Annotated in this window: 102 protein-coding genes, 2 tRNA genes and 1 other annotated feature (2 of these 105 running past the window's edge); of the genes, 18 read left to right on the forward strand and 86 right to left on the reverse strand. The window is 44.7% G+C overall.

What is annotated here, in order from left to right:
* From MH215_RS18295 to MH215_RS18310, 4 genes are all read right to left on the reverse strand, one after another.
* Nucleotides 1-833 carry the 5' portion of an MFS transporter gene (locus tag MH215_RS18295; RefSeq protein ID WP_056698602.1) on the reverse strand. Its footprint begins 385 nt before the window's first position, so only the first 833 of its 1,218 coding nucleotides appear in the window; the start codon lies at nt 831-833; its stop codon lies off the left edge, out of view.
* 139 nt (nt 834-972) lie between these two features.
* Nucleotides 973-1,536: a hypothetical protein gene (locus MH215_RS18300; protein WP_239292366.1), complete on the reverse strand. Its 564-nt coding sequence runs from the start codon at nt 1,534-1,536 to the stop codon at nt 973-975.
* Nucleotides 1,537-1,662: 126 nt separating this feature from the next.
* On the reverse strand, nt 1,663-2,082 hold the full coding sequence (locus MH215_RS18305; RefSeq protein ID WP_239292376.1) for a DUF350 domain-containing protein: 420 nt from the start codon (nt 2,080-2,082) through the stop codon (nt 1,663-1,665).
* A gap of 77 nt (nt 2,083-2,159) precedes the next feature.
* A complete protein-coding gene (locus MH215_RS18310; RefSeq protein WP_239292378.1) occupies nt 2,160-4,529 on the reverse strand; it encodes an endonuclease MutS2 in 2,370 nt (789 codons plus the stop codon).
* A gap of 189 nt (nt 4,530-4,718) precedes the next feature.
* On the opposite strand from MH215_RS18310, the gene MH215_RS18315 reads away from it, so the two are divergent.
* Together MH215_RS18315 and MH215_RS18320 are read left to right on the forward strand one after the other, a co-directional pair.
* Nucleotides 4,719-5,084, forward strand: coding sequence for a phage holin family protein (locus tag MH215_RS18315; protein ID WP_056698612.1), 366 nt, complete (start codon nt 4,719-4,721; stop codon nt 5,082-5,084).
* Between the two features lie 235 nt (nt 5,085-5,319).
* Entirely contained in the window at nt 5,320-5,700 is a 381-nt protein-coding gene (locus MH215_RS18320) for a cupredoxin domain-containing protein (protein WP_343224594.1), read from the forward strand.
* Nucleotides 5,701-5,842: 142 nt separating this feature from the next.
* Here the strand turns inward: MH215_RS18320 and zapA are convergent, their stop codons facing one another.
* From zapA to leuB, 14 genes are all read right to left on the reverse strand, one after another.
* Nucleotides 5,843-8,563: a cell division protein ZapA gene (gene zapA, locus MH215_RS18325; protein WP_239292388.1), complete on the reverse strand. Its 2,721-nt coding sequence runs from the start codon at nt 8,561-8,563 to the stop codon at nt 5,843-5,845.
* 139 nt (nt 8,564-8,702) lie between these two features.
* On the reverse strand, nt 8,703-11,156 hold the full coding sequence (gene pheT, locus MH215_RS18330) for a phenylalanine--tRNA ligase subunit beta (protein ID WP_239292390.1): 2,454 nt from the start codon (nt 11,154-11,156) through the stop codon (nt 8,703-8,705).
* A 99-nt stretch (nt 11,157-11,255) separates the two neighbouring features.
* Nucleotides 11,256-12,290 (reverse strand): phenylalanine--tRNA ligase subunit alpha, encoded by a 1,035-nt coding sequence (gene pheS, locus MH215_RS18335; RefSeq protein WP_056698620.1) that lies wholly within the window; start codon nt 12,288-12,290, stop codon nt 11,256-11,258.
* Between the two features lie 56 nt (nt 12,291-12,346).
* Nucleotides 12,347-12,612: a binding site (T-box leader), on the reverse strand.
* Nucleotides 12,613-12,738: 126 nt separating this feature from the next.
* Nucleotides 12,739-14,628, reverse strand: a complete 1,890-nt coding sequence (gene abc-f / locus MH215_RS18340; RefSeq protein ID WP_239292392.1) for a ribosomal protection-like ABC-F family protein — start codon at nt 14,626-14,628, stop codon at nt 12,739-12,741.
* Nucleotides 14,629-15,130: 502 nt separating this feature from the next.
* Nucleotides 15,131-15,201, reverse strand: a tRNA-Gly gene (locus tag MH215_RS18345).
* 211 nt (nt 15,202-15,412) lie between these two features.
* Nucleotides 15,413-17,542, reverse strand: coding sequence for a bifunctional diguanylate cyclase/phosphodiesterase (locus MH215_RS18350; protein ID WP_056698625.1), 2,130 nt, complete (start codon nt 17,540-17,542; stop codon nt 15,413-15,415).
* A gap of 334 nt (nt 17,543-17,876) precedes the next feature.
* Complete coding sequence (locus tag MH215_RS18355) at nt 17,877-18,833, reverse strand: aldolase catalytic domain-containing protein (protein WP_056698628.1); 957 nt, start codon at nt 18,831-18,833, stop codon at nt 17,877-17,879.
* 92 nt (nt 18,834-18,925) lie between these two features.
* Nucleotides 18,926-20,221 carry a hypothetical protein gene (locus tag MH215_RS18360; RefSeq protein ID WP_239292394.1) on the reverse strand — a complete coding sequence of 432 codons (1,296 nt, stop codon included), beginning with the start codon at nt 20,219-20,221 and terminating at the stop codon, nt 18,926-18,928.
* Nucleotides 20,218-21,333 carry a DUF58 domain-containing protein gene (locus MH215_RS18365; protein WP_239292405.1) on the reverse strand — a complete coding sequence of 372 codons (1,116 nt, stop codon included), beginning with the start codon at nt 21,331-21,333 and terminating at the stop codon, nt 20,218-20,220. The genes MH215_RS18360 and MH215_RS18365 overlap by 4 nt, the downstream gene beginning before the upstream one ends.
* 2 nt (nt 21,334-21,335) lie before the next feature.
* Nucleotides 21,336-22,304 carry an AAA family ATPase gene (locus MH215_RS18370; protein ID WP_239292407.1) on the reverse strand — a complete coding sequence of 323 codons (969 nt, stop codon included), beginning with the start codon at nt 22,302-22,304 and terminating at the stop codon, nt 21,336-21,338.
* 136 nt (nt 22,305-22,440) lie between these two features.
* Nucleotides 22,441-23,544, reverse strand: coding sequence for a PAS domain-containing sensor histidine kinase (locus MH215_RS18375; RefSeq protein ID WP_239292417.1), 1,104 nt, complete (start codon nt 23,542-23,544; stop codon nt 22,441-22,443).
* A 534-nt stretch (nt 23,545-24,078) separates the two neighbouring features.
* The gene (locus MH215_RS18380; protein ID WP_024628323.1) at nt 24,079-24,495 is read right to left on the reverse strand and encodes a hypothetical protein; all 417 of its coding nucleotides are present in this window, start codon (nt 24,493-24,495) and stop codon (nt 24,079-24,081) included.
* A 359-nt stretch (nt 24,496-24,854) separates the two neighbouring features.
* Nucleotides 24,855-25,394, reverse strand: coding sequence for a peroxiredoxin (locus MH215_RS18385; protein WP_128101064.1), 540 nt, complete (start codon nt 25,392-25,394; stop codon nt 24,855-24,857).
* Between the two features lie 351 nt (nt 25,395-25,745).
* A complete protein-coding gene (leuB, locus tag MH215_RS18390; RefSeq protein WP_239292427.1) occupies nt 25,746-26,831 on the reverse strand; it encodes a 3-isopropylmalate dehydrogenase in 1,086 nt (361 codons plus the stop codon).
* Nucleotides 26,832-27,064: 233 nt separating this feature from the next.
* On the opposite strand from leuB, the gene MH215_RS18395 reads away from it, so the two are divergent.
* A complete protein-coding gene (locus tag MH215_RS18395) occupies nt 27,065-28,045 on the forward strand; it encodes an aldo/keto reductase (RefSeq protein WP_145047990.1) in 981 nt (326 codons plus the stop codon).
* A gap of 223 nt (nt 28,046-28,268) precedes the next feature.
* On the opposite strand, the gene MH215_RS18400 is transcribed toward MH215_RS18395, so the two are convergent.
* The 4 genes from MH215_RS18400 to ilvB form a co-directional block, all read right to left on the reverse strand.
* Nucleotides 28,269-29,810 carry a 2-isopropylmalate synthase gene (locus tag MH215_RS18400; RefSeq protein WP_239292428.1) on the reverse strand — a complete coding sequence of 514 codons (1,542 nt, stop codon included), beginning with the start codon at nt 29,808-29,810 and terminating at the stop codon, nt 28,269-28,271.
* A gap of 179 nt (nt 29,811-29,989) precedes the next feature.
* Entirely contained in the window at nt 29,990-30,982 is a 993-nt protein-coding gene (gene ilvC / locus MH215_RS18405) for a ketol-acid reductoisomerase (protein WP_056698659.1), read from the reverse strand.
* Nucleotides 30,983-31,217: 235 nt separating this feature from the next.
* On the reverse strand, nt 31,218-31,700 hold the full coding sequence (gene ilvN, locus MH215_RS18410; protein WP_056698662.1) for an acetolactate synthase small subunit: 483 nt from the start codon (nt 31,698-31,700) through the stop codon (nt 31,218-31,220).
* Nucleotides 31,697-33,448: a biosynthetic-type acetolactate synthase large subunit gene (ilvB, locus tag MH215_RS18415; RefSeq protein ID WP_056698665.1), complete on the reverse strand. Its 1,752-nt coding sequence runs from the start codon at nt 33,446-33,448 to the stop codon at nt 31,697-31,699. The genes ilvN and ilvB overlap by 4 nt, the downstream gene beginning before the upstream one ends.
* Before the next feature lie 598 nt (nt 33,449-34,046).
* Here ilvB and MH215_RS18420 point away from each other — a divergent pair.
* A complete protein-coding gene (locus MH215_RS18420) occupies nt 34,047-34,502 on the forward strand; it encodes a GNAT family N-acetyltransferase (protein WP_145047993.1) in 456 nt (151 codons plus the stop codon).
* Nucleotides 34,503-34,515: 13 nt separating this feature from the next.
* Here MH215_RS18420 and MH215_RS18425 read toward each other — a convergent pair whose 3' ends face one another.
* The 9 genes from MH215_RS18425 to MH215_RS18465 all read right to left on the reverse strand — a co-directional run bounded on the left by MH215_RS18425 (nt 34,516) and on the right by MH215_RS18465 (nt 43,239).
* Nucleotides 34,516-34,896 carry a hypothetical protein gene (locus MH215_RS18425; protein ID WP_239292430.1) on the reverse strand — a complete coding sequence of 127 codons (381 nt, stop codon included), beginning with the start codon at nt 34,894-34,896 and terminating at the stop codon, nt 34,516-34,518.
* A gap of 204 nt (nt 34,897-35,100) precedes the next feature.
* Nucleotides 35,101-36,063 carry an ABC transporter permease gene (locus MH215_RS18430; RefSeq protein WP_239292432.1) on the reverse strand — a complete coding sequence of 321 codons (963 nt, stop codon included), beginning with the start codon at nt 36,061-36,063 and terminating at the stop codon, nt 35,101-35,103.
* On the reverse strand, nt 36,064-37,143 hold the full coding sequence (locus MH215_RS18435; protein ID WP_239292434.1) for an ABC transporter permease: 1,080 nt from the start codon (nt 37,141-37,143) through the stop codon (nt 36,064-36,066).
* The gene (locus MH215_RS18440) at nt 37,136-38,674 is read right to left on the reverse strand and encodes an ABC transporter ATP-binding protein (protein WP_239292436.1); all 1,539 of its coding nucleotides are present in this window, start codon (nt 38,672-38,674) and stop codon (nt 37,136-37,138) included. Before MH215_RS18440 ends, MH215_RS18435 begins: the two co-directional genes overlap by 8 nt.
* A gap of 231 nt (nt 38,675-38,905) precedes the next feature.
* Entirely contained in the window at nt 38,906-39,946 is a 1,041-nt protein-coding gene (locus MH215_RS18445) for a BMP family lipoprotein (RefSeq protein ID WP_239292438.1), read from the reverse strand.
* A 554-nt stretch (nt 39,947-40,500) separates the two neighbouring features.
* Entirely contained in the window at nt 40,501-40,860 is a 360-nt protein-coding gene (gene rplT / locus MH215_RS18450; RefSeq protein ID WP_017689664.1) for a 50S ribosomal protein L20, read from the reverse strand.
* Nucleotides 40,861-40,949: 89 nt separating this feature from the next.
* A complete protein-coding gene (gene rpmI / locus MH215_RS18455) occupies nt 40,950-41,153 on the reverse strand; it encodes a 50S ribosomal protein L35 (protein ID WP_017689665.1) in 204 nt (67 codons plus the stop codon).
* Between the two features lie 24 nt (nt 41,154-41,177).
* Entirely contained in the window at nt 41,178-41,672 is a 495-nt protein-coding gene (gene infC, locus MH215_RS18460; RefSeq protein WP_056698687.1) for a translation initiation factor IF-3, read from the reverse strand.
* A gap of 328 nt (nt 41,673-42,000) precedes the next feature.
* On the reverse strand, nt 42,001-43,239 hold the full coding sequence (locus MH215_RS18465) for a glycosyltransferase family 2 protein (RefSeq protein ID WP_056698693.1): 1,239 nt from the start codon (nt 43,237-43,239) through the stop codon (nt 42,001-42,003).
* Between the two features lie 1,104 nt (nt 43,240-44,343).
* On the opposite strand from MH215_RS18465, the gene MH215_RS18470 reads away from it, so the two are divergent.
* Together MH215_RS18470 and MH215_RS18475 are read left to right on the forward strand one after the other, a co-directional pair.
* On the forward strand, nt 44,344-44,871 hold the full coding sequence (locus MH215_RS18470) for a phosphatase PAP2 family protein (protein ID WP_239292449.1): 528 nt from the start codon (nt 44,344-44,346) through the stop codon (nt 44,869-44,871).
* Nucleotides 44,872-44,921: 50 nt separating this feature from the next.
* Nucleotides 44,922-46,070, forward strand: coding sequence for an MGDG synthase family glycosyltransferase (locus MH215_RS18475; protein ID WP_056698700.1), 1,149 nt, complete (start codon nt 44,922-44,924; stop codon nt 46,068-46,070).
* A 164-nt stretch (nt 46,071-46,234) separates the two neighbouring features.
* Here the strand turns inward: MH215_RS18475 and MH215_RS18480 are convergent, their stop codons facing one another.
* The 3 genes from MH215_RS18480 to MH215_RS18490 all read right to left on the reverse strand — a co-directional run bounded on the left by MH215_RS18480 (nt 46,235) and on the right by MH215_RS18490 (nt 49,725).
* Nucleotides 46,235-47,791: an ABC transporter substrate-binding protein gene (locus MH215_RS18480; protein ID WP_481857457.1), complete on the reverse strand. Its 1,557-nt coding sequence runs from the start codon at nt 47,789-47,791 to the stop codon at nt 46,235-46,237.
* A gap of 98 nt (nt 47,792-47,889) precedes the next feature.
* Nucleotides 47,890-48,789: a carbohydrate ABC transporter permease gene (locus tag MH215_RS18485; RefSeq protein WP_239292463.1), complete on the reverse strand. Its 900-nt coding sequence runs from the start codon at nt 48,787-48,789 to the stop codon at nt 47,890-47,892.
* Nucleotides 48,790-48,819: 30 nt separating this feature from the next.
* Nucleotides 48,820-49,725, reverse strand: a complete 906-nt coding sequence (locus MH215_RS18490) for an ABC transporter permease (RefSeq protein ID WP_239292465.1) — start codon at nt 49,723-49,725, stop codon at nt 48,820-48,822.
* 405 nt (nt 49,726-50,130) lie between these two features.
* Between MH215_RS18490 and MH215_RS29265 the strand changes: the two genes are divergently transcribed.
* A complete protein-coding gene (locus MH215_RS29265; RefSeq protein ID WP_239292467.1) occupies nt 50,131-52,383 on the forward strand; it encodes an AraC family transcriptional regulator in 2,253 nt (750 codons plus the stop codon).
* A 75-nt stretch (nt 52,384-52,458) separates the two neighbouring features.
* Here the strand turns inward: MH215_RS29265 and trmB are convergent, their stop codons facing one another.
* Both trmB and MH215_RS18505 read right to left on the reverse strand, forming a co-directional pair.
* Nucleotides 52,459-53,208, reverse strand: a complete 750-nt coding sequence (gene trmB, locus MH215_RS18500; RefSeq protein ID WP_056699898.1) for a tRNA (guanosine(46)-N7)-methyltransferase TrmB — start codon at nt 53,206-53,208, stop codon at nt 52,459-52,461.
* Nucleotides 53,209-53,359: 151 nt separating this feature from the next.
* Nucleotides 53,360-53,560: a hypothetical protein gene (locus MH215_RS18505; RefSeq protein WP_056698713.1), complete on the reverse strand. Its 201-nt coding sequence runs from the start codon at nt 53,558-53,560 to the stop codon at nt 53,360-53,362.
* A gap of 303 nt (nt 53,561-53,863) precedes the next feature.
* On the opposite strand from MH215_RS18505, the gene mnmL reads away from it, so the two are divergent.
* The 4 genes from mnmL (at nt 53,864) to MH215_RS18525 (ending at nt 57,665) form a co-directional block, all read left to right on the forward strand.
* A complete protein-coding gene (gene mnmL, locus MH215_RS18510) occupies nt 53,864-54,817 on the forward strand; it encodes a tRNA modification radical SAM protein MnmL/YtqA (RefSeq protein WP_056698715.1) in 954 nt (317 codons plus the stop codon).
* Nucleotide 54,818: 1 nt separating this feature from the next.
* Nucleotides 54,819-55,403: a tRNA 5-(aminomethyl)-2-thiouridylate-methyltransferase MnmM gene (gene mnmM, locus MH215_RS18515; protein WP_239292469.1), complete on the forward strand. Its 585-nt coding sequence runs from the start codon at nt 54,819-54,821 to the stop codon at nt 55,401-55,403.
* A gap of 225 nt (nt 55,404-55,628) precedes the next feature.
* The gene (locus MH215_RS18520) at nt 55,629-56,606 is read left to right on the forward strand and encodes a type I phosphomannose isomerase catalytic subunit (RefSeq protein ID WP_056698722.1); all 978 of its coding nucleotides are present in this window, start codon (nt 55,629-55,631) and stop codon (nt 56,604-56,606) included.
* 81 nt (nt 56,607-56,687) lie between these two features.
* Nucleotides 56,688-57,665 carry an alpha/beta fold hydrolase gene (locus tag MH215_RS18525; protein WP_239292471.1) on the forward strand — a complete coding sequence of 326 codons (978 nt, stop codon included), beginning with the start codon at nt 56,688-56,690 and terminating at the stop codon, nt 57,663-57,665.
* 272 nt (nt 57,666-57,937) lie between these two features.
* On the opposite strand, the gene odhB is transcribed toward MH215_RS18525, so the two are convergent.
* From odhB to MH215_RS18565, 8 genes are all read right to left on the reverse strand, one after another.
* Nucleotides 57,938-59,212, reverse strand: coding sequence for a 2-oxoglutarate dehydrogenase complex dihydrolipoyllysine-residue succinyltransferase (gene odhB / locus MH215_RS18530; protein WP_239292473.1), 1,275 nt, complete (start codon nt 59,210-59,212; stop codon nt 57,938-57,940).
* Between the two features lie 5 nt (nt 59,213-59,217).
* Complete coding sequence (locus tag MH215_RS18535) at nt 59,218-62,091, reverse strand: 2-oxoglutarate dehydrogenase E1 component (protein ID WP_239292475.1); 2,874 nt, start codon at nt 62,089-62,091, stop codon at nt 59,218-59,220.
* 713 nt (nt 62,092-62,804) lie between these two features.
* Nucleotides 62,805-62,878 (reverse strand) — tRNA-Pro (locus MH215_RS18540).
* Between the two features lie 14 nt (nt 62,879-62,892).
* Nucleotides 62,893-63,330 (reverse strand): NUDIX hydrolase, encoded by a 438-nt coding sequence (locus tag MH215_RS18545; protein ID WP_239292477.1) that lies wholly within the window; start codon nt 63,328-63,330, stop codon nt 62,893-62,895.
* A gap of 258 nt (nt 63,331-63,588) precedes the next feature.
* Entirely contained in the window at nt 63,589-64,074 is a 486-nt protein-coding gene (locus MH215_RS18550; RefSeq protein ID WP_056698739.1) for a GNAT family N-acetyltransferase, read from the reverse strand.
* A 125-nt stretch (nt 64,075-64,199) separates the two neighbouring features.
* Nucleotides 64,200-64,625, reverse strand: coding sequence for a GNAT family N-acetyltransferase (locus tag MH215_RS18555; RefSeq protein ID WP_239292479.1), 426 nt, complete (start codon nt 64,623-64,625; stop codon nt 64,200-64,202).
* Nucleotides 64,626-64,709: 84 nt separating this feature from the next.
* Nucleotides 64,710-65,204 (reverse strand): 8-oxo-dGTP diphosphatase, encoded by a 495-nt coding sequence (locus MH215_RS18560; RefSeq protein ID WP_239292482.1) that lies wholly within the window; start codon nt 65,202-65,204, stop codon nt 64,710-64,712.
* 185 nt (nt 65,205-65,389) lie between these two features.
* Entirely contained in the window at nt 65,390-66,187 is a 798-nt protein-coding gene (locus MH215_RS18565; RefSeq protein ID WP_239292484.1) for a DUF3891 family protein, read from the reverse strand.
* A 134-nt stretch (nt 66,188-66,321) separates the two neighbouring features.
* On the opposite strand from MH215_RS18565, the gene coaA reads away from it, so the two are divergent.
* The gene (coaA, locus tag MH215_RS18570; protein WP_239292486.1) at nt 66,322-67,251 is read left to right on the forward strand and encodes a type I pantothenate kinase; all 930 of its coding nucleotides are present in this window, start codon (nt 66,322-66,324) and stop codon (nt 67,249-67,251) included.
* Nucleotides 67,252-67,309: 58 nt separating this feature from the next.
* Nucleotides 67,310-67,672: a DUF423 domain-containing protein gene (locus MH215_RS18575; RefSeq protein ID WP_056698751.1), complete on the forward strand. Its 363-nt coding sequence runs from the start codon at nt 67,310-67,312 to the stop codon at nt 67,670-67,672.
* Between the two features lie 72 nt (nt 67,673-67,744).
* Here the strand turns inward: MH215_RS18575 and MH215_RS18580 are convergent, their stop codons facing one another.
* The 10 genes from MH215_RS18580 to MH215_RS18625 all read right to left on the reverse strand — a co-directional run bounded on the left by MH215_RS18580 (nt 67,745) and on the right by MH215_RS18625 (nt 75,207).
* Nucleotides 67,745-68,293 (reverse strand): histidine phosphatase family protein, encoded by a 549-nt coding sequence (locus MH215_RS18580; RefSeq protein ID WP_239292488.1) that lies wholly within the window; start codon nt 68,291-68,293, stop codon nt 67,745-67,747.
* Nucleotides 68,294-68,317: 24 nt separating this feature from the next.
* Nucleotides 68,318-69,100 (reverse strand): glutamate racemase, encoded by a 783-nt coding sequence (gene murI, locus MH215_RS18585; RefSeq protein WP_239292490.1) that lies wholly within the window; start codon nt 69,098-69,100, stop codon nt 68,318-68,320.
* A gap of 221 nt (nt 69,101-69,321) precedes the next feature.
* Nucleotides 69,322-69,795 carry a GNAT family N-acetyltransferase gene (locus MH215_RS18590; protein WP_239292492.1) on the reverse strand — a complete coding sequence of 158 codons (474 nt, stop codon included), beginning with the start codon at nt 69,793-69,795 and terminating at the stop codon, nt 69,322-69,324.
* A gap of 179 nt (nt 69,796-69,974) precedes the next feature.
* A complete protein-coding gene (locus tag MH215_RS18595) occupies nt 69,975-70,514 on the reverse strand; it encodes a GNAT family N-acetyltransferase (RefSeq protein ID WP_239292494.1) in 540 nt (179 codons plus the stop codon).
* Between the two features lie 131 nt (nt 70,515-70,645).
* The gene (locus tag MH215_RS18600) at nt 70,646-71,506 is read right to left on the reverse strand and encodes an SDR family oxidoreductase (RefSeq protein ID WP_275446230.1); all 861 of its coding nucleotides are present in this window, start codon (nt 71,504-71,506) and stop codon (nt 70,646-70,648) included.
* A gap of 187 nt (nt 71,507-71,693) precedes the next feature.
* Complete coding sequence (locus tag MH215_RS18605; RefSeq protein WP_239292496.1) at nt 71,694-72,584, reverse strand: TIGR01777 family oxidoreductase; 891 nt, start codon at nt 72,582-72,584, stop codon at nt 71,694-71,696.
* Between the two features lie 128 nt (nt 72,585-72,712).
* Entirely contained in the window at nt 72,713-73,234 is a 522-nt protein-coding gene (locus MH215_RS18610) for a hypothetical protein (RefSeq protein WP_239292498.1), read from the reverse strand.
* 43 nt (nt 73,235-73,277) lie between these two features.
* Nucleotides 73,278-73,835 (reverse strand): DJ-1/PfpI family protein, encoded by a 558-nt coding sequence (locus MH215_RS18615; protein WP_239292509.1) that lies wholly within the window; start codon nt 73,833-73,835, stop codon nt 73,278-73,280.
* 116 nt (nt 73,836-73,951) lie between these two features.
* Nucleotides 73,952-74,692, reverse strand: a complete 741-nt coding sequence (locus tag MH215_RS18620) for a YdcF family protein (RefSeq protein WP_239292511.1) — start codon at nt 74,690-74,692, stop codon at nt 73,952-73,954.
* On the reverse strand, nt 74,689-75,207 hold the full coding sequence (locus MH215_RS18625) for a nucleotidyltransferase family protein (RefSeq protein WP_239292513.1): 519 nt from the start codon (nt 75,205-75,207) through the stop codon (nt 74,689-74,691). The genes MH215_RS18620 and MH215_RS18625 overlap by 4 nt, the downstream gene beginning before the upstream one ends.
* 377 nt (nt 75,208-75,584) lie before the next feature.
* On the opposite strand from MH215_RS18625, the gene MH215_RS18630 reads away from it, so the two are divergent.
* Together MH215_RS18630 and MH215_RS18635 are read left to right on the forward strand one after the other, a co-directional pair.
* The gene (locus MH215_RS18630; RefSeq protein ID WP_235540667.1) at nt 75,585-76,121 is read left to right on the forward strand and encodes a TetR/AcrR family transcriptional regulator; all 537 of its coding nucleotides are present in this window, start codon (nt 75,585-75,587) and stop codon (nt 76,119-76,121) included.
* Nucleotides 76,122-76,206: 85 nt separating this feature from the next.
* Complete coding sequence (locus MH215_RS18635) at nt 76,207-77,313, forward strand: MFS transporter (RefSeq protein ID WP_056698778.1); 1,107 nt, start codon at nt 76,207-76,209, stop codon at nt 77,311-77,313.
* A gap of 20 nt (nt 77,314-77,333) precedes the next feature.
* On the opposite strand, the gene MH215_RS18640 is transcribed toward MH215_RS18635, so the two are convergent.
* The 11 genes from MH215_RS18640 to MH215_RS18690 all read right to left on the reverse strand — a co-directional run bounded on the left by MH215_RS18640 (nt 77,334) and on the right by MH215_RS18690 (nt 91,731).
* The gene (locus tag MH215_RS18640; RefSeq protein WP_239292515.1) at nt 77,334-77,939 is read right to left on the reverse strand and encodes a DUF1349 domain-containing protein; all 606 of its coding nucleotides are present in this window, start codon (nt 77,937-77,939) and stop codon (nt 77,334-77,336) included.
* A 212-nt stretch (nt 77,940-78,151) separates the two neighbouring features.
* Entirely contained in the window at nt 78,152-78,745 is a 594-nt protein-coding gene (locus MH215_RS18645) for a hypothetical protein (protein WP_056698784.1), read from the reverse strand.
* 93 nt (nt 78,746-78,838) lie between these two features.
* The gene (locus MH215_RS18650; protein ID WP_239292517.1) at nt 78,839-79,849 is read right to left on the reverse strand and encodes a carbohydrate ABC transporter permease; all 1,011 of its coding nucleotides are present in this window, start codon (nt 79,847-79,849) and stop codon (nt 78,839-78,841) included.
* Between the two features lie 38 nt (nt 79,850-79,887).
* Nucleotides 79,888-80,787 carry a carbohydrate ABC transporter permease gene (locus MH215_RS18655; protein WP_056698787.1) on the reverse strand — a complete coding sequence of 300 codons (900 nt, stop codon included), beginning with the start codon at nt 80,785-80,787 and terminating at the stop codon, nt 79,888-79,890.
* Nucleotides 80,784-83,369, reverse strand: a complete 2,586-nt coding sequence (locus MH215_RS18660; RefSeq protein ID WP_239292519.1) for a DUF5696 domain-containing protein — start codon at nt 83,367-83,369, stop codon at nt 80,784-80,786. The genes MH215_RS18655 and MH215_RS18660 overlap by 4 nt, the downstream gene beginning before the upstream one ends.
* Nucleotides 83,370-83,383: 14 nt before the next feature.
* Entirely contained in the window at nt 83,384-84,004 is a 621-nt protein-coding gene (locus MH215_RS18665; RefSeq protein WP_145048028.1) for a Yip1 family protein, read from the reverse strand.
* Nucleotides 83,985-85,451: an NHL repeat-containing protein gene (locus MH215_RS18670; protein ID WP_239292521.1), complete on the reverse strand. Its 1,467-nt coding sequence runs from the start codon at nt 85,449-85,451 to the stop codon at nt 83,985-83,987. The genes MH215_RS18665 and MH215_RS18670 overlap by 20 nt, the downstream gene beginning before the upstream one ends.
* A gap of 11 nt (nt 85,452-85,462) precedes the next feature.
* The gene (locus tag MH215_RS18675; protein ID WP_128101020.1) at nt 85,463-86,326 is read right to left on the reverse strand and encodes a carbohydrate ABC transporter permease; all 864 of its coding nucleotides are present in this window, start codon (nt 86,324-86,326) and stop codon (nt 85,463-85,465) included.
* 4 nt (nt 86,327-86,330) lie between these two features.
* Nucleotides 86,331-87,242 (reverse strand): carbohydrate ABC transporter permease, encoded by a 912-nt coding sequence (locus MH215_RS18680; protein ID WP_239292876.1) that lies wholly within the window; start codon nt 87,240-87,242, stop codon nt 86,331-86,333.
* 75 nt (nt 87,243-87,317) lie between these two features.
* Nucleotides 87,318-90,245, reverse strand: a complete 2,928-nt coding sequence (locus tag MH215_RS18685; protein ID WP_239292523.1) for an extracellular solute-binding protein — start codon at nt 90,243-90,245, stop codon at nt 87,318-87,320.
* 109 nt (nt 90,246-90,354) lie between these two features.
* A complete protein-coding gene (locus tag MH215_RS18690; protein WP_239292535.1) occupies nt 90,355-91,731 on the reverse strand; it encodes an ABC transporter substrate-binding protein in 1,377 nt (458 codons plus the stop codon).
* Nucleotides 91,732-92,248: 517 nt separating this feature from the next.
* Between MH215_RS18690 and MH215_RS18695 the strand changes: the two genes are divergently transcribed.
* On the forward strand, nt 92,249-93,289 hold the full coding sequence (locus MH215_RS18695; protein ID WP_239292538.1) for a LacI family DNA-binding transcriptional regulator: 1,041 nt from the start codon (nt 92,249-92,251) through the stop codon (nt 93,287-93,289).
* Nucleotides 93,290-93,414: 125 nt separating this feature from the next.
* Here the strand turns inward: MH215_RS18695 and MH215_RS18700 are convergent, their stop codons facing one another.
* The 13 genes from MH215_RS18700 to MH215_RS18760 form a co-directional block, all read right to left on the reverse strand.
* A complete protein-coding gene (locus tag MH215_RS18700) occupies nt 93,415-94,428 on the reverse strand; it encodes a DUF4272 domain-containing protein (RefSeq protein ID WP_239292540.1) in 1,014 nt (337 codons plus the stop codon).
* Between the two features lie 186 nt (nt 94,429-94,614).
* Nucleotides 94,615-95,835 carry an RtcB family protein gene (locus MH215_RS18705; RefSeq protein ID WP_239292551.1) on the reverse strand — a complete coding sequence of 407 codons (1,221 nt, stop codon included), beginning with the start codon at nt 95,833-95,835 and terminating at the stop codon, nt 94,615-94,617.
* 73 nt (nt 95,836-95,908) lie between these two features.
* Entirely contained in the window at nt 95,909-96,346 is a 438-nt protein-coding gene (locus MH215_RS18710) for a GNAT family N-acetyltransferase (RefSeq protein ID WP_239292553.1), read from the reverse strand.
* Nucleotides 96,347-96,392: 46 nt separating this feature from the next.
* Nucleotides 96,393-96,815, reverse strand: a complete 423-nt coding sequence (locus MH215_RS18715; protein WP_239292555.1) for a GNAT family N-acetyltransferase — start codon at nt 96,813-96,815, stop codon at nt 96,393-96,395.
* A gap of 254 nt (nt 96,816-97,069) precedes the next feature.
* Nucleotides 97,070-98,995, reverse strand: coding sequence for an ABC transporter permease (locus MH215_RS18720; protein ID WP_239292557.1), 1,926 nt, complete (start codon nt 98,993-98,995; stop codon nt 97,070-97,072).
* On the reverse strand, nt 98,992-99,747 hold the full coding sequence (locus tag MH215_RS18725) for an ABC transporter ATP-binding protein (protein ID WP_239292559.1): 756 nt from the start codon (nt 99,745-99,747) through the stop codon (nt 98,992-98,994). Before MH215_RS18725 ends, MH215_RS18720 begins: the two co-directional genes overlap by 4 nt.
* 142 nt (nt 99,748-99,889) lie before the next feature.
* On the reverse strand, nt 99,890-100,894 hold the full coding sequence (locus tag MH215_RS18730; RefSeq protein WP_239292561.1) for a sensor histidine kinase: 1,005 nt from the start codon (nt 100,892-100,894) through the stop codon (nt 99,890-99,892).
* A complete protein-coding gene (locus MH215_RS18735; RefSeq protein WP_239292563.1) occupies nt 100,891-101,580 on the reverse strand; it encodes a response regulator transcription factor in 690 nt (229 codons plus the stop codon). The genes MH215_RS18730 and MH215_RS18735 overlap by 4 nt, the downstream gene beginning before the upstream one ends.
* Before the next feature lie 4 nt (nt 101,581-101,584).
* Nucleotides 101,585-102,133, reverse strand: a complete 549-nt coding sequence (locus MH215_RS18740; RefSeq protein ID WP_239292565.1) for a hypothetical protein — start codon at nt 102,131-102,133, stop codon at nt 101,585-101,587.
* Between the two features lie 54 nt (nt 102,134-102,187).
* Complete coding sequence (locus tag MH215_RS18745) at nt 102,188-102,886, reverse strand: SDR family NAD(P)-dependent oxidoreductase (protein ID WP_239292567.1); 699 nt, start codon at nt 102,884-102,886, stop codon at nt 102,188-102,190.
* Between the two features lie 44 nt (nt 102,887-102,930).
* Nucleotides 102,931-103,650 carry a class I SAM-dependent methyltransferase gene (locus MH215_RS18750; RefSeq protein WP_239292569.1) on the reverse strand — a complete coding sequence of 240 codons (720 nt, stop codon included), beginning with the start codon at nt 103,648-103,650 and terminating at the stop codon, nt 102,931-102,933.
* 242 nt (nt 103,651-103,892) lie between these two features.
* Nucleotides 103,893-104,420, reverse strand: coding sequence for a YfiT family bacillithiol transferase (locus tag MH215_RS18755; protein WP_239292579.1), 528 nt, complete (start codon nt 104,418-104,420; stop codon nt 103,893-103,895).
* A gap of 71 nt (nt 104,421-104,491) precedes the next feature.
* The gene (locus tag MH215_RS18760; RefSeq protein WP_239292581.1) at nt 104,492-105,175 is read right to left on the reverse strand and encodes a class I SAM-dependent methyltransferase; all 684 of its coding nucleotides are present in this window, start codon (nt 105,173-105,175) and stop codon (nt 104,492-104,494) included.
* A 177-nt stretch (nt 105,176-105,352) separates the two neighbouring features.
* Between MH215_RS18760 and MH215_RS18765 the strand changes: the two genes are divergently transcribed.
* The gene (locus MH215_RS18765) at nt 105,353-106,126 is read left to right on the forward strand and encodes a sporulation protein (protein ID WP_239292591.1); all 774 of its coding nucleotides are present in this window, start codon (nt 105,353-105,355) and stop codon (nt 106,124-106,126) included.
* Nucleotides 106,127-106,282: 156 nt separating this feature from the next.
* Here the strand turns inward: MH215_RS18765 and MH215_RS18770 are convergent, their stop codons facing one another.
* The 8 genes from MH215_RS18770 to MH215_RS18805 form a co-directional block, all read right to left on the reverse strand.
* Complete coding sequence (locus tag MH215_RS18770) at nt 106,283-108,259, reverse strand: BglG family transcription antiterminator (protein WP_239292603.1); 1,977 nt, start codon at nt 108,257-108,259, stop codon at nt 106,283-106,285.
* Between the two features lie 88 nt (nt 108,260-108,347).
* Entirely contained in the window at nt 108,348-111,032 is a 2,685-nt protein-coding gene (mngB, locus tag MH215_RS18775; protein WP_239292605.1) for a mannosylglycerate hydrolase, read from the reverse strand.
* A gap of 42 nt (nt 111,033-111,074) precedes the next feature.
* Complete coding sequence (locus tag MH215_RS18780; RefSeq protein WP_239292607.1) at nt 111,075-112,193, reverse strand: PTS fructose transporter subunit IIC; 1,119 nt, start codon at nt 112,191-112,193, stop codon at nt 111,075-111,077.
* 28 nt (nt 112,194-112,221) lie between these two features.
* The gene (locus MH215_RS18785; protein WP_056698859.1) at nt 112,222-112,539 is read right to left on the reverse strand and encodes a PTS fructose transporter subunit IIB; all 318 of its coding nucleotides are present in this window, start codon (nt 112,537-112,539) and stop codon (nt 112,222-112,224) included.
* Nucleotides 112,539-112,994, reverse strand: a complete 456-nt coding sequence (locus MH215_RS18790; protein ID WP_056698862.1) for a PTS sugar transporter subunit IIA — start codon at nt 112,992-112,994, stop codon at nt 112,539-112,541. The genes MH215_RS18785 and MH215_RS18790 overlap by 1 nt, the downstream gene beginning before the upstream one ends.
* 241 nt (nt 112,995-113,235) lie before the next feature.
* Complete coding sequence (locus MH215_RS18795) at nt 113,236-113,526, reverse strand: hypothetical protein (RefSeq protein ID WP_239292609.1); 291 nt, start codon at nt 113,524-113,526, stop codon at nt 113,236-113,238.
* Between the two features lie 34 nt (nt 113,527-113,560).
* Nucleotides 113,561-114,097 (reverse strand): AAA family ATPase, encoded by a 537-nt coding sequence (locus MH215_RS18800; protein ID WP_239292878.1) that lies wholly within the window; start codon nt 114,095-114,097, stop codon nt 113,561-113,563.
* 64 nt (nt 114,098-114,161) lie between these two features.
* On the reverse strand, nt 114,162-114,731 hold the full coding sequence (locus MH215_RS18805; protein WP_239292611.1) for a DMP19 family protein: 570 nt from the start codon (nt 114,729-114,731) through the stop codon (nt 114,162-114,164).
* Nucleotides 114,732-115,003: 272 nt separating this feature from the next.
* Between MH215_RS18805 and MH215_RS18810 the strand changes: the two genes are divergently transcribed.
* Nucleotides 115,004-115,343, forward strand: partial view of a glycosyltransferase family 4 protein gene (locus MH215_RS18810; protein ID WP_239292613.1) — the start only. It continues 818 nt past the right edge of the window; the window shows 340 of its 1,158 coding nt (coding positions 1-340); its start codon is at nt 115,004-115,006; its stop codon lies beyond the right edge, outside the window.

Raw genomic sequence — 115,343 nt, forward strand, 5'->3', positions numbered from 1 at the left:
ATTCCCTTCGCTCTATACTGTGGCTTAAACCATTTGCCTGCCGCCCAATAACTTACAAGTGCTACGGCAGAAGTGATGAGAGAAAATTGCCCTAGTTTGTACTCCTGAGCAGTAGCCACATAGACCAGTAAAGCGATTAAAAATGCGAATACACCCTCACGCACCCCCTGAGCAAATAACCCTAAAGCAAGCGGCCTCCAAGGACTATGCGGTTTAGACAGCTGGAGCCAAGGCTCCGACCATCGGTATGTACCGCTCACCTTTCTTTTTTTGAGAAAGAAACTGAACACAACTGCAATCACATAAATGACCAGAGACACCGTGAAAATAAGGCGATATCCCGTATTATCCGTCATTCGGGAAATGACTAGACCAGAGAACCATGGCCCGATAATACCTGTCATCGATCCTAACAGGCCAACCCAGCCATTAAATAAATCCCGGTTATCGCGATCTGTTATTTCAAAATATACAACGTTAAATGCAATCCAGAACAGACCTAATGCACACCCTAACAGTATGCCCAGAGGCCAAATCCAGTCTACAGCGCTAGAACCAACCCAGAGAACTGTCATATAAAAAAGCCCTGATAATGCTGTTCCTAGTCGTAACGCACTCATTTTGTTATGTTCCTTAACCCATTTACCAGCAATCCAAAATGTGAGCCCGATGGCAAGTTGCTGACTGACCGTGAACCAACCTAACATAGCGTAGTCTGGCCGGCTCTTCCACAAGTACACATTCAGAAACGTTCCCGATAAAGCTCCTGCTAACACAAACAATCCATTCACGCCCAAAAGCAGAATGGATTGTCGACCCAAAGAAATCTTCATCTGCTCCTCCTTTGTCCACCTGAAGTGAGCTCTTTACAGGTAGGTCTCAGGTTTAACGTACCCCAAGCGCTAGGAAAACATGATGAATCTTTGGCATGGCTATAAAATTTTTATTTTTGATCGAGCTTTATAAAATGATTTATTTCTTCGCGCTCAAATTTTGAATCAGGCGCAGACGATCATCCTCTGATAGACTGTATTGAACCTGGAAACATCCTGAGCAGACATACATCTGCACTGTGAACGGAGGTGACAACAAATCACCCGTTCCCGCAGCACCATTCGGAACAGACGTGAAGTTCGCCTGGTCTGCTTGTTGAGTACCTGCTAACAGCATGAACTCACGACAGTGTGGGCATTCAGGGACTTCTTCCTGATGATCGAGTTGCTTCTCAACACCTTCTTCGTATTGGATCAGATCATTTCCCTCATCCGCATACTTAGTTAGTGTGCGCAATTCAGGTAGTTTCAGTTCTACCTCATCGCCCCATAAATCAGAGATATCCGTCCCTTGATTATCGTGCAACTCATCATCCTCGTAGACGTCCGTTTCGTTGTCAATCTCCTCTTCGTCTCCGATGTTAATGTTAAGTGTACGATATCCGTTTAGTTCATTGTGACAGTGTGGGCACTCTTCTTCAGGTCCCAGCTCCTCATCCCATACAATCTCCGTGTGACACCAAGGGCAAATTGTTGTTTCCATATCTAATCAACCTTTCTCTTTCTGTATAACCATCAAGTATTCATAACATAAATGACGCCAATAGTGAAAAATACAATGGATGCAGCAAACAAAATTCGAATTAACAGTTTCATGCCGCAAGACCTCCTACATGATGCTCGCGCCAATAACAAAGGATAGCGAGACCGAGATAATCATGGAAATCAGTCCAACCGCCCGGTTATCCGCTTCAATTTCTTTATCAATGGAGAACACCGGGGTCAAAAATTCAAATAAAAAATAGGCAACAAGCAGGAGAATAAACCCTAGAAATGACCACGTCATGGCTTCATAGACTGAAGATTTGGCTTGAATACAGAAACGAAGTACGTTACATATGCCAAAAATTTTGCCACCTGTTGCCATAGCAACCGCAATATTTCCCTTCTTAATCTCATCCCAGCACTTGTACTTGGTAACCAGTTCAAAGCAAGCGAGAAAAATGAGAAGCTCCATAATAGCTACCGAAAAAAAACCGAGCACCATCCCCAAGGGATGGGACAGCAATTGGTCAATCGTCCCTTTCACGCACGGTTCCCCTTCCCGCTTCCGCATTCAAAACTGACCAAGAATGCGGAAATTCAATGATTCATGGCATGGGCTAGCTATTCCAGTTCTGCTACGGTAACACCGTTTCCGCCTTCCCCGTAATTACCCAGCCGATAACTTTTAATATGTCTATGCTTACGCAGATAATCCTGAATACCTGAACGTAAAATTCCTGTTCCTTTACCATGGATAATGTATACCTGACCGAGATTCGCAAGGAACGCTTCGTCGATAAAACGATCCGTTTCCATCAGAGCCTCCTCCAGATTGGCACCGCGCAGATCCAGCTCGCTCTTGACATTATCATCACGAGTTCGTTTCATTCCGGTCACAGGTTTTTGTTTGGGTGTCACTACCGTTGAAGCAGACTGCTTCAGCTCAAGATCATTCAGTGATACTTTCATCTTCATAATACCAAGCTGTACCACTGCTTCCTTGCTTCCAGACATCTCAACAACATGGCCTTTCTGATTCAAGCTGTACACTAATACTTCATCGCCTGGGCCAATAGCACGAGCCTTCGGAGCGGATGCCGTGCGTTTAACGGTTTTCTTCCGTTTCTCCGGTTCAGCTTCGTCTAATTGTTTACGAGCAGCAATTAGCTTGTGCTCCTTAACCGATGCACCTTCTTCCATAGCTAGCTGACGCAGATCAGCAATAATTTTCTCTGCCTCTGCTCTAGCTTTGTCCACAATCAGGCGCGCATCTTCTTCTGCCTTCTCAATTCGGCGGTCACGCTGCTGTTCCAGCTTCTCCAATTCGAATTGATGCCGACTACGCAGCTTCTCCATATCTGCACGTAAATGTTCCGCCTTCTCACGCTCTTGCTCAGCTGTCAGTCGATTTTCCTCCAGTGAAGCAATCATATTCTCCACTCGCTGATCCTCTTCCTTCACCTCACCACGAGCATAATCCAGAATGTTAGTTGGAAGCCCAAGACGTTCCGCAATTGCAAAGGCATTACTCCGACCAGGAACACCAACAAGCAAACGATACGTTGGACTTAACGTATTCACATCAAATTCCATACTCGCATTGATAACGCCCTTGCGTTCATAAGCATAAGCCTTCAGCTCACTATAATGCGTTGTAGCGACCATACGACAACCGGTCTGGTGCATATGTTCCAGAATGGAAATCGCTAGTGCAGAACCTTCTGCTGGATCTGTTCCCGCGCCAAGCTCATCGAGTAGAACAAGGCTTTTCGTCGTCATGTTTTTCAAAATTCGAATAATGTTAGTCATATGGCTGGAGAATGTACTTAAGTTCTGTTCAATGCTCTGTTCGTCTCCAATATCGGCATAGATCGCATCAAATACACAGAGCTGACTGCCATCTTCAGCAGGGACAAACAATCCAGACATCGCCATCAGACTGAGCAGTCCAATCGTTTTTAAAGTGACTGTTTTACCACCTGTATTCGGCCCTGTGACAATAATCGATGTATAATCATTGCCTAATTCAATGTCCGTTGGCACAACATTTTCAATGGCAATTAGGGGATGACGCCCCTTCTTCAGCTTAATGAAGCCGCGATCATTCATCCGTGGTAAGGTTGCCTTCAGTTCGCGAGCTAGACGTGACTTCGCAAATATGAAATCAAGCGTCCCCAATAGATCGACATCATCCAACAGCCATTCTGCCTGCTCGCTGACAAGGGCTGTCAATTTTTGCAAAATAACTTCAATTTCGCGCTCTTCCCGAATTCGAGTCTCACGTAATTTGTTATTCATCGCAACAATTGATTCCGGCTCAATAAACAGTGTCGCACCTGAACCCGACTGATCGTGTACAATTCCTCCGAAGTAAGAACGATACTCTGCTTTTACTGGGATTACAAATCGATCTCCACGAATTGTAATCAACTGATCCTGTAGCATTTTAGATACCGTTGAAGAGCGAATCATGGAATCCAGCTTCTCCCTGATCCGAGCTTCGCCGCCCCGAAGTTCGCGACGAATCTGTGCAAGCGTGACGCTCGCACTATCAGCAACTTCAGCATTATCTTCAATACAGCTACGAATTTCATCTTCTAGTGCTTTTTGCTCCGATAACTGATCACTAATGAAGAACAGCGACTCCACCTTTTCATCTTCATGAAGCGTGGCAATTTGCCTTTTGAGTCTACGTGAAGCAAGAGTAGTGTTCGAAATCCCGAGAAGTTCATGTGGGTTCAAGGTACCCCCAATTTCTGAACGTTTAATGGAGGCTGTAATGTCAACAATGCCACCGAAAGATGGCGAACCCTTCAATCGATCAAACTTAAAGGCTTCGTCCGTTTGCTGCAGTAATCTTTTCACTTCTTCTAGGTCACCAATTGGCTCCAGAGTATCCGCTTTCTTCTTGCCCATTGTCGTTTGAGCAAAGCCTTGCAATGTATTTAAAATTTTGCGGTATTCCAATGTGTGTAAAATTTTCGTATCCAAGTGTACAACTCCTTCCAAACTATAACTGTATTATAGCGAAAGAAACTTTCTAACGCTATTTAACGAATCCTTCCACACATAAGTTATGACATTAAGCCACAAACTACAGGTGTCAGGATTTTGCAACGTCCCCAAGCGAACAGGATGCTCAATGCATAATCCGATCTGAAATATAAGGAGGTAAACACGTTGAACTTCTTGGGACATGTTGTACGATTCATTATCGCAGCCATTGTACTAATGGTCGTCAGTTGGATTGTACCTGGTTTTGCCGTTGGTGGTTTCTTAAGCGCCCTTATGCTAGCTCTGGTCATTGCCCTTCTTGGTTGGATCATTGAAGGTGTCTTTGGCAAAAGGGTCTCTCCCTTCGGCCGTGGAATCGTTGGCTTCATTGTCAGTGCACTTGTGATCTGGTTAGGTCAATACGTTGTCGATCACGTTGAAGTCAGCCTGCTTGGAGCCATTTTAGCCGCACTGGTTATCGGGATTATCGATTTGTTCATCCCTGTATCCACACCGTTTGAAGCTGGGCGTGAATCCAACAAACGTTCGTAAGATCCAGGCTATACACTAGCTAATCACGTTAGACCGTAACATAGCTCATCCGTAGACCTCTGATGGCTTTACAGCCTGATGAGGTTTATTTTTTTATGAAGCCGTCCCCTATACCACATCATAATCTGAATAATTTTCAATAAAACGACATAGCCCACATGTACAGGCGTTGCCAATTTGCGGTATGATGACTGAAGAAATCATTCAAATTTCATCTATTACAATAAGGGGGCACATGATGAAAAAAAGTATAGCATGGCTCGTAGCTTGTATGTTGATTATGGTTCTTGCAGCATGCGGATCAGGAAACTCAAGTAATGGCAGCGATGCTGATCCTGGAATTACTGCAAGTGAGGAACTCGTGATCAAAGCAAGCAACTACGAGTTCGACAAACCCGAGTATCATCTCAAAAAAGGGGTTCCCGTTAACATTATTTACGAAAACACAAATGGAAATCACGGCTTGCTTGTGCCTGAACTTAAACTGCAACTAGACATCCAAAATACTTCAAAAGTAATCGTCCCTGACCAAGTCGGCGAATTTGAGATGTCATGTTCTGTATTCTGTGGTAGCGGGCACAGTAGCATGATCTCCAAAATTATTGTTGAAGAATAGATAACCAAGACAAGGAGCCCCCGTAACATTGGGAGCTCTTTCTTTCATTATAACAAATTGTACAATAGGTTGTTCAAAAAGCCCGCTTTTGAGCATGCACTATAAGAATTCGATGCCAGGATGATATCCAAACCCACAGAGATTAATTCTGATCCTGTTCAATCAATTCAATCCATTCGTTATACTCCGTCTGTAACTTCGTATATTCATCTTTCAACTGTCGATGCTCCGTGTTCAGTTGCTCCGCCTTCTCTTGCTCCATTTCACGTTCCACTTGTAACAAGCGAAGCTGATTCGCAGCAAGCTCATAGCGGTCACTGATCTCAAGCAGTTCATGCTCCAGAGCTTGTTTCTCAGAGGTAGCCTCTGCACGTAGCTGATCTAATTGCTGGCGCTCTTGTTCTAGCTCATCAACCTTCTCAGCACTTGCAGCACTTTCCTTCTGCCAGACATTCATCTCATTCTCCAATGCAGTCCAGCGCTCTTGCCAGGATTGCTCCTGTGCTGCCCACTCGTCGGCACGTCGCTGCCAAACTTGATCATTTTGTTCCGACTCTGCAGCTTTTGAACGGAGTTGCTCTTGAAGCTGCTCTTCTCTATCGGTTAGCGCCTGCAAACGTGAAGACAAGTCTGCTTGTTTGGCAGTTAGTTCTTCGTGCTTAATCTGCCATTCCAATGCTTCTTCCTCCGTCTGCGCAAGCAAGCTTGCCTGCTCATCTATTCGTGCAGATAACTGCTGTACTTCATTGCGAGTCGTAGACAGCTGCTTCTCAAGTGTATCCTTATCCACAGCCAGCTCATCAAGCTTGCGAGTGTAGTCCTCTTCGCGCTGGAGAGCATCTCCATAATCATGGCGGATCTGCTTATAACTCTCTTGCAGCTTATTCAGTTCCTCTCGAAGTTCACCCATCTCGCGATCAAGCTGAAGACGCTCTTGTTCCCATTCATCAACTTGGTTTTGGAAACGTTCTGCTGCTGCTTTATGACGCTCTGCTTCATCCTTCACTACAGATAACTCATCATGTAGAGACTGAACACCTGCTTCCAGCGTCTCATTCTGTTCAACAGCTTCAAGGACCTGCATTTCTAACTCTTCCATTTCGAGTCGACGCTGCTCGGCAAGGTCTTTCCATGACTGTTCATTCTGCGTCAATGTGCTAATCTCATGCTGCAATGTACGTACAGCCGCATGAGCCTGCTCCAACACTTTTTGCAGTCTGCGCTGCTCATCTTCCGACTTCGCTTCGGATTCACGAAGCTTCTGAATCTCCTGTTCCAACGTGCCCTGTTGTTCCTGAACTTTGCGAAGCTGTGCTGTAAGGGAAGATTCACGCTCAATCGTTTCGTTGTATTGTTCTTTCCATTGTTGTTCGGTTTCAAGAGTTTGCTGCAGAAGCGATTCTGTTTCACGCAACTGTTCCTGAAGCTCGGTACGATCGTTCTTCAACTGCTCAAGCTGATGCTCAAGCTCCGTAATACGCCGTGTGTGTGCTTCTTGTTGCTGTTTACGCACTTCATGTTCCTCACGTAAAGTTCGTAATTGCTCTCGCTCACTGTGAAGTTGTTGTTCTTGATCCACAACGACTTCTTGAGCTTGTTGGAGTTGCTCTGCCACATTACTAAGCTGTGTGCTCACGTCCTTCAGACGAGATTCAGCGAGTTCACGTTCAGCTTCCAACTGCTGATGTAGCTTCTCTTGTTCTTCATGTAATCTAGACTCGGCAGTTGCACGAGCCTCCGCAAGTTCAGCTGTCGCAGCTTGCTTCTCTTGCTGCAGCTGCTCTTCGTAAGCCGCCTCTTTCTCCATCCATTGCAATTCAGCCTGTTCCGATGACTCTCGGAACGAAGCCTGCAGCTCCTCAATCTCTGCAAGACGCTTCTCGTCAGCCTGTTGCTCCAACAATAACCGATCTTGCTTCGCCTTCTCAGTAAGCTGTAGCGCCTGATCTGTAGCAGATTGTTCTGCTTCCTGGATACGCTGCTCCAATTCAGACTTCAACGCGTTGTACTTCAGTTCAGCTTCGTCCTTCGCTTGTTTCAACTGAGTCTCCGCTTGCTCTAATTCTGACAAGATCGCAGCCTCTGCTTGTTCTTTAGCAGCCTGAACTTGCTGCGCTGCCTGCACTTCTAGCTGCTGTCGTTCAGCAACAGCCCGGCTCTCTGCTTCTTTTAGTTGAGCAGCCACTTTATTTTGCAGTTCCTTATACTGGGCAGCTGCTTTAGCTTCGGCTTGCTCTAATTGTGTTCTGGCACTTGCCTGTGCCTCTTTCAGTTGAGTTGCAGCCTGTGCCTGAACAGCCTTAAGCTGACTCGCTGCCTTGTCTTCCGCTTCTTTCAGGCGAGCTAACGTCTTCTCTTCCTTCTCTTTCAATTGAGCTGAGGTTTGAGCTTGGAGCTTCTGCTCTTTCGCCGCTGCTTGTGCGCGCTCATTCTCCAGAGCGGAATTCAATTTGGCTATTTCAGCCTGTTGTTCCTCACGTAGCTTCACCATGGCCTGTTCAGCCTCAGTTTTGAGTTTGGTCGCTTCAGCCAATGCTTGATCACGGCGATCAAGCTCCTGTTGATGTTCGCTCTGTATCTTGCTCAAACGATTCACTTCATTTCGGAGTTCAGTACGTTCACCTGTTAGCATTTTCAATTCATTCCGGATTTCCTGGGTCTGAAGAGATTGCTCAGCCATATGTACTGCTGCTAACACCGCAATGCGCGGTGTATCTAAGCGAGAGTGATGTTTGGAGATAGCGTTCATACGCTCATCCACCAAATTAGCTACTTGTTTCATATAGTCGGCACTGCTGCCAACCAGTTTATAGGAAGTCCCGTAGATATCTACGGTGACGCGTGTACGATCAGGTGTAGTCACAGTTGTGCCCTCCTTCAAGTCTGTATGTTGATTCTAAGCTGTATAACCAAAAAAGTCACATCGATCCTCTATATGCTAAGGATTCGATGTGACTTCAAGCAATTCCTGCTAATCTTTGTTCAAAAAATTGACTTCTGTTCTATTTACGCAATTCAGCTGCGAATTGCTCCTCTAGACGAGCAACTACGCGAGCATGCACCTCCGTAATTTCCTCATCAGTAAGCGTGCGCTCACGATTGCGATAGACCAGTGCCATGGCTACACTCTTCTTATCTTCACCCAGCTTGCTGCCTGTGAACACATCGAATACCTGTACCGTCTGTAGCAGTTCACCTGCTGATTCACGAATGGCTTTTATCATGTCACCAGCTTCAATATCTTTGTTTACCACGACAGCAATGTCACGCTCCACTGCCGGGAAACGCGGAAGCTCACGATAACGGATATCCGCATCAGCTTCACTGTAGATAGCTTCAAGTCCGATCTCAGCGATATATACATCATTCAGATCATATTGTTGTTGCAGTTCTGGATGCAATTGACCCATCGTACCGATCAGCTTGCCTTCTTCTCCATTTTTCCCATCCAAGTATACTGAAGCAGAACGGCCTGGGTGGAATCCTTCAGGGCTGTTCGCTACCAAGCGAATACGTTGCTCTAGACCGAGGTAAGCAAACAGGTTCTCAAGTGCACCTTTCAGGTCGAAGAAGTCCACTTTCTCTGCCCCTACATTCCACTGCGTAGTTGCACGATTTCCAGTAATCAGCAAGCTAAGAACTGGAATTTCATGAGGCTGCTTAGTCAACTGCTCTTCCTCAGTGAAGAACACACTTCCAACTTCAAATACTGCAAGTGAATCCTGTTTCCGATTCATATTGTATACTGTTGCATCCAGCATCTGTGGCAAAATGCTTGTGCGAAGCACGCTACGATCTTCACTCATCGGCATCGCCAGCTTCACATACTTACTATCACCTGTAAGTGCAGGGAATAGGGACGTTTTATCTGGGTGTACGAAGGAGTAACTGATCATTTCCTGCCAGCCGCTACCTGCAAGCACGCCACGAATGGTGCGGCGCATCGCTTGCGAACGAGTGTATGCACCAGGTGTAGTTGGCCCTTCAATAAGTGTGGTAGGAATATTGTCATATCCGTACAGACGAGCAACTTCCTCGAACAAATCAACATCTAGTGTGATGTCCCCTCTACGCGTTGGAACCTCAACATCAAGTAAACCCTGTTCAGCGTCGCCACAAGCGAAATGCAACCGAGCAAAGATCGTTTTGACCTCAAGCAAGGACAGATCTGTTCCCAGATAACGATTAAGTCTATCGAGAGACAATTGTACGATCCGTTTCTCTGCTGCAACTGCACCAGCTTCTACCGTACCTTGATGAACCTCACCTTCAGCATAACGCTGGATTAGCTCAGCAGCACGGTCTAGGGCTGTAATTACTGCACCTGGATCAACTTCTTTTTCAAAACGCATGCTTGCTTCGGAACGCAGCCCCAGTTGGCGCGACGTTTTCCGAACTGATCCGCCGTCGAACTTAGCGGACTCCAGCAACAGATTAACCGTTCCTTCCGACACTTCGGAATTCTCGCCACCCATTACCCCAGCAATGGCTACTGGTTTCACACCATCCGTAATGATCAACATATGTGGCTCAAGCTTACGCTCTTGACCATCAAGCGTTACGATGCTTTCGCCTTCCTTCGCCATCCGCACGTCAATATGACCCTTCTCCAGCTTATCCGCATCGAAGGCGTGCAACGGTTGACCATATTCCAGCATGACGTAGTTCGTGATATCAACGATATTGTTGATTGGTCGAACACCCGCTGCCATCAGTCGGTTCTGCATCCAGAGCGGGGAAGCTCCCAGCTTAATGCCTGTAATATAACGAGCCGCGTAATGAGCGCATTGCTCTGTAGCTGTAATTTCAACGGAGATATGATTCGCAGCAGCATCGCTAATCTCAACGAGCTGTTGCTTCGGATCTGGTAAGTTTACTTCACGTCCCAGAATCGCGCCTACTTCATAAGCTGCACCACGCATACTCAGACAGTCAGAACGGTTCGGGGTCAGATCCAATTCAAGCACATGATCATCCAATCCAAGTACCTGGCTGATTGGTGTTCCGATTTCCGTTTGCTCTGGTAACACGAGAATACCTTCCTGCTGATCCTTAGGAAGCAACTTGTCGTTCATGCCCAGCTCTTTTGCCGAGCAGATCATACCAAGAGAAACTACACCGCGCAGCTTCGCCTTTTTGATATCAAACCCACCAGGAAGCTTCGCGCCAACAAGAGCTACAGCTACTTTTTGGCCTGCATCCACATTTTTCGCGCCACATACGATCTGTAGGTCTTCTTCTTGTCCTGCATCAATAATACATACGTTTAATTTGTCCGCATCCGGGTGCTTTTCCTTGCTCTTTACGTAACCTACAACAACTTTATTTACGCCCTGATTCCGGTTCTCTACTACATCAATCTCAATACCCGCCCGGGTGATCTTCTCAGCCAATTCCTGTGGCGTCGCACCTTCTAGGGAAATATAATCAGACAGCCAATCTGTCGATACTCTCATGGACGTTCACTTCCTTTATCTATAAATTAGTGTTTGGCGCTCAATGCTCGGTACGCCCATCTTCATTGAATTCTTCATATGCCGCATATACTTTTAAGATTATAGCCGTCCGAATTGCTTGAGGAATGCCATATCACTGTTATAGAAATGACGGATATCGTCGATGCCATACTTCAGCATGGCAATACGCTCAACACCCATACCAAACGCGAATCCGCTATACTTCTCAGGATCGTAACCACCCATTTCTAATACTTTCGGGTGAACCATACCACCGCCAAGAATTTCAAGCCATCCTGTTTGTTTACATACACGACAGCCGCTGCCACCGCATTGTACACACGTTACATCCACCTCAGCACTTGGCTCAGTGAATGGGAAGAAGCTTGGGCGCAGACGAATTTCGGTGTGAGCACCGAACATTTCACGGACGAATTGCAGCAGTGTTCCCTTCAGATCGCTCATACGAATGTTCTCGCTAATTACGAGACCTTCGACTTGATTGAATTGGAAGGAATGCGTTGCATCATCATCATCTCGGCGGTACACCTTACCTGGGCAGATGACTTTGACAGGAACCTCACCCTTCATGCTCTGCATCGTGCGCACCTGAACAGGCGATGTGTGGGTACGCATCAGCAAGTCTTCTGTAACGTAGAAGGAGTCTTGCATATCACGTGCTGGGTGATTCTTAGGCAGGTTCAAAGCCTCGAAGTTGTAATAGTCCATCTCTACCTCGGGTCCCTCCGCTACACGGTAGCCCATACCGATGAAAATATCTTCAATCTCCTGTACCACTTTAGTCAGAGGGTGTAATCCACCTTGACGTCCTCGACGTCCTGGAAGAGTGACATCAATTTTCTCTGATTGAAGACGTTTCGCTGTCTCTTCCTTCTGGAACTGAATTTGCTTGCTGTCGATGACTTCCTCGATCGCACTACGTACATCATTCGCAACCTGCCCAATGACTGGACGTTCCTCTGCACTTAATGCACCCATACCGCGCAAAATCTCAGTCAATGCACCCTTTTTCCCTAAATACTTTACACGCAGATCACCCAGCGTCTGTGGATCGTTCACGCCAGACAACTGTTCCAACGCTTCGATCTTCAATGCCTCTAAACGTTCTTTCATGTGTAAATGCCCCCTTTTATGGTGTAATTTGCAACAAAAAAAGGCCTTTTCTCCCCAAAAGGGACGAAAAGACCGTGGTACCACCCTTGTTAGACAACAATATTGCTTGAAACTACTAGCTTGCAATACGTCTGTCTCACTTTGTACGGAATAACGACCGTTAACCGTTTACCCCTACTGTCGCAGCACAAGTGCATCATCAAGTTCAGGGAACCGCTTCGGAGTGAATTTCGGCAGCCTTGTTCTACAGAAACGCTCTCAATCTACGGCGCTTCCTCCCTGTACAGAGGCACTGCTTACTTATCTCCATCATTGCGTTTACATGTTAGAAAAACCTATATCAACAAGCTTCAAGTACGTACAGCCTCTCTTCGAGGCAAGCTGTTGATGATCGTTCATTATTATATTCAATATCTAATGAAATAGCAACCGTTAAGCTTTGTACAGATCAATTCGATTGATACAGTTGCCCCAGCCGCTGCTTGATACGCTGAATTTCCGCAGCTTCCTTCGCTCGTTCCTCTTCCGGTTCTAGCTTCGTCTGATCTTCGCTATCTCTTGTGGCACTATTCATTGGAGATAACAACTCAGACAGTCGCATCTCCAGACGCAATCGTTCATCATCAGAATCTCTGTTTTGTAATGCCGATTCTCTTAGAACATGGGATTGTTCCCAGTCTTCTACCCCACCTTCGAAGTAAATCGCCGAACCATCTGATTTAAGTTCAAGCAACCGATTGGCAAGCACTTTGGTTAACATTCGATCATGTGAGACTAAAACTAATGCACCGGAAGCCTGTTTTAATACATTTTCCATAACTTCCTGGGTATCAATGTCGAGATAGTTGGTTGGTTCGTCTAGCACGAGCAGGTTAGCTCCTCCAAAATATAGCCGCAAGAAAGCCACTCTGCACTTCTCTCCCATACTCAAATCCCCAATTCGCTTGAATACATCTTCTCTAGAAAAGAGGAAACATCCCAAAATCGTACGTGCCGCACTCTGTGTCATGGAAGGCAGACTAAGCAAGCTGTCCAGCAATGTCTGCTCTTCTGGAAGTCCTTCGAGTTCTTGCGAAAAGTAACCGATCTTCAGCCCGGGATTCCTTGTCACATCCCCTTTTACCGGATCAAGCTCTCCGATCATCAGTTTAAGCAATGTCGTCTTCCCCGTACCATTGGGGCCACGTACAGCCAGACGATCTCCTCGTTCCACTGCAACGTTCAATCCATGAAATAGAGGATTCCCTACAGGATAAGCAAACTCAACCTGATTCAATCTTAGGAGCTGGCGTGCACCGAGAGAATTCATATTCAGGTCCATGTTTAACCGAGTAGCCTCTCGCGGTTTATCCACGCGCTCGTTCTCCAACCGTTCAAGTTGCTTTTGCTTGGCATGGTAACGAGAGATGTTCTTGTTTGCCTTGGCTTTGTAAAAGCTCTGGGTGATTTTGACCTCAACGTCGGTTGCTGAATTATGCGCTTTATGAAACCACTGTTGATAGTTGCGAATCGTCTCTTCTAATGCCTTCTTCTCCAGCTCTTGTTTACGATACAGAGCTTCCTGTTCACGTAATTCCCGTTCTTTGTGGCCTTTGTATGCGGTGTACCCACCCTTGTATTTGACGAGTTTGTCTGAGTTAAACTCAATAACCCCTGTTGCCACTTCATCAATAAACGTTCGGTCATGTGACACAAACAAGAGTGTGCCTGTATAAGCGGATAGCCATCCCTCTAACCAGCGCATGCTTTCTTCGTCCAAGTGGTTCGTTGGCTCATCCAGAATGAGAAACTTCGGTTTACTGACCAATAATCCAGCAAGCCTAGCTTTTGTCTTTTGTCCACCACTCAAAGAATCATAGGGTCTGCTCCAATGCTCAGACGTTAATCCAAGCCGTGTTAAGACCTTCTCAACCTCAGTCTCCCACATATAACCGTTCAATTGCTCGTATTCTTCCATCGCTACCGTGTAGGCTTCCATCCATTGCTGTTCTTCTCCGGCACCACACGAACTTAAACGTCCTTCCAGTTCCGTGAGCTTACGCTTGACCTCGTAAATTTGCCCACTCTCCTGACGGACTGCATCCAGCACCTTCATCCCAGGTTCGATCTGAGAGCGTTGGCGCATAAATCCCCAGTTCCGCTCTGGTATAGCACGCTCGATCCTTCCTCCGCCCTCTTCTTCCCCTAGAATCATACGCAGCAAAGTCGTTTTGCCACAACCGTTAGGTCCCAGAATCGCCAGTCTCTCCCCTTCATTAATTTCCAGCTGCAATCCTGTAAACAATTCTATTCCGTTCCATTCCTTAGATACTTCATGTAAGCGCACCAATGTCATCATGAGGCCTCATCCTTCCCGCTTCCAAAATAGGTTGTGCGGTCATTGTAGGAAATGCAATCACCTTATTTCCTAACAAAAAAACCGCTGGCATCAGCCGGCGGTTGGGCAATTCAGGATTGGAAAAAGCATCACAAAACAGGCAAAAGATAGCCCCAAGTATAAGCAAATAAACCCAAACATTGGGTACGGCCATCTAGCCTACTCGCTCTACACTTGATCCCATTGCTGAATTTGGACACACGAATCCCCTCATTGCTCAGCCGGGCTGGCTGACTGCGTCATCAAAAAACGTCTGCAGTTAACTTGGGTTCAGTTCATGTGTCTTACTTCATGGGACGTATGGTTACCTCTCATTCATGTGTAGTATCAATTTCTCTGTTATTGTAACAGATGTTGGTAAAAAAGCAAAGGTAGCATCGTGATCATTCTCCAGATCCTAATTGGAACTGAACACGCAAAAAATCCCTTGCTATATACAGCAAAGGATTTAAGCATACCGTTAAGCGGGTGATGGGAATCGAACCCACGCTATTAGCTTGGAAGGCTAAAGTTCTACCATTGAACTACACCCGCATGATAAGTTTCAAACCAATGTTCTGATGATATATCAGTCGCATAAACGATCTAAGGAAAATATCCTTAAATGTGTTAAGCAATTAACATTAATTTTACAATAATAATATAGCATGAGCAACAATGATGTGCAACTCTTATTTCCGTTCAATGAATCATTTACATCCAAAAAAAGACAGAAGCGCCTGAGCGCTCCTGTCCTCTCTGTGTCTTATCCTGCTGGTTTATCAACATCTCGTAGAAACTTCGTCTCGAAATCCGATGGCAAGATTGGTTTGCTGAAAAAGTATCCCTGGGCTTCATGACAATGCTGATCACGTAGAAATACGAGCTGTTCCTCATTCTCCACCCCTTCAGCTGTAACCTTCAACTGTAGATGGTGCGCCATCGATGTAATTGTGGATACAATCGCTGCATTGTTGCGATCCTCCATCACTTCATTCACGAAAGAACGATCAATTTTGAGTCGGTCAATTGGCAAATCCTTCAGATAGTGAAGAGAGCTATATCCTGTGCCAAAGTCATCAATACTAATATGAACACCAATCTCTTTAATTTTGCGTAACTGCTCAAACGCACGATCTTTATCAAATGTCATACTTTCTGTAATTTCAAGTTCAAGCCACGCTGGCTCCAGACCCGTTTCATTAAGTATTCCACTAATATTGTCCAGCAAATGGGAGTGTCTAAACTGTCTCATCGACAGGTTCACGGATACACATAATTTACGATAACCCGCTTCTTGCCAGATTTTATTTTGTTTACATGCCTGACGTAGCACCCATTCACCCAACGGAACAATCAAGCCGCTCTCTTCCGCAAGTGGAATAAATTCTGCAGGGGATATCGATCCTCTCTGCGGATGCTGCCAGCGTACGAGTGCTTCCATACCTACGACAAGTCCACTCGCAAGGTTTACTTGTGGTTGGTACATTAGATAGAACTGTCCACGATCTAGCGCTTTACGCAGGTCGTTCTCCAGTTGAAGACGCTCTTGAGCCTTCATCTGCATGGCATGAGCGTAACGATTCAACTCCAGCCCCTGTTCCTTCGCATTATGCAGCGCCGTGTCTGCATTCTGAATGATCTCCTCAGGTGACTCACCATCATGAGGGAAGATAGCCATACCAATCCCTAATGTAAGATGATATTCATTGCCATCAACCATGACCGGTTTTTCGAAAAGTTGCAAAATGGATCTTGTACGGCGCAAAGCCGTATCCGTTGTATAGAAATCCGTCATAGCAATGACGAATTCGTCTCTTCCCAGACCAAATACTTCTTCACAAGGCAGAGAGGAGTGCTTCAAACGTTGTCCTACCTGATGTAGAACTCGATTGGCTGCCTGTTGACCAAGTGAATCATTAATGGTTTTGAAGCGATTGATATTAAGCACCAATACCCCTACAAGCTGTTCCTGGACTACCGCTTCGTCCATCATTGCTTTCAGTCTCTGAGAGAGACGTCGGCGGTTAGGAAGTCCAGTCACATCTTCATGATGGGCAATGTAATTCATCCGCGCTTCAGCAGCCTGCTGTTTGAGGAACGGTGTATCGACCACAGAGGTGTATAACCCTTTTTGAATGAAATAGTACCCAATACAATTACTCAACAAACCCATTAACAGGTTGATATCATTAACCATTGTTGCAGAGACCCAGTAACATTCGGCAAATAGAAAACTCAGCGTTCCATACAGAATATAAGGAAGGTCTCCATCTTTATTTTTCTTCCACTTATAAAATAAAACGATAGCGGATACGCCATATAAGACGCCTACCAAAAAGTGAAACTGCGTAAATGTATAGCTGAGCATATCTTCTTCAAGCAGTTTAGGTAATCCGCTCCAATTTTGAATTCCCAAAGTGTACAGAATAACAAATCCACCAAGTGTTCCACTAAACAGCAAGAATTTGCGTGGTAATGCAATTTCTTTTTCGCTCACTGTATAAATGAACAATAATCCTACCGCACAGATTACTGATCCGAGTGTCATCATTTTCAACGAAAGCTCCGATTCAATCATCGCACCATTCGGAATTTCTTCGGCAAATAGAACGATATGAACCAGTTGAAACAGACCCACTAACAAAAATAAGGTGGTCAGTAAAACCCTGCGTAGGGTTAATTTGGGCGTTTGGAACAAGAGGCTTTGATTGTAAATCCCAATACATGCTGCCGCTGCAGCAAAACCACTCAAAAGCATTAAAACCGGATAACCTGATATGATCAGATCAGAGCTTGTAGAGGAACGAAACCATTGACTAACAATGTAAAGCAATAAGCCACATACTAGGGCCAAAATAACTACTTTTCTCTGATCTTGCAGTTTAACCTTCATGCATACTTTTCCTTCCCGGGGTCACCTATCCTGAATAACGTTTCCTCATCTGTGATGGTCTTTCTGAAATTTTCAAAAGTTACATCATTCGACATTTATTTATTTTACCAACGTTCAAATTACATGCTTCAACATGCTGTCTGGTACATAATAACATTTATATCCGCAGACGTGAACAAAAAAATAATCGTATATAGGAATAATTATTCATGACTCATCGAGAAATAAGGTACTTAGAACTAAAAAAAACACGTTCTCCATAGAGAGAACGTGTTTTTGTGAGTTTAGCAACAGTCCATTGGACTGTTTTTTATACATTTATGCATGTTTATGCTTACTTATCAAAATTCACTTCTGGTGTTGTCAGTTTGTCATAGAAATCAACAACTTTATCTTTATCTTCGGAAGACCGAAGTGCCATTGCAGAGCGAGGATGCTCGTCCAATGTACCTGTAATCATGTATGGCAGGATGTAACCCCACTCTTCTTTCTCACGAAGAGGTACCATCAATTGCTCCAATACACCCAGTACAGGACGTAAGTTGTATTTAGTTCCCTTCAGGTGAGCAACCAACAATTCCGTTGGACAGTTCCCTGCAGCACGACCCATACCGTACACCGAAGCATCCAACAATTCCACACCAAGCTCTGCCGCTACAAGTGAATTGGAGAATGCAAGCTGCATGTTATTGTGAGTGTGCACGCCAAGACGTTTGTTTGGAAGATGTGTTTTGAATTTCTCTACAAGGTACTTCACATCATTATGATCCAAGCTTCCGTAGGAATCTACAATGTAAACAACGTCTACAGAACTGTCTTTGATCATTTCGAATGCTTCCAGCAGTTCATTTTCCATAACATTGGACAACGCCATAATGTTAAGTGTCGTTTCGTAACCACGATCATGGAACGTTTGAACCAGCGCAAGCGCTTTGTCTACATCTTTGCTGTAGCAAGCCACACGGATTAGATCCAGCATGCTTTCGCTGCGTGGCAAAATGTCATTTTCGTCCACACGGCCAACGTCTACGAGTGCAGACAGTTTGGTGTTTCCTTTTTGCGGAATAACCTTGCGTAGGAAGTCATCATTCAGAAAACGCCAAGGGCCTGCATCTTCGGCACCCTTCAGCAGTTTAGGAGAGTTTTTATATCCAATTTCCATATAATCAACGCCTGCTTCATTCAATCCAGCATAGAGCTGTTGAACAAAGTCCACGCTAAAGTCCCAGTTATTAACCAACCCGCCATCCCGGATCGTACAATCTACAATTTTGCAATGATTTGTCTTCATTTGTCTGCTCCTTTTCTGACCAACTTGTGTATTCCTCTCATGATACTTGAACGTGACAAGAAAAGTAAAGGGATAAACGTGCTATTCTGTAACTAGGACTTCCATATTTGATCCAATTCATTCATTTTAGTATTATCGGGCGCTTTCTTTCCATAACGCACAGCATTATACGCATCCGGCAATATCGTAGATAACCTTTTATCCTCTTGTTTCGATCCCTCACGTTGAACAATCTCACCTGTTTCTAAAGGTGTCTGTGAACCTTCAATATGAACCCCACTACGCGTAGCGCTGTTAATCCATTTTCGGTAGTAAAAACGAATTCGATCTCTGTCCTGCGTGGGGAGAGGTTCTTTCTTGCGGAACCAAGGCTTTCGAACTTTAGTCGGAGCTGCAAGAGTCTCACTAATATCCATATATTCCGTTGGTGGAGTCATCTTCTTGTCTTTAGAATTCATCATGCCTTTCAAACGCTCCATAAGTCTGTGCAGTGCACCTTGCCCCCATCTCATCATAAACCAGAGAATGACCAAGATCACGGCAATGAGAACCACCCAGCCAAGAATATCCCACAGTATAGAGGGCTGTGAGTCTCCTTCTGTCGTCTGTTCAGGCAACATGGGTGTATTCATGGACTCCGCTGGCGGTATAGGTATTTCCTGCCCAGAAGTGTTCAATAACCCTCTTATCCAGGCAAGTAAGCGATCACGCAAAGGACCTAACCAAGCAACAAGGCTGGGAAATGCTCCAATAAGCCCGATTGTAATTAAAATCCACATTAAACGCTGGCGATTAGCTCTCGCAAATTCCCGTAGAACCATCCTTCTTTTGCTATCATTTAGTATGGCTCGATCCATTTGTGAACTATACAAGGTTATCATCCAACCGGCGAAGCAAATTACGCCTGATACATATAGACTTGTCACATACGGCTGCAACAAATGAAACGGTTCACCCCAACTCGAAGCCACGCTCAGCAGAATGGAACTAGACACCCCTACAAGCTGCAACCTCAACGTCACGGTGGAACGGAGATATGGACCTGAGGTAAGTCCGATATAAGCAGAGATCATCCCCCACACGCCAACTGTGTATAGTTCAAGCCATGGAAGAGATAACGTAAGGTGAGTCGTTAGAAATACAACTGCACCTAGTACAATAGCTACGCCCAAACGGTAGAATGCATGACTCCCCAAGCGAGGAAGTCGATGCTGAACGAGTACCGCTAATCCTGCAGTAATAATATAGTAGAAAAATAGCGTATAAGGTAACGATCCCGACGCGTAAAGGGAGGTGAGTGTTAAGATGGGGTAGATATAGATACCGATTAACAAAACTGCAACACACAAAAGCCCTAACTTAACCTTCGATGAGATGGAATCATTCATGCACTCACCGCCTTGTTACTCGTTGTCACTTGCTCTACAGGAAGAATAGTTACACGATGTCCTTGTTCATGCAAACGTGCAATTTCATTCTCCATGGCAGGAGACACATACGTTGTAATCAATAGATAACTTCTCGCCTGCTGTGCTTCTTCATTCCGCAATACCTCATCACGCAAGAACTGCTCCATGGGTACCATACATTTCAATTCAATCTCAGCCATTGCTTCCAGCAATAACTCCAAATGAGGGCTACCATAGTCTGGTTCGATCCTTAATGGCTCATGTCCGCCGCCTATTCGATAACCATTATGGGCAAAACCTGCAGGTAGACCACGCCCAATGGCATCCACAACTGCGGTTGCAGCATAACGAAGAGCTCGCTCAATCGTCTCGGGCTTAGTCACCACACTCCACATGTCTGCGGATTCCTGAATATTGACTACAATCCATGATTGCGGATCTGCTGTCCAGCCCTGCTTATACACCTGCAATTCCCCTGTACGCGCACTAGCTTTCCAGTGTATTCGATTCATGGGGTCACCCGCACCATACGGACGTACACCTAGGATCAGAAAAGGATCTTCCACAATCCAACGGGACACCTCTACCTCTCCCTGCCATACTTCATAAATAGCCGGTAGATCCTCAGGCCGAATCAAGGAGGGGTACACAATCATGGAAAGATGCATGGGAATAAGCTTGGAAGTACGCCATACTCCAAAAAGATCCCCACCTGTCATTGTAATGCTCTGCATCGTATATATCCCACGGCGACTGCATACCAGAGGATGCTTGCGTGTAATACGGGTAAACGGTTTCAAAGTAAAGATACTCTTATGATTCTGATAGATCTCACCTTGGCTAATCGCCATCCCTGAACCGGTACGGAAAACGAATGACCCTGGTAGCATGGCCTCAAGTCGCAGCCATGGTACAGACACTCGTTTCTCATTAGCTATCGTCTCTACCATCTCCAGCTCATCGCCAGCATAACAGCGCGACTTACTAAAGTGCCTTGAATACGTGAGCTTACGTAATGCAGAGCGCCCAAACCACAAGCCATGTATACCTATAACAATGCCGCCAACAACGACTAACCATAGCAAATTCATAATTATCGCCCACTGCCAGCAGTCATGTTCTCCGTCGGTACTTGAACGTTATTCAGAATATCCTGAATGATTCGTTCTGCCATTCCTTCCTGTTGGCGCATTCGATTACGGAACACCAAGCGATGTGCAAGTACTGGCTCTGCTAAGCCTTTAATGTCGTCAGGTAGAACGTAATCTCTGCCATGCAAAGCAGCCCATGCTTGGCTCGCCTTAAGAAGAGCCTGCGCTCCACGAGGACTAACCCCTAGGGACAGCTCTGGATGCTTGCGCGTTTCCTCTGTGAGCTGAATGATATACGTCAGCAGATCCTCATCGATCTGTACAGACTTATAGGTCTGTTGAGCTTCAAGTAGCTGCTCACGCGTGATAATGCTCGATAGATCAGCGACGGAGCGGCTTGCCACAGTACGTCTCAAAATCTCTACACTCTCACCTTCGGTAGGGTAGCCCATACGAATCTTCATCATAAACCGATCCATTTGCGCTTCTGGCAGAGGAAATGTTCCTTGGTTATCAATCGGATTTTGCGTCGCGATGACTATAAACGGGTATTCAAGCTGTCTTGTGGAACCGTCAATACTGATCTGCCGTTCCTCCATACACTCCAATAAGCTGGACTGGGTTCGCGGCGTAGCACGATTGATTTCGTCCGCAAGTACAAGGTTAGCAAACAGTGGACCTGGTCTGAACTCGAAATCCCCTGTTTTCTGGTTGAAGAAATGAATACCTGTGAGATCCGACGGTAGCAAGTCCGGTGTGAACTGGATGCGTTGGAATGTACAATCAAGCGAAGCCGCTACTGACTTGGCTAGCATTGTTTTACCTGTACCTGGTACATCTTCAAGTAAGACATGACCTGAGGCAATAATAGCAGTTAACACCAGCTCCATCGTGTTCTCTTTCCCTACAATCACCTGACCCACATGATTCAACAGTTGTTTGTTCATCTGCTCCATTCCTTGAATATCCATTCGCAATTCACCTTTCCTTCCATAAACTACATTTATGTATTCGCATTCATTTTAACTATAACCCTATTTAGTTTAACAAAAAACAACAGGAATCGGCTAATTGACCAATTCCTGTTCGTTGTTTTCACCTTTAAAGTTACACAAGGGGGAGCATAATTTTAAATTGTGTGCCTTCCCCTTTTTTGCTATCCACAGAGATTGTGCCTCCATGATTCTTAATAATGCGATAACTGACAGATAGCCCAAGTCCTGTACCGCTTTCTTTTGTGGTAAAGAATGGATCGAACAAACGTACAAGCGTATTATGATCCATTCCATGACCGTTATCCACGATAGAGATCTGAACAAATTTATTTTCCGTGCTGGTGGATATTCGAATTAAGCCAGGATGTTCTTCTCCTACATCTTCAATTGCATCCATTGCATTTTTGACCATATTCAAAATAACCTGTTTAATCTGTTTCACATCGATCGAAACATTCAATGGCAATTCTGCTTCATCCAGGGTAATCTCGCACCCCTTCATCAAGCCTTCACTTTCAGTCAGCAAGACCACCTCTTTGAGCAAAGAGTCCACAGACATGATGGTTTTCTGGGGCGCTGACGGTTTGGAGGAATTCAGAAATTCGTAGATAATATCGTTGGCTCGATCGATTTCAGTTAGAATGATTCTGGCGTACTCGTCCTTCCCTAATTGCAACAAGTGCGGGCGTAGCAGCTGGATGAATCCCCGAATGGCTGTCAATGGATTACGAATCTCATGAGCGATCGATGCAGAAATTCTCCCCAACATCGCAAGCTTGTCATTTTGATAGGCCGTCTGTTCAATTTGTTTGTAGTCGGATACATCCTTAACACTGAACAGAAAATCCCCATCCATCTGATCTCCATAGGTAACCGTGACCAGCCAGTGCCTGCCATACTCATCAATCAGTTCATGATATCGCTTACGATGGAATATGGTTTCCCGATAAATACGTAAAATTTTCTTTTTCTTGAATCGGCTCATCTGGGGAAGATGCATCATTTGCATGAGTGTGCATCCGTTGAGCAGGCTCCGCGGGAGCTCCAACAATTTTGCCATCTGTACGTTAATAAACGTCAACACACCATTGCTGTCAAACAACATAATACCGCTATCCAGGTGCTCCAGGACATTCTCATACTTGTTGTTATCCAGGGGTACAGGCGGAAAACCATTCGTTAATTGAGGGACTGTATCCTGAATTTCACTAATCACGTCAGGTTCCTCCTTTTCACGTAAATGATAAACTTGCCATTCGGACATCATATCATCACAGAAACAGGAAGGGCCGATTTAAATTCTCTTTACCGGAGCCCTTTCGTTAGGGGGCTGAGCCGAAAATATGGATGGTGCGTCCGGAACCCAAGCTGGTTTTATCTCCGTAACCAACAATCGATCCGGAAAACGATATACGTATGTTCCATTCTGACCTTGTCCTATTCCCATACACGAACACTTTTTGCTCCGCCTCTTTTGCAAGTCTGTTTTTATCATAGACAAGTTTATAGAATGGAGTCAATCGGAGAAAGTGTCGAATGGAAATTTTTTTAAGAAAAACCTCGAAATTGCTAAGTTTGAATACACAAAAACGAAGCTGATTCGCAAGCATAGCGAAAAAGCTTCGTTTATTTCATATTTCTTATAGACGTTGTTTGAGAAATCGCTTTTTGGATTCGCAGCCCGCCTCTCGGCATCATTCTCATCCAACATGTCATGGATTTCAATTGATACTATATGCGTCAAAAAAATCTATAAGCCACTTTTATTATGCTGGATTTTGAGTCTGCGCTGGCTCATCACGGCTAATCGACGCTTGAGCTCACTTTCCCATTTCTCATCCTTCATTTCCTTCGCAAGTCGAAGCAGATCGAGCGACATATCAATCTGGCGTTGCACAATGACCATGGCATCTTCGCTTTCGCGGTTTACACAATTTTCAAAGATAGCATCTTCGTCTTCTGTGACATAGTCTTGAAAATCAATCTCTGAAGCACCATCTCCATGTGCATACTCAGCAAGAATTTCATATTCATTTTCGACTTTGTAATGTACCTCGACCCGATGACATACCGGACAAAACAGCAGGGGAACATTATGAACCTGGGTGCGGTAATGCTTCAGCGTGCCCTTAGTTCCCACCATACTTGCCCCACAACAGTAACTCATTTTTGTTCACCCTCCTTATTACGTGTCGGGATTCAAAAGTGTGCAAATCACATCCCGTACACCTGTAGCACTTACCGAAAAGGGAATAGTTCCAACGGATTTCATATGCTTCATTATCTGAGAGCAATCATACCGGATAATTTACCGGGTTTCCATACCCTATTCGCCTTTATGCCCTTCAATTCCTCTTTCACGAGGATAAAATATGATCATTCTTATAATACATCATTAACACGTTTCCATACGAATCTAAACATCTTTGGACAACTCCTTTTTCAATCCGAGAAAAAGGGTGCAAAAAGCCCTCAATCCCGTGTGGGATGAGGGCTTGAACCTGACGCGTTCAAGTTAATTCTGGCTTACAGGTTGTTGTCGCCTGGTTTCCAGTTCATTGCACACAATCCGCCGGATTGCAGTGCTTGCAGTACACGAAGTGTTTCTTCAACACTACGACCTACATCATTGTGGTTAACTACTTGGTATTTCAATTCGCCTTCTGGATCGATGATGAACAAGCCGCGCAATGCAACGCCTTCTTCTTCGATCAGAACGCCGTAATCTTTAGCCACTTGCTTCGTGATATCAGAAGCGAGCGGGAAGTTCAATTGACCCAGACCATTGCTGTCTACAGGTGTGTTGATCCATGCTTTGTGGCTGTGTACAGAGTCCACGCTCACGCCAAGGATTTCAGTATCCAAAGCTTTGAATTGCTCTGCAGCAACGCTCAAAGCTGTAATTTCAGTTGGGCACACAAATGTGAAGTCCAAAGGATAAAAGAAGAATACAAGCCATTTGCCACGGTAATCGGACAGTTTCACGGAACCGAAATCTTGTCCGTCTCCTGATACTGTTTCCATTGCGAAATCTGGTGCTGGTCTACCAACCAAACGTTCTGCCATAACTAAAAATTCCTCCTTTGGGATTATGTAAGCATCCATATGGATTGCTCATCATCAGGTAGAAACGCAAGCGTCTCTCCTGTCATTAAATGAATTTGATACTTGATAACAAGTACAAGTAAAATGTTATCATCCGGACTTCTCAAAGTCAAGATTATAAACGTTATTTTTTTATAATAATTATAAATAAGGATTTTTCGTGCCAAAATCATCATGCACGCGTTCAAAAAGGGCGGATGTCGTCAGGCATCCTTCGTAATCAAAAGTGGACTTTTTGAACAACCTCATACAGGAACAGCCCTCTGTATCTTCCATAATAGGAGACAAAGGGCTGTCTTGTTGATCGTATAATTACGCCTGTTTCTGGATCGCTGCGACGATCAAGTCGCCCATCTCCGTTGTACTGATCGCTGCACTCTTATCTACAGCAATATCGCTCGTACGGTGTCCTGCATTCAGCACATTGGACACAGCCGCTTCAATTGCATCTGCTCCTTCTGCGTAACCAAAGGTTGTACGGAACATCAGAGCAAGTGATAGAATCGTTGCGATCGGATTCGCCAAACCTTGACCCGCAATATCTGGCGCAGAACCGTGTACCGGCTCGTACAGACCAAAGCTGCCTTCTCCAAGAGATGCAGATGCGAGCATACCGATAGAGCCTGTCAGCATTGCTGCCTCATCACTCAGAATATCGCCAAACATATTTTCCGTTACGATCACGTCAAAGCTAGCTGGGCGACGAAGCAACTGCATTGCACAGTTGTCAACAAGTACATGTTCCACTTCAACGTCCGGATAATCCGGTGCTACCCGGTTAACGACCTCACGCCAGAGGCGGGATGTTTCCAGTACGTTCGCTTTGTCTACAGAAGCGAGTTTTTTGCGACGGCCTTGAGCAATTTCAAATGCTTGACGAACGATGCGCTCCACTTCCGTTACATTGTATACGCAAGTGTCTACAGCTTCTTCACCTTGTGAGCCTTCACGTCTGAATTTCTCGCCGAAGTAAATTCCGCCAGTCAACTCACGTACAACCATGAGATCCGTACCTTCCAGCACTTCCGGTTTCAGTGTGGATGCGTCTTTCAAGCAATCAAATACAACTGCCGGGCGTAGATTGGAGAAAAGTCCAAGCGCTTTACGAATACCAAGCAGGCCAGTTTCAGGACGCAACTCCTTGCTATTATTATCCCATTTAGGACCGCCTACAGCTCCAAGCAGTACTGCGTCAGCACTTTTACATACGGTCAATGTTTCTTCAGGAAGCGGTGTACCCTTCTCATCGATGGCAATTCCGCCAAACAAAGCATGTTCTGTTTCAAAACGATAACCGAATACTTCTTCTGTGCGTTTAAGTACTTTTTCAGCCTCAGCTACGACTTCTGGTCCGATTCCATCTCCAGCAATGACTGCAATTTTTTTTACTTCTGCCATGGTTGTCCACTCCTTGTATCAATTCATTATAACTATTCACGAAGTAACGCTCTCATATTAACTCTCTCTTTTGTATCATATTTTGAGGTCATTTGACCAAGATATACAATCTATGACTTTAATAGATTTTACCTATAAGCAGTTCAATCTTAACGTTTATAAGTTGTTCCGCTTCTCTCCATAAGGTAAAATATAGCTGAATTCAAATCAGGTACGCAGGAGGGATAATCACCATGCAATATTCGTATTTGGGTAAATCCGGTCTCAAGGTTAGTCGTATTTGTCTTGGTACCATGAATTTTGGACCCATCACAGACGAGAAAGAAGCCTTTCGCATTATGGATGCCGCGCTGGATGCAGGAGTGAATTTTTTTGATACCGCTAACATTTATGGCTGGCGTGAGAATTCAGGTCTGACAGAAGAGATTATTGGCCGTTGGTTCAGCCAAGGTGGCGGCAGACGTGAGAAGGTTGTACTTGCAACCAAAGTCTACGGCTCCATGCATGATGAGAACGACGGTCCTAATAATGAGGCTGGACTATCCGCATATAAAATTAGACGTCACCTGGAAGGTTCCCTGCGCCGCCTGCAAACCGATCACATTGAACTGTATCAGATGCACCATGTTGATCCTGTTGTTACCTGGGACGAGTTATGGCATGCGTTTGAGAACGCAGTGCATCAGGGGAAAATTGGCTATGTAGGTTCAAGTAACTTTGCGGCTTGGCAGATTGCCATTGCACAGAGTGAAGCTAAAAACCGCCATTTCCTTGGTCTCGTTTCTGAACAGCATAAGTATAGCCTCAATTGTCGTTTACCTGAGCTCGAGGTTCTTCCAGCCGCCAAAGAATTAGGCTTAGGCGTAATTCCATGGAGTCCTCTAGATGGTGGACTGTTGGGACGTAATGCGCTCCAGAAGCTGGAAGGAACGCGAAGTGGCGGGATCTCTGAACGGATCGAACGTCAGCAATCCCAACTGGAGCAATTTGCGGCGTTATGTCGTGAACTTGGTGAGCCACAGGATACAGTAGCCCTTGCTTGGGTAGCTGCGAATCCAGCAGTTACAGCACCTATTATCGGCCCACGTACACTCGAGCAGTTTGAGACTTCGCTCAAATGTCTGGAAGTTACGCTAGACGAGGAAGTTCTTAAGCGCTTAGATGAGATTTTCCCAGGTCCTGGTGGACATGCCCCGAACGCTTATGCTTGGTAATATTTGAATGAACCTGATAGCGTACTTCATATCTGAATGAACCAGCAGTTGTATCGTCTTATTTATGCTGTGAGATAAAATCATAGGATAGCCAAAAAGTCTGACCCTTGTAACAGTAAGGAAGTCAGACTTTTCTGGTTTCATCAACCTATGATTCTCTGTGACTACACGTTAGCCCAGACATTACATAGCGATTTCACTCAATGCTGGCTGCAAAAGTATATTACAGATTCACATTTACTCGGTTCGTGTATGTTTTTCGTTTCTCAATCAATTGGTTTACACCATCTACATAGGCACGCGCACTTGCACCCAAAATGTCAGTGCTTACCCCACGTCCCTGTACAGACACTTCATTTTGGGTAAGAACAACATGAACTTCACCCAATGCATCCTTACCATGTGTAACGGATTTGATCGAATAATCGGATAAAGTTACCTCTTCCCCACTAACCAGGTCAATAGCATTGTAGATCGCATCCACAGATCCATTTCCTTCAGCCTGCTGTTCGATTGTGTTACCCTCGAGGGTGGTGATGCGAACTTTCGCTGTCGGAACAGATTCATCCCCGTATGTTACAAAGATGGATTCCAGTTTATACACCTCAGGTGCATCCTGCAATTTCTCTTCAATCAGAGCGAGTAGATCTTCATCCGTAACTTCTTTTTTCTTATCTGCCAGATCTTTGAATTGGCCAAATGCGCGATTCAGCGCTTCTTCCTCCAACTCATAGCCTAGCTCGATCAAACGTTCACGGAAAGCATGACGTCCGGAATGTTTACCCAGTACAAGTTTACTTTCCTTCAGACCAATAGTCTCTGGTGTCATAATCTCATACGTAGTTTTCTCTTTCAACATGCCATCCTGGTGGATTCCGGATTCATGTGCGAATGCATTAGCACCAACAATCGCTTTATTTCCAGGCACAACCATACCCGTCAAGCGGCTCACGAGACGACTAGTCCGTGCAATTTCAGACAGTTGAAGTGATGTTTTGGCTTGGAAAAACTCTTGGCGAGTCTCCAGTGCCATCGCAATCTCTTCGATTGCTGTATTGCCCGCACGTTCACCGATTCCGTTAATTGTACCTTCAATCTGGTCAGCACCATTCAGGATCGCGGCAAGCGTATTTGCTGTAGCCATTCCCAGGTCATTGTGGCAATGAGCACTTAGCTGTACTTTTTCGATCCCATGTACATTCTCTTTGAGATGTTTGAAAATGTTACCGTACTCATAAGGGCTCAGATAACCGACTGTATCTGGAATATTAACAACGGATGCGCCTTCCTCAACTGCCATATTCACCATTTCTACAAGGAAATCGTACTCTGTACGTCCCGCATCCTCCAAAGAAAATTCAATTTTAGAGAACGTTTTCTTTGCATAACGAATTGCAGAACGAGCCGTATCAAGCACCTGCGCTTTGTCCATACGCAGTTTATGTTGACGGTGAATCGGTGACGTTGCCAAAAAGACGTGAATACACGGATCCTGTGCACCTTTCAGCGCTTCTTTTACAGCATCAATATCTTGTTCTCTCGAACGAGAAAGGCCAATTACTGTAATATTTTTCACCGCTTTGGCTACCGCGTTCACTGCTGCCAGATCCCCTGGAGAAGCTGCTGGAAAACCCGCTTCCATCCGGTCAATACCAAGCCGCTCCAGCTGGTGTGCAATCTCTACCTTTTCACGAGTGTTTAAGTTAACTCCCGGAGATTGTTCTCCATCACGCAGCGTTGTGTCAAATACATAGATTTTACGCACGCTTCGCACCTCCTTGACTTGATTATTATTCAGGCAATTGGGTTCATTTCATTACCGTCGTTCATAGACGACAACAATTACCTTTTGTCTCTTTAAACCAGTAATAGCGGCTCACGCATAAGCACGGCCGCTATTTCCAGTTGAAACTGTGAATTGCTATAATTCCTTAAACGAAATGCTTATTTCTTGATCCAGTGCATCATCTCACGCAATTGTCCGCCAACCACTTCGATTGGGTGTTCAGCTTCGTTGCGACGAGTTGCTGTCAGGAATGCGCGTCCGGATTGGTTCTCCAAGATGAAGTCGCGTGCGAATTTACCTTGTTGGATATCCGTCAGTACTTCTTTCATTGCTTTCTTCGTATCTTCAGTTACAACGCGAGGTCCAGTTACATAGTCACCGTATTCTGCTGTATTACTGATGGAATCACGCATACTTGCAAGTCCACCTTCATACATCATGTCAACGATCAATTTCAACTCGTGCAGACACTCGAAATATGCCATTTCAGGAGCATAGCCTGCTTCTGTCAATGTTTCGAATCCAGCTTTTACAAGGGCACTTACACCACCACACAGAACCGCTTGCTCACCGAACAGGTCAGTTTCTGTTTCTTCACGGAAGGAAGTTTCGATAACGCCTGCGCGTGTGCAACCGATACCTTTTGCATAAGCCAAGCCGATCGCTTTTGCATTGCCTGTTGCATCTTGCTCAATCGCGATCAGACCAGGTACACCGAATCCTTCCACGTAAGTACGACGTACCATGTGGCCAGGGGACTTAGGAGCTACCAGCAATACATCGCTGTTTTTTGGAGCAACGATTTGACCGAAATGAACGTTGAAACCGTGGGAGAAGAGCAATGCAGCGCCTTCTTTGAGGTTTGGTTCGATTTCGTTTTTGTAAACAGAAGCTTGTGTTTCGTCTGGCAACAAGATTTGAACGACATCAGCACGGCTAGTTGCTTCAGCTGGGGAAAGAACTTCAAATCCATCATTTTTTGCAGTATCGAAGGATTTACCTTCACGAAGTCCGATGACTACGTTCAATCCGCTATCACGCAAGTTTTGAGCTTGGGCATGGCCCTGGCTACCGTAACCAATTACGGCAATCGTTTTTCCTTTCAATACGCTAAGCTCTGCATCCTGTTCATAATAAGTAGTTACTGGCATGTTTATAAGTCCTCCTTTGTATTGTAAAGAACCCTTCATTAATGAGCGGGTGTCTCAAGGGACCGACACGTTAAGTTGATTTAACGTGGGTTGGTCTGATTCGATCCGTTCAGACACCCGCTCGTTAATGCGGGTGTGTATTTCTCTTTTCAAGCGTTACATCACTAAAATGTTAAGTTGCAGGCAGTGCCAAATTTCGTGTTGCTCTACATTTTCAAAGAAAATTCATAATGATTTATGCGTTGCCTCTTACCAATGCCGTTACACCTGTGCGAGAGAGTTCGCGAATACCGTATGGTTTGAGTAACTCTATCATAGCATCAATTTTGTCAGTATCTCCTACAACCTGCACCATCAGGCTACCAGGTCCGATATCAACAACAGCTGCTCTAAAGGTCTCGACAACACCCATAATCTCAGGTCGTTCGGAAGGTTCTGCTTTCACCTTAATTAGTGCAAGCTCACGAGCAACCATAGGTTTCAAACTGAAATCGACAACTTTGATGACATCAATGATTTTGTACAATTGTTTCTCAATTTGTTCCAATGTTTTATCATCACCGGTAGTGACAATGACCATCCGGGACAAACCCGGCTCTTCCGATTGCCCCACCGTAATACTCTCAATATTGTAACCGCGTCGACCGAACAAACCCGATACCCGCTGAAGGACGCCCGGCTGATCGTTGACCAAAATCGAAATTGTATGTCTAATCATTTCTCAGCATCCCCCATCAGCATTTGATCGATTGTCGCTCCTTGTGGAACCATTGGATATACGTTTTCTTCCTTACGTACAACAAACTCTACAACGACTGGTCCCGGTGTGTCTAGTGCTTCTTGCCAAGCTCGCTCCGCTTCTTCCTTGTTCGTAGCGCGCAAGCCTTTAACACCATAGGCTTCTGCCAATTTAACAAAATCAGGGCTGCCCGCCAAATCAATGTGACTATAGCGATTCTCATAGATGATTTCCTGCCATTGACGTACCATTCCAAGTACTTGGTTGTTAATAATAACAATTTTCACTGGAATGTTGTTAATTGCACAGATTGCAAGCTCTTGAGAACACATCTGCATACCACCATCACCGTTAATGGAGATAACCAGTCTGTCAGGATTCGCCATTTGAGCACCGATTGCTGAAGGGAATCCGAAGCCCATGGTTCCCAAACCACCTGAGGTTACCCAAGAACGCGGCTGATTGAATTTGTAATATTGAGCTGCCCACATCTGATGCTGTCCAACATCCGTTGTTACAATTGCCTCGCCTTTCGTTGTATCGTTTAACAACTCTACAACCCATTGCGGTTTCAATTCTTCATCGGAATCAGTGTAGCTGTAAGGTTTCTCTTGTTTCCATTGCTTGATCTGATCTCTCCATGCATCCGCACGCTCTGCACGCTGCACTTCTTTGTTCGCAATTTCCAGCACAGTCTTCACATCACCAACAATTGGAATATCTGTTGCAATGTTTTTACCGATTTCGGCTGGATCGATATCGATGTGTACAATTTTGGCATGTGGCGCAAAACCGTCCAGTTTACCCGTTACCCGGTCATCGAAACGTGCTCCGATATTGATTAACAAATCTGATTGTTGGATAGCTAGATTCGAAGTATACGTACCATGCATACCTGGCATCCCTGTCCACAATTCGTGTCCACTTGGGAATGCGCCTAAGCCAAGCAAAGTTGTTGTAATCGGAATACCTGTCTTCTCAACGAATTCGAAGAGTGCTTCGTGTCCACCAGAGTAAACAACACCACCACCTGCGAGAATCATTGGACGCTCTGCCTCTTGAATAGCTTGTGCCAAGCGATCAACTTGCAGTTTGTTCGGTACAGTACGAGGATTATACCCTCTAAGCACAACAGGCTCAGTACTTGGCTCGAACAATGTCTTGTTAGCAGATACATCTTTTGGAATGTCGATCAGAACCGGGCCTTTACGACCTGTATTAGCGATGTGGAATGCCTCGTGAATAACACGTGGTAGATCCTTAACATCTTTTACCAAGTAACTATGTTTCGTAATTGGCATTGTAATACCCGTGATGTCTGCTTCTTGGAAAGCATCCGAGCCGATCAGGCTGGAGACAACGTTACCTGTAATCACAACGAGAGGAACGGAGTCCATATACGCTGTCGCGATTCCAGTAACCAGATTGGTTGCTCCTGGTCCGGAAGTGGCGATACATACGCCTACCTTACCACTCGCACGTGCATATCCGTCAGCCGCATGAATGGCACCTTGTTCGTGACGAGTTAATACATGCTTGAAATCCTCGAAACCATACATTGCGTCATAGATATAAAGTACTGCACCCCCAGGGTAACCGAAGACACAATCTACACCTTCCAGCAACAAGCTTCTCAGCAAAATCTCGGAACCGCTAATGACCTCCGGCTTCATCCATTTTTCACGTAATTCATCTGTTGACCGTACTTCTGGAATTTGAGCACCCATTAGTCATCCTCCTCTCGAAATTCACACCATTCTGACATTAGAAGTTACAAAAAAAACCTTCCATCCCCTGCAAACAAGTTCATGCTTGCGAGGGACGAAAGGTTGTCGCTTCCGTGGTACCACCCAACTTTGTCCGAAATTTCGCAATAACGGACCTTACCAGGTACAAAAAACAATAGTCCTAACGGACATATCCGTTATCTATACCTGTTGTCTGTAACGCAGACATACGATTTTCCCTAATAACCAGTTGGAGTGACATCCAATGCTTTTCAGGAAAACAGCTCCGAGGTGAGCTCGTATATAAGGGATAATGGTGGTGGTTTCAGCAGATCCAGCCACTCTCTGAGCAAAAGAGCCCTTAAAACTTCGTCCTCTTCATAGCCGATGAAATATTCTCGTTAAATGTTAGGAACATTATATGATTCTACTGAGCGATAAGTCAATACCTGTTTTTCATAAAAATTTTAAACGCATACACTTTTCATCTTCAATGACTAATGTAACCCAAACCTACTACTCTCATTCAGTCACCTTTTATCTTACTCCAGGCATAGGATACACAAGCAGCATGACTGGTTAAGAGAGGAGGCTCCCTATGGTAATTCGGCAACGCAAATCTAAGCTGGATGACACTGCCATTATGAGACTGATTGATTCTCAACTTGTTCCCCTTTCTCATATGAGTGAAAGTGAAATCAATAAAATACGCAAAGAAATACCCCTGCGAATGAACAGGGGCATGACCTTTGTTGTCTCATCGGAGCCTGACCAAGAAGCGGTCGCATTCATCCATTTTCTTATGCATGGTGAACTTCTATACGTAGATATGATGGCCGTTACCACGAAAGAGCAGCGAAAGCGCTACGGACAGAGCTTGTTACTCAAAGCTGAGCAATTCGCCGCATCAAGAGGCTGCAAAAGATCCAAGGTTATGGTCGATGAAGGAAACATCAAAGGTCTACAATTTTATCAAAAAAATGGTTATAGTACGATTCGCTATATAATGATTAGCCGCTGCTACGAAATGGAAAAAAGAATTGGATTACACTAAAAATGTGAAGTCCTCAAAAGAAACCTGGTGGACGTGGTCCTGGTCCATATGGTCCAAATTCAGAACCTGGTCCGTAGCCTGGACCACCACCATATCCTGGACCCGGTTTCGGACCTGGTCCGTAGCCAGGGCCGTACCCAGGACCATAACCGCCTCCGAAACCTGGGCCTGACCCGTAAGCATAGGGTAAAGTTGCGATAGCGAGCAAATCAAATAAAACAAGTGGCAGGATCGCCTTTGTACGTACCTTTTTCCCATCCAATCGCTTCAAAACCAATTTATTTCCCGACACTTTCAACAGCTTCCCAGTAACTCGGGTACCATCCTTTTTAACGGCAACAATATTTTTGCCTATGAATTTCATCGCCGCATGACGCGTAACATGTTGTTTCATACTTTTCCCTCCTCCTCGCATCGTTCAGAACAGTGTATTCGTCCATGGCTCACTTCGCCTGTTTCTTTGTCCCTACCAGGAAATATGGGTTCAAGGCCTAACCTAGAGTAATGGAGAACATGTTCTGTTACAGAAAAAAAAGACCCGCACACAGCGGATCTTTCTTGCAATGCAATTTGAAGTTGTTTAACACATTGTATTTCCTTACCTTTTCCCTGGATCGTATGCCTCTCCGAGTGCAGACGGAGCAGAAGAACGCCCAACCGCTACAACAAGTACAATGATCGTGAGTAGATAAGGCAACATGAAAATAATTTCCTGGGGAATACTTTGAGACCAATCGAACAATTGCACATAGTTTCGAATCGCTTGTGAGAATCCGAAGAACAACGCTGCGATGAACGCACCAATCGGGTTCCACTTACCAAAGATCATTGCTGCAATTGCAATAAAGCCTTGTCCAGAAACTGTGTTATGTGAGAATGTTCCTGTCGTCGTTAGTGTAATGGCAGCTCCACCAATTGCTGCGAGCGCACCACTAATCATTACGCCGACATAGCGATATCTTAGTACCTTAACACCTACTGTATCTGCAGCACTTGGATGTTCCCCTACCGAACGGAGACGCAGACCAAATGGCGTTTTGTACATGATGTAATACGTCACAAATACAAACGCAATGGCCAGGTACGTCGTTGGATATACGTTCTTGAACAGAGCTTCTCCAAGTAAAGGAATATCCTGTAACAGAGGCACATTGAATTTGCTAAATCCTTGTACGAGCGGGGAATCCCCTGAACCTTCGAACAATAATTTTACCAAATACAGTGTGCTACCTGCCGCCAAAAAGTTAATTACGATACCACTAATAATTTGGTCAGCCTTAAACGTGATTGAAGCAACCGCATGAATAAGCGATACAACTACACCAAGTACAACGGCAAGGAGAACACCCATCCAAGCTGATGTTGTTCCATCCATACCTGCTTCTTGAGCATAGTGCGCACCAATCCCCGCTGCGAACGCTCCAAACACCATGAAACCTTCAAGACCCAGGTTTGTTACACCTGATTTCTCTGAGAAAATACCGCCCAAGGATGCAAAAATCAATGCCGTGGCAAAGACAAGCGTCGTATTGATAATTTGCCCGATTGTCAACAAGTCCATCTACAACACCTTCTCTTTCTTGCGCTTGGAATAGAACGGTTTAAGTACCCAGCGCACGATGCCTTGTGCCGCAATGAAGAAGATAATCGAACCGATAACAATCCGAATAATCTCGGGTGGTACATCCGCGGCAAAGCTCATTCCCGCAGAACCGTAAGTGAGCGTACCGAACAGCAACGCACCTAGAAGCACACCAAATGGATGATTCAAACCAATCAAAGCAACCGCGATCCCATCAAAACCTGTTCCTGGTGAACCAGACATAACGGTTTGGTATTGGAATACACCCAGCACTTGGAATGCGCCACCTAAACCAGCCAGCATACCACTAATGAACATTGCTTTGACAATGTTACGGTTTACATGCATACCTGCATATTCAGCTGCATTCGGGTTGTATCCTACAGCACGAATTTCATATCCTTGTTTCGTTTTCCACATATAAATATAGAAGAGCACAGCCAAAACAATGGCTATTAATGTTCCCATGTGTACACGAGAGTTTCCCATTAACTCGGACAACCAGGCGATACTGATGGAAGCTGATTCACCGATATTTTGTGAGCGGTTCTCCCCTGGTTGCAGCAAGAACTGACGTACAATCAAGTTGGCTAAATACAGACCAATCCAGTTCAACATGATACTACTGATAACTTCATTTACGCCGCGCTTAGCTTTCAAATAACCGGCAATAGCTGCCCACAGTCCACCAAATACTGCACCTGCGATCAGAGCCAGTGGAGCATGAATGTAGATCGGAAGTCCTGTGAATTTCACACCTACAAACGTTGCTGCTGTCATACCCACGAGGAATTGTCCTTCTCCCCCGATATTAAACAAACCAGCACGTGATGCAAAGGCAAAGGCAAGGCCAGTCATAATGAGCGGAGTCATTTCACGTACAGCTTCACCGAAATTGTACATGTCTCCGAACACCTTTTTAAACAAAGCACCATAAGCCTCAACTGGGTTATATCCACCAATCAACATTACGATACCACCCAGGATCAGACCCATAACAATCGCTACAACAGGTAAAATAAATGAATCACGGGTAAACCATTTTAATACGTTATTCATGCACTGTACCTCTCTTTTGGGTGCTGCCCGCCATCATCAAGCCGAGCTCCCTGTCATTGGTTTCTTCTGGCAGCACCTCGCCTACGATCTCTCCCTCATAAATGACAGCAATACGATCGGAGACATTAATAATTTCGTCCAATTCGAAAGAAATCAATAACACTGCTTTCCCCTGATCACGCTGTGCAATCAACTGCTTCTGTACAAACTCAATCGCACCTACATCCAAACCACGAGTAGGCTGAGCAGCAATCAGCAGTTCTGGGTTTTTATCAACCTCACGGGCAATAATGGCCTTTTGTTGATTCCCTCCAGACAGGGAACGTGCTTTGGTCTCAATACTCGGTGTACGCACGTCAAAAGCCTCGACAAGTCGCTTCGCTTGCTTTTTAATCGCATCGAAGTTCAGGAAGCCTCTACGTGTGTATGGCGATTTATAATACGATTCCAGTACGATATTCTCGCTGACTGAAAAATCAAGAACAAGTCCATGTTTGTGCCGATCCTCAGGAATATGAGCTACTCCCGATTCCGAGATACGTCTTGGAGATAGATTAGCAATCTCCTTGCCTTGCAGACGAATGGAGCCACTCTCGATCTTGCGCAGTCCGGTAAGTGCCTCAATCAACTCACTCTGTCCGTTACCATCTACCCCTGCGATACCGACAATCTCTCCTGCACGCACATTGAGGTTCAGTTTATTAAGAACAGGCATGTCCTCTTTGTTTCTAGCCGTCAACTGGCTAACTTCCAGAATGTTAGCACCTGGTGTAGCCGGTTTCTTATCCACTTTGAACGTGACATTACGTCCTACCATTTTCTCAGCGAGTTCATTCGGATTGGTCTCCGAGGTCTTCACTGAATCAATGACTTTACCACGACGAATGATCGTTACGGTATCAGAGATTTCCATAATTTCTTTTAGCTTGTGTGTAATCAAAATAATGGATTTACCTTCAGCTACGAGCTTTTTCATGATGATCATTAGTTCTTTGATCTCTTGAGGCGTCAAAACCGCTGTAGGCTCGTCAAAAATCAGAATATCAGCACCTCGGTACAATGTCTTCACAATTTCTACCCGTTGCTGCATTCCGACCGAAATATCATGTATTTTGGCATGTGGATTTACTTTCAAGCCATATTGCTCAGATAGGCGCTGCACTTCTGCAGCAGCTTTTTTATAATTAATGTTGAGACCTTTTGTTGGCTCAGATCCCAAAATAATGTTCTCTGTTACCGTGAACGGCTGTACGAGCTTAAAGTGCTGATGCACCATACCGATTCCCAGATCGATGGCCTTATTCGGGCTATCGATGATAACCGGCTTGCCATTCACCTCAATGGAACCTTCATCCGGCTGATAGAGACCAAATACAATATTCATTAATGTTGATTTACCAGCGCCGTTTTCGCCCAGTAGAGCATGAATCTCGCCTTTACGAAGCTGAAGGCTGATGGCGTCGTTGGCAACAATGCCTGGAAAACGCTTCGTGATTTGTTTTAACTCAACGACGGGGGTTGCTGCACCCATGTAATCACCCTTATACCTGATATAGTGTGGTTCCACAAACGTAAGAAAAACGTCTAACGACGTTAATTTAGGAATAATAGCTGCCATTCAAACTGTGATTTCTTACTTAATAGACTTACTCACTGAGCGTGTGGTCAGATGATTCTTAGATGTAGTACATGTCTCATGACAATCATAAGGCCGGTCAAGACCGGCCTCGATGACTATTCATTTATTTAGGCTTGAAATCAATTACTCAGTAGGTACTTTGATTTCGCCGTTGATGATTTTTTCTTTGTACTCTTCAACTTTAGCAAGTGTATCAGCTGATACGTTAGCAGTAGAAGTGTCCGCGATACCTACACCGTTTTCTTTCAATGTCAGGTTCTCAGAACCACCAGCAAATGTACCATCAACAACTTCTTGGTTTACGCGTTTAACCGCTTCGTCAACTTTTTTGATCATGGAAGTCAACGTGATTTCATCGCCAAACTCAAGAGATTGGTCTTTATCAACACCGATAACCCATACATCTTGCCCTTGTTTCTTACGAGCGCTTGCTTCGTTAAACACACCGTTACCAGTTGCGCCAGAAGCGTGGAAGATGATGTCTACGCCTTCGTTGTAAAGTGTTGCTGCTGCTGCTTTACCAAGGTCAGGTTTATCAAATGCACCTGTGTAGTTAGAAATGAATTGAGCGTCAGGGTTAACTGCTTTAACGCCTTCTCTGAATCCTACTTCAAACTTTTTGATCAGTGGGCTTTCCATACCGCCTACAAAACCAATTTTGTTTGTTTTAGTTGTCAGACCTGCAACAACACCAACCAAGAAAGATCCTTCTTCTTCAGCAAAAGTTACAGACTTAACATTAGGAGAATCCACTACGCTGTCAATGATCGCGAGTTTGGAATCTGGGTTTTGGTCAGCAACCGTTTTGATTGCATCAGCCAATTGGAAACCGATACCCCAAGTCAGGTCATATCCACCTTTAACGAATTCGTTCAAGTTTGGAATGTACTCTTCATCGGATTTACTTTGCAGGTATTTAACAGCTACACCTGTTTCAGTTTCAGTTGCTTGCAGAGCTTCCCAAGCGGATTGGTTAAAGGACTTATCGTTAACTCCACCTACGTCAGTTACCATACCAATTTGCAAATCGGATTTCGCTTCAGTAGCTTCGCCACCGGTAGTTCCTCCGGCATTCGTTTCTTCTTTTGGTTTGCTTCCGCAACCTGCGAGCATTACGGATACTGCCAGCAACATGACCAAAGACAAGCTGAGCATCTTCTTCATTTTCTTTAGTTCCCCCTTAATGATATATACCTAATTTCTACCTAGACCCTTATGAATCGGAAGAACAGATGCCAAGCACGGTTTGGTTGTGGAATGTATGCCTAATTCGACATAATAAACGCATTCCACCCTTAACTTTACCGGATCATCTGTCGAAAAACCGAACATTATGACTAGAGAGAAAAGTTTAGGACTAGCCTACTAGAGGTGATTATACATTTAACCAGTGTTAAAATCTAGATGTTTCATAACCAAAAAGCACTTATTTTTGCACTTTTATTGTTGAAAGCGCTTAAAAATTTAGCAGTTTAACACGCTAACGTTACAACGATGTGATGTTATATAACAAATATATTCCATATTGAGCGGCATCCGTTAATAATAAACCATTTTCATTTGCACTATTTAATCATTCGGATTTTATGTACTACCACAATGCTCTCATACCCTTTACTGCCATTTTCAGTGTACCCTTCCTGACAGTTGTATATTCTTCACGCAGAATCTGGCGTAAAAAAAGCCGCCATAGGTACGGCGGCTTGTATAAATATAATTTAGGCGTTGATTTTGCCTTTAGCTACAGTAGCCAAAGAGTTGAACGCATTGATGTCGTTAACGGCCAGATCAGCCAACATTTTGCGGTTCATATCTACACCAGCAAGTTTCAAACCATGGATCAGTTTGTTGTAAGACAAACCATTCATACGTGCTGCAGCATTGATACGAACGATCCACAGTCTGCGGAAGTTACGTTTCGTGTTGCGACGGTCACGGTATGCGTATACCAGGGATTTCATTACTTGCTCGTTAGCTGTTTTAAAAATACGGTGTTTGGAACCGAAATAACCTCTTGCCAGTTTCAAAACCTTTTTATGACGACGACGTACTACAAAACCGCCCTTGACTCTTGCCATATTAAAGAACCTCCCAAATAAATATTAAATGTATCCGTGGTATGTGTACGGCCGTAGCCGATCCCCCATACGGAATGTATTGTACTGAATTAGCCTTTGAGGTTAGCCAAACCTTGTTTCAAACGTCTTACGTCACCTGCAGCCATAACTGGGTTACCATTCAGAACGCGCTTAGCACGTTTTGATTTGTGGGAAAGCAAGTGGTTTTTGTGAGCTTTGTAACGAAGGACTTTACCGGAACCGGTAATTTTGAAGCGTCCTTTCAAACTGCTGTGTGTTTTCATTTTAGGCATTTTGTGTTTCCTCCTTCAATGTTATCAGGCTTTAGGAGCCAGAATCATGATCATACTGCGGCCTTCCAATTTTGGTTGACGCTCGATCGTGCAAAGTTCTTCAACTTCCACCTTAACGCGCTCCAAAATCCGCTGACCAATGGCGGCATGTGCAATTTCACGTCCGCGATAACGAACAGAACATTTCACTTTGTCGCCCTCTTTCAAAAACTTAACTACATTACGAAGCTTCGTTTGATAATCATGCTCCTCAATATTGGAACGGAACCATACTTCTTTAATATCAACAATTTTCTGGTTCTTACGGGCTTCTTTGTCTTTCTTTTGTTGCTCATAGCGGAATTTGCCATAGTCCATGATGCGACACACCGGCGGTTTAGCCTGTGGTGCCACATTGACCAGATCCAAGTTCAGATCAATCGCCATTTGTAGTGCTTCACGAATCGGCGTGATCCCAATTTGTTCTCCTTCAGCTCCGACAAGGCGTACTTCTTTCGCCCGAATCTCATCATTAATCATGTGATCTTTACTAATAACCGTCCACCTCCAGGTCATTTTCAATACTGTAATACAAAATTAAAAGGGATGCCGGTTAAACTACCGACATCCCTGTAATCAACACAATTCTTCATGAGTATACAACTTCATAAATTATTGGGATCGTTGACCAGCCAACATTTGTTGGTCAGGTGAGAAGTCGGACTTCTTCTTGTGATTCCATATCACTATTTGTTTAACGCACTTGAATACTATACCACCTGTAGTAGTCATTGTCAACAGCTTTACAATTTAAATTTCAAACCATTATAAACCCGCTCACCAACTACTCAAATATAAGATATAAGCATTACCCTTGTTTGCTCTGTACCTCATCCAAACGTACAACACGTGTATGTTGAGTGTGGCTCCATTGCTTGTTGTTCTGTGTAAAGAACGCATAGAACGTAATTGGGTACCAAGAGAGCAGATAGATCGGGAACAACACTAGGTATAGATATACTTTGGCAAAAGTAACCTTCTCCAGCGCCATTGACAGCAAGAACGTCAAAATGTTCAAACCGATTGCTACAAATCCTACCCATAATGGGAAGTACCCATACACATTGGCGATATTCGGACCATTAAACACCGCTGTATCTACCCACATTACTGCTGTCAGCAAGAAGGTTAGCAATACGACGTATACGTTGGCACCATATACAGCAAGGTCGAATTTGACCAAGCTTCTTTCTTTGATACTTTGCCACAGCAACGGGAAGAAATATCTCCGCGCAACAGTAAAGTGACCTTGCATCCAACGAAGACGTTGTCTAGCTGAAGCTTTGAACGTCAACGGTTTCTCATCAAACACCTTAGCATCATAATTGAATACCGGATAGACATTACGTTGCACACTACGCATCGTAAACTCTAGATCCTCTACCAAGCTCGTTGCACCCCAACCAATTTCCTTCAGCAAATTAGTCTCGAAGCACATCCCTGTACCTCCAAGGAAATTCGCCATGTTCAGGTTGTAACGAGACAACTGCCACAGACGGTTAATGTACCAGTAGGATACACCATACGCTGCTGTAATCCAAGAATCTTCTGGATTCTTTGTATCAATGTAACCTTGGATCACGCGCGCTCCATTACAAAGGTCATCGTTCATTTCAAGCAAAAAGTTACGATCTACCAGGTTATCCGCGTCAAACATAACAACTGCATCATACTGACGTGGCAATTTCCACAGATATTTGAGCATCCACTCAATGGCATACCCTTTACCTCTGAGATCCGCATTCGTACGAACACATGCGTTCAATCCATGGTCTCTAACAATTTGAGCTGTTCCATCTGTACAGTTGTCACAGATAACAAATACATCGTACAGATCTTCTGGATAATCAAGTTCTTTTAAGTTTTCCATCAATGCACCAATGACCTGTTCCTCATTGTGCGCAGCGACCAGTACAGCAAATGACTTTGTCGCTGGATAATTTTTCTTTTTCTTTTTCTTATACAGACCGAACAGCGAAAACGTGAATTGGTACACAGCTAGCAGTGCAAGTAGCACCTGCAGCGTGACGAATATAGCGTCCAACATCGTTCTCTGTTACCCCCTTTTATTCAAACCCATTACTAACCTACAAGCGTTTCTCTTCCTGCTTCTGCATCTTATTTTTTTTGTTGTGCAGAATATGACCCTGTTCTTTTGAGTACTACGTGAGTGCTTTGAACAATGTTTCAAACTTGGCTAGAACCTAATTGGCTGCTTTATCGATTTTGGATTCTTTTTAGCCATTTGTCAAAACCGCAATTTCACTTCCTGAAGCAGAAATGTGAACATTAAACGCTAAATTGGCAGTCCGCGACACTGTACACTTGCATTCATGCCAGTTATGTCTTATTTTCAGCCGTTTGCTTGTTTTTTATTTCTATAGTCCCTGCTTTTTTTCTAAGATACCTATATAGCTCCAGAGTCTACATATCTAAATAACGCAAACCAAGCCCAAAAAGTTCAACAAAAGTTTAATATAAATCACACAATTCCTTACCTCATTTCAGCAGCATTGAATCATTGTATCTTTTTTGGCTCGTCCAAGTCAAAATGTTAAGTTGGGTTTTCATCCACACTTTAACATGAAATTTACTTTCTTCACATGTCTTCTTCTTGAAAAGGACAACATTTAAAAATATGATAAACATATCCCTGAAATAACCCTGGCTTCTAAAGTGCGTGTTCAAAAAGAACGCTTTTCAGTAACGAGAAGATGGGACGAAGCTAGAAATGGAGTAGCGGAGCGTAGGCAAACTACGTGAGCAACTACATGTTTCCGATGGAAACATGCTGCGTAAGCATCCACTTATTTCGGCTGAATTCCATATTCGATGCTGTGATGCCGCTAGGCATCCTTCGTAATCAAAAGTGGAATTTTTGAACAACCTCTAAAAAACGGTTATATAGTAATCAGGACAAAAACCGGAAACAGAACTTACCCGGAAATACTGCCGCCAATTAGGGCGTGTCTGATAATTCTGAAGGAAGCAGATTTTGCCGAATTTTCGTTCCAAGTAAGGAAGTTTTCCGCTGGCGTGCCGAGGCACGTCAAGGAAAATTGACGCAGCAGGGAGCGAAATGGCGATAAAAGATGCACTTCAGCACGTTTTGAGACACGTTCTGGGGCGGCCTGACTGGCAGGAGGCCAATATGAGCCGTTTATTTGTTAAGTTTCAAGAGTATGATCGAAATGTGTTTATGTGGATTAATGGTCGACTTCATAATCGTTTTATGAATTTTTGGCTCTATTACTTCACCCATCTGGGCGGGGCGACATCATCCATCGCCATTTCACTGTTGATATGGTTGGTTGCACCAGCTCCATGGAATACAACAGGACTTCAAGCCTGTGTAGCTCTAGCAGTTAGCCATATTCCCGTGGCGATCGCCAAGAAGCTGTATCCTCGTATACGGCCTTACCTTGCATTACCAGACACGATTACATTTCGTAATCCTTTGACGGATCATTCATTCCCATCTGGACACACCACCGCGATCTTTTCGGTTACCGTGCCATTTATGACGATGGATCCATTTCTTCTCAGCGTATTATTGCCTGTAGCGCTTGTTGTCGGATTCTCCCGAATATACTTGGGGTTGCATTATCCTTCCGATGTCCTTGCTGGTGCTACAATCGGTACTTTGGTCGCACTCGCGACAGTTGCATTCTGGACTTAAAGTCGATATGTTAGACGAAGGAAAACCTAGCAGGAACAGGTGAATCAAGCGTGGAGAAAAAACGAGTATTACTATTATCAGAAGGTTTTGGTGCAGGACACACCCAAGCAGCTTACGCCCTTTCCAGTAGTTTGCGCAAACTTTCTACCGATGTGCAGACCAAAGTCCTTGAACTCGGAAGCTTCCTTAACCCCCGGGTTGCACCATTGATTATTACTGCATATAAAAAAACCGTTACCAATCAACCCAAGCTAGTCGGCTATGTTTACAAACATCAATATAAAAAGTCTCTAAATCGATTGACCACTTTGGCGCTGCATAAGCTGTTCTATACTCATACACGCAGTATTGTTCGTCAGCTTCGTCCAAATGTCATCGTTTGTACACATCCCATTCCAAGTGCTGTGATATCCAGGTTAAAGCGATTGGGCGTGCAAGTGCCACTGTGTACTGTGATTACTGATTATGATGCTCATGGTACCTGGATCAGCCCTGAGGTGGACTTATACCTCGTCTCTACAGATGAGGTGAAGTCCAAACTGATGCTGAGAGGTGTGTCTGTAGACAAAATTCGAGTAACAGGCATACCTGTTCATCCTAACTTTTGGGAGCACCCCGGACGTGATGAGATCCAAAGCAGGTTCAATTTAAAAAATATGCCTACCGTATTAGTCATGGGTGGTGGTTGGGGAATGCTCAGTGATGAAGTTGTGAATCAGATGCTTACCCGTTGGCACAAGGATATTCAGCTCATTTTCTGCTTAGGGCGGAATGACAAAGTAAGAATCAGCATGGAACAGAATCCTATATATCAAAAAGAAAACATTCATATCATCGGATACACTAACGAGGTAGACAAACTAATGGAGGTGTCCGATCTGCTCATCACCAAGCCTGGTGGAATGACATGCAGTGAGGGTCTTGCCAAGGGTATTCCGATGTTATTTCATAATCCGATTCCAGGTCAGGAAGAAGAGAACGTTCATTATTTTACTTCTAGAGGCCTTGGAGAAGCGATCACTTCCCTAGATGTTGTAGTGAACTGGATGAATCGGCTGTTACATAAATACCCGGATATTGTCCGTAAACGTAAACGCCATTTGGCTCAGATTGCCAAGTATCATCCAACACAGAGTGCACAGAGCATCATTGATCTATTAGAAATTCGTTCTTATCCATCCGATCAGTCAAGCGTTTAACGCTTCTAACAACTCATATCTATACAAAAAAGGGTATCTTCGTTATGAAGGTACCCTTTCTTGTATGAGTTTAAAGTAGCAGAGCCAACGATTCCCATATCGAAATTAACGCAGTTTTTGTTGGGTATCGGGTATCAGGTTATCCGTGCGATATCAATACTAGATCATTGAATCCCAGCCGATTTCAGATATTCTTGCCACTGCTTCGTATATTCACTTTGGATTTTTTCAAGTCCAGCCTGCTTCGCCTTCTCCATAAATGTATTCAGTCCTGTCTCGACATCGGCTACTAAGCCTACGTTTAGCGGGTAGAGATACTGTTTCTCCACTTGCTCCAGTGCTGCCTTTTCAGCCTGATAAGGTGTCCAATCCTCTGCAAATCCAGTAAAAATATCTGGCTTCTTAATTTTGTCAAGTTCCTCGAACATGCTCAGGACATCGTCAAATGACTTGTCATACAGCATGAATTCTGGATTACGCCATGCCCAGCCATTCATGCCTTCACGTGGAAAGCCATTCGTTTGAGCATCGCCAATCATTTTGTAGTAGCCATCTTGTACTTCGAAGTTTTTCCCCTCTACGCCATACTCAGTAAGCCAGTTGTATCGTTTATCCGTAACCAGCTTCTCATAAAATGCGAGTGCTCTTTCTGGATTTTTACTGCTACGGGGAATTGCAAAACCGTTATGAATCGGATGAACCGGTTGTGCAAACCCTTTCGCATTCGGGTACGGGAAATAACCCAACTTCCAATCAGGGTGTGTTGACTGGATCTTAATTACGTCGGCATTGAATTTGTTCGGATTCTCTCCTGAGAGAATCACAGCCGCTTTGCCATTTTGCAGCAGTGAATTAGAAGTGTCTTTCACATTCAGTACGTTTTTCGGGAAAAACCCTTTGTCCATCCAGCGCTTGTAGGTTTTTAGATCTTCCAGATGCTGCGCTGAACCCCAATAGGAAGCAACATTGGACGGTGAATCATACATAATATCCAGACCATAAGGTAACTGACCAGCTGTATTTACGAGCTTAGAGTTCAATTGACGAATGCCATGCGTATGGTTTGCATTGCTGTCTGCGATCGGTATCATATCCGGTTCATTCGCTTTGATCCCCTCAAGGTAAGCTTCAAGCGTCTCCATAGATTCAGGTTTAGGCAAATTATACTTCTCACGTAAATCCTCACGGTACGCAATGCCTTCCGTTACATATTCAATCCATGTGGAAGGAACCGTATAGATTTTGTCATTGATTTTGACTGCATTCCACATATCCTCTGGTACATGCGCTTGCAGAGCCGGTGCAACTTTGGGCAGCATTTCATCCAGCGCAAGGAACGCACCCTTTTTCGCATAGGACTGGTAGAATGTCCAATCCGCCGTAAATATAAGGTCTATCGGTTGCCCCGAGGAGAGCAGCAATTTATATTTTTGGTCCCAGTCTGTCCAAGAGGTGTAGTTGAATTTGACGTTGACGTTCAGATCAGCCTCAGCCAATTTATTAATTTCTGATTCAATGGTCGGTAGGTCTTTCGGTGCATCACCAAGCATGTAGAATTGCAGCGTTACTTTGTCTCCTTTGGAAGTTGAAGAGTCTCCCTCTGCACTACCTTGTGTCGATTCCCCCGAACCTGTGTTACATGCGGCCAGCACCCCAGCAAACATCATTAAGGCAATAATTAGAGACAGGTGCCGAAGAAATGTTTTGTTTCGCATATGCATCCTCCCTTTTTGTGGTGAAACGTATATGTTAGCGCAGATCCGATGTAGACAGAGCAGTTTAGATTGCCACAGCCCAGAATCCTCATCGGTTTCGCGTTCTAACCTTTAACCGCCCCAATCGTCAGACCTCTAACAAAATAACGTTGAACGAATGGATACAGGAACAAGATCGGTCCAGTCACGATAATCGCCATCGCCATCTTGGTTGATTCAGTGGGCACATCCTGACTAAGTGTAATCCCTGTTCCAATCGCCATCTGATCTATAAACGTAATCGTGTTCATCGTGTTGTATAGATAGAATTGCAATTGATACATATCCGGGTTGTTGATAAAGAGCGATGATGTAAACCAGTCGTTCCAGTATCCGAGTGCAAGGAAAAGCCCCACAGTGGCAATGCCAGGCATCGCCAAATTTAATACAACACTGAAGTAAATGCGGAAGTCATTCGCCCCATCAATTTTGGCAGACTCAATGAGCTCGTCAGGAACAGCGGATCGAATGAAATTTTTCATTAAAATGATGAGAAACGGTGTCATGAGCCCTGGGAAGATCAATACGGTGTACGTATCGGTCAAGTTAAAGTAATTCGCCAGCATGATGTACCAAGGTACAAGTCCTCCACCGAATAAGGTCGTAAAGTAGATGAAGAAGGAGAATGTATTCCGGTATTTAAAATCTTTGCGTTGTAATACAAACCCCGCCATGGTGATGAAGAACAGTCCAAGCGCTGTTCCTACAACGGTCGTAAATACAGTGATGCCATAGGCTTTGAGTACTTGTGTAGGGAATTTGAATACCATTTTGTAACCTTCCAGGGAGAAATCAGTGGGAAACAGATGGTATCCATCCCTCACGATGGATTCATTACTGCTAAATGAACCAGACAGAATGAGTAGAAATGGCACCAAACAGATGATGGAAAGAAACAATATAAAGGTGTACGCGATCACTTGAAAGAGCATCGTAAATTCCGAATCTCTGGCACGAGTATGCATAGTAGGTCTCCCTTCTGCCTATTGGGCGTTCTAGAACAATGCGTAATCCTCATTCACTTTACGAATGATGTAATTGACTGTCATGATGAGAATAAAACCGAACAGGGATTGATAAAGACCAGCAGCCGTCGCCATGCCAATATCGAAAGTCACCTTCAACGAGCGGTATACGTAGGTATCAATAATATCGGTGGCATTATACAGCACCCCGTTGTTTCCGATCAGTTGGTAAAAGAGATCAAATTGCCCCTTCATAATGCTTCCTAATGAGAAGAGCAGCAGAATAACAAACGTTGGTTTCAACATCGGAACCGTAATATACCATATACGTTGAAAGATATTAGCTCCATCAATCCGAGCCGCCTCATAGTATTCATCGCTGATGCCTGTAATGGCAGCCAAATAGATGACCATGCTGTAACCGAGGTTCTTCCATAGATAGAAGATGATGATCAGAAACACCCAGATCCACGGCGTATTATAGATATCAACCGGCCCTGCCTCGAAGCGCTTCAGCACCGTATTCACAAACCCGGATTCATAGTTAAACATGTTGTAAGCGATTACACTTAATAGTACAAATGAAATGAAATACGGTAGAAACATAACGGATTGGGTCACTTTTTTGAACACTTTTCCCCTAATCTCACTTAACATGATTGCACAAAAGATAGCGAGTCCGTTCCCCAATATAATGAAGGCTAGATTGTAACCTACGGTATTGGTGGTCAGCTTCAGAAGCATTCCTGATTGCCAGAGAAACTTGAAGTTCTCCAAACCTACAAATGGGCTACCAAACAAACCACCTTCAAAATCATACCTCGTAAACGCGTAGTAGATGCCGACCATCGGAAAATACGAGTTAATCAGAAAAAAGATCAGTGTAGGTAGCAGCATCAGAAACATAATTTTGTTTTTGTTCAATTCTTTGAGCATGGCTCGATCCCTCCCGAATTTCTTGACGGCGCTGGTGCGCTGTGGAGCTCTGGTTTTTATTGTAGGTGCCCCTGTCGCTCTTGAATACTGAATCATCTGTCCCGAAAATGAACGATCTTGCTAAAGTGAATATGAACAATTCGAACGAACAGTGAAATGAACAGCTGAGTGTTCACAAATGTTGATATCGTTCATGCGCTAGCCGTAGTGAACAATCAAGCGAAAGTTGAACTTTACGTTTAGAATGACAGCCAAACTCTATGTATAGCATTGATGTAAACGCATACATAATATATAATTTATTTTGCCAGCTCTGGATGACTATGGACATCTATGAATGAACTTCACTCGTTCAAAACTACGCTTCACCTATCATATATACAGAAGAAATGGAGGGGAAAAGTAGTGCGTAAACGTTCGGAAGACAGCCAAAAAGTGTTTACACGAATTCTGGTTGGCATTATCATCAGCACTGTCGCTACCTTGCTTGTTGCTTCTGTCATTTTATACGCCAACTATAACCGCATTGCTCTTCGCCAAGTCTATCGTACCGATATGGATAGTCTCACACAGGCGAGTCGTGAAGTTTCCAAGATGACAGAGACCGCCAAATCATTGTCTTATCAGATTTATCAGGATTACACGATTTCCGCTCTACTCTTATACTCCAAACCGAGCATATATGAAATTACTCCAGCCATGGAGCAGCTTGATAACTACCGCATGTCCCTTCCTTTTATTGAATCCATCTATGTATACAACTCCAAAAGTAATGAATTTTTTATCAGTTCAGATGGGGTTCGTACCGGACAACAATCTATTTCTGACATTGACGATCACGGGATCACTGAGATTCTCCGACAGTTTCATGACTATAAACCCTTTGTTCCCATCCCACGTACATATCAGGTTGGCACAACGGAGGAAACCGAGGTGAACAGTTATACCTATTTGTGCTATGACACCATCAACGACAATGCCCAGCTGAATTATGCTGTCATTGTAAACATTAAGGATGACTGGCTTAGTCCCAACATCAATTCGGAGGATCAGCCTGGCAATACATTCATTATTAACGAAAAAGGACAGCTATTGTCTGATTTTGGTGAACGTGCATTAATGAAGGATCTCTCTAATGAATCGTTTATACAGCCCATTATGCAAAATGAAGCTCAGTCCGCATTCTTTACCGCAGAAGTGGATGGGGAGAAATCACTCATTACCTACACCTCTCCTGACAATCTAGGCTGGCGATATGTGCGAATTACTCCTTACGATCTGATCACTACAGACATCCGGAATATGAGAACCCATACCGTCCTATTCTGTCTTGGTCTATTGGTTGCTGGTGTGCTCTTGTCTTACCTTGTATCGCGCAAATTGTATCATCCTATTGATAAGGTTCTCGTGCGTATGCGTGTGATGGAAGCAGAGCGGCGAGGAAGCCTGCACATTCTCAGACAAGATTATTTGCGGGGAGCTCTCCAGAGACGCGAGACCTTTACGGGTGGATTACTTGCCGAGCGATTGAAATTCTATGGTTCATCCTTAGACGTGCAGCGCAGCTCTCGACTTGTTTTGCTTCGAATCGATCACTTTGTCGATTTCTGTGATACCTATCGGGACGAGGTTAAGTTGGTTAAATACGCGATGATGAACATATGTACAGAAACGATTGAAACTACCCATCATTCCGAGGCCATAGATATGGGCGGGGATTTGATTACTCTAATTTTTAACGAGAAAGATTCGGGTCAACATTCAACGCGTACTGGAGAGCATAAGATCGAGGAATTGCTGCTAATGCTACAGGATGCGGTCATGCTACATCTGAAATGCTCCATATCATTCACAATCGGGCCAGAAGAAAAGTCTCTTGAGGATTGCATCGCATCTTATGCAAGATCCGCAGAGGCTTCACTACATCGACTATTTCATGGTTCTGGCTGTCTATTGTACACGTCAGACATCATGGCCTATCATGCTAAGGAGTATGCCTTCCCTGTTGGCAAAGAAAAACAGCTCATTGATTATTTGATGACAGGTAAAACAGAGGAAGCCAAACAGGTGTACACCACGATCGTAAATGAAACGGCGACGTATCCGTTCAATGTCTTCCAGCTAGCTCTCTCACATCTTACGATGACACTAAACCATGTTCGCAACACACTCAAAAAGAACAATCAACTGACGCTTAACTCTCTCTCGGATGGGACGATGCTGCCTCTTCATGAGGCCGAGGATCTCAGTGAAGTACATGATCACTTCTATCAACTGTTCGATGAATTAGGCTCCAAGGTGGAGGAGAAACGCACACTTAAACATGATGAGCTGATCCGCCGAATTAACAGCATTATTGAACGGGATTACGCGGACACAAACCTCTGCGTTACTTCTATTGCAGAAGAGCTGACCATGTCTCCAATCTATATAAGTAGGCTCTATAAGCAACTGACTCTAAAAGGGTTAACTGATGTCATTAATGAAACTCGTATTGTGAAAGCTCAAGATCTGTTAATTGAGACTGAGAACTCCGTTGCTGATATTGCCGAGAAAACAGGCTTCACGAACAGCTCCTATTTTTATCGCATGTTCAAGAAGTTTAATGGAGTTACGCCTAATGATTATCGCCGCAAAGAATTACATTCAGAGCCCTGAAGAAACAAAAAAGCGACACCTGAGGCTTTAACGCTCTCTGTGTCGCTTTACTACTTATAGATAGATGCAGATCTATTATTCCTGCGTTTCGCCAGTCTCTTCTGAAACCTCACGAACTTTATACTTGTCCAGACGCATTTGTTGATATTCACGCAAAGCCTCTTCACCAACAACGACTTCAACCCGATGAATATTCATACCTTTGCCCATGAACTTCTGCTCATACTCAGTCATCACATGTTCTTCATTCAATCCATCACGGTGCAAGTTCAAAGAGATATTTGTCATTTGCAGGCCAAAATCAGCAATGGCATTGAGCGAGAAATCAAACAACGTCTCCGAATCTGTCTTGAAGTGAATTTGTCCTTTAGTGTTGAGCAATTCTTTATATTTTTTCAAGAAACGTGGATGTGTCAAACGACGACGTGCATGCTTCGCTTTTGGCCAAGGATCACTGAAGTTGAGATAAATACGTTCCAGTTCCTCTGGTTCGAATACATCTTCAATTTGTTCAATATTGGCGAGCGCTAGCTTCAGGTTAGGTGGTGTCTCCACTTCTGCCTGACTCCACGCATTGCGAGCTTTCTCACTAGCACGACGAACGAGCTCATCGTACATATCAATTCCGATAAAGTTAAACTCCGGATATTTATAGCTCATTTGGCTAATAAATTGCCCTTTGCCCATACCGAATTCTACAAAGATTGGATGGTCATTGCCAAATAGTTCAGACCATTTTCCTTTGTACTGGTTGGGTTCCAGAACAACGAGATCGACCTGTTCCTCCAGATTTTCTCGGATTCCTTTTCTACCACGTAAACGCATTTTATTCCTCCGTTTATCCATACTTGTCTCAGCTTCATTTTGCCGAAGAACGGACCAATTGTAAAGAGCAATGAAAAAGGAATCTTCGGAATTGCCACTAGTGGCAATTTTCAAAGATTCCCTCTTCGATTTATTTGGAATTGGGGTCCAACTACTTTAATAGTTCATAGTCTACCTTATCTTGGTGCGAAAAATCAAATGTCTTTTCAAAAGCATCGCGAACTTTTTGTTTTGCAGCCGCTTTCACCTTCGGATTTCCATTAAAACGAACACCTGTCAAAGCCAGTGCCTCTTCAGCCGTCAGTTCTACAGAAACATGATGAAGATCAGTGTTTTTAACTTGGGAATTCATTCATATCACCTCACGGTATAGTATGAGCCATGACGTCAACATTAATTCAAATGCTATGATGAATACTGCCCATTAGATGGTGTCTGACGTTGATTTAAATATAACACAAGGTGTTAACTATAGCAAGAAGAAAACCGTGATTTTCCGGCCTATTTTTGCATCTGCATTCCCTTTTTTTTGAGTTTTTTGATACAATGGTAAAAGTCCATGAGAACGCATATTTTGCCGTTTTTTGTTCTTTTTCACGAATGCATTACGGCATGCGTTTCATTAATAAACGAACAACCGAAGGAGTTCCTGAAGATGAATGCACCTGCCCTACCCAGCCCTCTTTCCTGGGGAGATAAACGATTCCACACTTGGAATTATGAGATGAGAAATGAATTTGACAATAAGGTGTTCAAAGTCATGCTGGATGCGGGATTTACTTGTCCGAACCGTGATGGCTCAATAGCCAAAGGTGGCTGCACATTTTGCAGCGCCCGAGGATCTGGCGATTTTGCGGGCAGTCGTCGCCACGACTTGGTTACACAATTTAATACCATTCGTGATAAACAGCATTTGAAGTGGCCCACTGCCCACTATATTGGTTATTTCCAGGCGTATACCAATACATATGCACCCGTTGAGGAACTTCGAGAGTACTACGAAGAGATCCTAAAACAACCTGGTGTTGTTGGTTTGTCCATTGCGACAAGACCTGATTGCTTACCAGATGACGTTATTGAGTATTTGGCTGAGCTAAATGAACGAACCTATCTGTGGATTGAAATGGGGCTGCAAACGGTTCATGAATCCACTTCTACACTTATTAATCGCGCACATGATACGAAGTGTTATGAGGATGCCGTGGCAAAGCTGCGTAAACACAACATTCGGGTCTGTACTCATATCATCTATGGCTTGCCTCAAGAAACACACGAGATGATGCTGGATACCGGCCGTGCCGTAGCGAATATGGATGTTCAAGGGATCAAGATCCATTTACTGCACCTCATGCGCAAAACACCGATGGTGAAGCAATATGAAGCAGGGCTACTCCGCTTCCTTGAACAAGATGAGTACATTAAACTGATTGTAGATACACTTGAGTTTCTACCGCCAGAAATGATTGTCCATCGTCTTACTGGTGATGCACCACGAGACCTGCTCATCGGCCCGATGTGGTCGCTGAATAAATGGGAAGTGCTGAACTCTATTGACCGTGAATTGAGACAACGTGATACATGGCAAGGCAAGTACTGGAGGGGAGCATAAGATGGGTTTTCTATCGGTTCTAAGCTGTGCGCATCAATGGATTACAGCGCGGGTACAACCTGGTGACCTCGCCATCGATGCAACCGTAGGGACAGGTGCAGATACGTTATTCCTCTCACAACAGGTGGGCAGACGTGGTCAAGTCATTGGTTTCGACATCCAGAGCGAAGCTCTCACTCTTGCCCAAGCTCGGATTCGCAAACAAGAGGACGGTGCCAAACTCGGCTCTATTTCACTATTACAGCTAAGCCATGACCGCATGGTTGAAGCTGTCCCGGAAGACTGGCAAGGTGCCGTTGGAGCCGTTATGTTCAACCTTGGATACTTGCCTGCGGAAGGTGCAGATGCTTCCATCATTACGGCAACCGATAGTACGCTTACTGCATTAGAGGCTGCTCTAACGTTACTGCGTCCAAAGGGGATTATTACCGTTGTGCTGTACCCCGGACATGAAGGTGGCTCCCAAGAGGCTGAGGCGGTAACAAAATGGGCTTCTGCTTTACCTGTCACGGAAGCACAAGTCATGCTCTATAAGCAATTACAACGTGATACCTCTCCCTTCTTGATCGGAATCGAGAAGAAGTAATTTCCTTACTTGTCCAAATACGTTACGATAGACATATTGTAAGCACCATCTGCTGAATACGTCTCAACAATATAAGTGGGAGTTCCAAAACCCACTAATCAATTGTTATCTGTTCGCAGTGGTCGCTTATACTACATAACCTGCAACCGTATACATGTAGGAGTCGAACCGGTTATAGGTTGATTAATTCATTCCACCATTTCATATACTAAAGGAGAGACTACAATGACTAATCCATATCCACTGCAATTTCAACCTGAATTTAAAGAACGTGTCTGGGGCGGCCGTGCCCTTGAGAATTTTGGCCTCACGCCACCTGAAGGTCATATCGGAGAAGGCTGGATGATTGCAGATCACCCTAATGGAACAACAAAAGTATTGAATGGTGCACTTGCTGGCAAAGGTCTGGATGAAGTGCGTGAACAGCTCGGTACGTCTTGGTTAGGAACAAAAGGTGTATCTGAAAAGGGAGGACGTTTCCCTCTCCTTATCAAGCTTCTAGACTGTAACGATGATCTCTCTGTACAGGTTCATCCTACGGATGATTACGAGGCCCTTCCTCCCGGTGAACTCGGCAAAACGGAAATGTGGTATGTACTTGATGCGAAACCAGGCGCACATATCATTTATGGATTGAATGAAGGCGTTGATCGTAACGTACTTAAGGAAGCGCTTGAAAATGGAACCGTGATGGACACGTTGCGTCAAGTGCCTGTAGAAGCAGGAGATACATTCTTCATCCCTGCCGGAACTGTTCACGCACTGTGTGCAGGTGTTGTTGTGGCTGAAATTCAGCAGAATTCAGATACAACTTACCGAATTTATGACTATAACCGCCCAGGTCTGGATGGTAAGCCTCGTGAGTTGCATGTTGAGGACTCCCTTAATGTCACTGCCTATGAAGGCGCTGGTGCCACAACGATGAAAACGAACAACGCAATCTCAGGTGAATGGCTGAAGCTGGCGGAATGCCCATATTTCGTCGTTGAAAAAGGAGTCGTGTCTAAGCCTTGGCAGCTCGCCACAAACGCTGAGAGTTTTACAATTCTAGTTGTGTGTGAAGGTAACGGTACTTTAGCATGGGACAACGACTCGTCCGAAAAAATTGAATTAAAAGCAGGTCAATGCTATCTATTGCCTGCCAACCTGGGTACATATACATTAGACGGGAATACCACTGTTCTTCGCTCTTACCTGCCTTAACTTTTCTGAAGTGTGTGGAGTGAACAGCTTCGTCTTATCTGGAATAGGCTTGAATGACCAATGAAGGAGGATTGGCACAAGATGCAGGAATCTAACTTTGGCCTTGTGGGCAATGAAGGTACCCGTATTCATGTGTACCGCTGGCTTCCTGATCCTGGAACTGAAGTCCGGGGTGTGGTGCAGATTGCACATGGAATGGGAGAAACGGCAGCTAGGTATGCAGAGTTTGCAGAGTGCCTTACCCGCCATGGCTATGCGGTCTATGCTAATGACCATCGTGGTCATGGCAAATCGGTCGAAGATCCTAATTTGTTAGGTAATGCGGGGGTAGATGCCTTTCGCTGGATGGCAAGCGATATGATCAATCTGGGAGAAGTGGCATCTAGGGAGTATCCTGATATCCCCTTATTTCTAATGGGACACAGTATGGGCTCTTTCCTTGTCCAGCACCTAATGTATGCGGGACATGAACGCTATCACGCCTTTATTTTGTCTGGAACGAACGGCAAGCGTGGTCTTCTGCGTTTTGGTGAGAAGCTCGCCTTCCTTCAATGTGGCATTCAAGGAGCAACTCATCCGAGTATGCTGCTTAACGCATTGGTGTTTGGTGGATTCAATCGTTCCTTCCGCCCAGCGAGCACCCCTTTTGATTGGTTATCTCGTGACCCCGAGGAGGTTAAACGGTTCATTGATGATCCGTTGTGCGGAGCGATATGTACAGCAGGGTTTTTCCGAGACTTCTTCAAGCTGCTAATTGAAATACATCTGCCAGACAACATGAAACGTATTCCAAAGGATAAGCCCGTGTACCTCTTCTCAGGCGAGCAAGACCCTGTTGGTTTACATGGCAAAGGTGTTCATAACCTAGTCACTCAATATCGTCAGCTTCAGCTTCAACATATTGAGTACCGTCTGTACGCTGGTGGTCGGCATGAGATGCTGCATGAGACGAATCGGGCAGACGTAGCTCTGGATGTATTAGATTGGCTGGATCGCCATCTGGTTCTATCTAACGCAGCTCCCACCACTGTCAATGCAGATATCGCTGATTCGGTATGATTCTAATCAGTGTAGGATCACTAAGCTTAGGCAAGTAGCAGATGCCTTAAACAGAGCGCCGCTCCATAAACTGGGGCGGGGCTCTGTTTATCTACTTTGGAGCTATTCCGTAGCTATTCAGGCGCTAGCGTATCAATTGCAACAGAGAACATGCAATACCAATAAAAAAGGAAGCCCCGGAATCAAGATGCTAGCGAGAGCTGCATTACGATACCGGGGCTTCTTTATGATCATTTTTATGAATAGTATATCAAATGATACCTTTATCCTTCTTATCCTTCGATGAGTAAGGATTCTGGATCTTCAAGCAGTTCTTTCACAGTGACGAGGAAACGCACTGCTTCACTACCATCAATGATACGGTGATCATAGGACAGAGCGATATACATCATTGGACGATTCTCCATCCGCTCTGCATCAATGGCTACAGGACGAAGTTGGATCTTGTGCATACCGAGAATACCCACTTGAGGTGTATTCAGGATTGGTGTGGACAAGAGCGAGCCGAATGTTCCACCATTGGTGATCGTGAATGTTCCACCTTGCAGATCCGAAAGTGCCAACGTGTTGGAACGAGCTTTTGAAGCCAGATCAGCAATACTTCTCTCGATCTCAGCAAAGCCTAGACGATCTGCATCACGAACGACGGGTACAACCAGACCCTCTTTTGCAGATACCGCGATACCGATATCATAATATTTCTTCAGTACAACATCTTCGCCATCAATCTCTGCGTTAATGGTTGGGAACTTTTTCAGCGCGCCCACGACAGCCTTAGTGAAGAAGGACATAAAGCCCAGATTGATCTCATGCTTCTCCTTGAACTTGTCCTTACGACGTTTACGAACATCCATAATGGCAGTCATATCAACTTCGTTAAACGTAGTCAACATTGCTGCTGTTTGTTGAGCTTCAACCAGACGCTTGGCAATGGTCGCACGACGGCGAGACATACGTTGACGTTCAACTGGCTTAGTATACGTAGAACCTCCGGTTGGAGCACTGGATGTTGCAGGCGCTTTATTCGCAGAAGGTGCTGCTGGAGCAGTAGCCTGTGTGCTATGAGCCTTCACATCATCCTGATATACGCGTCCTATCGGATCTTTACCTTGAACCTGATCCAGCTCGATGCCCCGCTCACGCGCTAGTTTACGTGCAGATGGGGAAGCTGTCTTGTTACCATTGTCAGAAGATTCAGAACCTGCAGCAACAGGTGCTGGCGGCGGTGTTGGTGCTTCAGGCGCTGGTGTAGCTGCTTGTTTTTGCTCCGATGCAGCCGGCTCGGAAGCAGCCGAGCTACTTCCTCCCCCTGCACCCGCGGAAAGGGTACCAATCGTCTCACCGATCTCAACGGTATCCCCTTCTTGACGAATAATTTTCTCCAATACGCCACTTTCTTCAGCACTGATCTCAATATTAACTTTATCTGTTTCCAGTTCAAGAAGGACATCACCTTGGTTAACCGTATCTCCTTCTTTGACAAGCCATTTGGATACCGTTCCTTCGGTTATCGACTCACCCATTGCAGGTACTTTAATTTCGCTCACAGTTGTTACCTCCCAAGTGGAATATTATTCTTCGTCGTTTGCTTCAACGCGGATGTAATAATCTGTTGTTGTTCCATGCTATGCACAAGCTGATAACCGCTGGAAGGACTTGCATGCTCCGGACGGCCTTCATACTTAACGATTGTACCCTCAGGTGCAATTTCACGAAGACGTGGTTCCATATACGTCCATGCACCCATGTTTTTGTTTTCTTCCTGAACCCATACCAGCTCTTTCAACTTGCTGAAACGTGCGAGTACACGCTGGATCTCTTCTGCTGGGAATGGATACAGTTGTTCAACACGGATAATGTGAAGCCATGACAAGTCTCCGCCTTCTTTTTCAAAAGCATCCTCAAGGTCAATCGCAATTTTACCACTGCACAAGATAATCCGTTCAACACGGTCAGGCTTTGTGCCAAGCCCTGCTTGTTCCAGCACTGGCTCAAACTTGCCTTCACTGAACTGAATCGCCGGAGAAGCAACACGTGGATTACGAATTAGACTCTTCGGTGACATCATTACAAGCGGACGTGCATCTTCGGTTTCAGTCAGGGAAGCCTGACGACGAAGCAGATGGAAATACTGAGAAGCACTTGTCAAGTTAGCAACGGTCATATTGTCTTCTGCAGCAAGCTGTAGGAAACGTTCGAGACGTGCACTTGTGTGCTCAGGCCCTTGACCTTCATTACCGTGCGGAAGGAGCATAACCAGGCTTGATTTTTGCGACCACTTTGCGCGACCTGCCGATACGAACTGGTCAAAAATAACCTGTGCACAGTTAGCAAAATCACCGAACTGAGCTTCCCAGATGACAAGAGTCTCTGGCGAATACACGTTGTATCCATATTCGAATCCAACCACCGATTCCTCAGACAATGGGCTGTTGTAGATTGCAAACGAAGCACGTGCCTGTGGCAAATGATGCAGAGGGCAGAATTTACTTCCATTCTCTGAATCATGCAACACCAGGTTCCGGTGAGCAAATGTTGCACGCTCTGCGTCCTGACCACTGATCCGGATTGGCTTACCATCTGCAAGAATAGTTGCAAATGCAAGTGTCTCCGCAAGGCTCCAATCAACTTTTTCGCCTTCATTAAGTGACGTGCTACGGCGCTGTAGAATCCGCTGCAACTTCGGATACACATTGAAATTCTCCGGCCATTTCAATAGATCTGCGTTGATACTTCGTAGATTCTCAAGCGGTACCGCAGTTGGAATCACCTTCACTGCTTCAGGCTCTTCTGTCTTCCGTTGATAGTATTCATGTACTTCATTTTTCTTCATATGGTCATAGGCTTCTTTTAAGCGGTTCGTCACAGCCTCACGAATGTTATTAATAGCCGCTTCGTCAACAATAGATTCCTGTTTCAACTGATCCTGATACAGATGACTCACGGTCGGATGAGCCTTAACTTTGTCATACACCTTCGGTTGTGTTGTTTCTGGATCATCCGTTTCGTTATGACCGTAACGACGGTAACCGATTAGATCAATCAAGAAATCTTTTTTAAACCGATTCCGGTACTCTGCGGCCATCCGAATTGCTGCAATACAAGCATCCGGATTATCTGCATTAACGTGTATAATCGGAATTTCATACCCCTTCGCAAGGTCACTCGCATAATGCGTGGAGCGCGAGTCACTACTATCCGTTGTGAAGCCCAAGCGATTGTTTACAATAATATGAATAGTTCCGCCATTCTGGTAACCTGGCAGAGCTTTGAAATTCAACGTCTCAGCTACAATTCCTTCACCAGGGAATGCTGCGTCACCATGCATAAGAATAGTTGCTGCTTTGGAAACGTCCTGTTTTGGATAACCCGGTTCACGGCGATCATCCTGTGCAGCACGAGCGAATCCCTGTACAACAGGGTTTACGTACTCTAGATGACTTGGGTTGTTGGCTAGTGTCAAGCGAGCCTGTACCGTTTCACCTTCTTTTACAAAGCGATTAGCACCTAGGTGATATTTTACATCCCCCGTCCATCCATAATTGATTCCTGTAGAACCCTCAGATGGAACCAAATCCTTGTTCGGGGCATGATGGAATTCAGAGAAGATTTTGCTATATGGTTTACCCAGTACATGTGCCAGTACGTTTAAGCGTCCCCGGTGAGCCATCCCCATCAGGATATGGCTTGAGCCCGAATGCGACATAATCCGCACGGCTTCGTCCAGCATTGGTACAAGCACATCGTTTCCTTCAATAGAAAAGCGTTTTTGTCCCACAAAGGTTTTATGCAGGAAATCTTCGAATTGCTCCACCTCTACTAGGCGTTCCAATAGAGCAGTCCGTTCTTCCTGATTAAGTGGTGCAGGGGAAGTGCGAGATTCCGCACGACGATTGAGCCATTCACGTTCCTGAACTTCATGTACGTGGCTGAACTCATACGCGATTGGCCCTGTGTAAATCTGGCGTAGACGCTGGATTGCGTCCCAACCATTTGCCGTCTGACCGTCAGCGCCCTCCCAGATCAAGGATGCAGGCAGTGCTTTGAGGTCTTCTTCATTTAATTCAAAATTCTTCGGTTCGAGCAAAGAGGTATCTACTTCTTCACTAATCCCAAGTGGATCAATATCTGCAGCGAGATGGCCATATGTGCGGATATTCCAGACCAATTTCCCGGCTGTAACCGCTTTCTGTAAAAGTTGAATATCCACGCTTCCCGAGGTATTTTGAGCATTACCCGAAAAAGTGGTTGTATGTGCATCTCTGCCAGGCATCGGCGGTGCACCCCATTGTTCAAACAACTCCCGATAAGCTGGTGTAACTGAACCAGGGTCTTCGGAAAATAATTCATATTGTTCTTGTACATATCCCAAATTGGGTCCATAGTAACTTTCCCAGGGTTTCTTGTTGCCTTCCACGATCGTCATCGACGTTCCCTCCGTCTTGATTTAGTCGTATTTTTGACGGAAATCATTGACTAAGCTGTAATTTGCGTTCGTTCAACATTTTAAGCGAAATTTTTCATGAAGTCCAATAATCGTGCTGTTGGTGGTAATAACGTTGTTCCGACGCTCCCGTCAAGGTTTGTCTGCGTTTTCAAAATCATAGAAAAAGAATGATTGTATATACCGTCGCACAGATGTCGAATACTGTCCTGATCCGTTCGAAGGTTACACATCCTCCAATATTTTCAACTGAAGTTCTGTGTTCTAATATCTATTCTATAAACTTTTGCGCTCAGGAGCATTTCCTATTTTTAGTTCGATTGATGCATAAATTAGATGAATCGAATAAATGGTGCAACCCTTGCGTCTAAAAGTTGTTAATTCCCCCCTTTTTAATTGTGGTCGATAAAGTTAAAAAACAAACGGTTACTTTAAACATTAACCAATGGTACGTGTTTTACACTAAAATGTGGTGATTATGAGTACCATTTTAGATTCGTATACGGAAGTACAATACATTGATAGTGAGAAATACGTTAACCCTGCAACATGTCTATTAATGTTCATTCAATCCGATCCGCATTTCTTCTACGTTCTACGTAAGGCTAATAAATTTGCGGGAATACAAATAAAGGCCATCAATCCGAAGATTTATGACCTTATCTTTAAGCCTAGCATATATTTATTGCTTAGAATCGGAGTAGCGGGATTCGAACCCACGACCTCACCCACCCCAAGGGTGCGCGCTACCAGGCTGCGCTATACCCCGATGTTAGTCATTCCTTATAGCTCCATCCGATTCTGAATCATATGCAGCGCAAACGGCGTTAATGCGAGCGAATCAAGTTGTTCCATGGTAAACCATGCTGCACCTAGTGAATCTTCGCCATCCGCCTCTTTTTTGATACCATAGGCTTGCTCATCTGATCCCAAATAGACATCATATAGAATACCAATGTGATGAACTTCCTCAGGACTACCTTCATACATCCACTGCACCAGATTGGATTGCGCGGATCGAAGAGACAGTCGAACATCTGTGAGCCCCGTCTCTTCTTCGATCTCGCGATGGAGCGCTATTTCCGGTGTTTCTCCAAACTCCAGCCTACCTCCTGGCAGATCCCATGTCCCCTGATAAGGCCCACGCGCCTTCTGAATCAGCAGTACCTTCTGTTCCCAAACCATTAGACCGTAAACGCCTAGATGTGTATAACGCTCCATTATAGAATCCTCCTATCGTCGGACATCTGTCTAACCTGTTCTTCCAACCTTCGTATTCGTTTGTTCATCTGATAAAGTGATGGCGTAACCCTCAAGCCAGCGATGATCACAGCAACCCACCTATATTCCAAATGAACCACTCTCTTTTATTCGGCTTCATCTGCTGTCAAAGACATACGTACAACCAAATCTTCTCCTTCAATCACTAAAGCGGTCAGACCATGGTCTGACCCAGATTGATGATTCTCCAATACATGTTCACTTCTCCTCCTGCCTCGGAACTGTGTCCAGATCCAATGACAGACGAATCATATCCACACAACGAATGCCACCCTCAATGATCTCTTCCTCGTAGTGTCTTACAAAGAAATCCCGATCCACTCCAACAATACGGAATCCACAACGCTGATACAGCTTCAATTGGTGAAAGCTTGAATTCCCTGTGCCAATCTCCACTGTCTTACATCCCAATCTACGTGCAGCTTCAATCGCTTCTTTGATCATATGTCTGCCTACACCTTGTCCTTGCAACTCTTCCTGTACCGCAATGTTAACAATCTCCACCGTTTCCGGCCGGGTCTTCAGCAAGACAAACTCTCCGACCATCTCTCCTTCATATTCAGCAATAAAACAAACACCCCGGCTCAAGTATTCGTCAACCATCGCTTTCGAAGGATCAGCCATCAATAGAAGCTCATAAGGCTTTTCTTCTTCCCAATCCAAAATTCGGAACGACAATTTCATGATAATCCCACCTTTTTTTGTAAACAGTATTCATTTACGTCCGTTTGCAGAAGCCTATGTATCGGCTAAATCTTCATATATTTTCACCATAGTAGCCACGCTCCATATAACCCTTTTTACTCAATCTATGAACTAGCTGTTGCACCTGATTGATTGGAATAATTGCGAATCAGCATTCCTGACGCTTTGATCATTCCTTGCTTTTCATAGAAATTCTGCATTTCTCCATCGCATAACAGATCAATCATGTAGAGGTGCTGAAGTCGCTGAATCATTCTTTCTAGCAGAGTAGCCCCAATCCCTTTTCCTTGATGCGATGGCACTACTTCTAATAACGGGATATATGCACTGAGTACACCATCTGAGATTGCTTGGATGAAGCCAATCACTTGGTTAGTCTCTTCATCAATAGCTAGTTCTACAGCATAGGACTGTTCCAGTAACTTCATAAAAATAGTGGGAGATGGCGGATTCGGCCAACCATCGAAAAATTGTCCTGATAACTGCTCCACATCTATTTCCTCTATGGAGGATCGAAACGTTACATTCATACAACCAACCCTCATCTCAAAACAAAGTAAACTTCATTGTATCATAATATATGGATATTACTATATAGATATGGATGATCTCCGCTATTGAAGAACTTTATCGGAATATACCTTAAACGTTTCCTTCAGCGTCTGCCCTGTGGATTTCTCCCAGATCACACTTCGTTCGAATGTACCCTCATGGAAAAATCGCGGAAAACGTTCTGCGAACCAGTCCTGCATCGGTAAATTAAGTGCTTGTTCCAAGGGAATCCATATCAATTCACCTTCGGGCGGATTCTGTAATAGTTCTCCCTCAAATGCCGTCGCCAGATAGTTAAACACCATATAACGTAATCCCTGCTCCGGATCACAGAACTCATCCAGTCCTTTATACGTGATTTCAGTAACCTTAAGTCCAGTTTCCTCCTCTACCTCTCGCATGGCTCCATCTACAATACTTTCTGGATAGTCTACCTTGCCTCCAGGTGCGATATATCCCGGAAATCCTTTGCGATCCGGACGATTCATCAATAACACCTTGCCATGTAACTTATCCCACACCATGCACATGGTTAGAATCTCAATTCGTGTACTCATACGTGTCCTCCTGTAATCCTTCGTTGTACATTAACATTTCTGGTAATCCACTGGTTTTTCCTGCTTCGACTGATCTTAATTTCTAGCGATATCTAATCATGCATAATGATTAGAAAAAGCCATGCACAAGAAAGACCCCGAAGAGTCTCGGAGTCTGTTTAGTTAAACCTATTCGTCGTTCATGATTATTGGCTATCTTGATTCAATGCAGTAATTAAAACTTTACGTTCTTTCCACTCCGCCCGACGATAGGCCTGTAATAGACCGAATTTACGAATGCTGGCTTTCGGCACAGATTTATAAGGCATAACTACCGTAAACTCTTCTGTAAAGGGAACATAAGATAAGCCTACCTTCTCTTTGGAGATCCACTCCGCCCGAATCGGTTGTCTCCCACAAGCATCAAATGTACAGCCTAACCCTTCAGCAAAAAACTCATAACGTGCCGCAGGTGTGCCTGGTTCCTCCATACAGAGAAATAGACTCAATTGATCACAAAAAAGCATAATGTCCACATCACTTTGTAATCTACGTTGTAACTCTTCTCCACCTCCGAGCTGTGCAATCCATTCCGATTGCTGCTTGCGCTCGCTATTCAGATATTCCCTGATATCTTCATCATCATGGGCGTTAGCACCCAGCGTATTCTGGAACAACTCTGTATACATCATACTGCATAGCAATCCCGCATACACGCTTTTTGCACAGACTTCAGCGATGCCCTTCTGGTAAAATACAAAGCGCGGACGTAGCGGAAAGTCACGGAACGAGTAAGGCGACTGACCGTAATCATTCCAGAATGGAGCAGCATCCAGTTCAATCCATCCACGATCATGCTCTCTTGCCGCAAGAACAAGCTCTTCAAAGTGACTGGCATCAGCGAGCAAGTCGTGTTTCCAATAAGTAGCCATCTCTCCAGCCACTTGCCCATGTTCTTGTTGTGCGGTCAATACAAAATCATGCTCTCTCTCATAGACGATCATTTGCTGTCACCCTTCCGCATGGTATAATTCGACTCTACACTCTATTTTAAATGTAAAGGTGTTGTCAGTTTCCTGAAATTTGGTACACTAAAGATTGTGTCACATATTACATTACATATAGAAAGCGGGATCTCATGAATTTATATTCTCCTTACATCGAGTTCAACCGCAAGGAATGGGCTGAACTGCAAGAGCATCAGACCACAATTCCGCTGACGGAAATGGAATTAGAACAACTCAAGGGATTAAATGAAGAGGTATCTATACAGGAAGTAAAAGATATTTATTTACCTCTTACCCACTTTATTGACTTATATGCAAGTGTCTCAAGAGAATTAAATCGATTAACAGCTTCCTACTTAAAAAAAGAAGCTGGCCCTGTGCCCTACATTATCGGGATTGGAGGCAGTGTTGCCGTAGGCAAAAGTACGGCTGCTCGCCTGCTACAAGCTCTGCTAGCCAGAGGCAAAAACAATCCCAAAGTCGACCTCGTTACGACAGATGGATTCCTATATCCCAACGCCGTGCTGGAAGAAAAGGGCATAATGAACCGCAAGGGTTTCCCTGAGAGCTACGATATCAAGTCACTCATTCAATTCATGGGTGATGTGAAATCCGGTAAGCCCGAAGTCAAAGCTCCGGTCTATTCCCATCTTGCCTATGATGTGATTCCAGGCGAGGAAAAAACGATCTACCAGCCGGACATCCTGATCATCGAAGGCATTAACGTACTTCAAATTAAGAAAGAAACACCTTTACTCGTGAGCGACTTTTTTGATTTTTCCATCTACATTGATGCAGAAGAACAACATATACGCCACTGGTACATTGAGCGATTCAAGCTTCTACGTAACACCGCGTTTCAGAATACAGAATCCTTCTTCCACAGTCGTTTCGCCAATATTGGCGAGGAAGAAGCTGTGCAAACGGCTAGTCAGATTTGGCAAGATATTAATGCCAAAAATCTGCACGAGAACATTCTGCCAACGAAGGGAAGAGCTAGACTTATTCTGAAAAAGGAAGCCGATCACTCCATCCAGCGTATTCAATTGCGCAAACTGTAATTGACGGGTTCGGAGCACTCCACATTTCCGAATACCACTATTTGAAGGAGATATCCCTATGCAAACGTTAATCATACTAGGCAGTATTATGATGTTTCTGGCCGTAGCTTTGGGTGCATTTGGAGCACATGCACTGAAACGCAAACTGTCCGCTGACATGATCAAAATTTATGAGACGGGTGTACAATATCACCTCATTCATGGACTTGGACTAATTATCATGGGACTGCTGGCGGATCGCTTAGAGCAAACTTCGCTAGTATTACTCGCTGGATGGCTTTTATTCGCTGGCATTATCCTGTTCTCAGGCAGTCTTTATGTACTCAGTATTACAGGTGTACGTAAGCTTGGTGCCATCACCCCATTAGGCGGGGTTGCATTTCTCGCTGGATGGGTCACATTACTGATCGCAGCTCTGTAATTCTCACAATAAAAAATTCAATACAAGAAAAAGAGTGTTCTAGAGGTTAGCTAAAGCACTCTTTTTTGTTGTTCAATCCGTCCAGAATCGACGAATCGAAGGAGCTAATGCATCCGCTGTGCGCTCTAGCACATATACATCTGGATTCGTGAGGGATCTCCACGCTTCGAATCCGAAGGATGAATCGTACTGGCGGATGATCAAGGATAACAAATTCCCATGAGTCACCACTGCGGCGCTTGATTCAGATCGGTTCCACAACTCTTCCAACACATTCATGCCACGTGCCGTTGCCGTGCGAGAAGACTCTCCCCCTTCTTCCGTCCAATCTTCATCCGTGTATGTGCGTCTTAATGAATCCATCCAGTGTTCCAGATGCAGGGTGCTTAACACCCTTTCCTGAAGACGTTCATCTGTATGTACCTGCTGGGATAAGGTTACGCTAAGCGGCATCGCCGTCTGTAGCGCCCGTTTCCAAGGACTTGAAACAATATAAGTTATCGAGTGTTGTGCAAACACCCCTGCAAGCTTCTCAGCTTGTTGCAATCCTTCTACTGTAAGTTCAGACTCGGGTTCCTGCCCCGTCGCTTGGGCATGTCGAATGAGATAAATGGACTTCATATCTGACCCTCCTGTTATACGAGATCACAAGTTGCTCATTTGAAGGTATTGTAAGGCATGTTTCATATTGTCCCGATCTCCCGATTTCCCAGAGGAACTGAGAAAAGTAATCTGATCTTCTGTCCACACCCCGTGTTGCTCAGGCAGTCCAAGGAGCTGTTGCAGACGATTAACGGTGCCCATACTTCCATCAATAATTCGCACATGTGCTGGGAGAACCTTGCGAAGCATGGCGGTATAATATGGATAATGTGTGCAACCAAGCACCACGGTTCCATACATGTTCAGATCTAGATCCGCCATTTTCATCCGGAAATAATCGGTGATCTTATCCTCATCAAAATCCAATTGCTCGCACCACTCTACAAGTTCAGGAAGTGGGATGGAATCCACGGTGTTATGGTCATCTACGCGAGATACCAACTCATTATATTTAGCTTGGCTCAGGGTCAATGCCGTGGCAAAAACAAGCACTCTTTTTCCACTCTCACGATTCATCTCCACTGCTGGCTTCACCGCCGGCTCCATCCCGATGACCGGAATGTCGATTCGGGCACGCAACTCCTTCACTGACAGACTGGTTGCTGTATTGCAAGCAATGACGATGGCTTTTACATTTTCGCGCAGGATCGCTTCTACAGCATCAAAAATGTGTCCTCTTACCTCATCCGCAGTTTTGGGTCCGTAGGGAACATGTAATGTATCTGCGTAATATATAAACTGTTCTTCAGGAAATTGCTGCAATGCTCGATGTAACACCGTTAAACCACCAATACCTGAGTCAAAAAATGCAATTTTCTTGTTCAAAGGTTTCACCTCTATAACGTATTCTTTCAGGTTCCATGGAACCCGGTATTCCTGCTCGTGATGACTGGAGGTGAGGTATGTTGATTCTTCCTTCATTTTATACTGCATGAGCTAGTCTTTGCCACTCTTCCAATGCTCCGCCGTATGTTCTTCTCTATGCTACTCGTTACTTGCCTATGCAACGCTCCATCCCTTCAGAGCATTGTCCTCACCCCAACAACCTAGGTCAGGGGAAGTACCCACTTCTCCTCCGTAAGCTCCTGTCCCGATAAGAACTGCCGCTTCGTTTCCGCCACATGAAAACCAAAGGATTGATATAGTCTGCGTGCTCCTGTTAAATCTTGATTAGTCCATAATAGAATCGAGGCATAGTCTTGTTCTCTAGCAAACTGGATAGCATGCTCAACAAGCTGACGACCCCAGCCTTCATTGCGAGCTTTAGGTTCAATGAGAAACCAACACAATTGAGCGGTGTGTTCATTCAATTCAACGAGCCCAATGCAACCTGAGGCAACTCCGTCCAGATCAACAATCCAGATCATTTCCTTCTCGGGTCGACAAGTACGACTGAACTCTTGAACAGATTCCTCTATGAAAATAGCAAAGCTATGATCATAATTATACTCATTTCGATAGATACGGATATGAGCTTCAATGACATATTGTAAGTCCTTTTGTTCAAAAGTTCGGATCATTGCTGATGACACACCTCTGTTCTGTTCACATAAGACATGTATAAGACCCAGATCGAGCATACCTGCATATCTATCTATTCTCCCAATCATTTTCCATTATACGGTATATTCTTACGAGATACGAATTGAGATTGCGTAATTACGAATGAGCATTCTGTAGCAACCAACTCGACTACCTGCTATTGATTCGTATAAAAGTATGTCATATGAGCTTCATCATATCCCTGACCGTACACTTCCAAGGCATTTTTTTCGATTCCGTATGTCTCAAAACCAGCTTGCTCATATAAACGCTTTGCTGATTCGTTCGTTGTAACGACACATAGATTAATTTGTTTCAATCCCTCTAGCTGTCTTCCTCGCTCCAGCACTTCCTGAAGTAGACGAGAAGCCACTCCAAGCCCACGATAGGCAGGAGACACATAGACTCCCCAGATCATACCTTTGTGCCTTAACTTCAGCCCATATTCTCGCTTGAACCCCATCATCCCTGCAAGAGAACCATCTTGTGCGTATGCTCCAAGAATGTAATCATCCGGCTCATTATGTATGCGGTCTTGCACCTCAGTCATGGGGAGCTGTACTGAAATTTCAAACGAAGCACCGAACGCTTCAGGATGATTTTTGAGAGCTTCTAACCGAAAAGACCAGTAGTGCTCTGCATCATCACGTACAATATTGCGAATCGAAGTAGATTCGTTGAGGGAATCTTTGCGCATACTTTTCACTCCTTGCGGTTTCATAGGTTCATATATTAATAACCTTGCATGATATATATTGCACAACAATCAATACTAAAAAGATTCAAGGATAGACTACTCGTCCTGCTCTCTAGTGGACTGGATATGGGTTATTTCAATCCACGGGCAATAATCCACTCGAACCACTTCCAAGGCAATAGAGCCTTACCGATAATTAGCAAACGAGAACCTTTGCCGAGCGCATAACGAAGTCGTGGGGAGCGCATCTGTCCGATCCGAACGATTAGGTCTGCCACTTCTTGTGGATCAGGCGCAGTTTCGCCTGTACGACGGGAATAGCGGAGCACTGCATCCAGCTGCTTGTTGTAAGGTGACTGCTCCTGCTGACGAATCTCACCTAGGCCCTTATTCCATATAGGGGTACGATATGCGCCGGGCTCTACCAATACAGCCTTTATATTAAATGGAGCCATCTCATGGCGTAAGCTTTCTGTGAAACCTTCTACCGCAAACTTAGAGGTAGCATAAGGTGCATATCCCGGAAAGCCCGATAGTCCACTAACGCTGGAAAGATTAATAATGAATCCACTTTTTTGCTTACGCATCACTGGCAGAACAGCGCGTGTTACCTCAATAAGTCCAAACAGATTGGTCTCCATTTGCCTACGCCAATCCGCCATGGGTACTTCCTCAATAAATCCTCCGACCGCAAAGCCTGCATTATTCACCAACATATCAATACGGTGATAATGCCGCAGAATCTCATCCATCGCCTCCGTAACTGAATGGGGATCAGTGACGTCCAAGCGTATGTATTGTATCTGATCCGAGATTCCCGCTTCTGCGGCTAGCCTCACCAGCGCTTCCTTACGACTAAGGTCACGCATCGTTGCTACAACCAGATAACCTCGTTTCGCCAAACTAATCGCTGTCAGCATCCCAAATCCACTAGATGTTCCGGTTATTAAGACCACCAGTGCATTGTCCGTCTTCCTTTTTCCATTCGTCAATAAATTCACCTTCTTTCTCACTCCGTTGACCAAGCAATCTCTACATTCTCTATACCTCATGCCAAGACATGCAAATAGAATAACAGAAGGACAGTCGCCGCTGCCCTTCTCATCGTATTTCTGTATGGGTAAGTTACATCTATTCTTCAGAACAAATTTTATTCATGAGGCTGAATAGCCGCATAGATTAATTCTTCTGCTTCAGGATCTCAGCGAGTGCTGTATCCAGTGTATTATATGTGAATACGAAACCCTCATGCTCTAACCTCTCGGGAATGACCCAACGACTTTTGAGCACGAGTTCTGTCTCCGTCCGAATGATACGAGCACCGAATTCTAACATCCAGCGCGGTGAAGAGAGTCCCCATCCCACACCCATTTGTTGTCTCAGCGCTGCCATCAATTGACGATTGGTAACAGAGTGAGGTGAGGAGGCGTTGAATACACCTTCCAACTGAGGGTGCTCCTGTAAATAGATCACCATCCGAAACAGATCCTCGATATGAATCCAACTGAACTGCTGCCTTCCAGAACCCTGAGAACCACCTAATCTAAAACGAACCAGATTCGTTAATGGCTCCATGACCCCGCCGTTACCCAGCACAATGGCAATTCGTAGTGCAATCTGCCGGGTAGAAGGCAAACTGAATTCAAAAAAGGCTTGCTCCCATGCTGTAGCTACATCTACCGAGAAGCCTGTACCGATCTCCCCGTCCTGTTCCGTCATAGGTCGATCCTCAGCATGTCGATATATGGTAGCTGTGCTTGAGTTAATCCATAGTTTAGGAGGGTTGTTACAGGCCAAGACACTCTCCCCAAGGATACGTGTGGTTTGTGTGCGGGACTCCAGAATGATCCTACGGTTTTCTTCTGTGTACCTACAGTTCACAGATTTGCCAGCCAGATTAATTAATAAATCGGCACCTGCCAGCGCTTGAATGATGCCTTTTCGATCCTCCCAAGCTATATGACCAGACTGTCGTGAGATAATACAGACATCATAACCTAGCTGCTTAAACCGCCTAGCAAAATCCTGACCTACAAATCCAGTTCCACCTGCCAAAACGACCTTATTCATTCCATCCCCTCATTTCCATTTGGGTATAAGACGATTAACGTAGGGTACGTGTTCACAACGGACTTATCAAACAACCTTTTATATACGGCATAACATAGCATCAGTAAGTATCATAATCTAATGAATTTTTATTTTGCTCCCATAGCAGCATACAATCGATCACGCTCTTGCATCGCCCAATCATTGGAAGGATTCTGCTCCAATTGATATCGTAGCTCATCATAAAAATCATGGATCATGAACCCATCCGGCAACGCCCCGAGCATAGCTTCAAAATGATACTCTGGTAAAGTACGACGTCCCTCAGCGATCTGCTTCAACCAGTTCATCCACATTGCCAGTGTCAGCACTTCTTCCTGCCACAACTCAGCCTGTAACCCTAATGCATCCTGAAACTGTTCATATGTCGAGTTATCCGGATATTGACGGCAAGCCTGTACAGCTAGTTCATACAGCTCAATTACTGCAGGATGAGCACTCGGTTGCAGCGTAATCTCCAAGCTATTTACGAAATCCTGAACTTGAATGGTTTGTCCGTCATCATATAATAATGGCGCCTGTGCCAGTATCCGTACAATCTCTTCCATATCGTTTGTTGTGATCTGCTTCTGTTCGTATAAAGAAGCTAATTTAAATGCAGTAATGATCATTCACTCCTATATCTCGTTCTTCTATATAACGCCACATATTATATCATGGTTTAGCTTTGAAATATTTGAACACTTCAATCGTTTCTTCCAGATCCTCCGTGCTCGAATAGATATTCATAACCTTACCAACCTCAATACCAAAATCGACATACGCATTGGCCTTAGCTGTTATAATATGCCCATCAACGACAACATTGGTATTTATATACACCCCTTGGGTAGTGATGTCTCTCATCTGTGCCTCTGCGTTAGTCGTAAAGGATTTATCCTCCAGAATTTGCGCTTGACCAAGCAACAAGGTTCCTGAACAGATGGCTGCAATTGGAGTTGTTAGTCCATTCAGTCTGCGAAGCCAGTCCATCAATTCTTCTCGCTTAAGCAGTGAGGTCGCATCCCCTCCTGGGATGATTAACAGTTCCACCGTAGACGGATCAACCTGATTCATTATTAGATCTGGATTAACGGATAACCCCTCATACGAACGAAGAGCTCCTTCATCCAAGGCCACTGTAACCACGTCACCCTGGGTTTTCATGAAATAACTTGCTAACATAATTTCAAACGAAACATAACCTTCAAACAACAAGATGTGTGTCTTCATTGTATCCGATTCCTTTCTTCTCCTACGTTCTTCCAACTATATCCTATTGTACTACATATTTCTGTTCTTATAATAAAACAGCCACAGAGCGCATTTGGCACTCCATGGCTGTAAATCTAAATCAACGCCTTGATCACGGCTAGATATTCACGAATCATATAGATCGGTTTGAGGTGTACTGGCGATGAAGCTGAGATACCATATTCGGCAGAATATCCACTTTTAACCGCCAAATACTTCGCACGGAACATATGATAATCACTCGTTACAATCATGATCTCAGGGTTCATCACCCCAGCTTGATCTATTATTTCCTTAGAGAAAACTAAGTTCTCTCTTGTCGATGTAGAGCGATCCTCCATGATAATTCTGCTAGCGTTAACCCCTTGAGTCAACAGATACGTTTTCATGGCAAGGGCTTCCGTGATGTCTTCTCCTGGCCCCTGACCTCCGGAAACAATGACGGGAATCTGTGGATGAGCTTGAATATAATCCAGACTGGCATCCAATCGTTGTTTGAGCGTAAGCGACAGCTCTGTACCTTTAATACCCGATCCTAATATGATGACATAATCCGCTTCTTCCTGATCATTTGCCCCCAACTGGGTAAATACAAGAGCTTCGATAATGATAAACGAAACCGCTACAATGCCTAATCCAGACAGGATAATACGTTTCAGCACAACATGTTTCTCGTAATTAATACGCCGTAATACTATAAATGCCACACTGATCGCACCAAAAAACGTGACTGCAAAATTCCTACCCCAGATTATTAGAAAAACAACTAAACACACGAGTAAAATAATATCAATGATGAGGCCTTTCTCTCGTAAAAATGTTGTGATCTTCCTCATGCTTCTCCTCCCTGTGCGATGATTATGTTGAGCTTAGGCCATCGTTGTTGCCAGCATTTCTTCTCTACCCGCTGATTATAATAATCTGCATCCTTGAAGAACGGGCTTTTACGTACGATCAACTGATACAGATCCTCCAGCCCATGTGGAGCACAGATGCGAATGTTATCTTGCTCATCAAGCTGTACACCAATAGCCGTAACCATCTCAGGCCAATACCGGAGGGCATCCTCTGTCGACTTATAGGGCTTGGCATGATTACGCAGATGCATCCTCGCCTGATTTTTCACAGACCATTTGGGATTCCCAGTAACCTGTTGAAGCTCTTTTTCCAGCATCGTATCCCGATCTTCGCTTATATCTTCTGCATCATAATAGACCACATCAATATCGTCATGTAGTTCACGATGATCGTATCCATGCAGTTCATCCCAAATATAGTTACGGACATATCCTGCTCCGATGTAGCACTGCGGCAGATGAAGACTGCGGACATGCTGTAAATCTTGCATCATTATCTTATTATGTTTAATGGACTGAATGCATCTCTCTTCATGCAGGATAATGAACCCTCTCCTTGCTTCCCTGAATCTACTCTTTTAATGCCTTACACAATCACTTCACTCAAAAACATTCATTTTCACTATACCATGTTTATATAGGCTCAATAAAATAGACAAGTTTCTCAATGCATTGATCCAAAATTCAATTTCATACGTAAGATCTCATATACCACTATATACTATTAAAAAATAGTAGACTCACTCTTAGAATCTACAGCTGAGAATAAAGATATCTTCGATATATTCACATAAATTGACAATTCAAATGAATGGATATAACATACCAGATATAATGATCGTTCTATCTTCTAGTGGAAGGAGTATGATTGATGATGAGCAGCAAAAAGGAAATGCTGTTAAATGTAGCTGAAAAGTTGTTCTATCTCCATGGATTTCATGCCATCGGCTTAAAGCGTATTATTACAGATGCAGAAATCGCGATTATGACACTATACAACCACTTCGAATCCAAGGATGACCTCATTGTCGAAGTACTACTGCGACGGGAGCAGCGCTATCTCGAACAACTGCGGCAATATGCGGACAACCAATCGAAGCCCATCTTCCTTAATTTAGCTGAAGGACATGCACGCTGGCTCATGGAACATGAGAACAGAGGATGTTTGTTTTTGCGTGCTAAGGAAGAGTTTGGAGGAGCCGCCGATCATGTCATCGTACAAACGGTAAATGCACATAAAAAACATGTAATGACCCTGATCAAAAAATTAAATCCCTCGCTGAGTGACCGAGAGTTGTTGCAGTTTATCCTGCTGCTGGAGGGCTCGACTGCACTTGCCGAAACAGAAGATGTACATAATGTCTGCAGAGAACTGATTCACATGACGGAAAAAAGTTTCAAATCCTAGTACACAGGGTGAGTTAGTAATTCAACTCACTTTTTTATTTCGCAAGAAATATAATGATCGTTCTATCTAAAAGGCGGTGAATCAATTGAAAAAAATCATCTTTCCAGGCATTGCACTTATCGCTGTATGTTACGCCTTTGGGCGTTTCAGTTATGGGCTGTTTATGCCGGAAATTTCAGAAGCGCTGCAATTAAACGATGCCGCTTCGGGTGCGATTAACTCAGGAACCTACATTGCATACTGTCTGTCCCTTCTGACTGCTCCATTAATCATTAATCACAGAGGGCATCATTATGTTCTTCAATTGGCTGGAATCAGTGCTGTGCTTGGATTAATAGGTATTGCTCTATCTCAGAATGCATGGGTGCTTGCATTCAGCGTCTTTCTCGCTGGTCTAAGCACAGGCTGGGCTTCCCCTGCTCTCGGTAATACTGTTAATGCCGAACTTGCACCTCATTTACAGGCGAGAGGTAACAGTTGGATCAATACAGGAACCAGCTTCGGAATCGTTGTCTCCGGTCCGCTCTATTGGCTGTTGACCGATTACTGGCGTTTAACCTATATTATATTTGCCGCGATCGGTATTATCGTTCTGTTATGGAATAGACGTGTCATCCCAGCGACCAAAACACTCCCTTGCACCAAATCGATCTGGGCATGTATGAAGCCAACCCGACCCGGTGCTGCGTTACTCATGGCTTGTCTGTTAACAGGTTTTAGTTCTGCAATCTATTGGACGTTTGCCCGAAATTTCCTTACAGACGAAAAAGGAGCCTCCGATTCGGAAGCTGTCCTTTTCTGGATCGTTATGGGGGTAATGGGCATACTCGGTGGATGTGCCGGACGTATTATTGAACGCATTGAAATTCGCCGGTCTTACCGACTAGGGATTCTGCTCTTGTCCCTCTCACTTGGGGTTATCCTACTGCCTTCGATGACTGCTAGTCTAACTTCAGCGATCATGTTTGGCAGCACATATATATTCCTAACTAGTGTATTTATCGTTTGGGCAACAAGACTCTTCACTCCAAATGTATCCATTGGGATTAGCCTTGCTTTCCTCGCGCTCGGAGTTGGACAATTCTTAGGCTCTTCCATGGCAGGATACACCATTGAAATGTTCTCCAATACAATTGCGTTTCTGACTTTTGCTGTACTGGGTTTGTTCGGATTATTGATTCGAGTGAAATAGCTTATAAACACAGATATCCGTCACTTCACACGGCGAATATCTGTGTCTACACCATACTGAAGCTGTACCTCTGTAAATGTTGACTTGCTTCCCTGTCCGACAGGAGATTGGGCGACAATACCCACCTTAATCTCTTCAGGACATTCCATGCCAAAATATCGAACCAGCTTCCACTTCTCGCCATCCTGTGAGTAATGGAACGCAAAGCTGTTACCCGCGCGAGCAATGCGCAAATATGGCTTGTTCACGTCTACAGGGGATGATACGCAATCATCGGAATCCCCTCGTGTCACAACACTCAGAATAGAAGGCTGACCTTCGAAAAATTCAAAACATACTTTAGCCCAGTGTACATCATCTGCCATAATCATCAGACACCCCGAATCATACTGTTCTCTCATATCCACCTCTATTCTTGCAACAATACTGAAATCACCCTTAATCACTGTATGTAGGTATGGCGCAGAAGCTTTTACCGCCGCACCTGCTGGATCAATGAAAAAATCACTTATTGGTGGAACGGTAATCGTGACTTCTCCATCCTGAATGAACCACTCTGCTGGCTCATTCAACCATTGCAAATTGGAGGATAACGTTTGACCTGAACATTGCTCAAATAGATTCATGAATTTCAACCTCTCTAGTAATTGGATTAGGAAAGCTCGTTTCTCTATCGTATTCGTTAAACAACGGGACTTATCCTGTTGAAGTGAAGATAAAAATGGAGTAGTGGAGCGTAGATCAAGCTACGTGAGCAACTACATTGTTTCCGAAGGAAAAAACCTTCGTAAGCATCTACTTATTTCGGCTGAATCCCATCTTCGACGCTGAGATGCCGTTAGGTATCCTTCGTATTCAAAAGCGGACTTTTGGAACAACCTATATAAGGCTCGATTATGCGCTTATCCCACACCTGAACTTCAATGTAGCGCTCTGGGCCAAGATTGCCCTGACGATTCCACTCCTGCGGCCATCCATATCGATGAATAACGTCCACAATTTCGCTTTTAGTAAACACCTGTTTGCGATATGGTTTACCGTCTGTATATCTCATCGTTGGGAACAGATCTCCGTAGGTGAAACTGACATAAGCCTCATTCAGATATTCCCACGGAATACGAACACACGCCGATTCCATATACCAAGATTCAAGCCAATTACATGCTCCTAATGTCATATAGTGAGGAAACGTATGCATTGGCTTTCCCCCTTTGGCGACAAATTGCTCATACGCCTTCATTTCAAGCTCTCTACGAATCATCATATAATCATCTGAACGTTTGCTAGCAAAGCTCAACCCTTCTTGTCGAAGCTGATTGCTAATCTCCTCTGCTTCCTGCTCAGGTAGACTGGAAAGATTACGAAATGGCCCAACCCTTTTATCAAAATAATGATAGGCGTTAAAATCGGTCTTGCCGCTCTCGCACAACATATGTCCCCCCCCTTTTCATCTAAGATTAGGTTAGATATCAGCATAACAAACAACAGACCCAAGTTCTTATTGAAGAACTTGAGTCCTGCTGTGTTAACCAACGATTCCAGAACGCTCGATACTCTCAACGAAATACCGCTGTACAAACAAATACAAAATAATTAACGGTGCAATAGCGAGCAAAATGCCTGTGTCTACAATCATCGCAACATAGTTCGGGTCTGCCTTCATACCTGAGTTGGAACCAAAGCCCATCAGTTGCGGAATCAATTGGTTCGCCTGTGCAGGTAATGAAGCGACCTTAAGTGAGATAAGTGGGCTCTCACTCATGAACAATGCCGAGTAGAATGTATCGTTATACTGCCATACAAATGAAAACAGAATGACTGTAATCAGCGGTGATATGGCATTGGGTAACATAATTCTAGCAAATGTTCGAAATCCACCCGCACCGTCGATCAATGCGGCTTCTTCGATCTCTTTAGGCATGCCTTTGAAGAACTGACGGAAAATATAAATGAACAAACCTGCCTTTAACCCTCCCGCAGTTGCTGCTGTAATAATGGACGGCCAGTACGTATTGAGCAAATTAATCCCATCTCGCCCGGTAAACAGATGAATAATACCCATAAAGTCAAAGCTACGGAAGTGCAGATACATCGGCACCATCAAGGTGCTGGTCGGCACCAAAATCGTAAGAATGACGAGTACAAATAACACATTACTGCCCGGAAAAGAAAAACGCGCAAACCCATATCCAGCAAGAGCACAAGATATTGCCGTGAGTATGGTGGTGATGGTTACAAATAAGAGCGTGTTCGCAAGCAAAGGCAGGTAATCCATTACCTGCGCAGCAAGCTTAATATTATCCAACGTGAAATGCTGCGGAATCATATAGATCGTTGGATTATAAATATCCTGCTTATCCTTGAAGGTAACCGAAATTTTGAGAAACAATGGATATAGGATAATAAACGAAATTCCAATTACCAGTGCATATCGGAAGATGGAATAGAGCAGGTCCGATGTTTTGTTTCGCACCCTATGCATATGAACGTTTTCTTTGGGGACGACTACCATGCGATCTGTTCCGGACGCAGCCATAGTCTAATGCCTCCTTCAGGCGTAATCTAAACGGTCTGTTAGTTATAATGAACGCGCCGGGACAACACCCAGCCGACAACAACAAGCACGAGTCCAATGACGATCGTGTATAGCCAGGACATAGCCGAGCTGAGACCGAAGTTTTGGGTTTTGAATGCCGTCTGATAAATAGCCTCCGTGACCGGACTTCCAGCAAATGAATCGATAATGGTATAGATGACATTCGTCAGAATCAGCGGGCTAACCATGGGGAATGTAATTTTCCAGAACGACTCATAAGCTGTCGCGCCTTCAATCTTGGCTACCTCGTACATTGAACCAGGCACAGACTGCAGTGCGGCAAGAAAGATCAGGATCTGCACACCTGAACTGCTGACGATCTCGTAAATACGCATAATAGCTTCCACAATATAGTCAACATAAGCCATAGGTAATCCCACGTCAGAGAGCATGCGCACAATAGATACAACGTTAAAGGACGCGCCTCCGTCCACGGAAGAATCGACAGCAGAGACATCCCCCATCATATTAATCAACCCCGCAGACTCAGCCGCTGCTACTGCACTTGAAGCCAGAATGACGGGAAGAAAGAAAATCGCACGTGCCATCGTTCTCCCCTTAAACTTCTGGTTCAATAATGTCGCCGTGAACAAACTAAAAAACAGGATCATCGGGACATTCAGTAACATCGCGCCGACAGAATCTAACAAAATACGGTTAAAGGTTGCATCGACTAGGATCGCATCCTTGAAGTTTTTCAACCCAACGAAATCCAGTACATATCCTCCAGGGGCAACCGATAAATTACTCAAACTGAACCGAATCGATTGCAGCAACGGTGTTACGAAGAGAAAGATGAAGCCTAGCAGCCATGGTGAAATAAATGCGAGGCCAAGCAACGCTCTCCGTGATTTTAGCGATAATCGAATCGTTCTCATCGGTTAACTCCTTTCAGCGCGTAATCCGCCGCACCCACAACGATGTTATCCACCGTAACTGGCTCTGAGGTATAGTTAACGAGGATCTGTGCACCACCACTGTAATTGACCTGCACAACCCCGTCCTGTATCCGCTTATGATCTACGATCGTTTGGGTTCTCAAACCACGGAGTACTTCATTGGCTTCTTGATATAACTCTACAGCTTCATCCACCCAGTACGCATAGTCCGTAGCATACGCCGAATCGTAGTTCGTCAGCTTCAGGAGTGATGATGGCTCATAGGTCCATTGAAATTGCGGTGCTGCTCCGAGCTCCAGACTACGCAGCAATTGTTTGCGCAAATCTTGATCTCCTGAAGTATTCATAGGTGAAGCAGCATAGTCTTTGTATCCATGAATAACCATCTCGTAAAACGGTACTTCCTCATCCGTGATATTAAACCGGCTTGAGCCTCCTGGCACATCCACAATATGCTGCGCGTAGCCCCAGGCATATGCATTAGCTGATGCAAGCATCATATTCGGGTAAGTCTGCTGTAACTTTTCAAGCTGTTCTTGCACAATGTTCTTCGCCGTCTCCCTATGAATGACACGACTATCCCGATAATCCGAGCTTAGCACCTGACCGAGATCACGCAGGGATAACCCTTGTAGCTCCAACTTGCCTACCTTCTCAGCGAACTCACTGACTACATATGGAAGCTTGGCTGCCGAGAGCAGATAGTGGTAGTCTTTGCTCTGATCCATTCGGTTCAAGGCAGGATTGTAAGGATACAGCTGAGCGGTCTCCTTGGTGACAAAACGCGCCGCATCTGCGGAAGGTGCAAAACGAGAATCGTTGTGATAGATATGCTGAAAAGCCACATCCGGGAACAACGCACCACCTGATTCACGCAATTGCTCAGAGAGCTGCTTCAACTCCGATGAACTCCCCACTTCCGAATCCAGCTTCACTCGTGTTGGTGTATGATGACTGAATCCCCCACCAAACCATCCCTGATATCGCATTTGCACGTGCTTCAGACCCTTTTGCTGAAGCTCTTCTGCAATGGTGCCCGCTTGCTCATAAGTGGTCATCGCTAATGTAGTCCGATAAGGTACCCCTAGGAAAGAAGCCCTTTTGTCCACCGCACCAAGCACGTTCACATAGAAAGGAATATCCTCTTGATCAACCAATGGTTTCAATACATCTTGATTCATTAGCTGTTGCTGGTATAACCTCGCCATCCCGGAATAACTGGCATCATTCCCTTGAAGGAATTGATAGCGCACTTGAATATCTCCGCGAAACGGTTCTTCACTAAGTAACTGAATCTCCTGCATTTTCTGCGACGTATACATCTCCAATTCATCCTCACCGCGTAAGGAGAAGCTGCTATATACGTGGTTGTAGCTATTCTGTCTGCCACCGATATCTGCGGCAATGCTAGCCATCGCATCACCCTTCTCAATGATGGCAAACCAAGCACGATCACCGCTCTTCAGTCCAAAGACAGGCATATGAGCAGACTCACTCACTTGCGGCCGACTAAGAGAATTATCGTTGGGATCCATACCGTAGACACGTTGCACATACTGCTCTTCCTTGATCTTCCCATTGTTCAGATGGATCAGGCTGCCTGAACCATCAGGTACAAACATATATCCCTCTTCTTCAGCATCGGCAGCTCCAAAATAAGCGAGCAGATCAATATTACGAATCCGGTATTGCCCACTCTCTTTTACCTGACTCAGCGGTACAGTTACAAGAAGTGTTCCTTCCTCTAACCGATACTCCACAGGAATTTCGAAACTAGGCTTCTCCGACGTGCCTCCACCCTCGACACCATTCTCCTGATTGTCATAGGCTAGATCTTCTTCACTGTATCCTGCGGTCTCAAATGCATCCAACATCTTGTTCAGAACAAGCTGTTTAGAAATCTGTCCATCCAATCTTTCCAGCACATCTGGATTCGCTTGGCTTGGGTAATAGCGGGCAGATGTATACCGGGCTGCGGTTTCATCCAGCTTGGAGAGAACCTTTTCTTCCAACCGCTGTTTACTGATCAGTTTAGGCAACGCATTAATGCCGAGCGAAGTATCCCCAAGGGTATAGTTCACACGAACTCCCTGTTCAATATTAGAAGCGACAAATTGTTTGTTACTAATACTGGAGCTAAAATTGGGGTAATTCTCCAACGTACCGATTGCATCACGGAAGGAAACGTTGAGCTGAGAGGACAATACCTCTTTCTCATATCCCGAGGCCAGACCATCCTCATTCCGCGCTTCCGGATTGCTATACCAGATCTGTCCGCTGTTTCCGTCACGAACTGCTATTTCGGTCGTCTCTTCATTGTAGTAGAGTGCAAGACCCGTGTCCTCGGCCACCAGCTTCATACCCGGAACGCCCTCAGATGCGTCTGTCAAGAAACGAAGTGCTTCCACCTCGGTTGGCTGCGCTTCCGTTGTTGTCTGGGCATAAGCTGCAACTTCTACAGCAGGAATGCCCCGGTTATTGATATACAACAGCCCGGCTGCAATGATCACCACAGCTACACCGCCGGCCAGCACCGTGTATAGTCGTTGCTTTTTGTTCACCGATGCCGCCTCCTTTATGTCCGAAAGATCAATTCACGATAGATGTTGTAGCCAAATTCGAATAATTGCTGAAGCATGCTAAACACTAGCGCTCCAAGGAAAATGATGATCCCCATAACAATGACGGTCAGCACCATCGTAATAACGGTTTTGATAACAGTGTACTGATGAACCGTCATTGTACCGATGAACAACAAGAGCACAAACCAGATAAAAGCAATCGTTGTCAGCAGATAATAGAAAGCCGTTTCTTCCTGAACCATAAACCGACTAATCACAATCATTGGTGCATAAATCAAAATAAGTGGGATGAGCGAGTAACCTGTCGCAAGCACAATTTCTTTGAACTTGCCTTCCCCCTCCATTAGGGTTGTGATGGCCCAATTGGCTGTGCACCAGAGAAAGAACGGTACAACAATCGTTAAGATCTCCTGAATGCTGTTCAGTGTCCGCGGGTCCGAATAGTTGACCAGAAAACCTGCGTACTGTTTTTGCAAAATCATAATGATAATCGTCAGCACAAGTGCACTAAAAGCAACAGCTAACCTACCCCGGTTATCCGACTTCAGATCCCAGAATGCATCAATGGGGTGAAAAATGAGGTGCAACGGAAACTTAATGTAATCCTGCTTCACGATCGATCTGCCTCCTCCGTTTCCATTTAACCGCCAATCGAACAAGGATCAGAACAAAGACCGCCACAATAGCAACCGTTAGAAATGTGCCAAAATTCTCTTTCATGACCTCTCTCCGATGTCGTTTGAATGCGACAGAATAACTCTTGCGATCCATGCCCAACTCAAAGTAACCCAGAGCCTCTTCGTTTTTCTTCTCCATCAGCAATGACTTACCAATGCCGATATAAGCAATATCATAGTTAGCGTTCAGCTTAAGAACCTCTTTCCAGAGATGCACCGCCTCCGTGTCCTCGCCCTGATAGTGCAGAGCAACAGCCTGATTCACCGTTGAACCGAATCGTGTAGGCTCATAGACCACTAAATTGCTTTTGCCTCGATCCAGCACTAACGAATGATCACCGAATTGCTCAATTGCAACAGGAGTCTTGAGTGTACCGACCTGGTTACCCTTGCCCCCGTAGATATACAGCAGATGACCTTCATCATCATAAGTGAACACTCGGTTCTGCGTAGCGTCCAACACACTGTACATGCCGTTGCCTAACACCTTCACATCAATTAACTTGGATGGCCCGGTACTATTTCGGAAGCGAATGTCCCCTTTGACATCGTAGTAACCGAATCGTTTGAGTACATCCTCGCCCGACGGATTCAACCGCTTGATCGGTTCATTCGAACCTGGATCAATGTTGGTGGCGTATACGAATCCCTTATGGTCGATATCTGCATTCGAGAACTCGGTTGGTACAAAGAGAACCATCTGAGCCCGTTGAGCTTTAGTTGACAACATGCGCCATATATATTCGCCATAATCCCGTTCAACCTTGTTTGTTCCTACATAACCAATGAATTGACCGTTCTCATCAAACTGCATAATGCCCTCATATACACCCTGTGCCACAACGTATACCCGGCCCACACGATCCACGGTCAGCTTCAAAGGCTGAAACTGAAAATCAGTCGCCAAAATGTCCGATTCTGGCTTCGTAATGGTATGTACCAGGTTTCCTTCTGCATCTAACACAACGACGCGACTGTTGCCGGTATCTGCAATGTAAATCTGTTCCTCTTCGTCTACAAATAGTCCGCTTGGAACGCTAAATGCCTCCTTGCTGCCATCCAGCATAAAACCTTCAATAACGCGTAACAGCTTGTAGTTTGCATCCATGACGACGATGCGGCTGTTACCACTGTCCAAAATATAGATCTGACCGGATGATGAGACGTTGATATCACCAGGATCTTTGAATTCGCCAATCCCCAGATCGCTGCCTGAAATGGTTCGCTCAGGCAGGTAAGCATCCGGTGAAGGAACCGCTTCTTTCCAGTAGTTGTAGTTATAACTGTCATACGGCGCCGGGGAGGCTGCCGCAGGCATGGCATTCACCAGCAACAGGGATACTGCCGCCAGAAGACTTAGCCATCTTTTCACTGTGCGTGCCATATCGTTCCCCCTTAATCCTTCATGCCTGAGCTTGCCATCGTCTCAATGATGCGGCTCTGCGAGAAAATAAACAGCGTAATTGGCACACTCATCAAGATCAATGCAACCGCTGCACCTGCTCCGGCACGGGAAATTCCGCCTTGAATGATCTGCCCTGCAGCATAATGCAAGGTCTTCAACTGCTCACTATAGATATATCCATTGCCATCGCTTCCCCACAGCATCTGGAATAACAGAATAATCAAAGTAAGCCACGCTGGCTTCACATTCGGCATGACGATCGACCAGAAAATACGATACTCACTTGCGCCATCAATCTTAGCTGCTTCCAGCAATGCATCCGGAATCTGTTCCATGAATTGCTTCATGAGATACAGACCCAGCGAATAGGCAAACGCCGGAATGATAACAGCCCAATACGTATCGATCCATCCTAACCATGACATGATCATATAGTTCGGGATTGCCGTCACGGCAGGAGTGAACATCAAGGAAAGTACAACCACCTGAAACATGAATACTTTGCCCGGAAACTTGTGTTTGGCAAGTGGGTAAGCTGCCGCAGAAGCCAGCAGCACGTGACCCACGATGCCGATTCCTGTAATAAATACCGTGTTGAAAATATAACGTGAGAATGGAACCCATGAATCGCTAAGCAGGTTCAGCAAATCGGTGAAGTTGCTTAACGTTGGGTTTTTAACAAATAGGGTCGGTGGAAAAGTAAAGATCTCATCCAGTGGCTTGAACGCATTATTGATCGCATAGATGAGCGGCAGTACCATGAACGCTCCGAACACCAGTAGAAGGGCAAACAGGGAGATGCTTCCGGATAATGAGCGGTTCACCCGCTTTTTGGCTGTTGTAATGGCGGCCATATCGTTACTCTCCCACCCTTCTCAGAAGTTTCTGTACCAGCAAGTTCGTGCCTACCATAATCATAAAGAGCACTGTCGCTATGGCTGAGGCATACCCCATCTCAAACCGCGTGGTACCAAAATCAATCAAATGTGTAACAACCGTCTCAGCAGCATAGTTAACACTCGGGAAGCCTGCCAGTGCAATGGATACGTCCGCTACAGCGAAGGAGGTCGTTAATTGAATAACTGCACCAAACATCAGCTGTGGCCGCATCGAAGGCAGCGTAATGTACCATAACTCCTGCCAACGGTTCTTGATTCCATCTACAGCCCCTGCTTCATACAACGTCCGATCTACCGTCTGTAGACCTGCGATAAACGCGAGAAATCCTGTTCCTAGACTGAGCCACAATTGCACTAGAATGAGGATCGGCATAATGTAGGCTTCGGTCTTCAACCATTGGATCGGTTCGAGTAGAAATCCCCATTTAATTAAGAGACCGTTCGCAATCCCGTACCGATCTCCCGAGAAGATCATCAGCCAGATAAAATAGACATTGCCCGAAATGGAAGGCGCGTAGAAAATCAACGTCATAAACGCTCTCCATTTCGGAGTCAACTCATTAATAATCCAGGCAAACACGAAACAAGCAATATAACTGATCGGCCCTGTAATAATGGCAAACAGTAACGTATTTTTGATCGCAATGAGAAATACGTCATCTTCCAGAAATAAGCGCGTATAGTTTTGCCAGCCAATAAATTTCGGAAATTCCAGCATGTTAAAATAGGTGAAACTCAATATGATTGAGATGACAACGGGAATCACGGTGAACATGATGAACAGGATCATATAAGGAGCGAGCAGCACATAGGAATGTTTGCTGGCCTTCATTTCCTGAATCTTCCATCTCCACCATGATTTCATGCCCATCGTTGGCTTTTTCTCAGGAGGACTGTTTTGTCCGTCTCGGAGTGATATTTGTGACACTGTTAACCCTCCCTCTGCTTACGGAAGACCAAATTCATTACGCTTGATCCGAATCTCGTCCTGAATATACTGGGTGTAGTCCATAATGGATTCCCTTGCTTCCACCTGACCTACGACTGTTTTGTAAAACGCATTAAACAGATGGCGTCCTGTAAAGTAACCGCCTGGCACTTCAGGAATACCTTTCACCGTTTCGAATTGCGCCTTTAAATTAGCGTAATCCTCAGCAGGCCACGGAAGTGAATCCAGTGCTTTTATATTCGCAGTCGGATAACGTGCAGCGGCTCCCATCAAGCCTTCCATCTCACGTCCGAATTCCGCTTGAATCGGTGTACTGGTCCACCATTTCATAAATTCCCATGCGGCGTCTTGATCCTTCGCACTCTGTAACATCATGACCGCAGTACCACCACCTGGCACATCACGATTCAGTGTTCCATCATCCTGAACGGTTCCCGGCACAGGCACGAATCCCCACAGTCCACGAATCTCAGGTGCAAAGACAGATAGCTGGTTATACATGGTGTAATCCGTTAAACCAATCGGCATCTGACCGGTACGGAATCGATTGGCAAAATCATATTCTCGTTCCAGCTTGTAATCGGTATAGAACTCCGTCCATTTCTTGAACGTCTCAATTCCGATGCGAGAATCCAGATCCGATTCCTTATCGTTATTTCGATAGAACGCACCGCCATTTTGCAACAGCATCGTTGCGTACTGTGAGTTCGGCGGAATATTGACACCTTGCATGTTCGCCTGTGTTACAATCGGCATGCCAAATTCCATATGATTTTTGCTCAGGATCGCAAGTAAGCTCTCCACATCATCCCACGTCTGAGGCACCTCAAGACCGAGCTCAGCAAGCACATCTTTACGATAGAACAACATATTGAACGTCTGCGTTTCGGGGAGTGCATACACACCAGAATCATAGGCATATGGAACGATCGCACTTTCCCTAAACTCCTGTTCCACCGCGTCATAATCACTAAACTGTGTCAGATCCATTGCCGAATTCCGCATCGCAAAGTTCACAGGCAGGTCATTACCAATCTGCATCGCAATGTCTGGCCCTTCGCCTGATAACGTCGCTGGCAACAACGTTCCCATATTCACTAGCTTCAGATTGACATTGATGCCGCTCTCAGGTGTAAACGTCTCATCAATCATTGCTTTCATCGTATTCGCTTGATCTCGCCCACTACCGATCCAGACAGTCACTGTCCGCTGATCCGCTGATGTAGCAACGTTTCCGATCTGGTTATAATCGATGAAAAATGAATTGTAGAACGTTTTCGCTTCATGTCCGATCTTGGCCATTGGTCCCATGCCTGATTCAGGAATATTACGATCTAGCGAGGTAACGTAGAGTGCGTCAATCTCCAGTGGTTGTTCTCTCGCTTGCTGCACCCATGTACCGAGTCCACCTGTATTCGTTTTGTAAGCAGCGAGTCTTCTCGGAATGGTATCCGGCTTCTCAATCATCTCATCGAGCTGCTGAGCCATCGTTTTGATCAGCGCTTCCTGATCACTCGATTGACCGGATAAAATGCGAAGCTGAGCAGCCACTTCTCGTAAACGCTCACTCTCACCACTGAACACTTCCAGCAGATTCGGAATCTGCTTCTCCACCCGGTAATCCCTGAACTCATCAGGCTTAGTACCTGTGATCATCAGAATTCGCCGGTACATAGAGTTCAGATTGTATAAGCTATCCTCTACATTGCGGATAAGTGGTGCGAAGTCCCCCAGGCTGTTCTCCAGTCGAATAACATGTTTGCCCTTTTCCAGCAAGAACTTATAAGGTTCATCTCCACCCATCACATCTACACGATAATCGCTCTGATACCGAAAAGGAGCTTTCATCATTTCGGCAAATGGAACCTCGCCATCAATGGTCAGCTTACGAGTGGAATAGATCCCTTTCACAAAATTTTGCTGCGCCGTAAATCCGATATGATAAAGTCCATCCTCCGGCACATCCACTTCCCATTCAATCCATTGTCCCGGCAAACGCCAGTTATAGCCGCCAATCGTATTGATTCGTACCTGGGAAGCGCTGTAAGGAGACACTGCTGAACTTGATCTTTCGCTAGTTGGATATAACGTTGGAGAAGACTTGGCAACGGCTGCCTCCCCTTCTATGCGAATGAGCACATCCTTCGGTTGTGGGAATGAATCGCTATTCTGTGCTTGTGCCAGCTCCGAATACGGAGCTATCGATTGGTCATTGAACAGTCGTAACGATCGTATAACCATCGGTTCCCGAGAAGATTTCAGCGTTAGCGTATGCTCCCCTTTTTCCAAATAAAACTTGAATGGTGCTTGTTCATAACCGTCCGAATCCTGAAATATCTCTTCGATCCAACGCGGTTTCTCCACCTGTTTAGGTCGAAGATCGTTCCCTTGATTATCCTGCTGAACCTCATCCTTCTCATTGCTCCATACCCGATCAAACTGCAAATAGGCGGCTTCCGCGAACGGAAGTTCACCATCAATGTACAGTGCACGCTCAATCGCGGAACTCTTGCCCTCTACAGGGAAATACGTTGCAGAAAGGTTGTACCATCCCGATTCTGGTACGCTGATCATCCAGTCGACCTCTCCGGTCTCACCCGTATGTAGCGATGTTCCTTCCAAACCCTCGTAATGATCGAGTGTCTGCACCTCGCCGTCACTGGCTCGTGTATACTCCCCAGCTTCAATCGTAATATCCACATTCGGCCGAGCAGCTTCGCCTACTTTAGACAAATATTGCTCATACCCCTTCTTCTGCCTTGTCTGCTGCAAGATAGCATCCACTTCAATGGCCGGCAAACCGCCGGGTGGAACATCCGCACTTTCGGCATCTGTCCCCGATGTGAAATAAAAAATCACCCCGGCTGCTGCGATGACCATTACGGCAGGCAGGATCCATTTCTTTCGTTGTAGAATTCCAGCCATCCTACGAGTCCTCCTCATCAAGGCTGATGCCAGCGTTCCTTTTTTTTGGAATTTAGGAAGAGGGGTACTCCTGCATCTTAGATACGAGGTACCCCCATTACTGCTGGTATTATTGTTTACTCAGCTTATCTACAGCAGCTTGAGCCTGTGCTTTATACTTCTCTGCTGTTGCCGTAACGGATGCATTGTTTTTGATGATATCGTTTACATAATCACCGATTGGATAACCTGCATAGGCATCATCCAGCAAGATGCGACCTGTGCCAGCAATATGCTCACGAATCATCGCGATGTCCTTCTCGTCTGAGTAGAGACTCTCCAGGTAATCTTGACCTGGGTATTCTTCAATCTGTGGAATGTCGAAGGTCTCTTCATAAATTTGGTATACAATCTTCGGATCTTCTACACCTTTAGGAATAAACTTCGCTGCTGCCGCATTGTTTGCATACGTTACAGACTTATCGCCCTGAGGACCATTCGGAATAGGTACTACGCCAGCAGCGAAGGTCAGATCTCCTAATTGCCATTCTGCCGCAGTGAAAAGAGCAACGTCTCCATCTTTGAATGTGTTACTTTCTTCCCAGTTCGTTTTGTCGCCTGTTTTCACTTTCACAACATTCTCCACGTTATACAGGCGTTTGATGAATTCAGCCGCTTCAATCGTTTTCGGATCAGACAAGCCTTCTTTGGAATTTCCGTCATCTACGATCGTACCGCCATTGGCTGCCGTAAAGTGACGAAGTGCATCGATTGCCCAGCCGGAATATCCATAGACATCGATCTTGCCATCGTTATCCGTATCTTTGGTTGCTTGTTTAGCAAGTTCCATGAATTTATCCCAATTCCACTCACCGTTGTTGTACAGTTCCTGTGGATCAGGCAGCGATAGTTTCTTGAATAAATCACGGTTATAGTGAAGACCCAGACCAATACTTGTCGGTGAGTCAAATGCGTAATCATTACCTGCAATGGACGGGAATCGAGTCATCAGGTTAGCTTCCTGATTGATGTTGTTCTCACTAGTGGTAAACTCAGAGACTGGCAATAACTGGCCTTTGAGTACAGCCGGGAGTGCAGATTTATATTCCATCTGTACAATATCTGCGAACGGTTCGCCAGCAAGGGCAGTCGTTGTGAATTTGTTCATGTACTCTTCAAACGGTACATTTACGAATTCGATGGTCACGTTGTATTTCTTCTCAACCTCAGCAATTTTGTCCAGACGTGCTTTGTCGGACGCAGTCTCTCCAGCTGGTTTTAGATCCCACCATGCTGCAACCTTAATGACACGGCCGTTAAGATTCGGAACATCAGCCGCAGGCTCTTCAGCTTCTGTGCTTGCTTCTACCGTTTCTGTGGTATTGCCTGAATTCGCCGTACCTTCCTGTTCCGTGGCGTTCTGCGCTGTCCCCCCTCCACTGCAAGCGGATACAATAAGCATGAACACCAATAAAAGAATAGGAAAAAAGCTCCGTTTTCTAATCATGATTAGAACAACCTCCCCAAATGTGTTTACAAATCATGGACAAACCGAAACCGATACCTCCCATATACCCTAAAGAAAATACATGACCACCACCATTTGTTATTTTCTCGTTTGGTTTCAACAAACAAAATTTAACATAGCACAATGTAAGCGTCAACATTTTTGTTGTTAACATTTTCTATTTCTTCTGTTAGAATGCAATTACAGACAATAAAAACGCTTATATCAAAGCATATTATTCATATCACCTATTGAGTACACACGAATGAAGAACCAATCATTATTTTGTATTTGTTATTTATTAAAAATAACAAAACATAATTTTTTAGACAAAATTCGCCTTGATTTTTGTTCATTTTCTCTCATCTATGGATTTCACTTCTGCTTAAGCCAACCTAGAGCTATCCTCTTGAAATGTCTGTCTGTAATTCGATTCAAGGAAATTAATCATGTATACTAGAATCAGTTTCATAATTCGTTGTAGACAATACGGCAGAACTACGAGTGTAAGGATGGTATGATGAAGACGAAGGTAACAATCCAGGAAATTGCACACTTTACGGGCTTGTCGAAATTTGCGGTTTCACGCGCGTTGTCTGGAAAATCAGGAGTTAGTGACCAGACACGGGATGTTATCCTTAAAGCCGCCGGCAAGCTTGGATATTTCAAAGATAACGCTGCGTTATCTGGGGATGTCCACAATAGTAATGATCTTAATGATCCACAAAACATACGTTGGAGCGGGACGATTTTGATTTTGTTTCCTAACGTCCGTTATCAGAATCAGGAATCCGTGTACTGGGGTCCCGTCTTTAATGGGATATCCTCTCGGCTCAATCAGAAGGGTATTAATATACTGACACTGACAGAGCCTTCTGCTGACCAATTATTCACGTTATTAAATCCAGATGCCATTCGCGGCATTATTACGGTGGGCTCCATCTCCACACCGATCCTGCTTGAAATTAAACGGTTGGGTATACCTGTGGTCATGGTCGATCATCTAGATCCCGTCTTCCATAGTGACAGTATTTTCACAGATAATTTTGCATCGATGCGTGACATTATGCTCTACCTGCTTCGTAAGGGGTTCAAACGTTTCCAGTTTGTAGGTAACATCCATGATGCACACAGCTTCTATGAACGCTGGCTTGCCTACAGCTCAGTCCTTATGGGACACGGAATTGAACTCAACCAGATTCCCGAGCTTAGCAGCCCAGATCTTGAGGACTTTCGTAAGACCTTCAGTTCACTGTTTAACGAGTCCAATTTGCCTGAAGTATTTGTGTGCGCCAATGACTTCTATGCCCTCTCTACCATTGAGACATTAGAAGGTATGGGCATCCGTGTACCTGATCAATGTGTTGTCACGGGTTTTGATAATGTATACAACGACATTCCTGTGCTCGCTAGTGTGAACGTCAACAAGGAGTTGCTTGGTGCGCGTGCAGTGGATCAGATGTTATGGCGCATTATTAATCCCGAAAGTAATGTAGAAAAAAAGCTTATTCTCGCAGATGTTATTATTCGAGAACAGTTCGGCCGACATAGCGGCTGATCTATATTACATGTAGCCCAATTGAAACTATCACTATAAAAAGCAATACAAATACCCCATGCCATTCCTGAATTAGCATGAGGGTATTTGCGTTTTCCATCTTTAATTTATCAGCCTAAGCGCGCTTAGGTATCCGTTCTAACATCATCCCACTCTTGATCCAGATAACAGATTAACCAATTCAATGCCCGATGTCGTTCGTAGGCAACTCCGCCATTCAGACCCGCAGGCGGTGTAGTTTCTTTCACTCGACTGTCTACACAGACCCAGTTATACCGATAGATTAAATCTGCTTCATCTAGGATTTCGCTTGCACTACGGAACGAAGCTTGGGATATAAACTCTTCAAATGTGTCACATTGCTGCAAGTACCCTACCGCTTGTCCTACGTTACATAGTTGTGTTGGAGCCCCTAATTCTTGAACATAACCAAGAGCCCAGAGCATAACATAATAAGCTTCATATCCCCACGAGAAGGAAATTACCTCCTGCTGCTCCGCTCCATGCTGATGAATAAACCTTCGCTCTGCTGGAGAAAAGAATGAATCTGCATCATACTTATCAATGACCTCTTGGACAAGTGCGGTGGTATCTTCAGCACTCTCACCCGCACCCAAACATTCCCCCTTGAGAGCCGTAAGACATAGAGCCACTGCTCGCCTTGCCACTTCGTCAAGTGTTCGGATTCTGGTATGTTCCTCTCCAGCTCTGGCAGGCAAATGTGGATTGAATGGAATGCCCTGTTCGGTCAAAATACGTTCAGAGCGCTCCTTACGCTGAATACCAAATGCAGACTGAGGTCGAGCATCTTCTAGTAGGCTTGGATGTGCAGTTACTGTGTAATCTTCAACTTCCGAATCACCGTTCGTATCAAGTAACAATTGTCCTTGAGCATTCAATAGAGAGCCACCGCCCCAGAAGATCAGCGCATCAAGCTGATCCGCCAGCTGCAACAGCTCATTGAAAAACTCCTCGGATATGTCCTCATCCGTCTCAATGCCAATAACCATATTTAAGGTCGAGCATTTGATTAATACTTTCTCCTGGAGTTGAGGACGGTTTGCATCAATCTGACCAAGAAAATTCATCATGCCTTGGATCATAGCTGTAAATTGTTCCGGTTGCGTTCGACTCGTCATGATGTTGAATCCTTTGTTTTTTTTGCTAAACCATTTCTTATGAGTTACGGTAATATGTGTTTTATCTTCATTCAGCTCTATCCGATCTTGGGGATACAATGACCGAAGAAGTTCATGAACTTGCTCTAAGTCAAACTGTGAGCTGTATAAGGCACAATTTTTCAATGGATTCACCTTCTTTAGATATTAATCCTTGTACGGGTCAAACTCATTGCCCCCGGCCATGGCCACGCCAACAGGACGCAGAATATGATTCACTTTCAAGGTACTTGCATGGGCATGGAGCACATCCTGCAGCTTCTTATACACGAACGGACTTTCATCTGTTCCTGCACCACGCAGTTCTACGCCATACGCACGGATGGCTTGTTGCATCTGTTCTTCACTAATCTCTCCGCCCATACGTGTGCGGAGCTTATAATTCATTTTGCCAGCAGCCTGTGTACGACTCATAATTCGTCCTGCTCCATGTACTGTGCTACGGAAAGACTCCGTATTCTCATCGCTGTGAATTCCTTCGACAATGACCGAAATATCACCCATGCTTCCTCCAACAAAACCAAGCTGTCCTGGGGATAACGGTGTTGCACCTTTTCTTACTACAACCGTTTCTTCGCCAAAATGCTTTTCTTTCCATGCAAAGTTATGGTGGTTATGGACAGCGTATTCGCTGCGAGCTCCGAGGATATCCAGTACCTGTTCGATGACGTAGTCACGTCCTGCATATGCATACCTACCCGCAAGGGTCATCGCCTTCCAGTACATATCACCCATTTCGCTACCTAGATCAAACAGTGTAGGGGGTTGATCCATCGACTCACCAGGCGATTTCCCACTGAACTCACGCCCTGCTGCCAAGTTGAGGAAGCCACTCGCCACTTTATGACCGAATCCACGACTTCCGAAGTGATTGGCAATCCAGATCTTGCCCGTAGCTTCTTCCACGAAAATATCAACAAAATGATTACCACTGCCCACGGTTCCGAGTTGGTTGCGTGCCAGCGTCTTTAACTTCTGCTCTAGCTTAGGCTCGATGGTATCAAATAGCTTCCAGCTCGTATCATCAAACAATTCGTGGTCAATCGGTGTTGGATTGTTCCGTCCCACCCCAAATGAAACGACCCGGTTAATCTCATCCATCATCTTCGCAATCCCGTGAGCAATATCGTCCCACATTAGATTCGTACGTACCGCCTTGTTACCACAGGCAATATCGTATCCCACACCTGAAGGACTAATCATATTACGGTAGGCGACCACACCACCAATGGGCTGAGAATATCCTTTATGATGATCCGCCATTAATGCCACACCAAGCACATCTCCATACTGCGAGCAAGTCACAGCCTGACTCACTGCATTCTCCAGCGGTTCCCCCCAAACTTTAATGTTATCAATCACACGCATAATGTATAAAACCTCCTTTGTGAGAGCATGCTCCATTGGAATCCATGTGAATATGTAACAGCCTCAGACGAGATCAGCTAAATTGCTTCCTGTACCCCTGAACCTTCTCATCCTTGAACCCTAGCTTCTCATAAAACTGATGTGCTTCCTTCCGCTGATCGCCAGATACCAGAATCATATAACCACATGCGAGATCTCTAGCGATTCGTTCGATCTGTAGCATAAGCTTTTGGCCAATTCCCTGCCTACGCACCTGCTCAGATACAATCACATTCTCCACCACCATAAAAGGTTTGCACTGACCTACCAGATCCATACACTCAATACCCATCACAGAGCCGACCAGCTTGCCCTCATAGAATGCTCCGAGGATATAGTAGTGCCCATTCTGTTGAATGTATCGAAACATCTTCTGCATCTGAACCTCATTCGTTGGTGTCTCCATCAATTCATTGTATAGCTGACTTAATGCTGGCAGATCTTGAAGTTCAATAGCTCTTACGGTTACCATGATGGAATACCCCCTGTTGACCTTAAACGATTACACAATGGCTCATTTAAAGTTCTTTCTTAAAATAATAGTGTGTGTGCCCTGTTGGGGCATTCTCAATAACTGTCGTGATTGTGTACCCATGCTTCTTGTAAAATTCTGGTGCTTGAAAGGAAAATGTGTTTAGCATAACAAAGTCACATTGCTTCGCACGCGCAAGTTGTTCCACCTCAAGCAGAAGCTGTGAACCAAAACCTTGCTGACGCTGATCTGGATTTACCCACAAAATGTCGATTTCAATCCAGTTCCAGCATAGTGTACTGAGTATACCTGCCACAATCTCGCCAGCCTCATTTTTCACATGGAAGTTTAGTTCCTCATACCGATCTCTGAGTTCAGCCGATATATGACTTGCATTATACGCTATTAATTGCTGACGAACATACTGAGAATCTTCTGCAGTACTTGAATTTAAGTTATGATTGGACATGATTCTGTTCTACCATCCCTTCTATAAACTCTTATCTTATCGCCTCAGTATCGAAGCATTCTTTCATATGTAAAGTACCATCCACCTGATCATTATTTCGCTACACTTCCTTGATCCTCCTTTTTTTCCATTAGTAAATGACTCGGGCGTGTCTTGTAACTCCTAAACAACCTTAGCTCAGGTAATCCGATAGGATACCAAACTAAGGCTGTTTATACGTATGCTGAGATGATTCTCTTCTCCTGATCTCTGATCTACAATGATTCTCTAATCACACGTTTATAATACAAGACAGATAATAACCCAAACATCGAATACAACATCGTATATACAATCATCACGATCACCATTGGTGTCACGAGCTCAGTACCGAAGAAGAACCAGCCCGACTTCACCGCAAAATAACTATGACTCAATCCAATAACTAACGGGATACCAAAGTTAAACAATTGCTTCAATTGAATACCGCGTAACAGATTGGCTTGGGTGAAGCCGAGCTTACGGAGTATCGTGTAATTCGGCTTTTCTTCTTCACTTTCGTTCATTTGTTTGAAGTATAGAATACATCCTGAGGTAATTAGGAAGGTCAGACCTAAGAAACCTACGATAAACATAATAAGTCCCATATTGGTGCGCTGATTGTTGCGAATTTCGATCTGAGCGAAATTAGGCACTTGCAAGTCTAGTTCCGTATATATCGTGTATGCTTCCTCCGCCTGCGCAGAGCTTACAATCTGTACACCGTAGTAATTGACCTCATCTTCCTCCTGCAGCTTAGGATCGAGATCCTGTTGAAGCTGTTGATAGACCGCTTCGTCCACCACAGCGACCGGTGTTCCTTTCGTATAATACGTAGGGAGTACTCCCTGCTTCGAGGTTCCAATTAACTCCTGATCAATACTATGATTCATCCCATGCAGAACAATAGACCCTTTTTCCCGAATCGGAATTAATTGCCGAACGACGTTTCCATACCCCATAAAGACCACTTCACCCGGGGTGAGATCCAAGTCATCCACCATCTGGTCGCTCACGACACTGCTGTACAAAAACTCCTTACCTTGAGATTCATTCATGATATCTTTTCCATCAATTTCAATGAAAATCGGTTGTCTGTGCTTTACCTCATAAGCAATCTCTCGCTGATCCAATTCAGCTACAAATCGATTCTTCACATTCGCTTGTGCAAACGAAAAATCCTCTGGCACACTCTCTCGCGCTTGAGCTTCTGCCGAATAATATGAAATATATGTTAGAGACAACATGCCAATTGCAAGAGCCGAGACCGTTGTAATAATGGTCAACAACAAGGCATTCGACTTCATGCGGAACATAATAGATGATAACGATAACACCTCATGAATAGATAGGTAACCCTGTTTTCTTTTGCGAATCAGATTAAACAGAAAACTAACGGAACCTTTGTAGAACAGATAAGTGCCCAATATAACAGAAAACAGGATCACAAGCATCGTGACCATCAATTGGTGCATATCGAGTGCGGCTCCACTGAACAATTGGGCTGACAAGACATAGCCGAATACGATGAGGATAATCCCTAATACACCTACGATAACCTGCCCCGTTGACATCTGGCTTTGTCGCTGCTCCGAGGTTGAAGAGACTCGAAAGAGCGAAAGAATACTCTGTGCTCGAATGAAGGTGTAGTTCATCAACATGATCAGCATGTACAATGCAACAAAAACAATGATCGTCTGAACTAACGCCATCGGAGAGAAGACCAACTTCGTAATGGCATCTACACCAATAATTTTGAATAAAATCATGAGGATCAGCTTTGATCCAAGGAATCCGATCAACACACCAATAATCATAGAACCGAAATAAAGAATGAAATTCTCTACACTCAAAATCCGAAAAATTTTACCTTTGGTTAATCCAATAAGCTGAAACAATCCAATCTCCTTACTGCGACGTTTGATAAAGATCGTATTGGCATATAACAGAAAAATGGCTACAATGACGATTAATAACACCGATGATGTACCTATTGCAGCTGCACCTTTAACGGAGTTCTCGACTTCTGTCATGGATGAATCGTACTGTAATGTCACAAATGAAAAATATAAGGAAACGCTAAAAATTAGTGCAAAAACATAAAGATAATAATTTTTCAGATTTTTGCGTAGATTGCGAAAAATAATGTAGTGTAGACTCATTGCTGCACACCACCCAGTACACCCTGCGTTTTGATAATATCATTAAAGAAGATCTGACGTGACTCGTCCCCTCGGTTCAATTGGGTGTATATCTGTCCATCGCGAATAAAAATAACTCTGCTACAATAGCTCGCAGCGCCTGGATCATGCGTAACCATAATAATCGTTGCCTGATGTTTAGTATTCATATTACTGAGCTTACCAAGCAGATCCGAAGCTGATTTGGAATCCAATGCTCCTGTCGGCTCATCTGCAAAAATAATACTGGGATCATGAACGAATGCGCGTGCAGCCGAAGTCCTCTGTTTCTGCCCACCCGAGATTTCAGACGGATATTTATCTTTTAGTTCAGCAATTCCTAATTCCCCTGCAATGTGGTCGAATCTACGATGTGCCTCTTGTTTCGCTATGCCCGTGACGGAGAGTGGCAGAAGTACATTTTCCTTAACCGTAAGTGTGTCCAGCAGATTGTACTCCTGGAATATAAAACCGAGATGTTGTTTACGGAATTCAGCGAGCTGCTTCTCCTTCATCCCAGTAAATTCTTTACCCTCAATCTCTATCGTGCCTTGACTGACACGATCAATCGAGGACAGCACATTTAACAAGGTTGTTTTGCCTGATCCGGAAGGTCCCATGATGCCAACAAACTCCCCTTTTCGCACCCCCAGATCAATACCTCTTAATACCTCTTGTTTGTTAAATTTATCTCCATATACTTTATATATTTTCTTCGCTTCCAAAATGAACATGTCCCACTCACTCCTTCTCGATATGCTTCTAGGCATCCTTCGTAATCAAACGCGGCTCTCTGAACAATTATTATCATAAGGGGAATGGGATTATTTATCCTTCGATCGATCTAACAAAACCAAAAAGCATGTGACATTATCGTCACATGCCTGCAAGCCGCAGCATTTCATTCTCTCGTGGAAAAGTTAACTGTACTGCTGTACCTTCTCCCGGAACGGAGTGCACATGAACATCAACTCGAAGAGTCTGCGCAACCTGCTTCGTTAGATACAGTCCCATGCCTGTAGCCGTTCCTTCGAGCCGCCCTTGAGTGGATGTGAAGCCTTTATCAAAAATACGCGGTAGATCCTGAGCCTCTATACCTCGCCCCTGATCCTCAATGGTAAGTACAACATGCCCCTCATACTCTTCACTCATAATAACAATATCGGAGGATTCACTATATTTCACTGCATTACTCAGAAGCTGGCGTATGATGAAGCTCAGCCACTTACTGTCTGTCAGTACATGAGTAGCAGATAAAGATACATCGAACCCAATTCCTTTGGAAATACACCATGACTTTAACGCTCGAACCTCCCCAACGATTACAGGCTCAATCTCCGTATTCTCCACAAACAAGTCATTGTGCATAAACGGAATGCGTTTCTGATGAAGCTGTTGATCCAAGAGCTGATGTATACGCAACCATTCATACGTCATCTGTGTCCGCAAACGATCGTCAGGCATCCGTTCAATCATTAGCTGTAATGCCGTCAGTGGCGTCTTAACCTCATGAATCCAAGAGAGGATCTCGTCCTTCTCCTGTTCTAATGAACTAAAATGAGAAGTCGATTCCTTCCGATAACGCTCGGTCTGAGAAGCCACAGCATCATGTATAATGCGCTCATACGGACTATCCGCTTGATCCAGCTCGGCGAGATCATATGTATGATCCCAAGAAGTCAATTTTTTGTAATAACGCGTCTCTTTCGGGTATCTCGCCCAGATAAACACAATACATATGACAACCTGTAGCAACACGATATAAGCCAACGCTTCAAAAGGAATAGATGTATCCATATAAGCAACAAACAAAGTGATGAGCTGTATGAAAATCAAGAGTAACAACCAAGTCAGCTTCTCACGTAAATACTGCCAAATCATATATTTGCCTCTTCCGTAGCCTGATAACCTTGTCCTACATGAGTTTCGATATACGAATCCAAACCAAGAGGTTCTAGCTTCTTCCGCAATCGATTCACATTAACCGTCAACGTATTGTCACTGACAAAATGCTCATGATCCCACAGACTACGGATGAGTTCTTCACGGTTCACAATTTGATTTTTGTGTTCGACAAGCACTTTAAGAATCAACATCTCATTCTTCGTTAATAGAACTGCTTGCTGATCGCGAGTAAGCGTATTTTTCACATACTCAATCGTTGCACCTCGCCAAGTCCGTAATTCTACCCGCTCTGTATTGTAATTGTATACGCGCCGCAGCGTTGCCTGGATCTTCGCAATCAACACTTCAAAGTGGAAGGGCTTCTGCACAAAATCGTCAGCACCCAGATGCATGGACATTACCATATCCGTAGGATGATCCCGTGAAGACAGAAAGATAATAGGCACATTGGAATGCGCCCGGATCAATCGACACCAGTGAAATCCATCATATTGCGGCAGCTGAATGTCGATGATGACAAGTTCAGGCTGAATACGACTGTATGCCTCCATCACTTTGCCAAAATCTTGCACGCCATAAATATCATATGACCACTGGCTCAATCGATCCTTCATTTCATTAAATAGGGACTCGTCGTCCTCTATCAGCAAAATTTTGAACATTAGATTATTTTATCATTCCTTTGTCGAGCAGCAGTTGGTAAATATCCATGCTCTCACCATCCTCAGGGTTCGTAAACGTGATCAGATAAATGCTGTACGATTGGCCTGTCTGCTGGATTTTGAAGGCTGTTCCAGGTCGGAGCCAATCAGGTGACAACTCAATCTGTTTCACAGCGTTTGTTCCAACAGCCAGATAGTTCCACTCCGTTGACAACGTTGGATCATCCTGAAAGGCAAATTTCTTAAATCCGCCCGTATTCATCCATGCAATGTGCGCAAACTTGGCGTCTGGAGCCTGTCCACTGTCGTATAGAATCTTCCAAAAACCAAATCTATTGCACTCCAAATAGAGCAAAATTGGATTATCCCCTTCTCCTGCCTCAATCACCTTGTATTCCAGCTGATTCGCATTATATCCCTGATGATAAGTAGAGTATGACGTTGAATATCCTCCCCAAGATAAAGCAAGCTTCAAGCTGTTGGCTCTAACGATCAGTAGGGTAATTACAGCAATAATCAAGAGCGACAAGATAATCCATCCTATTTTCTTCAAAAGCTCACTCCTTGGTGGCGAAATTCGGACTGAACTTCAGTCTGAATTCCTTTGCTACTTCAATTGGGCTAGAAGTCGCTCTGCAACATCTCTCGCATCTTGCAGTTGGCCTGCTTCGTAAGCTTGACTGAATAGTGTAGATAGCGCAAATTCTGCTTCGCTCTTACCTCGTGCCACTGCCTGTAACTCTGTATCGACCATACCTGGGTCAAAAGTTAGCACTTCAACTGGATTCACCGCGCCGTCTTGCTCTGTCGTAAGACATTGTGTAAACATGTTGATGCCTGCTTTGGCTGTGCAGTACGTTCCCATAGCGGGCGCTGGATATTGCCCTGATGCAGAAGAAACGTTCACAATTTTTCGCCTTACATTCATAGCATTGCTATGGCGAATAAAAGAAGAACTTAATATCATGGGTGCTACCAAGCTAATGTTCAAACTGTGACTGATCTCTGCGGCATTACATTGATCTATGGGTTTTAACGGTTCAACCATGGCTGCATTATTAACCAGTCCAACGATCTCAGCTTCCTGTGCTGGAATCTGTGCCAGAATTCGAGTAATCATCTCATCGATTCCCGTATGATCACTAAGGTCATACGCGTAATGTGTATATTGAGAATGAGCTGTTAACGGCTCATGAGTGCCTCGTGAAATACCATGAACCCAAGCCCCCCTTTCCAATAACAATTCTGCTAATTGCATCCCAATGCCTTTAGAAGTACCTGTGATGATATAATGTTCTGTTCTCATTCGTCATCCTCCTAATTTAAGTTTAAACCGTACGATCTATGTAATTATGCGCCTCTCTTCTTCCACAACGTCACCCATAGGATGGGTATGCCAAACTCAGCATCTTCCTGATTCATTGTCTTCATTGGTCGTAACTCCACACATTCGAACGATTCCTCCAGCATATAGCGGAGCTTCTCTTCCGTAAATGCTAGACCACCCTTCATTGATTTCTCCCGGTATACATCCCAATCATCCATAACAGTCTCTGGCCCGCCCATACCTCCGAATCCTGGAGCAAAACAAGTCATGCCAAAGTAGCCTCCTGGTCGAAGCGCATTATAGATCATCTCCAGATACGGTATACGCTGATGGGGCAAGAGATGATGAAGACAGCCGGAATCATATACGAGATTATATTCTGCATGCGGAGATAACTCAAATACGGATCGACACTCAAAGTTAACGGGGAGTTGTTCTTCCTCAGCTCTTTCTTTTGCCCATGCAATGGCCGTTTCGGATAGATCGTATGCATCAACTTGGTAACCCTCACGCGTCAGATAGAGCGCATTTCTACCTGGCCCACAACCGAGCTCTAGCGCCTTGCCTCCAGTCAGCAGTCCCGAGTTCACATGTGCTACCAGATTCTCATCAGGCTTATTCGGGAAAAAGGGAATCGGTCTGCTGCGATCTTCATAAAAGGGTTCCCAGAACTGCTTCGCAGAACGAAATTCCGCATCTAACATGTCATATACATCTTGAATATCTTTAATTGTTTTCTCCATTGCTTTTGCCTCCTCATTCAGATGAAAATCTCTTACAGAATCAGCACTTCAAACCGCTTTCCCTCAAAATTATAGCACACTCTATTATAATATTTTTATCCAGAAGTTCTCCATTTTTCTTGAAAAACCCCCATGATTTATAAGTATAAAATGGGCATACAAAAAGACGTCTAGGAGATCGTATTGCTCCACTGAGACGTCCTTACTACTTCCCTATGAAAGGTAAAAAAGTTATACCAATCTCATATACCTAATCGTTCCCGAAGTGAAGTAATATGAGCGACATGGTGTCTGCCATGCCAGGAATAGAAGCCTAGGTTATAGTCCAATCTAGTCGTTTCTTGTGAACCTGGGTGATAGAATGATTTGGCAAAATCCGCATCTGTTAAGGTATGTAGCAGCCCGACCCACCGGCGGTGTAATGCATCTAGAATCTGTAGGGAGAATTCGATATCCAGTTCCCGTGAATCACTAAGCTCAGCCCAGCGATCCTCGTAATAAGGCTTGATCGTTGGATTATCCTCGGTCAGTGCCAACTTGAATCGAATCATGCTGTTCATATGACTATCCGCCATATGATGGATCACTTGTTTAACCATCCAGCCCCCGTCCCGGTAAGGTAGGCTCAACTGTTCTGGGCTCAATCCTTCTACAGCTTGACGAGCGCTAGCGGGTAACTGTGCAATGTCCTCAATCCACTGTTCTCTCTGAGCTACTGTAATTTCCCCCGAATGTTCGAATGATCCAATAGGATATCTCAAATCCTTCATGTATTCCCTCCACACCTCAGTTTAAATATCGATACAGAATTATTAATACAGAACTTCTGAAACGATAGACCTTACTTACTTGCTCTTACTGCTTTCCAAATGTACTTGCGCTCCTGTACACAGATTCTTCCGTCAACCAGGCTTTCTTCTAGTTTAGCTTGAAATGCTTCCTGGAGCTCGGGCAACGTATAGTCTGGATTTCCCGGCGTATCCGATAGAAACAATGCAAATTCATGTTCATTAGGGAACACTAGAACTGCATCGTTGAATTCTTCGATTTCAATATCCTCATATCGGTTATTCAACAACCGCTCTCTCACCTTATTCACATCGCCATGAATACCGATGATTGTTCCACCTTTGCGAAGCACTCGGCCATGTTCAATGATAGAGGTTGGTCCGCGACGATCATAAATTAGGTCAAACTGTTCATCCACAAAAGGCATCTTCGTCTTGGTCGTAGCGTGTACAAACTCTACGTTCCTCACACCAGACGATGCTAGCCCCGATAATGCGATTCGTATCATCTCGCTGGAGTTGTCGAAACCGGTAACGTGCTGAGCGTAAGCTGACATTCGCAATGTAAACTCACCATGACCACATCCCGCGTCAAGTACCGTGTTATGGAGAGGTAACATTTCGATTAATCGCTTTTCAAACACATCTTCCGCTGAGTGTCCTTCGACGATAAACTTCGACCTGCCCCGATATCCTCCGTTACGTCTCGCAATCATGTCATACCATTCCAGTCCCATTCGATTCCCCCTCCGCATATTCCTTTATTTAACTATATTCGACAATGACCGTTCATTTCCCCCAATATTCCGAGAATTTTATACTATAAAATTTGAAACGGCAATCCTTCACATTCCGTATAAAGGGTCGAAGTCGTATTTTTTCCCAGAAATCGAACTGATCCGGAGGTTGAGCAAATGTCATTTTTCAAGAAATTGTTAGCTAGTGTAGGCGTAGGCGCAGCAAAAGTAAATACGGAATTAGATACTCCTGAGGTTATCCCAGGCGGTGTTATTACAGGAACGGTATACATACAAGGTGGTGATGTCGAACAGAACGTCGACCGAATATACCTAAGTATTCACACTCATTACCAACGTGAACGCGATGATCGTAAGTTCAAGGAGAAGGCAACTATCGCCAAATTCTTGTTAACGGATGGCTTCACCTTGCAGCCAGGCGCAAAGCTGGAGAAACAGTTCTCATTTGACCTACCGGAAAATCTTCCGCTCACGCTGCATAGTGCCGAGGTATGGGTGGAAACAGGCCTTGATATTGCAAGTGCTATGGATCCTTCGGATCGGGATTTATTACGTGTTGTACCAACCCAAGAGATGCGTACCGTCTTAGATGCCATAGACATCCTTGGCTTCAAGTTGCGTGAAGTCACCAATGACTACGCACCTAAACTTGGCGGCAATCTGCCCTTTGTTCAGGAATTTGAATTCGTACCCACGAATAAGTTTCGTGGATATTTGGATGAGCTGGAGGTTCTGTTCTATCCAATGGGCGACTCGCTAGAGCTGCTGCTACAGATCGATCGTCGTGCTAGAGGGCTTAGTGGCATTTTCTCAGAAGCGATGGGTACAGATGAGAGCTTTGTCCGACTACACCTATATGAGCGGCATCTAGCGCGCGGAGCACAATCGGTGGCGCAAGGGTTGGAAGAAGTTATTTCGAAGCACATTTAATTCAGTGAAAGTGATATAGAACTATAAACAAACGATAATTAACAAACAATACACAAGAAATCATAAAAAAAACAAGCAGTTCTCCCTAGTTAATCGGATAGAGACCTGCTTGTTTTTTTAGTTCACATGTAATACTTCAATTAAGCCTAATACTACTCAGGAATAAGCATCTGTACTTTTGGTACGCAGTGTATGGCGAACGATCTGGGCAAAATCCTCAAAGGCATTACAGGTTCGTAACCCCTCAAGTAGTTCCTCCTGACGGATGAATTCCACAAATAGATCGTAGATACCCATCGCTTGCTCATAATCCTCTTTGCATATAGATAACATGAATATCGCGTGTACTTCGTTCTCATCATCCCAACGAATTGGCTTCTCCAACAAACAGACGGAGACAACCGTACGCGTAGAACTTAGCTCTAGCGGATGGGGTATCGCCATGCCTCTACCCAGAGCCGTGGAAGCCATCTCCTCACGCTCCTGTAATGCAGGCCAGAACCGTTCCGTCACTACACCTCGTGCTGATAACATATCACTCATCTCTGACATAAGCTTGAGCTTATCAGGCTGATCCGTACGATACATGAAAAATTCAGGGTCGAAATAGCGTAGCAACGTCATTTCCTCTTGGGTATCACTGGAACGGACCATATGCGTAATGGTGGCCATATCCCGTTCTGAAGGAATAGCAGCAATGACAGCCGAAGGCTTACCCTTAGACTCTCGTAAGCGAATGGTGGAGATCACCATATCCTCGGGAATGCTCACCATTTCCTCATATTCACGTAAGGATACAACGCGAGATACCTCCAGCTCCGCAAACAATGAACGCAAACGCGATTCAAGAATACGTGCTGTGCCATAACCTGAGCCACATACGAGCAGAACGGACTTCCGTTTTCGATGAGGAATCTGATATTTGCGTTCCAAGGCCGCTCCGAAATGCAGTGCCAGATATCCAATCTCACTATCATTAATTTCATAAGGCACATACGTCTGTAGCTGTTTAACCGCACCAATCGTAATCTCATACGCCAGCGGATAATATTTACGGATATGTCCCAATAGTGGATTACGCATGTTCATCCCATGCTCTAGCCGTGTAATCATGGGTTTCAGATGAGCGTAAAGGTCACGCGGTAATCGTTCATCATCTCTAAGATCATAACTATATCGTTCATAGACATAATCTAGCATCCGCTGAACGGTAACATATAGAGGATCATCCGATAGACCATCCCAATCCGTAGCCGTCATTTTTTTGCTAATAATATGCAATAACAGATAATCACGCTCACCGGCGGAGAAACGAATGGAATATAACTCCTCCAGATCTTTAATCATCTGTAGAGCAAGTTCTTGATCCTGCCCACTCGCCTCTACTGTATCAAACTTCTCTAGCCCATGACCCTGCATAACACGAAGTACCATAACAGCCAAATGTGTGATCAGATCCTTCAGAGCCAGATCAGCGATCCGAACATGCTTATGACGCAAATGTCGCATCACCACTTCCCGAATTCGGGCTGGATCCACAGGCTGTAACAATTGCTCCTGTGCAACCGTAATTCCATCTGGAGCCAATTGTAATTGTTCATCACGCACGTCAGCATATTCAGCGAGACAATACCGGATGCTTTTCTCATCCCCGGTTACCTGCACGCCATATCCAGGTTTAATGCAGAGCTGCAATTGATAATTCTCTAGAATCTGACGAATGATCTTAAGGTCATTATTCATCGTTGCACGGCTTATAAATAATTGATCAGCGAGGTCTTCCATTTTGATATGACCTGGTTCGTTTAACAATTTAAACAATTCAAATCGTATCCGCTCCTCAGGTGATCCAGGGATGGGCAAGCTCCCAGATTGAAGATTATGCCGGTTTTCAAGCAACGCTTCATAGCTGGAAGGCTCATCGATCACGATGGAATACCCCTTCCCTCGTTTGGATTCCAGTCTGCTTCCATGTTGCACAAGGATGCTCTCCAGCTTCTTCAGATCGTCCCGAATGGTTCTCACTGTGACCTCTAGCCTCTCGGCAAGAGCCTGGCTTGTCCACGCCTGATCCTGCCCTTCACCATGAAGAAGGAGAAACAACTTCTGCAAACGTTTGTATGGAAAAATCATATCTATATCCGACCTCCTCTCTGATCCGTCTAAGCTGAGCATTCGATAAAATCCATTTGACCACGTCTAACTGTGAACAGTATTTATATTAATCTGCCTTAGATACAAGGACGGTCAACAGCTTGCAGTGGGTAAGCTCAGGTAATGGAATGACTTGCTCTTTATTCGCAATAACCTGCGCTGGCTCCAAAGACTGTTCCGCCAGGGATACTCGTTCCACTGAAACCGACTGATTGAACTGAACTGTTGCTTGTGCATTTTGCTTCAAGTACGGATTGAATACACGGATAATATAACCATCACTATGTTCCGCTTTCTTGAATGCGCTGAGTACAGCATTAGATTCCTTATTAAAGGACATTAAGCTGTAGTTCTGCGGCAATGTACGCTCTTCATCACGGAAGGCGAAGATCAATCGGCCATTCAAAAAGTCACATAATTGATAGCTGGCGATCGGGGTTAAATATTCACGCGCAACATGCGCTACCTTCGCTTCATCCAGTCCAGCATGGTGGATATACAATGCAAACGAGAAGTTCAGCTCACCCAGCAACTGGGCATCTGGTGTAGCAACGATTTTCTCTCCCGAAGCTCGCCCAGGGCGATACACAAGATTTTCTTTACCCATGAAACCAAACGTACGGAACAAGGTCAAGGCAATAGTATCCATCTTCTCGCCTACAATCTCGTACTCACGCACTCCTTCGGTGATCACTACGATGCCACGATTACCATCATTCAATCCCGCATAACTCTGCATCGCTTCAATCGTAATCGGTTTCTCTTGCCACTTCTGACGTTCCCACACCTGGGCTTCAGGCAAGGACGTAGGACGAGCAATGACACCAAAAGGCTGATCTGCAATTGATAAGGAGGACGCTAGACCTGTATCAAAGAGTACCCGTAGTCGGTGGCTAAGCACCTGATTTTGTACCTGAACCTCAAAGCGGATCAATTGCTCGCCCTTACGAAGTCCTACTTGAACTTGGATTGGCAGTTGTCCCGAGCTTATTCCTGCTTCACGTTCATGCAGATCGGCAGGCACATTCAGTGTGCATCCCAGTTGAAGTTCTTCAAGAACGGTGGTCTTCGCCGTAGTCACATTCAGTTTACTACCAATGGAAGATACAATAAGATCCCGCTCCGGCGGTGAATAATTATAAGAGTCTCCGTCATCACCGTTATCTTCAAACACCATCTGATTGGCATACGTCTGCCCAGAGGTTTTATCTGTAATGGTTAATGTACCGTTATCTTCAACAACGATGGCAAAGAATTCATTTTCGATATGCTGATCATTGCGCCGCTCAATCGTTGGTGCGGCTCCCTGACTAAAGTCAAAGATGATCTGAGTATATCCCATCGCTGGAACCTCTTGCAGTTCTACTAATAGTTTCGCACGATACACACGGTCTGGGAGATAGACTTTACGACTTGGATTCAGATCAATGTGTTGTCCTAACACATAATCTGTCTGATCTACTTTGTCCACAATCGTATAGGCCAGTTCTCTTCCCTTCGTATCACGAATGACAAACGATTCCTCTGGAATGTACGCTTCGATCTCCGTAACACCCCCACGAACATACGGTAAAGTATTGAAAAGGGTAAAGGCAAATGTCTCCTCCTGCTCAATGGTTGAAGCAATCATTCGCATGTGCAAATCTAGTAGATTGCGTGCGATATCATTGGCCTGTTTGTAACGGAAAGCAACGTCCTGATTCGTAGTATCACTGTTGCATCCACCAATACTATCATGCGCCGCATTCTCAAACATCAACTTCCAGATATCTTCCACAATGCGATGCGGATATTCATGTCCAAGAGAGTGACTGATGGCAAGTACAGGCTCTAAGATGTTCGCAATGAAGTTCTCGATCTGGTTATTCTGTTGCTTGAGATCTGCACGTGTGGAAAAAATGGATTTGTGTATACGCATATGCTTAGCTTCCATTAACTCACCGCGGAGTACCGGCAGATCATGACTGTCTGCTTCGATCTCTGCCATGAAACGTTCTGGCTCATTCATTACATATTCTCGTTTGTCATCTAGCTCGTTGAAGCGTTCAATCAACTGAGGCAGATTCAATCGAATCGGTGCTTGGTCGAAGCCATTAGGGAAGTAAATATGCCGCGTTGATGCTTTGTTCTCAAGCGCGCCAATCTGTTTTTCCAAATACGGCTGCAAGTCCTCGGCATCCTCTGGAATGTTTCCTCCGTAGTAGTATCCAAACGGCATCTGAACTGCGAATACTTGGCTACCGTCCGATCCTTCCCAGGTAAATTCAGTACGCGGATTCGTATTATCGGACACCCCGCGCCAGAACAAGAAGCGTTCAATACCGAACTCCCGATAAATCTGCGGCATTTGTGCTGATTGTCCAAACGAATCTGGTACATAACCAACCTTCATGGCATGCCCATATTTGCGTGCTGTTTCCGTTCCATAGTACAGGTTTCTAACCATGGATTCACTGGAAATGACCAACTGATCTGTTTGGGTATACCACGGGCCAGTCATGAGTCGTTTAGCTGAAACTAGATTACGAATACGTTCCTCATCCTCTGGACACCAACGGATGTAATCATCCAACAAGGAGCCCTGAGCATCTAGCAGGTAATAATGAAATCCTTCGATATTCTCCAGTGCATTCAGCACTTCTTTGACATGTTTGACTAGATAAACTTTGGAACGGGAGGTGGTAAAGTACCATTCCCGATCCCAGTGTGTGTGTGGAATAACATGCACCTTCGTACGTTCTCTCTCACTCATCTCTGTATCCCTCCAGTTGCTTATTTAGCTCTATACTTCAACTTAGTCAAAAACAAGTTCAATTTCTTCTCCATTTTTCTTCACAGAAGCTTCCTTCGTTTCAGCAGGTTGTTTCTCTTCTTCATCACGGAAGTTAACAAGCATCGTTCCGCCCGCAACAATGAGTGCCCCGAAGATACCTCCGGCAAGGTAAGCAAGTGGTGTACCTACGGAGATCGCACCGTACAATCCGCCGATCGGTGGCATGATGATGTGCGCGCCGAGCAACGCGGTTAATGCTGCACCTGATGCACAGGCAACCATGTTGACCAAAATCATTTTCGCAGGATTACGCAGCGTAAATGGAATTGCTCCTTCTGTGATGCCGATGACACCCATAATGACAGCGCCTTTACCCGCTTCCTGATACGTTTTGGAGAAACGTTTCTTCATCAGCAATGTTGCTAAACCGTAGCCAAGTGGTGGAATACAGATCGCAATATTGATAAACACATTGGGCAGATATACACCAGACAAGAACAACGCGTTACCTGCCATCCAAGCTGCTTTGTTCACGGGTCCGCCGAGATCGAATCCGATCATCGCGCCCAGAATAATAGCAAGCACGACTGTATTGGTTCCACTCTGACTCATGTTTTGTACCCATGTAATCAGATAATCATTAAGTGCGCCCAGTGGTCCGCCAAGAACAACGGCCATCAGGAAACCCGTCAGTCCCACAGTGATCAGCGGCAAAATGATTAAGGGTACCGAACCAGCGGCTGGGCCTGTGATTTTAACTTTATTTTTGACCCAGAGCGTGATATATCCGGCAAAGAAACCCGAAATGAGCGCGCCTAGGAAACCTGCGTTTGTCTGCTGAGCCAATACCCCACCGATTAAACCAGCGGCCAGCGCCGGTTTGTCAGCAATGGAATAAGCAATGTAACCAGACAATACAATGGTAAGTAGCCCGATACCACTCCAACCTACATTTTGTACCAGGTATAAAATATGCAAGAATCCGCTTCCATCTTTATATGGATCAAGGTCTGTTATGCCCATCGACAACGCGATGATCTTACAGATCGCTACAACCAAGGAACCCGCGATAATAACTGGCAGCAGGTAGGATATACCTGTCATGAGATGTGTTTTTGCTTCACCAAACCATTTTCTCATCTTACTCTCTCCTCATATGGAAGATAATTTAGGATTGTGCTTTTACCGCTTCTACCGCTTTGGTTAGTACCGCTTCAGCCTGACTAACCGCATGACCAATTTTGACCCGAACGACCTTCTTATCGCCGAATCGCTCCATATCCTTCACCGTCTGATCCGAAGCAATGAGTACAAAATTAGCCGCTGCAATGTCTTCCTCTGTCAGCTTATTCACTTGACCCATCGCACCTTGCTGTTCGACTTTGATCTCGTAACCCAATTGTACTGCTGCCTTCTCCAATGCTTTTGCTGCCATTGGCGTGTGAGCAAGCCCTGCGATACATGACGTTACACCTACGATTTTCATTATGACACCAATCCTTCCGTATATTGATGAAGCAAGCCATATACATCTTCCGGCTTCGCCGCTGCTGCAATGCCCTCTTTGAATGAATCTTCGAGTAATAACGTGGCAAGTGAGGAAATGATCCTCAGATGAGATACGTCTACATGACCCTTCGGTACCAGTATGACAAAAATGTATTTCACGGGCTTCCCATCATGAGATTCCCAGTCGATCGGCTCGTTCAAACGAATTACCATCACTGCTGGACGAGTCACTGCTTCGCTCTGCGTATGAGGAATTGCGAAGTGATCCTGCAACCCCGTGGAATAGACTTGTTCACGCTCCCACAAATCAGCTTCAAGCTGTTCGCGGTTGCTTGTAATGTGATAACGTTCAGCTTCTGCGGAAATGAATTGAAATACATCCTCTTTGTTAGGCAATGATTGATCCAGATAAATCTGATCTGTAGTAATCATGATTCCTGTCTCTCCTCTCTCTCTCCAACACGATAAGCGCTTACAAGATCATTGTAACGGATTGTTTGACCAGCTTGGATATACAAAATTTCCCCTTCGAACCGGAAAAACATTAAATCAGCCCAAAAACCCCGAGTCAGAAGGACTCAGGGAGATGGCAAGCGATGTTTAATTTAAAGATGCACGATAAACCAGCATCTATTGGTTACACAGCATCTAGGTTTGCTTCACATGATCTGGGCTACAAACGAGCTTTCCGTTGTTTCATTCTTGAACGAACACTATAGTACAGACACGTGAATAGGATCAGCCCCGCTCCAATCATTAACATGAATGTCAGATCGGCTCGGACTACCGTTCCAAATGTAACCGTGGACTGCAATTTCTCCACAGAGGCATAGCTGGCTGCAATATCCGGTTGATATTGATACGTCAGGATCATGCCTTGAATAACTTGCCAACAGATGATGCCTACGGTTAACAGCAGACTTACGATAATGGATTCAAGCACCAATGGTTTGTTCAATCTCAACGTTTAGTCCTCCTTAGGATTGTAGGTTTGAACGCTATTCCAAAGTCAGTTCCTTCTGCATTACGTTGGAATAAATGTGCTTGACCACATCATCCGTAGTTAGACCATCGGTTATAATATGTTGTTCGAACCGCGCATTCTGAAATGCCTCTATACATTTAACCGCTTGTTGGTACGTCCATCCACCCAGCTTATCACCACGTTTGGCTATTCTCTCATGTAACGTCTCCATTGAAGTCATCAGCGTAAAATGATATAGATTGCTGGCTAATTCACTAAGCCCACTATGAATATATTCGAAGCGTTCTGTATTATAGATTGTCATCGGTACAATTAGGTGTTTATTATACTTCTGCCTCAGTTCACGGGCGATGGTTACGGTAAGGATTTTCCATAGCTCCATATCCTGAAAATCATCTGTTTGCTCTTCCTTCATTCTTACGTCTTCTGGAATTACCGCTCGCAGCATGTAACCAATCTCTTCGGGGTTAAAGATCATGCTGTCTGGTATTAACGACTGGAGTTGGTTCGCTGCTGACGTTTTACCTGCGCCAAATGCTCCATTGATCATCACAATCACGTAAGTCCACTCCTCCGTATCACGTTCGTCGCGTATACATATTAAGTTCGCTTCATTATTCAGATAGGAGCTGCTGCAACTGTTGCTTCAAACTGTCCATGTTCGCATCCACATACTGATAGAGCATTTCAAATACTTCTTCATTGTCAGATTGCATCAGTAATCCTTCCGCTGCAAGCTGCACTTGTTGCATTACCTCATGAATTTGCTGTCCATGCACCTCCAAGGAATTTGTTACGTCCCCCTCAGACAATCCATTCACATTTTCTCTAAGCTGAGCAGTACTCACTCCGTTCGAAGATAAAATGTCTTGAATACTCTGCATAATCTCTGCATCCGTCTCATTACCGATCCGCTGTAATACTGCTGTCGTTTCACTTAGAAATTGCCCGCTTGAGTTTTCCAAATATCCGGCTATTCCATTCACTGATAATTCAGTGTCTAGTTCAATAAGAAGGATCATTTCTCGTAAGATTTGCGGGATCTCTGTTCCACATTCTCTTATCGTTGCGAATTCAGCACGGTATAGATCCATCGCTACGCTACCAACCACTTCTTCACCTGACATGGATTCAAGTTGATCCAAAGGTAATAATTCCTGTAATTCTTCTATTAATTGTTTCATTCCTCTGCCTCCAATAATTCTCTATCTTTAACGAACGAATTAACATGATGACTTACCAGTATGTGCTGACAGAATGCGCCGACACCTCATCCCATCATAGCAGAATATGCTGTACAAGATATGCTGACAGAATACTTACCAGCTTAGAAAACGGATGTGCTGTATCGTGCATAACAATTTACAAGAAAACGCAATAAGTTAACGTGCCGTTGACTTCTGCATAATGAACGGTTGTTATGATCTTGGCATCAAGAGTCACGGGAGGGATGATCATGCGCCTGGCCTTGTTCACGGATACTTATGCTCCAGATACGAATGGCGTTGCTGCCACGCTCGAACGGTGGAGTACCCATATGCAGCGCAGAGGGATCGAACATCTGTTATTCACGCCTAACTCCATTATCGAGAGCAATGATGATTGTCCGGTGCGGCCTGTTGCTAATATCCCATTTTTCCTCTATCCCGAATGTCGAATTGCTCTACCTAGCAGAACCTCCACCTACAAACAATTGCAGGCTTTTCAGCCGGATCTGTTACATATCTCCACGCCATTCAATATGGGACTGCTTGGCCTCCGCTATGCACACAAGTATCATCTTCCCCATGTCGTAT

Source organism: Paenibacillus sp. ACRSA, assembly GCF_022346845.1.
Lineage (GTDB): Bacteria > Bacillota > Bacilli > Paenibacillales > Paenibacillaceae > Paenibacillus.

What these genes read in the sequence shown, in the direction of transcription:
- MH215_RS18720 (WP_239292557.1), bottom strand. Translation starts at nt 98,995, where the DNA reads ATGAGTCTACACTACATTATTTTTCGCAATCTACGCAAAAATCTGAAA.
- MH215_RS18650 (WP_239292517.1), bottom strand. Translation starts at nt 79,849, where the DNA reads ATGGCTGCGTCCGGAACAGATCGCATGGTAGTCGTCCCCAAAGAAAAC.
- MH215_RS18640 (WP_239292515.1), bottom strand. Translation starts at nt 77,939, where the DNA reads ATGAATCTATTTGAGCAATGTTCAGGTCAAACGTTATCCTCCAATTTG.
- rpmI (WP_017689665.1), bottom strand. Translation starts at nt 41,153, where the DNA reads ATGCCTAAAATGAAAACACACAGCAGTTTGAAAGGACGCTTCAAAATT.
- MH215_RS18780 (WP_239292607.1), bottom strand. Translation starts at nt 112,193, where the DNA reads ATGAGAAAATGGTTTGGTGAAGCAAAAACACATCTCATGACAGGTATA.
- ilvB (WP_056698665.1), bottom strand. Translation starts at nt 33,448, where the DNA reads ATGGGTGCTCAAATTCCAGAAGTACGGTCAACAGATGAATTACGTGAA.
- MH215_RS18745 (WP_239292567.1), bottom strand. Translation starts at nt 102,886, where the DNA reads ATGAGAACAGAACATTATATCATCACAGGTACTTCTAAAGGCATTGGG.
- MH215_RS18680 (WP_239292876.1), bottom strand. Translation starts at nt 87,242, where the DNA reads ATGGGCATGAAATCATGGTGGAGATGGAAGATTCAGGAAATGAAGGCC.
- MH215_RS18590 (WP_239292492.1), bottom strand. Translation starts at nt 69,795, where the DNA reads ATGATCCGAACTTTTGAACAAAAGGACTTACAATATGTCATTGAAGCT.
- MH215_RS18715 (WP_239292555.1), bottom strand. Translation starts at nt 96,815, where the DNA reads ATGTCCAATCATAACTTAAATTCAAGTACTGCAGAAGATTCTCAGTAT.
- MH215_RS18610 (WP_239292498.1), bottom strand. Translation starts at nt 73,234, where the DNA reads ATGATCATTACTGCATTTAAATTAGCTTCTTTATACGAACAGAAGCAG.
- MH215_RS18430 (WP_239292432.1), bottom strand. Translation starts at nt 36,063, where the DNA reads ATGGACTTGTTGACAATCGGGCAAATTATCAATACGACGCTTGTCTTT.
- leuB (WP_239292427.1), bottom strand. Translation starts at nt 26,831, where the DNA reads ATGGCAGAAGTAAAAAAAATTGCAGTCATTGCTGGAGATGGAATCGGA.
- rplT (WP_017689664.1), bottom strand. Translation starts at nt 40,860, where the DNA reads ATGGCAAGAGTCAAGGGCGGTTTTGTAGTACGTCGTCGTCATAAAAAG.
- MH215_RS18625 (WP_239292513.1), bottom strand. Translation starts at nt 75,207, where the DNA reads ATGATGCAAGATTTACAGCATGTCCGCAGTCTTCATCTGCCGCAGTGC.
- MH215_RS18655 (WP_056698787.1), bottom strand. Translation starts at nt 80,787, where the DNA reads ATGAGAACGATTCGATTATCGCTAAAATCACGGAGAGCGTTGCTTGGC.
- coaA (WP_239292486.1), top strand. Translation starts at nt 66,322, where the DNA reads ATGAATTTATATTCTCCTTACATCGAGTTCAACCGCAAGGAATGGGCT.
- MH215_RS18790 (WP_056698862.1), bottom strand. Translation starts at nt 112,994, where the DNA reads ATGATTACTACAGATCAGATTTATCTGGATCAATCATTGCCTAACAAA.
- MH215_RS18520 (WP_056698722.1), top strand. Translation starts at nt 55,629, where the DNA reads ATGACTAATCCATATCCACTGCAATTTCAACCTGAATTTAAAGAACGT.
- MH215_RS18320 (WP_343224594.1), top strand. Translation starts at nt 5,320, where the DNA reads ATGATGAAAAAAAGTATAGCATGGCTCGTAGCTTGTATGTTGATTATG.
- MH215_RS18695 (WP_239292538.1), top strand. Translation starts at nt 92,249, where the DNA reads ATGATGAAGACGAAGGTAACAATCCAGGAAATTGCACACTTTACGGGC.
- MH215_RS18785 (WP_056698859.1), bottom strand. Translation starts at nt 112,539, where the DNA reads ATGAAAATCGTAGGTGTAACGTCATGTATCGCAGGGCTTGCTCACACG.
- MH215_RS18480 (WP_481857457.1), bottom strand. Translation starts at nt 47,791, where the DNA reads ATGCATATGCGAAACAAAACATTTCTTCGGCACCTGTCTCTAATTATT.
- MH215_RS18730 (WP_239292561.1), bottom strand. Translation starts at nt 100,894, where the DNA reads ATGATTTGGCAGTATTTACGTGAGAAGCTGACTTGGTTGTTACTCTTG.
- MH215_RS18370 (WP_239292407.1), bottom strand. Translation starts at nt 22,304, where the DNA reads ATGGATATTCAAGGAATGGAGCAGATGAACAAACAACTGTTGAATCAT.
- mngB (WP_239292605.1), bottom strand. Translation starts at nt 111,032, where the DNA reads ATGAGTGAGAGAGAACGTACGAAGGTGCATGTTATTCCACACACACAC.
- MH215_RS18765 (WP_239292591.1), top strand. Translation starts at nt 105,353, where the DNA reads ATGTCATTTTTCAAGAAATTGTTAGCTAGTGTAGGCGTAGGCGCAGCA.
- MH215_RS18435 (WP_239292434.1), bottom strand. Translation starts at nt 37,143, where the DNA reads ATGAATAACGTATTAAAATGGTTTACCCGTGATTCATTTATTTTACCT.
- MH215_RS18580 (WP_239292488.1), bottom strand. Translation starts at nt 68,293, where the DNA reads ATGAAGTCCATTTATCTCATTCGACATGCCCAAGCGACGGGGCAGGAA.
- MH215_RS18490 (WP_239292465.1), bottom strand. Translation starts at nt 49,725, where the DNA reads ATGCTCAAAGAATTGAACAAAAACAAAATTATGTTTCTGATGCTGCTA.
- MH215_RS18355 (WP_056698628.1), bottom strand. Translation starts at nt 18,833, where the DNA reads ATGAAGACAAATCATTGCAAAATTGTAGATTGTACGATCCGGGATGGC.
- MH215_RS18425 (WP_239292430.1), bottom strand. Translation starts at nt 34,896, where the DNA reads ATGAAACAACATGTTACGCGTCATGCGGCGATGAAATTCATAGGCAAA.
- MH215_RS18300 (WP_239292366.1), bottom strand. Translation starts at nt 1,536, where the DNA reads ATGGAAACAACAATTTGCCCTTGGTGTCACACGGAGATTGTATGGGAT.
- MH215_RS18445 (WP_239292438.1), bottom strand. Translation starts at nt 39,946, where the DNA reads ATGAAGAAGATGCTCAGCTTGTCTTTGGTCATGTTGCTGGCAGTATCC.
- MH215_RS18360 (WP_239292394.1), bottom strand. Translation starts at nt 20,221, where the DNA reads ATGAATGATTCCATCTCATCGAAGGTTAAGTTAGGGCTTTTGTGTGTT.
- MH215_RS18350 (WP_056698625.1), bottom strand. Translation starts at nt 17,542, where the DNA reads ATGAAGGTTAAACTGCAAGATCAGAGAAAAGTAGTTATTTTGGCCCTA.
- MH215_RS18565 (WP_239292484.1), bottom strand. Translation starts at nt 66,187, where the DNA reads ATGATCGTCTATGAGAGAGAGCATGATTTTGTATTGACCGCACAACAA.
- abc-f (WP_239292392.1), bottom strand. Translation starts at nt 14,628, where the DNA reads ATGATGACATTGGTGCGCTTACATGAAGTATCTAAGGAATGGAACGGA.
- MH215_RS18735 (WP_239292563.1), bottom strand. Translation starts at nt 101,580, where the DNA reads ATGTTCAAAATTTTGCTGATAGAGGACGACGAGTCCCTATTTAATGAA.
- MH215_RS18800 (WP_239292878.1), bottom strand. Translation starts at nt 114,097, where the DNA reads ATGATCAATGGAGCATTTGGCGCAGGTAAAACGTCAGCAGCGAACCAA.
- MH215_RS18550 (WP_056698739.1), bottom strand. Translation starts at nt 64,074, where the DNA reads ATGAAATTGTCGTTCCGAATTTTGGATTGGGAAGAAGAAAAGCCTTAT.
- MH215_RS18420 (WP_145047993.1), top strand. Translation starts at nt 34,047, where the DNA reads ATGGTAATTCGGCAACGCAAATCTAAGCTGGATGACACTGCCATTATG.
- MH215_RS18690 (WP_239292535.1), bottom strand. Translation starts at nt 91,731, where the DNA reads ATGATTAGAAAACGGAGCTTTTTTCCTATTCTTTTATTGGTGTTCATG.
- MH215_RS18725 (WP_239292559.1), bottom strand. Translation starts at nt 99,747, where the DNA reads ATGTTCATTTTGGAAGCGAAGAAAATATATAAAGTATATGGAGATAAA.
- MH215_RS18605 (WP_239292496.1), bottom strand. Translation starts at nt 72,584, where the DNA reads ATGAATAAGGTCGTTTTGGCAGGTGGAACTGGATTTGTAGGTCAGGAT.
- MH215_RS18485 (WP_239292463.1), bottom strand. Translation starts at nt 48,789, where the DNA reads ATGCATACTCGTGCCAGAGATTCGGAATTTACGATGCTCTTTCAAGTG.
- MH215_RS18505 (WP_056698713.1), bottom strand. Translation starts at nt 53,560, where the DNA reads ATGAATTCCCAAGTTAAAAACACTGATCTTCATCATGTTTCTGTAGAA.
- ilvC (WP_056698659.1), bottom strand. Translation starts at nt 30,982, where the DNA reads ATGCCAGTAACTACTTATTATGAACAGGATGCAGAGCTTAGCGTATTG.
- MH215_RS18645 (WP_056698784.1), bottom strand. Translation starts at nt 78,745, where the DNA reads ATGTTGTGCGAGAGCGGCAAGACCGATTTTAACGCCTATCATTATTTT.
- MH215_RS18675 (WP_128101020.1), bottom strand. Translation starts at nt 86,326, where the DNA reads ATGGCCGCCATTACAACAGCCAAAAAGCGGGTGAACCGCTCATTATCC.
- MH215_RS18710 (WP_239292553.1), bottom strand. Translation starts at nt 96,346, where the DNA reads ATGGTAACCGTAAGAGCTATTGAACTTCAAGATCTGCCAGCATTAAGT.
- MH215_RS18380 (WP_024628323.1), bottom strand. Translation starts at nt 24,495, where the DNA reads ATGAGTTACTGTTGTGGGGCAAGTATGGTGGGAACTAAGGGCACGCTG.
- MH215_RS18805 (WP_239292611.1), bottom strand. Translation starts at nt 114,731, where the DNA reads ATGAAACAATTAATAGAAGAATTACAGGAATTATTACCTTTGGATCAA.
- MH215_RS18630 (WP_235540667.1), top strand. Translation starts at nt 75,585, where the DNA reads ATGATGAGCAGCAAAAAGGAAATGCTGTTAAATGTAGCTGAAAAGTTG.
- MH215_RS18560 (WP_239292482.1), bottom strand. Translation starts at nt 65,204, where the DNA reads ATGAGTACACGAATTGAGATTCTAACCATGTGCATGGTGTGGGATAAG.
- MH215_RS18620 (WP_239292511.1), bottom strand. Translation starts at nt 74,692, where the DNA reads ATGAGGAAGATCACAACATTTTTACGAGAGAAAGGCCTCATCATTGAT.
- MH215_RS18385 (WP_128101064.1), bottom strand. Translation starts at nt 25,394, where the DNA reads ATGGCAGAACGTTTGGTTGGTAGACCAGCACCAGATTTCGCAATGGAA.
- infC (WP_056698687.1), bottom strand. Translation starts at nt 41,672, where the DNA reads ATGATTAATGATGAGATTCGGGCGAAAGAAGTACGCCTTGTCGGAGCT.
- MH215_RS18525 (WP_239292471.1), top strand. Translation starts at nt 56,688, where the DNA reads ATGCAGGAATCTAACTTTGGCCTTGTGGGCAATGAAGGTACCCGTATT.
- MH215_RS18465 (WP_056698693.1), bottom strand. Translation starts at nt 43,239, where the DNA reads ATGTTGGACGCTATATTCGTCACGCTGCAGGTGCTACTTGCACTGCTA.
- pheS (WP_056698620.1), bottom strand. Translation starts at nt 12,290, where the DNA reads ATGAAAGAACGTTTAGAGGCATTGAAGATCGAAGCGTTGGAACAGTTG.
- MH215_RS18555 (WP_239292479.1), bottom strand. Translation starts at nt 64,625, where the DNA reads ATGAATGTAACGTTTCGATCCTCCATAGAGGAAATAGATGTGGAGCAG.
- MH215_RS18365 (WP_239292405.1), bottom strand. Translation starts at nt 21,333, where the DNA reads ATGAATTTGCTATGGTTAGTCGTTGTTGGCGGCATTGTTATAGGTATA.
- MH215_RS18760 (WP_239292581.1), bottom strand. Translation starts at nt 105,175, where the DNA reads ATGGGACTGGAATGGTATGACATGATTGCGAGACGTAACGGAGGATAT.
- MH215_RS18535 (WP_239292475.1), bottom strand. Translation starts at nt 62,091, where the DNA reads ATGACGATCGTGGAAGGCAACAAGAAACCCTGGGAAAGTTACTATGGA.
- MH215_RS18770 (WP_239292603.1), bottom strand. Translation starts at nt 108,259, where the DNA reads ATGATTTTTCCATACAAACGTTTGCAGAAGTTGTTTCTCCTTCTTCAT.
- mnmL (WP_056698715.1), top strand. Translation starts at nt 53,864, where the DNA reads ATGAATGCACCTGCCCTACCCAGCCCTCTTTCCTGGGGAGATAAACGA.
- MH215_RS18615 (WP_239292509.1), bottom strand. Translation starts at nt 73,835, where the DNA reads ATGAAGACACACATCTTGTTGTTTGAAGGTTATGTTTCGTTTGAAATT.
- mnmM (WP_239292469.1), top strand. Translation starts at nt 54,819, where the DNA reads ATGGGTTTTCTATCGGTTCTAAGCTGTGCGCATCAATGGATTACAGCG.
- trmB (WP_056699898.1), bottom strand. Translation starts at nt 53,208, where the DNA reads ATGCGTTTACGTGGTAGAAAAGGAATCCGAGAAAATCTGGAGGAACAG.
- ilvN (WP_056698662.1), bottom strand. Translation starts at nt 31,700, where the DNA reads ATGATTAGACATACAATTTCGATTTTGGTCAACGATCAGCCGGGCGTC.
- MH215_RS18575 (WP_056698751.1), top strand. Translation starts at nt 67,310, where the DNA reads ATGCAAACGTTAATCATACTAGGCAGTATTATGATGTTTCTGGCCGTA.
- MH215_RS18470 (WP_239292449.1), top strand. Translation starts at nt 44,344, where the DNA reads ATGAGCCGTTTATTTGTTAAGTTTCAAGAGTATGATCGAAATGTGTTT.
- MH215_RS18705 (WP_239292551.1), bottom strand. Translation starts at nt 95,835, where the DNA reads ATGCGTGTGATTGATAACATTAAAGTTTGGGGGGAACCGCTGGAGAAT.
- MH215_RS18440 (WP_239292436.1), bottom strand. Translation starts at nt 38,674, where the DNA reads ATGGGTGCAGCAACCCCCGTCGTTGAGTTAAAACAAATCACGAAGCGT.
- MH215_RS18750 (WP_239292569.1), bottom strand. Translation starts at nt 103,650, where the DNA reads ATGGAGAAAACAATTAAAGATATTCAAGATGTATATGACATGTTAGAT.
- MH215_RS18670 (WP_239292521.1), bottom strand. Translation starts at nt 85,451, where the DNA reads ATGGCACGCACAGTGAAAAGATGGCTAAGTCTTCTGGCGGCAGTATCC.
- MH215_RS18545 (WP_239292477.1), bottom strand. Translation starts at nt 63,330, where the DNA reads ATGGAGCGTTATACACATCTAGGCGTTTACGGTCTAATGGTTTGGGAA.
- MH215_RS18700 (WP_239292540.1), bottom strand. Translation starts at nt 94,428, where the DNA reads ATGACGAGTCGAACGCAACCGGAACAATTTACAGCTATGATCCAAGGC.
- MH215_RS18595 (WP_239292494.1), bottom strand. Translation starts at nt 70,514, where the DNA reads ATGCGCAAAGATTCCCTCAACGAATCTACTTCGATTCGCAATATTGTA.
- pheT (WP_239292390.1), bottom strand. Translation starts at nt 11,156, where the DNA reads ATGAGAGTATCGACAGATTGGCTGTCTGATTATATTTCCCTAGAAGGT.
- MH215_RS18685 (WP_239292523.1), bottom strand. Translation starts at nt 90,245, where the DNA reads ATGGCTGGAATTCTACAACGAAAGAAATGGATCCTGCCTGCCGTAATG.
- MH215_RS18395 (WP_145047990.1), top strand. Translation starts at nt 27,065, where the DNA reads ATGCAATATTCGTATTTGGGTAAATCCGGTCTCAAGGTTAGTCGTATT.
- MH215_RS18755 (WP_239292579.1), bottom strand. Translation starts at nt 104,420, where the DNA reads ATGAAGGATTTGAGATATCCTATTGGATCATTCGAACATTCGGGGGAA.